This window comes from Variovorax sp. Soil_C_17 (assembly GCF_057657265.1).
The window spans coordinates 1-108,207 of record NZ_JBDGIT010000004.1 but is presented as its reverse complement, the minus strand read 5'-3'; the positions used below and the strand labels follow the sequence as shown (position 1 = coordinate 108,207).

The 108,207-nt window shown below is 67.2% G+C and carries 111 protein-coding genes and 2 pseudogenes (1 of these 113 only partly in view); 68 read left to right on the top strand and 45 right to left on the bottom strand.

Annotated elements, in window-relative coordinates; genetic code table 11:
- The 5 genes in view from AC3A6Y_RS20560 to AC3A6Y_RS20540 are tightly spaced (at most 7 nt apart) and all read right to left on the bottom strand, a layout consistent with a single transcriptional unit that may run on beyond the window.
- Positions 1–1,086, bottom strand: partial view of an acyl-CoA dehydrogenase family protein gene (locus tag AC3A6Y_RS20560; protein ID WP_487870077.1) — the 5' portion only. The gene continues 24 nt to the left of window position 1, outside the view; the window shows 1,086 of its 1,110 coding nt (coding positions 1–1,086); its start codon is at positions 1,084–1,086; its stop codon lies off the left edge, out of view.
- A 7-nt stretch (positions 1,087–1,093) separates the two neighbouring features.
- Positions 1,094–2,290, bottom strand: coding sequence for an acyl-CoA dehydrogenase family protein (locus tag AC3A6Y_RS20555; RefSeq protein ID WP_487870076.1), 1,197 nt, complete (start codon positions 2,288–2,290; stop codon positions 1,094–1,096).
- A complete protein-coding gene (locus tag AC3A6Y_RS20550; protein WP_487870075.1) occupies positions 2,287–3,111 on the bottom strand; it encodes an enoyl-CoA hydratase in 825 nt (274 codons plus the stop codon). Before AC3A6Y_RS20550 ends, AC3A6Y_RS20555 begins: the two co-directional genes overlap by 4 nt.
- 4 nt (positions 3,112–3,115) lie before the next feature.
- Positions 3,116–4,372 (bottom strand): CaiB/BaiF CoA transferase family protein, encoded by a 1,257-nt coding sequence (locus AC3A6Y_RS20545; RefSeq protein ID WP_487870074.1) that lies wholly within the window; start codon positions 4,370–4,372, stop codon positions 3,116–3,118.
- Positions 4,369–4,839 (bottom strand): MaoC family dehydratase, encoded by a 471-nt coding sequence (locus AC3A6Y_RS20540; RefSeq protein ID WP_106556912.1) that lies wholly within the window; start codon positions 4,837–4,839, stop codon positions 4,369–4,371. Before AC3A6Y_RS20540 ends, AC3A6Y_RS20545 begins: the two co-directional genes overlap by 4 nt.
- Before the next feature lie 143 nt (positions 4,840–4,982).
- On the opposite strand from AC3A6Y_RS20540, the gene AC3A6Y_RS20535 reads away from it, so the two are divergent.
- From AC3A6Y_RS20535 to AC3A6Y_RS20505, 7 genes are read left to right on the top strand one after another with little or no spacing between them, the layout of a single operon-like run.
- Entirely contained in the window at positions 4,983–5,798 is an 816-nt protein-coding gene (locus AC3A6Y_RS20535) for an enoyl-CoA hydratase/isomerase family protein (RefSeq protein ID WP_487870073.1), read from the top strand.
- Position 5,799: 1 nt separating this feature from the next.
- Positions 5,800–7,344, top strand: coding sequence for a class I adenylate-forming enzyme family protein (locus AC3A6Y_RS20530; RefSeq protein WP_487870072.1), 1,545 nt, complete (start codon positions 5,800–5,802; stop codon positions 7,342–7,344).
- The gene (locus AC3A6Y_RS20525) at positions 7,341–8,132 is read left to right on the top strand and encodes an enoyl-CoA hydratase/isomerase family protein (protein ID WP_487870071.1); all 792 of its coding nucleotides are present in this window, start codon (positions 7,341–7,343) and stop codon (positions 8,130–8,132) included. Before AC3A6Y_RS20530 ends, AC3A6Y_RS20525 begins: the two co-directional genes overlap by 4 nt.
- Positions 8,133–8,149: 17 nt before the next feature.
- Entirely contained in the window at positions 8,150–8,941 is a 792-nt protein-coding gene (locus tag AC3A6Y_RS20520) for an SDR family NAD(P)-dependent oxidoreductase (RefSeq protein ID WP_487870070.1), read from the top strand.
- A 19-nt stretch (positions 8,942–8,960) separates the two neighbouring features.
- Positions 8,961–9,323 (top strand): Zn-ribbon domain-containing OB-fold protein, encoded by a 363-nt coding sequence (locus AC3A6Y_RS20515; RefSeq protein WP_487870069.1) that lies wholly within the window; start codon positions 8,961–8,963, stop codon positions 9,321–9,323.
- Positions 9,324–9,326: 3 nt separating this feature from the next.
- Positions 9,327–10,481 carry a thiolase gene (locus AC3A6Y_RS20510; protein ID WP_487870068.1) on the top strand — a complete coding sequence of 385 codons (1,155 nt, stop codon included), beginning with the start codon at positions 9,327–9,329 and terminating at the stop codon, positions 10,479–10,481.
- A gap of 14 nt (positions 10,482–10,495) precedes the next feature.
- On the top strand, positions 10,496–11,365 hold the full coding sequence (locus AC3A6Y_RS20505; RefSeq protein ID WP_487870067.1) for a MaoC/PaaZ C-terminal domain-containing protein: 870 nt from the start codon (positions 10,496–10,498) through the stop codon (positions 11,363–11,365).
- Between the two features lie 132 nt (positions 11,366–11,497).
- Here the strand turns inward: AC3A6Y_RS20505 and AC3A6Y_RS20500 are convergent, their stop codons facing one another.
- Complete coding sequence (locus AC3A6Y_RS20500; RefSeq protein WP_487870066.1) at positions 11,498–12,412, bottom strand: crotonase/enoyl-CoA hydratase family protein; 915 nt, start codon at positions 12,410–12,412, stop codon at positions 11,498–11,500.
- A gap of 277 nt (positions 12,413–12,689) precedes the next feature.
- Between AC3A6Y_RS20500 and AC3A6Y_RS20495 the strand changes: the two genes are divergently transcribed.
- The gene (locus AC3A6Y_RS20495; RefSeq protein ID WP_487870065.1) at positions 12,690–13,130 is read left to right on the top strand and encodes a carboxymuconolactone decarboxylase family protein; all 441 of its coding nucleotides are present in this window, start codon (positions 12,690–12,692) and stop codon (positions 13,128–13,130) included.
- Between the two features lie 45 nt (positions 13,131–13,175).
- Here AC3A6Y_RS20495 and AC3A6Y_RS20490 read toward each other — a convergent pair whose 3' ends face one another.
- Positions 13,176–13,604: a PaaI family thioesterase gene (locus AC3A6Y_RS20490; protein WP_487870064.1), complete on the bottom strand. Its 429-nt coding sequence runs from the start codon at positions 13,602–13,604 to the stop codon at positions 13,176–13,178.
- Positions 13,601–14,404 carry an enoyl-CoA hydratase/isomerase family protein gene (locus tag AC3A6Y_RS20485; RefSeq protein ID WP_487870063.1) on the bottom strand — a complete coding sequence of 268 codons (804 nt, stop codon included), beginning with the start codon at positions 14,402–14,404 and terminating at the stop codon, positions 13,601–13,603. The genes AC3A6Y_RS20490 and AC3A6Y_RS20485 overlap by 4 nt, the downstream gene beginning before the upstream one ends.
- A 96-nt stretch (positions 14,405–14,500) precedes the next feature.
- Between AC3A6Y_RS20485 and AC3A6Y_RS20480 the strand changes: the two genes are divergently transcribed.
- The 6 genes from AC3A6Y_RS20480 (at position 14,501) to AC3A6Y_RS20455 (ending at position 21,451) form a co-directional block, all read left to right on the top strand.
- Positions 14,501–16,402 carry a feruloyl-CoA synthase gene (locus AC3A6Y_RS20480; protein WP_487870062.1) on the top strand — a complete coding sequence of 634 codons (1,902 nt, stop codon included), beginning with the start codon at positions 14,501–14,503 and terminating at the stop codon, positions 16,400–16,402.
- A 45-nt stretch (positions 16,403–16,447) separates the two neighbouring features.
- Complete coding sequence (locus AC3A6Y_RS20475; protein WP_487870061.1) at positions 16,448–17,653, top strand: acyl-CoA dehydrogenase family protein; 1,206 nt, start codon at positions 16,448–16,450, stop codon at positions 17,651–17,653.
- Positions 17,654–17,675: 22 nt separating this feature from the next.
- Positions 17,676–18,809, top strand: a complete 1,134-nt coding sequence (locus AC3A6Y_RS20470; RefSeq protein WP_487870060.1) for an acyl-CoA dehydrogenase family protein — start codon at positions 17,676–17,678, stop codon at positions 18,807–18,809.
- Positions 18,806–19,600, top strand: coding sequence for an enoyl-CoA hydratase/isomerase family protein (locus AC3A6Y_RS20465; RefSeq protein ID WP_487870059.1), 795 nt, complete (start codon positions 18,806–18,808; stop codon positions 19,598–19,600). Before AC3A6Y_RS20470 ends, AC3A6Y_RS20465 begins: the two co-directional genes overlap by 4 nt.
- Before the next feature lie 25 nt (positions 19,601–19,625).
- Positions 19,626–20,528 (top strand): SDR family NAD(P)-dependent oxidoreductase, encoded by a 903-nt coding sequence (locus tag AC3A6Y_RS20460; RefSeq protein WP_487870058.1) that lies wholly within the window; start codon positions 19,626–19,628, stop codon positions 20,526–20,528.
- A 101-nt stretch (positions 20,529–20,629) separates the two neighbouring features.
- Positions 20,630–21,451, top strand: a complete 822-nt coding sequence (locus AC3A6Y_RS20455) for an IclR family transcriptional regulator (protein ID WP_487870057.1) — start codon at positions 20,630–20,632, stop codon at positions 21,449–21,451.
- On the opposite strand, the gene AC3A6Y_RS20450 is transcribed toward AC3A6Y_RS20455, so the two are convergent.
- From AC3A6Y_RS20450 to AC3A6Y_RS20435, 4 genes are read right to left on the bottom strand one after another with little or no spacing between them, the layout of a single operon-like run.
- Positions 21,448–22,590 (bottom strand): acyl-CoA dehydrogenase family protein, encoded by a 1,143-nt coding sequence (locus tag AC3A6Y_RS20450; protein WP_487870056.1) that lies wholly within the window; start codon positions 22,588–22,590, stop codon positions 21,448–21,450. The two genes, AC3A6Y_RS20455 and AC3A6Y_RS20450, sit on opposite strands and share 4 nt — an antisense overlap.
- Before the next feature lie 9 nt (positions 22,591–22,599).
- Positions 22,600–23,802 (bottom strand): acyl-CoA dehydrogenase family protein, encoded by a 1,203-nt coding sequence (locus AC3A6Y_RS20445; RefSeq protein WP_487870055.1) that lies wholly within the window; start codon positions 23,800–23,802, stop codon positions 22,600–22,602.
- A 7-nt stretch (positions 23,803–23,809) separates the two neighbouring features.
- Positions 23,810–24,955, bottom strand: coding sequence for a CaiB/BaiF CoA transferase family protein (locus AC3A6Y_RS20440; RefSeq protein ID WP_487870054.1), 1,146 nt, complete (start codon positions 24,953–24,955; stop codon positions 23,810–23,812).
- On the bottom strand, positions 24,952–26,121 hold the full coding sequence (locus AC3A6Y_RS20435; protein ID WP_487870053.1) for an acyl-CoA dehydrogenase family protein: 1,170 nt from the start codon (positions 26,119–26,121) through the stop codon (positions 24,952–24,954). The genes AC3A6Y_RS20440 and AC3A6Y_RS20435 overlap by 4 nt, the downstream gene beginning before the upstream one ends.
- 157 nt (positions 26,122–26,278) lie before the next feature.
- Here AC3A6Y_RS20435 and AC3A6Y_RS20430 point away from each other — a divergent pair, with 157 nt between their 5' ends.
- From AC3A6Y_RS20430 to AC3A6Y_RS20415, 4 genes are read left to right on the top strand one after another with little or no spacing between them, the layout of a single operon-like run.
- Positions 26,279–26,959, top strand: coding sequence for a TetR/AcrR family transcriptional regulator (locus AC3A6Y_RS20430; protein WP_487870052.1), 681 nt, complete (start codon positions 26,279–26,281; stop codon positions 26,957–26,959).
- Positions 26,956–28,173 (top strand): cytochrome P450, encoded by a 1,218-nt coding sequence (locus AC3A6Y_RS20425; protein ID WP_487870051.1) that lies wholly within the window; start codon positions 26,956–26,958, stop codon positions 28,171–28,173. The genes AC3A6Y_RS20430 and AC3A6Y_RS20425 overlap by 4 nt, the downstream gene beginning before the upstream one ends.
- Positions 28,170–28,340: a rubredoxin gene (locus AC3A6Y_RS20420; RefSeq protein ID WP_487870050.1), complete on the top strand. Its 171-nt coding sequence runs from the start codon at positions 28,170–28,172 to the stop codon at positions 28,338–28,340. The genes AC3A6Y_RS20425 and AC3A6Y_RS20420 overlap by 4 nt, the downstream gene beginning before the upstream one ends.
- A 51-nt stretch (positions 28,341–28,391) precedes the next feature.
- A complete protein-coding gene (locus AC3A6Y_RS20415) occupies positions 28,392–29,387 on the top strand; it encodes a Bug family tripartite tricarboxylate transporter substrate binding protein (protein ID WP_487870049.1) in 996 nt (331 codons plus the stop codon).
- 28 nt (positions 29,388–29,415) lie between these two features.
- Here AC3A6Y_RS20415 and AC3A6Y_RS20410 read toward each other — a convergent pair whose 3' ends face one another.
- The 4 genes from AC3A6Y_RS20410 to AC3A6Y_RS20395 all read right to left on the bottom strand — a co-directional run bounded on the left by AC3A6Y_RS20410 (position 29,416) and on the right by AC3A6Y_RS20395 (position 31,687).
- Positions 29,416–30,234, bottom strand: a complete 819-nt coding sequence (locus AC3A6Y_RS20410; protein ID WP_487870048.1) for an IclR family transcriptional regulator — start codon at positions 30,232–30,234, stop codon at positions 29,416–29,418.
- A gap of 249 nt (positions 30,235–30,483) precedes the next feature.
- Complete coding sequence (locus AC3A6Y_RS20405; RefSeq protein ID WP_487870047.1) at positions 30,484–30,918, bottom strand: DUF6691 family protein; 435 nt, start codon at positions 30,916–30,918, stop codon at positions 30,484–30,486.
- A gap of 9 nt (positions 30,919–30,927) precedes the next feature.
- A complete protein-coding gene (locus AC3A6Y_RS20400; protein ID WP_487870505.1) occupies positions 30,928–31,425 on the bottom strand; it encodes a YeeE/YedE family protein in 498 nt (165 codons plus the stop codon).
- Positions 31,367–31,687: a metalloregulator ArsR/SmtB family transcription factor gene (locus tag AC3A6Y_RS20395; RefSeq protein ID WP_487870046.1), complete on the bottom strand. Its 321-nt coding sequence runs from the start codon at positions 31,685–31,687 to the stop codon at positions 31,367–31,369. Before AC3A6Y_RS20395 ends, AC3A6Y_RS20400 begins: the two co-directional genes overlap by 59 nt.
- A gap of 78 nt (positions 31,688–31,765) precedes the next feature.
- On the opposite strand from AC3A6Y_RS20395, the gene AC3A6Y_RS20390 reads away from it, so the two are divergent.
- From AC3A6Y_RS20390 to mepK, 4 genes are all read left to right on the top strand, one after another.
- Positions 31,766–32,671, top strand: coding sequence for an MBL fold metallo-hydrolase (locus AC3A6Y_RS20390; protein WP_487870045.1), 906 nt, complete (start codon positions 31,766–31,768; stop codon positions 32,669–32,671).
- 54 nt (positions 32,672–32,725) lie between these two features.
- Complete coding sequence (locus AC3A6Y_RS20385) at positions 32,726–33,070, top strand: protein tyrosine phosphatase family protein (protein ID WP_487870044.1); 345 nt, start codon at positions 32,726–32,728, stop codon at positions 33,068–33,070.
- Positions 33,067–34,824: a SulP family inorganic anion transporter gene (locus tag AC3A6Y_RS20380; protein ID WP_487870043.1), complete on the top strand. Its 1,758-nt coding sequence runs from the start codon at positions 33,067–33,069 to the stop codon at positions 34,822–34,824. Before AC3A6Y_RS20385 ends, AC3A6Y_RS20380 begins: the two co-directional genes overlap by 4 nt.
- Positions 34,825–35,068: 244 nt before the next feature.
- Positions 35,069–35,611, top strand: coding sequence for a peptidoglycan L,D-endopeptidase MepK (gene mepK, locus AC3A6Y_RS20375; protein WP_487870504.1), 543 nt, complete (start codon positions 35,069–35,071; stop codon positions 35,609–35,611).
- Here the strand turns inward: mepK and AC3A6Y_RS20370 are convergent, their stop codons facing one another.
- On the bottom strand, positions 35,612–37,390 hold the full coding sequence (locus tag AC3A6Y_RS20370) for a L,D-transpeptidase family protein (RefSeq protein ID WP_487870042.1): 1,779 nt from the start codon (positions 37,388–37,390) through the stop codon (positions 35,612–35,614).
- A gap of 213 nt (positions 37,391–37,603) precedes the next feature.
- On the opposite strand from AC3A6Y_RS20370, the gene AC3A6Y_RS20365 reads away from it, so the two are divergent.
- On the top strand, positions 37,604–38,182 hold the full coding sequence (locus tag AC3A6Y_RS20365; protein ID WP_487870041.1) for a phenylacetate--CoA ligase family protein: 579 nt from the start codon (positions 37,604–37,606) through the stop codon (positions 38,180–38,182).
- A gap of 216 nt (positions 38,183–38,398) precedes the next feature.
- On the opposite strand, the gene AC3A6Y_RS20360 is transcribed toward AC3A6Y_RS20365, so the two are convergent.
- Entirely contained in the window at positions 38,399–38,980 is a 582-nt protein-coding gene (locus AC3A6Y_RS20360) for a cation transporting ATPase C-terminal domain-containing protein (protein WP_487870040.1), read from the bottom strand.
- On the opposite strand from AC3A6Y_RS20360, the gene AC3A6Y_RS20355 reads away from it, so the two are divergent.
- Complete coding sequence (locus tag AC3A6Y_RS20355; RefSeq protein ID WP_487870039.1) at positions 38,980–39,195, top strand: hypothetical protein; 216 nt, start codon at positions 38,980–38,982, stop codon at positions 39,193–39,195. The two genes, AC3A6Y_RS20360 and AC3A6Y_RS20355, sit on opposite strands and share 1 nt — an antisense overlap.
- Here the strand turns inward: AC3A6Y_RS20355 and AC3A6Y_RS20350 are convergent.
- The 6 genes from AC3A6Y_RS20350 to AC3A6Y_RS20325 are packed head-to-tail and all read right to left on the bottom strand — an operon-like array spanning position 39,185 to position 45,676.
- Positions 39,185–40,465, bottom strand: a complete 1,281-nt coding sequence (locus AC3A6Y_RS20350; RefSeq protein ID WP_487870038.1) for a TRAP transporter large permease subunit — start codon at positions 40,463–40,465, stop codon at positions 39,185–39,187. The two genes, AC3A6Y_RS20355 and AC3A6Y_RS20350, sit on opposite strands and share 11 nt — an antisense overlap.
- Entirely contained in the window at positions 40,462–41,058 is a 597-nt protein-coding gene (locus tag AC3A6Y_RS20345) for a TRAP transporter small permease (RefSeq protein WP_487870037.1), read from the bottom strand. The genes AC3A6Y_RS20350 and AC3A6Y_RS20345 overlap by 4 nt, the downstream gene beginning before the upstream one ends.
- Before the next feature lie 31 nt (positions 41,059–41,089).
- Complete coding sequence (locus AC3A6Y_RS20340) at positions 41,090–42,112, bottom strand: TRAP transporter substrate-binding protein (protein WP_487870036.1); 1,023 nt, start codon at positions 42,110–42,112, stop codon at positions 41,090–41,092.
- 23 nt (positions 42,113–42,135) lie between these two features.
- Complete coding sequence (locus AC3A6Y_RS20335) at positions 42,136–42,909, bottom strand: SDR family NAD(P)-dependent oxidoreductase (RefSeq protein ID WP_487870035.1); 774 nt, start codon at positions 42,907–42,909, stop codon at positions 42,136–42,138.
- Positions 42,910–42,954: 45 nt separating this feature from the next.
- Positions 42,955–44,388 (bottom strand): four-carbon acid sugar kinase family protein, encoded by a 1,434-nt coding sequence (locus tag AC3A6Y_RS20330; protein WP_487870034.1) that lies wholly within the window; start codon positions 44,386–44,388, stop codon positions 42,955–42,957.
- A 10-nt stretch (positions 44,389–44,398) separates the two neighbouring features.
- Positions 44,399–45,676: a ribulose-bisphosphate carboxylase large subunit family protein gene (locus tag AC3A6Y_RS20325; RefSeq protein WP_487870033.1), complete on the bottom strand. Its 1,278-nt coding sequence runs from the start codon at positions 45,674–45,676 to the stop codon at positions 44,399–44,401.
- Positions 45,677–45,862: 186 nt separating this feature from the next.
- On the opposite strand from AC3A6Y_RS20325, the gene AC3A6Y_RS20320 reads away from it, so the two are divergent.
- Positions 45,863–46,744, top strand: coding sequence for a LysR substrate-binding domain-containing protein (locus tag AC3A6Y_RS20320; protein WP_487870032.1), 882 nt, complete (start codon positions 45,863–45,865; stop codon positions 46,742–46,744).
- A gap of 176 nt (positions 46,745–46,920) precedes the next feature.
- Positions 46,921–47,187 carry a hypothetical protein gene (locus tag AC3A6Y_RS20315; protein WP_487870031.1) on the top strand — a complete coding sequence of 89 codons (267 nt, stop codon included), beginning with the start codon at positions 46,921–46,923 and terminating at the stop codon, positions 47,185–47,187.
- Here AC3A6Y_RS20315 and pdxR read toward each other — a convergent pair.
- A complete protein-coding gene (gene pdxR, locus AC3A6Y_RS20310) occupies positions 47,168–48,589 on the bottom strand; it encodes a MocR-like pyridoxine biosynthesis transcription factor PdxR (RefSeq protein WP_487870030.1) in 1,422 nt (473 codons plus the stop codon). The two genes, AC3A6Y_RS20315 and pdxR, sit on opposite strands and share 20 nt — an antisense overlap.
- A 49-nt stretch (positions 48,590–48,638) precedes the next feature.
- Between pdxR and AC3A6Y_RS20305 the strand changes: the two genes are divergently transcribed.
- The 3 genes from AC3A6Y_RS20305 to AC3A6Y_RS20295 are packed head-to-tail and all read left to right on the top strand — an operon-like array spanning position 48,639 to position 51,413.
- Positions 48,639–49,733: a four-carbon acid sugar kinase family protein gene (locus AC3A6Y_RS20305; RefSeq protein ID WP_487870029.1), complete on the top strand. Its 1,095-nt coding sequence runs from the start codon at positions 48,639–48,641 to the stop codon at positions 49,731–49,733.
- The gene (pdxA, locus tag AC3A6Y_RS20300) at positions 49,733–50,731 is read left to right on the top strand and encodes a 4-hydroxythreonine-4-phosphate dehydrogenase PdxA (RefSeq protein ID WP_487870028.1); all 999 of its coding nucleotides are present in this window, start codon (positions 49,733–49,735) and stop codon (positions 50,729–50,731) included. Before AC3A6Y_RS20305 ends, pdxA begins: the two co-directional genes overlap by 1 nt.
- A 10-nt stretch (positions 50,732–50,741) precedes the next feature.
- Positions 50,742–51,413, top strand: coding sequence for a 4-hydroxythreonine-4-phosphate dehydrogenase (locus tag AC3A6Y_RS20295; RefSeq protein ID WP_487870027.1), 672 nt, complete (start codon positions 50,742–50,744; stop codon positions 51,411–51,413).
- Positions 51,414–51,452: 39 nt separating this feature from the next.
- On the opposite strand, the gene AC3A6Y_RS20290 is transcribed toward AC3A6Y_RS20295, so the two are convergent.
- The 6 genes from AC3A6Y_RS20290 to AC3A6Y_RS20265 are packed head-to-tail and all read right to left on the bottom strand — an operon-like array spanning position 51,453 to position 58,186.
- On the bottom strand, positions 51,453–52,433 hold the full coding sequence (locus AC3A6Y_RS20290; protein ID WP_487870026.1) for an ornithine cyclodeaminase family protein: 981 nt from the start codon (positions 52,431–52,433) through the stop codon (positions 51,453–51,455).
- Positions 52,434–52,448: 15 nt separating this feature from the next.
- Positions 52,449–53,102 (bottom strand): alanine racemase, encoded by a 654-nt coding sequence (locus AC3A6Y_RS20285; protein ID WP_487870025.1) that lies wholly within the window; start codon positions 53,100–53,102, stop codon positions 52,449–52,451.
- A gap of 36 nt (positions 53,103–53,138) precedes the next feature.
- Positions 53,139–54,587: an NAD-dependent succinate-semialdehyde dehydrogenase gene (locus AC3A6Y_RS20280; protein WP_487870024.1), complete on the bottom strand. Its 1,449-nt coding sequence runs from the start codon at positions 54,585–54,587 to the stop codon at positions 53,139–53,141.
- A gap of 24 nt (positions 54,588–54,611) precedes the next feature.
- Positions 54,612–55,937, bottom strand: a complete 1,326-nt coding sequence (locus AC3A6Y_RS20275) for an NAD(P)/FAD-dependent oxidoreductase (RefSeq protein ID WP_487870023.1) — start codon at positions 55,935–55,937, stop codon at positions 54,612–54,614.
- A gap of 19 nt (positions 55,938–55,956) precedes the next feature.
- Positions 55,957–56,676: a cupin domain-containing protein gene (locus tag AC3A6Y_RS20270; RefSeq protein WP_487870022.1), complete on the bottom strand. Its 720-nt coding sequence runs from the start codon at positions 56,674–56,676 to the stop codon at positions 55,957–55,959.
- A gap of 28 nt (positions 56,677–56,704) precedes the next feature.
- Positions 56,705–58,186 carry an aldehyde dehydrogenase family protein gene (locus tag AC3A6Y_RS20265; RefSeq protein WP_487870021.1) on the bottom strand — a complete coding sequence of 494 codons (1,482 nt, stop codon included), beginning with the start codon at positions 58,184–58,186 and terminating at the stop codon, positions 56,705–56,707.
- Between the two features lie 224 nt (positions 58,187–58,410).
- Between AC3A6Y_RS20265 and ltaE the strand changes: the two genes are divergently transcribed.
- The gene (gene ltaE / locus AC3A6Y_RS20260; protein WP_487870020.1) at positions 58,411–59,457 is read left to right on the top strand and encodes a low-specificity L-threonine aldolase; all 1,047 of its coding nucleotides are present in this window, start codon (positions 58,411–58,413) and stop codon (positions 59,455–59,457) included.
- On the top strand, positions 59,450–60,307 hold the full coding sequence (locus AC3A6Y_RS20255; RefSeq protein WP_487870019.1) for a GNAT family N-acetyltransferase: 858 nt from the start codon (positions 59,450–59,452) through the stop codon (positions 60,305–60,307). The genes ltaE and AC3A6Y_RS20255 overlap by 8 nt, the downstream gene beginning before the upstream one ends.
- On the opposite strand, the gene AC3A6Y_RS20250 is transcribed toward AC3A6Y_RS20255, so the two are convergent.
- Entirely contained in the window at positions 60,288–61,205 is a 918-nt protein-coding gene (locus AC3A6Y_RS20250) for a LysR substrate-binding domain-containing protein (protein WP_487870018.1), read from the bottom strand. The genes AC3A6Y_RS20255 and AC3A6Y_RS20250 overlap by 20 nt on opposite strands.
- A gap of 106 nt (positions 61,206–61,311) precedes the next feature.
- On the opposite strand from AC3A6Y_RS20250, the gene AC3A6Y_RS20245 reads away from it, so the two are divergent.
- The 17 genes and pseudogenes from AC3A6Y_RS20245 to AC3A6Y_RS20165 form a co-directional block, all read left to right on the top strand.
- The gene (locus AC3A6Y_RS20245) at positions 61,312–61,638 is read left to right on the top strand and encodes a (2Fe-2S)-binding protein (RefSeq protein WP_487870017.1); all 327 of its coding nucleotides are present in this window, start codon (positions 61,312–61,314) and stop codon (positions 61,636–61,638) included.
- Positions 61,620–63,002: an FAD/NAD(P)-dependent oxidoreductase gene (locus tag AC3A6Y_RS20240; protein ID WP_487870016.1), complete on the top strand. Its 1,383-nt coding sequence runs from the start codon at positions 61,620–61,622 to the stop codon at positions 63,000–63,002. The genes AC3A6Y_RS20245 and AC3A6Y_RS20240 overlap by 19 nt, the downstream gene beginning before the upstream one ends.
- On the top strand, positions 62,999–64,168 hold the full coding sequence (locus AC3A6Y_RS20235) for an NAD(P)/FAD-dependent oxidoreductase (RefSeq protein WP_487870015.1): 1,170 nt from the start codon (positions 62,999–63,001) through the stop codon (positions 64,166–64,168). Before AC3A6Y_RS20240 ends, AC3A6Y_RS20235 begins: the two co-directional genes overlap by 4 nt.
- 30 nt (positions 64,169–64,198) lie before the next feature.
- Entirely contained in the window at positions 64,199–65,908 is a 1,710-nt protein-coding gene (locus AC3A6Y_RS20230) for a peptide ABC transporter substrate-binding protein (protein WP_487870014.1), read from the top strand.
- A gap of 10 nt (positions 65,909–65,918) precedes the next feature.
- Positions 65,919–66,875 carry an ABC transporter permease gene (locus AC3A6Y_RS20225; protein WP_487870013.1) on the top strand — a complete coding sequence of 319 codons (957 nt, stop codon included), beginning with the start codon at positions 65,919–65,921 and terminating at the stop codon, positions 66,873–66,875.
- Complete coding sequence (locus AC3A6Y_RS20220) at positions 66,872–67,759, top strand: ABC transporter permease (protein ID WP_487870012.1); 888 nt, start codon at positions 66,872–66,874, stop codon at positions 67,757–67,759. The genes AC3A6Y_RS20225 and AC3A6Y_RS20220 overlap by 4 nt, the downstream gene beginning before the upstream one ends.
- Positions 67,760–67,761: 2 nt before the next feature.
- Positions 67,762–68,874 (top strand): ABC transporter ATP-binding protein, encoded by a 1,113-nt coding sequence (locus AC3A6Y_RS20215; RefSeq protein ID WP_487870503.1) that lies wholly within the window; start codon positions 67,762–67,764, stop codon positions 68,872–68,874.
- Positions 68,874–69,863, top strand: coding sequence for an ABC transporter ATP-binding protein (locus tag AC3A6Y_RS20210; protein WP_487870011.1), 990 nt, complete (start codon positions 68,874–68,876; stop codon positions 69,861–69,863). The genes AC3A6Y_RS20215 and AC3A6Y_RS20210 overlap by 1 nt, the downstream gene beginning before the upstream one ends.
- A gap of 9 nt (positions 69,864–69,872) precedes the next feature.
- On the top strand, positions 69,873–71,201 hold the full coding sequence (locus tag AC3A6Y_RS20205; protein ID WP_487870010.1) for an NAD(P)/FAD-dependent oxidoreductase: 1,329 nt from the start codon (positions 69,873–69,875) through the stop codon (positions 71,199–71,201).
- A gap of 30 nt (positions 71,202–71,231) precedes the next feature.
- Positions 71,232–71,588 carry a cupin domain-containing protein gene (locus AC3A6Y_RS20200; RefSeq protein WP_487870009.1) on the top strand — a complete coding sequence of 119 codons (357 nt, stop codon included), beginning with the start codon at positions 71,232–71,234 and terminating at the stop codon, positions 71,586–71,588.
- A gap of 2 nt (positions 71,589–71,590) precedes the next feature.
- Positions 71,591–72,517, top strand: coding sequence for a 2-hydroxyacid dehydrogenase (locus AC3A6Y_RS20195; protein ID WP_487870008.1), 927 nt, complete (start codon positions 71,591–71,593; stop codon positions 72,515–72,517).
- A gap of 3 nt (positions 72,518–72,520) precedes the next feature.
- On the top strand, positions 72,521–73,696 hold the full coding sequence (locus AC3A6Y_RS20190; RefSeq protein WP_487870007.1) for an amidohydrolase: 1,176 nt from the start codon (positions 72,521–72,523) through the stop codon (positions 73,694–73,696).
- Positions 73,696–75,090: a threonine synthase gene (thrC, locus tag AC3A6Y_RS20185; protein ID WP_487870006.1), complete on the top strand. Its 1,395-nt coding sequence runs from the start codon at positions 73,696–73,698 to the stop codon at positions 75,088–75,090. The genes AC3A6Y_RS20190 and thrC overlap by 1 nt, the downstream gene beginning before the upstream one ends.
- A gap of 6 nt (positions 75,091–75,096) precedes the next feature.
- Positions 75,097–76,050: a homoserine kinase gene (locus AC3A6Y_RS20180; protein WP_487870005.1), complete on the top strand. Its 954-nt coding sequence runs from the start codon at positions 75,097–75,099 to the stop codon at positions 76,048–76,050.
- Positions 76,051–76,070: 20 nt separating this feature from the next.
- Entirely contained in the window at positions 76,071–77,273 is a 1,203-nt protein-coding gene (kbl, locus tag AC3A6Y_RS20175) for a glycine C-acetyltransferase (protein ID WP_487870004.1), read from the top strand.
- A complete protein-coding gene (locus AC3A6Y_RS20170; protein WP_487870003.1) occupies positions 77,270–78,268 on the top strand; it encodes an NAD-dependent epimerase/dehydratase family protein in 999 nt (332 codons plus the stop codon). The genes kbl and AC3A6Y_RS20170 overlap by 4 nt, the downstream gene beginning before the upstream one ends.
- A gap of 168 nt (positions 78,269–78,436) precedes the next feature.
- Positions 78,437–78,624, top strand: a pseudogene (locus AC3A6Y_RS20165) (transposase); the annotation flags it as partial.
- A 66-nt stretch (positions 78,625–78,690) separates the two neighbouring features.
- Here AC3A6Y_RS20165 and AC3A6Y_RS20160 read toward each other — a convergent pair.
- Entirely contained in the window at positions 78,691–78,942 is a 252-nt protein-coding gene (locus AC3A6Y_RS20160; RefSeq protein ID WP_487870502.1) for a DUF3820 family protein, read from the bottom strand.
- Between the two features lie 5 nt (positions 78,943–78,947).
- Positions 78,948–79,331, bottom strand: a complete 384-nt coding sequence (locus tag AC3A6Y_RS20155; RefSeq protein WP_487870002.1) for a translation initiation factor Sui1 — start codon at positions 79,329–79,331, stop codon at positions 78,948–78,950.
- Positions 79,332–79,338: 7 nt separating this feature from the next.
- On the opposite strand from AC3A6Y_RS20155, the pseudogene AC3A6Y_RS20150 reads away from it, so the two are divergent.
- Together AC3A6Y_RS20150 and AC3A6Y_RS20145 are read left to right on the top strand one after the other, a co-directional pair.
- Positions 79,339–80,293: pseudogene (locus AC3A6Y_RS20150) on the top strand (DEAD/DEAH box helicase).
- Positions 80,290–80,622, top strand: coding sequence for a hypothetical protein (locus AC3A6Y_RS20145; RefSeq protein ID WP_487870001.1), 333 nt, complete (start codon positions 80,290–80,292; stop codon positions 80,620–80,622). The pseudogene AC3A6Y_RS20150 and the gene AC3A6Y_RS20145 overlap by 4 nt, the downstream one beginning before the upstream one ends.
- Positions 80,623–80,754: 132 nt before the next feature.
- Here the strand turns inward: AC3A6Y_RS20145 and AC3A6Y_RS20140 are convergent, their stop codons facing one another.
- A complete protein-coding gene (locus tag AC3A6Y_RS20140) occupies positions 80,755–81,705 on the bottom strand; it encodes a LysR family transcriptional regulator (RefSeq protein WP_487870501.1) in 951 nt (316 codons plus the stop codon).
- Between the two features lie 107 nt (positions 81,706–81,812).
- Here AC3A6Y_RS20140 and AC3A6Y_RS20135 point away from each other — a divergent pair, with 107 nt between their 5' ends.
- From AC3A6Y_RS20135 to aroQ, 6 genes are read left to right on the top strand one after another with little or no spacing between them, the layout of a single operon-like run.
- On the top strand, positions 81,813–82,742 hold the full coding sequence (locus tag AC3A6Y_RS20135; RefSeq protein WP_487870000.1) for a ketopantoate reductase family protein: 930 nt from the start codon (positions 81,813–81,815) through the stop codon (positions 82,740–82,742).
- Positions 82,739–83,125: a VOC family protein gene (locus AC3A6Y_RS20130; RefSeq protein WP_487869999.1), complete on the top strand. Its 387-nt coding sequence runs from the start codon at positions 82,739–82,741 to the stop codon at positions 83,123–83,125. The genes AC3A6Y_RS20135 and AC3A6Y_RS20130 overlap by 4 nt, the downstream gene beginning before the upstream one ends.
- 29 nt (positions 83,126–83,154) lie before the next feature.
- Positions 83,155–83,616, top strand: a complete 462-nt coding sequence (locus AC3A6Y_RS20125; protein ID WP_487869998.1) for a MaoC family dehydratase — start codon at positions 83,155–83,157, stop codon at positions 83,614–83,616.
- Positions 83,613–84,842 (top strand): CaiB/BaiF CoA transferase family protein, encoded by a 1,230-nt coding sequence (locus AC3A6Y_RS20120; RefSeq protein WP_487869997.1) that lies wholly within the window; start codon positions 83,613–83,615, stop codon positions 84,840–84,842. Before AC3A6Y_RS20125 ends, AC3A6Y_RS20120 begins: the two co-directional genes overlap by 4 nt.
- 13 nt (positions 84,843–84,855) lie before the next feature.
- Positions 84,856–85,677 (top strand): shikimate dehydrogenase, encoded by an 822-nt coding sequence (gene aroE, locus AC3A6Y_RS20115; RefSeq protein ID WP_487869996.1) that lies wholly within the window; start codon positions 84,856–84,858, stop codon positions 85,675–85,677.
- Positions 85,678–85,702: 25 nt separating this feature from the next.
- Complete coding sequence (gene aroQ / locus AC3A6Y_RS20110) at positions 85,703–86,149, top strand: type II 3-dehydroquinate dehydratase (RefSeq protein WP_487869995.1); 447 nt, start codon at positions 85,703–85,705, stop codon at positions 86,147–86,149.
- A gap of 18 nt (positions 86,150–86,167) precedes the next feature.
- Here aroQ and AC3A6Y_RS20105 read toward each other — a convergent pair whose 3' ends face one another.
- Positions 86,168–86,422 carry a hypothetical protein gene (locus tag AC3A6Y_RS20105; protein WP_487870526.1) on the bottom strand — a complete coding sequence of 85 codons (255 nt, stop codon included), beginning with the start codon at positions 86,420–86,422 and terminating at the stop codon, positions 86,168–86,170.
- A gap of 92 nt (positions 86,423–86,514) precedes the next feature.
- On the opposite strand from AC3A6Y_RS20105, the gene AC3A6Y_RS20100 reads away from it, so the two are divergent.
- The 4 genes from AC3A6Y_RS20100 to AC3A6Y_RS20085 all read left to right on the top strand — a co-directional run bounded on the left by AC3A6Y_RS20100 (position 86,515) and on the right by AC3A6Y_RS20085 (position 90,922).
- Complete coding sequence (locus tag AC3A6Y_RS20100; protein ID WP_487869994.1) at positions 86,515–86,823, top strand: hypothetical protein; 309 nt, start codon at positions 86,515–86,517, stop codon at positions 86,821–86,823.
- Positions 86,820–89,054: a LamG-like jellyroll fold domain-containing protein gene (locus tag AC3A6Y_RS20095; protein ID WP_487869993.1), complete on the top strand. Its 2,235-nt coding sequence runs from the start codon at positions 86,820–86,822 to the stop codon at positions 89,052–89,054. Before AC3A6Y_RS20100 ends, AC3A6Y_RS20095 begins: the two co-directional genes overlap by 4 nt.
- 106 nt (positions 89,055–89,160) lie before the next feature.
- Positions 89,161–90,456: a hypothetical protein gene (locus AC3A6Y_RS20090; protein ID WP_487869992.1), complete on the top strand. Its 1,296-nt coding sequence runs from the start codon at positions 89,161–89,163 to the stop codon at positions 90,454–90,456.
- A 52-nt stretch (positions 90,457–90,508) separates the two neighbouring features.
- On the top strand, positions 90,509–90,922 hold the full coding sequence (locus AC3A6Y_RS20085) for a substrate-binding domain-containing protein (RefSeq protein ID WP_487869991.1): 414 nt from the start codon (positions 90,509–90,511) through the stop codon (positions 90,920–90,922).
- A gap of 6 nt (positions 90,923–90,928) precedes the next feature.
- Here the strand turns inward: AC3A6Y_RS20085 and AC3A6Y_RS20080 are convergent, their stop codons facing one another.
- From AC3A6Y_RS20080 to AC3A6Y_RS20055, 6 genes are read right to left on the bottom strand one after another with little or no spacing between them, the layout of a single operon-like run.
- Complete coding sequence (locus tag AC3A6Y_RS20080) at positions 90,929–91,879, bottom strand: NAD(P)H-dependent flavin oxidoreductase (RefSeq protein WP_487869990.1); 951 nt, start codon at positions 91,877–91,879, stop codon at positions 90,929–90,931.
- Positions 91,876–92,880, bottom strand: a complete 1,005-nt coding sequence (locus tag AC3A6Y_RS20075) for an NAD(P)H-dependent flavin oxidoreductase (RefSeq protein ID WP_487869989.1) — start codon at positions 92,878–92,880, stop codon at positions 91,876–91,878. Before AC3A6Y_RS20075 ends, AC3A6Y_RS20080 begins: the two co-directional genes overlap by 4 nt.
- A complete protein-coding gene (locus tag AC3A6Y_RS20070; protein ID WP_487869988.1) occupies positions 92,877–93,983 on the bottom strand; it encodes a CaiB/BaiF CoA transferase family protein in 1,107 nt (368 codons plus the stop codon). Before AC3A6Y_RS20070 ends, AC3A6Y_RS20075 begins: the two co-directional genes overlap by 4 nt.
- On the bottom strand, positions 93,980–96,103 hold the full coding sequence (locus AC3A6Y_RS20065) for an acetate--CoA ligase family protein (RefSeq protein ID WP_487869987.1): 2,124 nt from the start codon (positions 96,101–96,103) through the stop codon (positions 93,980–93,982). The genes AC3A6Y_RS20070 and AC3A6Y_RS20065 overlap by 4 nt, the downstream gene beginning before the upstream one ends.
- A 21-nt stretch (positions 96,104–96,124) precedes the next feature.
- A complete protein-coding gene (locus AC3A6Y_RS20060) occupies positions 96,125–97,270 on the bottom strand; it encodes an acyl-CoA dehydrogenase family protein (RefSeq protein WP_487869986.1) in 1,146 nt (381 codons plus the stop codon).
- A 35-nt stretch (positions 97,271–97,305) separates the two neighbouring features.
- Positions 97,306–98,169, bottom strand: a complete 864-nt coding sequence (locus AC3A6Y_RS20055) for an IclR family transcriptional regulator (protein WP_487869985.1) — start codon at positions 98,167–98,169, stop codon at positions 97,306–97,308.
- Between the two features lie 194 nt (positions 98,170–98,363).
- On the opposite strand from AC3A6Y_RS20055, the gene AC3A6Y_RS20050 reads away from it, so the two are divergent.
- From AC3A6Y_RS20050 to AC3A6Y_RS20020, 7 genes are all read left to right on the top strand, one after another.
- A complete protein-coding gene (locus AC3A6Y_RS20050) occupies positions 98,364–99,350 on the top strand; it encodes a Bug family tripartite tricarboxylate transporter substrate binding protein (protein WP_487869984.1) in 987 nt (328 codons plus the stop codon).
- Positions 99,351–99,401: 51 nt separating this feature from the next.
- A complete protein-coding gene (locus AC3A6Y_RS20045; protein WP_487869983.1) occupies positions 99,402–99,830 on the top strand; it encodes a Zn-ribbon domain-containing OB-fold protein in 429 nt (142 codons plus the stop codon).
- The gene (locus AC3A6Y_RS20040) at positions 99,827–100,981 is read left to right on the top strand and encodes a thiolase family protein (RefSeq protein ID WP_487869982.1); all 1,155 of its coding nucleotides are present in this window, start codon (positions 99,827–99,829) and stop codon (positions 100,979–100,981) included. Before AC3A6Y_RS20045 ends, AC3A6Y_RS20040 begins: the two co-directional genes overlap by 4 nt.
- Before the next feature lie 27 nt (positions 100,982–101,008).
- Positions 101,009–101,827, top strand: a complete 819-nt coding sequence (locus tag AC3A6Y_RS20035) for an enoyl-CoA hydratase/isomerase family protein (RefSeq protein ID WP_487869981.1) — start codon at positions 101,009–101,011, stop codon at positions 101,825–101,827.
- A 47-nt stretch (positions 101,828–101,874) separates the two neighbouring features.
- A complete protein-coding gene (locus AC3A6Y_RS20030) occupies positions 101,875–102,690 on the top strand; it encodes an SDR family NAD(P)-dependent oxidoreductase (RefSeq protein WP_487869980.1) in 816 nt (271 codons plus the stop codon).
- 35 nt (positions 102,691–102,725) lie between these two features.
- Positions 102,726–103,133 (top strand): LysR substrate-binding domain-containing protein, encoded by a 408-nt coding sequence (locus AC3A6Y_RS20025; RefSeq protein WP_487869979.1) that lies wholly within the window; start codon positions 102,726–102,728, stop codon positions 103,131–103,133.
- A 305-nt stretch (positions 103,134–103,438) separates the two neighbouring features.
- Positions 103,439–103,690, top strand: coding sequence for a hypothetical protein (locus AC3A6Y_RS20020; protein WP_487870525.1), 252 nt, complete (start codon positions 103,439–103,441; stop codon positions 103,688–103,690).
- Here AC3A6Y_RS20020 and AC3A6Y_RS20015 read toward each other — a convergent pair.
- Complete coding sequence (locus tag AC3A6Y_RS20015) at positions 103,662–104,663, bottom strand: Bug family tripartite tricarboxylate transporter substrate binding protein (RefSeq protein ID WP_487869978.1); 1,002 nt, start codon at positions 104,661–104,663, stop codon at positions 103,662–103,664. The two genes, AC3A6Y_RS20020 and AC3A6Y_RS20015, sit on opposite strands and share 29 nt — an antisense overlap.
- Positions 104,664–105,213: 550 nt before the next feature.
- Complete coding sequence (locus tag AC3A6Y_RS20010; protein ID WP_487869977.1) at positions 105,214–105,531, bottom strand: tyrosine-type recombinase/integrase; 318 nt, start codon at positions 105,529–105,531, stop codon at positions 105,214–105,216.
- Positions 105,532–105,577: 46 nt separating this feature from the next.
- Between AC3A6Y_RS20010 and AC3A6Y_RS20005 the strand changes: the two genes are divergently transcribed.
- On the top strand, positions 105,578–107,251 hold the full coding sequence (locus AC3A6Y_RS20005) for a site-specific integrase (protein WP_487869976.1): 1,674 nt from the start codon (positions 105,578–105,580) through the stop codon (positions 107,249–107,251).
- On the opposite strand, the gene AC3A6Y_RS20000 is transcribed toward AC3A6Y_RS20005, so the two are convergent.
- The gene (locus AC3A6Y_RS20000; RefSeq protein WP_487869975.1) at positions 107,230–107,904 is read right to left on the bottom strand and encodes a TetR/AcrR family transcriptional regulator; all 675 of its coding nucleotides are present in this window, start codon (positions 107,902–107,904) and stop codon (positions 107,230–107,232) included. The genes AC3A6Y_RS20005 and AC3A6Y_RS20000 overlap by 22 nt on opposite strands.
- Positions 107,905–108,207: the final 303 nt, after the last annotated feature.

Here is a 108,207-nt window from a genome sequence, read left to right as displayed (position 1 = left end):
GACGTGGTGTTCCGAGTTGCCCCAGGTCATGTCGATCGCGGTCAGTCGTTTGAAATAGTGGCCGCACGCCAGCTCCTCGGTCATGCCCATGCCGCCATGGAGCTGCGTGGCCTGCTGGCCGACGTAACGGCCGGAACGCCCGGCCATGGCCTTCGCCGCCGAGGCGGCGCGGCGGCGCAGGGCGCGGTCCGGCGACTCGACGTGTGCGGCAGCCATCAGCGCCAGCGCGCGCGCCTGTTCGACGGCGATGCGCATGTCCGCCGCGCGATGCTGCAGCGCCTGGAAGCTGCCGATCGGCACGCCGAACTGCTTGCGCGTCGAGAGGTGCTCGCAGCTCAGCTCGGTGAGCTTCGCCATGGCGCCGACAGCCTCGGCGGCGAGGGCGGCCAGGCCTTGGTCGCAGGCCCAGTCGGCCATTTCCAGGCCCTGGCCCGGCGTGCCGATCACGCAGGCGTCCTCCACGTCGACGCCTTCGAAGCGAATCTCCGCGGCGCGCTGGCCGTCGAGGGTCGGGTAGCCGTCGATCGCGACGCCTTGGGCATTGGCGTCGACCAGCATCAGCGCCACGCCGGCGCCCGTGTCGGCGGTGGCGATCAGCCAGTCGGCGCTGTCGCCGTGCGGCACCACGGCCTTGGCGCCGTCGAGCCGCCACCCGCCGTCGCGGCGCACTGCCCGCGTCTGCACGTTCTCCAGGTCGTAACGCGCCTGCGGCTCCAGCGCGGCGAGCGCAAAGCGCAGTCGTCCCTCTGCGATCGGTCCGAGGAAGCGATCCTTCTGCGCCTCGCTGCCGAAGGTGGCGAGCAGGCGCGGTGCGATCACGGCGCTGGCGACGTAAGGCTCGATCACCAACCCACGGCCGAGGCCTTCCATCACGATCAGGGTCTCGACCGCGCCCGCACCGATGCCGCCGTGCGCCTCGGGCACGTTCAGCGCGAACAGGCCGAGCTCGGCCATCTGCCGCGCCAGCGCATCGCTCGGACCTTCGGCCAGGCGCTTGCGGCGTGCCTCGAACTCGTACTCGTTTTGCACGAAGCGTGCCATCGTGTCGGCGAGCATCTGCTGCTCTTCGTTCAGCGTGAAGTCCATGGTGGGGCTAGAGCGCGATGAGGGATTTGCCGATCAGCCCGCGCTGGATCTCGTTGGTGCCGCCGTAGATCGCGACCTTGCGCAGGTCAAGGTACTGGCCGGCGAGGGCATTGAGCTGCGTGCCGGCCGGCGTTGGCCCGTCGTAGCCGAACTCGAGCGCGGCCTCGACCAGCGGCACCGCGTAGGGACCGGCGCATTCCATCAGCAGCTCGCCGAGCGCCGCCTGGATCTCGGAGCCGCGCACCTTCAGCATCGACGGCTCTGCGCCAAGCCCGAGGCCGGCGCGCTCGAGTGAGATGAGCCGGGCCAGCGCCCATTCGTGCGCCAGCACGTCGATCTCGATCCTGGCGAGCTTGTCGCGAAAGCGCGAGTCCTCGATCAAAGGGCGGCCGTGCCGCGCCTGCGTGCGCGCCAGCTCCTTGAGCCGGCGCAGCAGCCGCTTGCACATGCCGAGCCCCGCAATGGCGGTGCGCTCGTGGCCGAGCAGGTATTTCGCGATCGCCCAGCCATCGTTCTCGCCACCGATGCGGTTCTCCACCGGCACCCGCACGCCGTCGAGGAAGACTTCGTTGACGTCGTGGCCGCCATCCAGGGTGCGGATCGGCCTGACCGTGATGCCGGGCGTGTCCATCGGGATCAGCAGCAGCGAGATGCCGCGCTGCGGCTTCGCATCGGTCGAGGTGCGCACCAGCGCGAACATCCAGTTGGCCCATTGCGCGTAGGAAGTCCAGGTCTTCTGTCCGCTCACGACGTAGTGCTCACCGTCGCGCTCCGCACGGCTCTTCAGCGAGGCAAGGTCGGAGCCGGCCCCCGGCTCCGAATAGCCCTGGCACCACCAGTCCTCCATCGCCAAGATGCGGGGCAGGAAGCGCGCCTTCTGCGCGTCGCTGCCGAACTTCATCAGCACCGGTCCGATCATCGCGAGGCCGAAGGGCATCTGGCGCGGCGCGCCGGCAGTGAAGCATTCCTCGTCGAAGATGTTGCGCTGGACGGCGTTCCAGCCGCAGCCGCCGTGCTCGACCGGCCAGCCGGGCGCGCCCCAGCCGCGGGCGGCGAGGATGCGCTGCCAGCGCACGTAGTCCGCGCGCGGCACGCGCAGGAAGCCCAGCACCTTCTGCCGGATATCCTCGGGCAGCTGGGCGGCGACGAACGCCCGCACCTCGGTGCGGAAGGCGGCGTCGTCGGTCGATTCGCGAAGATTCATCGTCCCTCGAAGCGCGGCTTGCGCTTCTCCTTGAATGCGAGCTTGCCTTCCTCGAAGTCCTCGCTGAGGTTGGTCTGCATCATGTCGGCGCTGTCGGCCACCAGCGCTTCGTGCAGGGTCTGAAAGGGCAGCTCCCAAAGCTGGCGCTTGATCATCCGCAGCGACAGCGGGGAGCACGCCTGGGCCAGCTCCCGCGCATAGGCATAGGTCGCTTCGGCGAGTTCCTCGCGCGGATGGATGCGGTTCACGAGGCCGAGCCGCAGCGCTTCCTCGCCGCGCACCTTGCGCGCCGACAGCAGCAGGTCGAGCGCGTTGGCGTGGCCAACCGCGTTGCGCAGGGCCCACGCCATGCCGTATTCGGAAGCCAGGCCGAGGCGCGCGAAGGCGGTGGTCAGCACCGCATCGTCGGCCGCGAAGCGGACGTCGGCGAAGAGCGCGTGCACCAGCCCGAGGCCGGCGGTGGCACCGTTGAGCATCGCGATGACCGGCTTGGCGATCGCCGGGAAGTACGCGGCGCGGCTCTGGTAGTCCGGCCGGCGGCTGAAGTCGTAGGCCCGCGGCAGCTTGTGCAGCAGCGAGCGCGGGAAGGCGCCGTCGTCGCCGGCCGACTTGAAGCCGGTCACGTCGCCGCCGGCGCAGAAGGCACGGCCGGCGCCGGTCAGCACGATCACGCGCACCGCCTCGTCGCTCGCGGCCGCATGCATCGCCTGCCAGACCTCCTCGGCCATCACGTCGGTCCAGGCGTTCAGGGCCGCGGGGCGGTTCAGCGTGAGGGTGGCGATCGCGTCGCGCACCTCGTACAGGATCTGTTCGTAGGCCATGGCGTCAGCGCGTGATGTTGGTGATGTCATCGGCACCGTAGCCGAACCAGCCGAGCACTTCGTCGTTGTGCTCGCCGAGCTGCGGCGGCGGCAGGTGGATGCCGCCGGGCGTGCCGGAGAACTGCGTCGGCACGGCGGTCGTCACCATCGGGCCCTCGGTCGGATGCCGGTAGCGGTGAAAAAAGCCGATCTCGTTCAGGTAGGGGTCCGAGAGCATGTCCTCGAAGCGCGCGACCGGCCCGTTCGGCACGTCGATGGCGTCGAGCAGCTCGTGCCACTGCGCGGTCGGCCGGGTCTTCATCTGGTCCGAGACCATGCCGTAGACGCGATCGATGTTCTTCATGCGCCCTTCGTGCGTCGCGAAGACCGGGTCGGTCAGCAACTCGGGCCGGCCGAGCGTCGGCAGCAGGCGCTTCCACTGCTCGTCGTTCACGGCCAGCACGCAGATGTGGCCGTCGCTCGTCTCGTAGGGGCGGCGATGCTCGGAGAGCAGGCGCACGTAGCCGACGCCGCCGCCCATCGGCGGCTCGAAGGCGCCGCCGTACAGGTGCTCCTGCAGGTTGAAGGCAACGATGGTCTCCAGCATCGGCACGCGCACCATCTGGCCAAGGCCTGAGCGCTCGCGTGCGTACAGCGCCATCGCGACGCCGGAGGCCAGCATGTAGCCGCAGAACTTGTCGACGATCACGGTGGGCAGGTAGCGCGCCTGGCCGACCGAGCGCAGCATCAGGTCGGCGATGCCGGCCTCGCCCTGCACCACGTCGTCGAAGGCCGGATCGTTCTCGCGCGGGCCGCCGGGCATGTAGCCGCAGCCATAGCCGTAGACGATGCGCGGGTTGCGCTCGGCAATGTCCTCGTAGGCGACGCCCAGGCGCTTCGCCGCAGCCGGACGCATGCTGTGGATGAACACGTCCGCGCTGTCGACCATGCGCAGCAGGGCCTCGCGGGCCTCCGGCCGCTTCAGGTTCAGCGTCACGCTGCGCTTGTTGCGGTTCATGTTCAAGTGCATCGCGGCCATGTTGGGATGGCGCGAAGGACCGTTCTGGCGGTTCGGGTCGCCCTCGGGCGTCTCGATCTTGATGACGTCGGCGCCCATGTCGCCGAGGATCATCGTCGCGACCGGGCCGAGCACGTTGACCGTGAGATCGATCACGCGCACGCCGGTCAGCGGTCCGGTTCTGGTGGCCAGCCTGGCGTGCAGGGGATCGCCGGCCGGGGCCGGCTCGGGCTGTACCTCGTCCGGCAGCACCGCTGCTTTCACGTGCGCACCTCCGAGCGGGCCTTGAGCATGCGCAGGGGCGTGTACTCCATCACCACCGTGCCGTCGGCCTTCACCACGCGGTTGCGCGTGCGCACGAGGCCGCGCCCGGGCCGGCTCTCGGAGCGGCGCGCCTCGATCACCTCGCATTCGACGTGGATCGTGTCGCCGGCGAAGGTCGGCCCCTTGATATCGAGCTGCATGCCCAGGAAGGCCAGGCCGGTGCCCTGCATCGTGGCCTGCGCGAGCAGCCCCTCGGCGAAGCAGAACACCATGGAGCCGGGCGCCAGGCGCCCCTCGAAGCCGGCGACGTTGCGCAGGAAGTCCAGATTGGTGAACAGCACCTCGGTCATCCCGATCTTGTCGATGAAGCCCACGATGTCGGCCTCGGTGACCGTGCGCCCCACGGTCTTGAACTGCCGCCCCAACGGCAGATCCTCGAAGCAGAAACCGAGACCGACTGTGTCCATGTGCCACCTTTGAACGCAAGAAATTTGCGCTTCCATTGTTGAACGATGTTCGATAATATAAATGCCGGACCGGCGTGCCGTCAACACGACGGCGTCCTCGGAAACCCGCCCGTACCACTGAAATCGAATCGAAGGAGACTCGCTTGGAGACCGACAGCCGCTATGCGCGCTACACGCGCCTGAAGTTCGACCGGCCCCATCCGCGCGTGCTGCGCGTGACGCTGGATTCGCCGCTCAAGATGGGCGCGATGGACGCCGCAATGCACCGCGAGGCCTCGCAGATCTGGGACGACGTCGACGCAGACGACAGCGTCTCGGCGGTGATCGTCACCGGCAGCGGCAAGACCTTCTCCGCCGGCGGCGACCTGCACCACGAGCGCAAGGTGTGCGAGGACTACGCGCTGCGCATGCAGGCCATGAAGGAGTCGCGCGACCTGGTGATGGGGATGATCAACTGCCGCAAGCCCATCGTCGGGGCGGCGCGCGGCTGGGCGGTCGGCGCGGGCCTGGCGCTGCTGATTCTTGCGGACGTGTCGATCGCATCGCGCGACGCCAAGTTCTCCGACGGCCACCTGAAGATCGGCGTGGCGGCCGGCGACCACGCGGCCATCATCTGGCCGCTCCTGTGCGGCATGGCCAAGGCCAAGTACTACCTGATGACGGCGGAGACCTTCACCGGCGAGGAAGCCGAGCGAATGAACCTGATCTCGATGGCGCTGGCCGACGAGGAAGTGGAGGGCAAGGCGGTCGAGGTGGCTTCGCGCCTGGCCGAGAGCGCGCCGGCCGCGGTGCGCTGGACCAAGCAGACGCTGAACCACTGGCTGCGCCAGGCGGCGCCGATCTTCGATGCCTCGCTGGCGCTCGAGTTCATCGGCTTCGCCGGCCCCGAGGGGATGGAGGGCATCGATGCCTTCCTCGGCAAGCGCGCCCCGAAGTTCAGCCCCGACACGCCGCTCTAGCATGCTGCAGACCATCGGCGAGCTGCTGGAACGCAACGCCCGCTTCCATCCGGAGCGAGAGGCGCTGGTGTGCGAGGGCCGGCGGCTGAACCATCGCCAGTTGCTCGAGCGCGCCAGGCGCCTGGCCGACGGCCTGCACCGCCTGGGCCTGCGGCGGCAGGACCGGGTCGCGATCCTGTCGATGAACAACGCCGAGTACATCGAGCTGCTGGCCGCCGGCGACTGGGCAGGCTACATCGTGGCGACGGTCAATTTCCGTTTGGCCGCGGCCGAGGTCGAATGGCTGCTGGGCGATGCGACGCCGCGCGTGCTGGTGTTCGAGGCGCAGTATGCGGCGCTGGTCGACACGCTGCGGCCGCGGCTCGCGACCATCGAGGCCTATGTGTGCATCGGCGGCCCCGCGCCGGGCTGGGCCAACGACTACGAGGCCGTCGTCGAGCAGGGCTCCCTCGAGGGGCCGCCATTCCGCTCGCAGGCGCAGGACTACGGGCCGCTGGTCTATACCAGCGGCACCACCGGCCGGCCCAAGGGCGCGCTGCGCGCGCAGTGGCGCTGGGTGCGCACGGCCGATGCGGGCTCGCGCATGAGCGAGCTCGACTCCGACACGCGCATGCTGCTGACGACGCCCGCCTTCCACGTCGGCGTGATCGGCTATGCGCTGCAGGTCCGGTGGTGCGCCGGCACGCTCGTGCTGCACCGCGGCTTCGATGCGGCGAACGTGATCCGTACGATCGAGCAGGAGCGCATCAGCTTCACCTTCGTTGTGTCGGCGATGCTGCGGGCGATCCTCGATTCGCCGGCGATCGGCAATGCGGACCTGTCGAGCCTGCACAACGTCGTGGCTGCCGCGGCGCCGGTGCCGGTGGCGCTGCTGCGGCGGGCGTTCGAGCGCATCGGGCCGGTGTTCTCGGTGCAATACGGCGCGACCGAAACCGCTGGGTGCGGCATGTACCGCCATGAGCTGAAGCCCTTTGGCGATGCGCGCGACGTGAACCGCATCGCCTCGGTGGGCCACCCGGGGCAGGGCACGCGGATCCGCGTGGTCGGGGATGACGGCAAGGACTGCCTTGCCGGCGCCGCAGGGGAAGTCTGGACCTTCACCGACGAACGCATGGACGGCTATTGGAACAACACCGCCGCGACGCTGGAGGCGCTGCGGGATGGCTGGTATCGCACCGGCGACGTCGGCTATGTGGACGAGGACGGCTACCTGTTCCTGGTCGACCGAAAAAAGGACATGATCATTTCGGGCGGCGAGAACATCTACAGCCGCGAGGTCGAGGAAGCGGTGCAGGCCTATCCGGGCATCGTCGAGTGCGCGGTGATCGGGGTGCCCGATGCGAAGTGGGGCGAGGCGGTGAAGGCCTACGTGGTCTGCGCCAATGGCGCGAGCGCGCCGGAGGCCGAGGTGATCGCCCATTGCAAGCGCCTGATCGCCGGCTACAAGTGCCCGAAGCAGGTCGAGGCGATCGGCGAGCTGCCCCGGGTGGCGAGCGGCAAGGTGGACAAGGTGGCGTTGCGCGAGCGCGCCAGGAGGTCGATGTGACCGCCCTGTTCGAAATCCATGTTGCCGAACGCATCGCGACCCTCACGCTGTGCCGCGCGCCGGTGAACGCGCTGAGTGAGGAATGGGGCGAAGCCTTCGGTGCGCTGCTCGACCAACTCGCCCCACGCGACGACTGGACGGTGCTGCATCTGCGCAGCAGCCAGAAGGTGTTCGCGGCCGGCGCCGACCTGGCGCAGATCGATGGCTGGGCCGGTCAAGACCGGGCGGGACCGCGGCTCGCGCTCTACATCGAGCGGCTGCAGGCGGTGTTCGGCCGGCTCGCAAGCCTGCCGCAGGTCACGCTGGCGGAGATCGGCGGCGCCGCGCTCGGCGGCGGGCTGGAGCTGGCCCTGTGCTGCGACCTGCGCATCGCCGCGAACGAAGCCAAGCTCGGCCTGCCCGAAGCCGGCCTGGGCCTGATTCCCGGCCTCGGCGGTACGCAACGCCTGACGCGGCTGGCGGGCGCCGGCATCGCGAGCCGGCTGATCCTGGGGGCCGAGGTGCTGGACGGCACGGCCGCGAAAGAGCTCGGCCTCGTGCAATGGGCCGTGCCCCGGGCCGCGATCGCCGGCGAGGCATCGCAGCTGGCACGGCGCGTTGCCGCGCTGCCGCCGCCGGCATTGCGTGTCGCCAAGCAGTTGATCGCGGCCGCCGGCGCTTCGGCCACCACCGGCTACGCGCTCGAACGCGAGCTCGGCGGTGCCTTGCTCGAAACGCCGGAGGCGCGCGAACGCATCGCGGCTTTCCTGCAGCGCAGCGCCAGGTCCGCACCGATCCCATCCCCTTGAAACCTGGAGACCCATTCATGACCGAGACCCCCGACACCTCTTGGCGCGCCGTCACCGACCTGGCCGGCAAGAGCGTCGTCATGACCGGCTGCGCCTCCGGCATCGGACGCGCCACGGCGCTGCAGTTCGCCAGCGCCGGCGCCGCCGTGTACGCCGGCGACAGGAATGTGGCCGACGGCGAGGCCACCATCGCGCAGATCCGCGCCGGCGGCGGCCGCGGCGAGTTCTTTGCCCTGGACCTCGGCGACGCAGCGACCATCGACGCCTTCGTCGACGCTGCCGTGGCGCGGATCGGCGGCGCGCCGGACATCATCGCGAACGTCGCCGGCCTCGACCGGGTGATGCCCTTCCTCGAGAACACGCCCGACGTGTGGGACCTGCTCGCGCAGGTGAACTACATCGGCCCGGTGCGCATGATCCACCGCTTCCTGCCGCACATGATCGAGCGGCGCCGGGGCAAGATCGTGATGGTGGCGAGCGACGCCGGCCGCGTCGGCAGCATGGGCGAGACCTTCTATGCCGGTACCAAGGGCGCGGTGATCGCTTTCACGAAGTCGCTGGCGCGCGAGACGGCGCGCTCGGGCATCACCTGCAACTGCGTCGCGCCGGGGCCGACCGACACGCCGCTGTTCAACGGCACCATTCCCGAGGGCAAGCTGCGCGACGCGCTGATCAAGGCGATCCCGCTGAAGCGGCTGGCGCAGCCGGTCGAGATCGCGCACACCATCGTCTACCTCGCGACGCCGGCCACCGACTTCATGACCGGCCAAGTGGTGTCCGTCAGCGGCGGCCTGACGATGCATGGCTGACGAGCGAGCAGGGACCCCGATGAACCCCGAGAAAGAATTCTTCGAGCACCTGGCTTCCGGGCGCTTCATGATCCAGAAGAGCCGCAGCACCGGCGGCCATGTGTACTACCCGCGCGTGGCCGAACCGGGCACCGGCGCGACCGACCTCGAATGGGTGGAGGCCTGCGGCCGCGGCACGGTCTACTCGACGACGGTGATCCGCGGCAAGCCGCCGGCACCGAACGCCAACCTTGCTCTGATCGATCTTGCCGAGGGGCCGCGCATGATGAGCCGCATCGACGGCATCGCGCCCGAGGCGGTGAAGATCGGCATGGCGGTGCGCGCCAGGGTCATCACCGACGATGACCATCCGCTGGTTGTCTTCGAACCGGCGGAGGACTGAGCGATGCAGGAACACTTTCCCCGCGGCCGCAGCGCGATCGTCGGCGCTGCCACTTTCGGCTGCGGCGCTGCGCCGGGGTACAGCGCGATGGAGCTGGCGCATCGGGCGAGCGTGCTCGCGCTGGCCCAGGCCGGACTGAAGCCATCGGATGTCGATGGCCTGTTCGTCGTGGTCATGGACGACTCGCTGTCCGGCCTTACTTTCGCCGAGACGCTCGGCGTTCATCCGCGGTTCCTCGACAACAACCGCACCGGCGGCTCCTCGTTCCAGGTGCATGCGATGCTGGCCGCGCTGGCGCTCGATGCCGGCCTGTGCGAGGTGGCGTTGATCGCCTATGGCAGCAACCAGCGCAGCAGCACCGGCAAGCTGCTGCAATCGTCGCGGCCCTCGCCGTGGGAGTCGCCGTACAAGCCGCTGCGTCCGATCTCGTCGTATGCGCTCGCCGCCGCGCGCCACATGCACCGGTACGGCACGACCAAGGAGCAGCTCGGCGCCGTCGCCGTGGCCGCGCGCCAGTGGGCAATGCTGAACCCCGAAGCTTTCGTGCGCGAGCCGCTGACGATGGAGGACTACCTGAAGGCCCGCCTGGTTGCCGACCCCTTCGGTGTGCGCGACTGCTGCCTGGTCACCGACGGCGCGGCCGCGGTGGTGCTCACGCGCGCGGAGCGTGCGAAGGATCTGTGCCGGCGCCCGGTGTACCTGCTCGGCGGCGCGCAGGCGACGACGCACCGCGAGATCGCGAGCATGCCCGACCTCACCGTCACCGCACTCGCCGAGGCCGGCCCGCGCGCCTATGCACAGGCCGGCGTGAGCCCCAAGGACATCGACGTGGTCGAGCTGTACGACGCGTTCACGATCAACCCGATTCTGTTCCTCGAGGACCTCGGTTTCTGCGAGAAGGGCGAAGGCGGCCGCTTTGTCGAAGGCGGGCGCATTGCGCCTGGCGGCAAACTGGCGGTGAACACCAATGGCGGCGGCCTGTCCTGCGTGCACCCGGGCATGTATGGCCTGTTCACGATCGTCGAGGCGGCCCGCCAGCTCTCGGGCAGCGCCGGCGAGCGGCAGGTGCCGGACGCGAAGCTGGCGATCGCGCAGGGCAACGGCGGCGAGCTGTCGCACCAGGCACTCGTGATCCTCGGCAGCGAAGAGACGCTATAGGCATAGGAATCGAAATGCTCGACTACGAGATCTGCAAGAACTGGACTTTCCCCGACCGCGTTCATCGCTATACCGAGCGCGACACGATGCTGTATGCGCTGGGCCTGGGCTTCGGCCAGGACCCGATGGATCGCGGCGCGCTGCGCTTCGTCTACGAAGAGGAGCTGCAGGCGGTCCCGACCATGGCCGCGGTGATGGGCTCGCCCGGCATCTGGTGGCGCGACCCGAAGACCGGTGCCGATGCCGTCAAGCTGGTTCATGGCGAGCAGGACGTGCGGGTGCTGCGGCCCTTGCCGGTCAAGGGCTGCGTGACCGCGCGCAACCGCGTGATCTCGCTGACCGACAAGGGCGCCGGCAAGGGGGCGGTCGCGGTGGTGCTGCGCACGCTGGTCGACGCGGCCAGCGGCGACACGGTGGCGGAGAGCCGCAACGTGACCTTCCTGCGCGGCGACGGCGGCTTCAGCGCCGATGGCGGCCAGAGCGATCCTGGCCCCGAGCCGCTGCCTGCCGTGCCCGAGCGCGCGGCCGATGTCGAGGTGAGCTATGCCACGCGGCCCGAGGCCGCCTTGATCTACCGCCTGAGCGGCGACGTGAATCCGCTGCATGCCGATCCCGAAGTGGCGGCGAAGGCCGGCTTCGATCGGCCGATCCTGCACGGCCTGTGCACCTACGGCATGGCAGGGCGCGCGGTGATCGAGCAGGTGCTCGACCACGATGCGGCACGTCTGAAGCGCCTGGCGCTGCGCTTCACCTCGCCGGTCTGGCCGGGCGAGACCGTGCGCTACGAACTGTGGCGCGAGGGTGGGGCGCTGCTGCGGCTGCGCGCCAGCGTCGATGCGCGAAAGACGGTGGTGCTGAACAACGGCTTGGTCGAGCTCGGCTGATTCGAACAGAAGGGCCTGCGCGGCATGTTCCAGCGCGCTGCAAAGGCGCGCACGGGCCCGCTGCGGTGCGCCACTGTGGTGGTCCCAGACACCCAAACACGCAAGCACCCACGACAGCAGTGGCCTCCAGGCTCAGTCTTTCTCCCTTGATGGGCCGCGGGCCTTCAGGCGCACGACGCTGTCGCCATAGGGCTCGTCGCGGTTCTTAAGCGCCTCTTTCAGCCCGGCCGACGCCATGTCGGCCTTGAACTGCGTGCGCCGCGGTCCGCTGGCCAGGTGCGCGCGTGCATCGAGCTCGGCCGTCAGGCGTTGCAGCGTACGCACATGCATCAGTTCCATGCCGAGGTTGATGACCCGCTTGTGCGCTGCGAGCAGTTCGACATCGGTCAGGGCGATGCGGCGCGCAAGTTCGGCAACCTCGTCTTCGAGCCGATCGGCCGGCACGGCTTCCATCACCAAGCCGAGGCGCGCTGCATCGAGGCCGCTCAGGCAGTCGCCGGTGAACATCAGCCGCTTGGCCCATTGCGGGCCGGCGTGCGCGAGCCAGAACTGCGTCGGCGGTGTGCCGTTGGCGCGCGTCGCCGGAAAACCGATGCGCGCGTCCTCGGCCGCCAGCACCAGGTCGCACAGGAAGGCGAGGTCGGTGCCGCCGGCCAGGCAGTTGCCGTGGATCTTGGCGACCACCGGCTTGTGCAGGTCGAAGATTCGCATGCGCTGTTCGAGCGTGCGTTCGAGCGCCCAGCAATCGTCATCGAAGCCGCTGCGCTGGCTGCGGTACAGCGCCGGGTCGTAGGGCATGTCCTCGGGGGCGATGCCGGCGTAGGCACCCGTCAAGTCGTAGCCGGCGCAGAAGTCGTGCCCGGCGCCGTCGATCACGATCACGCTCACATCGCGCCGGTCGTCGGCCTCGAGCAAAGCCTGCTCGAGCTCGCCCAGCATGGCGTCGGACAGCGCGTTGCGCTTGTCGGGCCGGTTCAGCGTGATGCGCGCCACCCGCTCTTCGATCCTGAAAAGAATCGTCTCGCTGCTCTTGAGCCACTTGTTCATGACTTGTCTCCGTGCAGTGCGGCCTTGGCCTCGTCTTCGACCGCGATCATTTTCGAAGGCGGCGAGCGCCGCCACTTCGCCGACACCGCCACTCCAGTTCGCGCACCCGGGTCGGGGTGGCTGGGGCTGTCGCAAGAGCGGCGGGGGATTGCATATAGCAGAACAATGTTCGTAAAATAGAACGTAGTTCACTGTAGGCGATGACCCGGGCATCCCACCAACCGGGTTTACCCGAATCGTCGCCGCGACCGATTTCCACCACCCGGAGACCCATTCGATGAGCAGCGAAGACGAAAAGAGCCCCAACTACCAACGAGGCGTGAATCTCGTGCGTGAGATGCTCGGGGAGGCCTTTCTCGGCGGCATGCTTTCGGCGGCGAAGTCGGGAGGCTTTGCCGCGGACGCTGCGACGATCGCGCTCGAATCGGCGTTCGGCGCCGTCTGGTCGCGCCCGGGGCTCGCGCGCAAGGAGCGCAGCCTCGTCACCATCGGCATCCTCGTCGGCATGGGCAAGCCCAATGAGCTGAAGAACCATGTCCGCGCGGCGCTGAACAACGGCCTGACCGTGACCGAGCTGCAGGAGGCGCTGATCCAGGCGATTCCGTACTGCGGCTTCCCTTGCGTGGCCGAGGCGTTGGAAGCGACGGTGGCGGTGCTGCGCGAGCGCGGGCTGGTCGGGGACAACGTGCAGACGGCGAAGGATCGCGGGATGCTCTAGGGGCGCGCCGAGCCGCGCGATCGCGCCACTCGGGTCATGTCGGTCTTATGACGCCTCCTCCCCGATGACCTGGCACTGCGCGGTGGCCTGCGCGATGCGCTGACCCTGGCTCCAGATATAGCAGTTGGCGAACACGACGCGGCGCCCGGCGCGCACGACATCGACCTGCGCTTCCACCCATGCGCCGGGCGGCGCATTGCCGATCAGGTTGACGCACAGTTGGGTCGTCAGCATCTTCGGTCTCGGCTCCCGCGCATGCTTGGCGGCCCAGACGATCGCGGTGTCGGCCAGCATGCAAATCATGCCGCCATGCATCATCGCGCCGCGGTTGCGGTGCTTCTCCTCGACCCGCAGGCCGACGATGTGCATGGCGTCGCGCCGCGACGCGTACAAGGGCCCGACCAGCTCGTGGAAGGGGCCGAAGACCGGCATCAGCTCGAAGCCGGGCGGGATGTCGGTCAGCGCAGCATTCATCGATTGCCGAAGCGCGGCGCACGCTTCTCGAAGTAGGCCTTGCGCTTCTCCGCCGCGTCCTCCGTGGCCTGGGCCTGGAATACCGCGCGCGACTCGATCTCGCAGGCCGCCTCCAGGCTCGCGACGCCCTGGTTCAGCCACAACGATTGCTTGGTGAGCCAGACGCCGAGCGGCACGTTGGCACAGATCGCCTCTGCGAGCGCGCGCGCCTCAGCCAGCAGGTGCTCGTCCGGTACGACGCGCAGGGCCAGGCCGACGCGCGCGGCCTCGTCGGCCAGGACCGGCCGCGCCGTCAGCAGGATCTCGGCGGCGCGTTGGGTGCCGACCGCGCGCGGCAGCATCCAGCTCATGCCAAGCTCGTGGCCGGTGCCGGCGTTGTGGATCGAGTTGACGAACTTGGCCGACGCTCCGGCCAGGCACAGGTCGGCTGCGAGCGCGAACGCGAAGCCGATGCCCGCGGCCGCACCGTTCACTGCGGCGATCACCGGCTGCGGCAACTGGCGCATCAACAGCGGGATCTGCGCGATGCGCGTGATCGAGTGCTTCGCCGCATAGGGTTTGCCAAGCGCCGAGTCGACCCACGGCGCCGGCCCGGGCGAACGCAGATCGTGGCCCGCGCAGAACGCACGCCCGGCCCCGGTGACGATCAGCACGCGCGTGCCGGCGTCGTGCCGCAGCGCCTCGAGCCGCGCGATCAGCGCCTCGTACATCGGGAAATCAAAGGCGTTCAGCGCATCGGGACGGTTGAGCGTCAGCGTGGCAATTCCGTCTTCGGAGCGTTCGTAGAGGAGGTCGGTCATGGCGCGATGGGCTTGTCTCGGTCGTTCTAATTCTAGTACGATGTTCAATTAAATGAAGTCACGCCGCAGCGACGGCCATGTTTCAGGAGACGTTTCATGCCCGAGCGCGATCCCTCGTTCGATGCGCCGATCCGGCCGGTGCGGCTCGGTTCGACAGCCTGCGAGGTCGCGCACGATGCGGACGGCAACGTTCGCATGCGCCTCAACGAGCCGCTGCAGCGCTATCCGCGCCGGTACACCGACCGGCTGGTCCAGTGGGCTCTCGAACGGCCGGCGCAGGTGTTCCTCGCCCGCCGCCCGCCGGACGGGCCAAAGACCGGGGTCTGGGAAACCCTGACCTTCGCCGACACCTTGCACAAGGTCAGGGCAATCGGCCAGTCCCTGCTGGACCGCGGACTCGGTGCCGGTCGGCCGGTGATGATCCTGTCGGAGAACGATTTCGACAACCAGTTGCTGGCGCTGGCCTGCACGCACGTCGGCGTTCCGTACGTGCCGGTCACGCCGGCATACTCGCTGCTGTCGCAGGACCATGCGAAGCTGAAGTTCCTGAATGAGCGTGTGCGCCCGGCCCTGGTCTTTGCGTCCAGCGCCGCGGCCTATGGGCGCGCCGCGCGCGCGGCCTTCCCGGAGGCGGAGTTCGTGGCCGGCGATGCCGGCCACGGTGCCACACCGTTCTCTGTGCTGCAGGGCGCCGCGCCGGGCAACGCGGTCGACACGGCCTACGACGCCATCCGGCCCGAGCAGGTGGCCAAGGTGTTGTTCACCTCGGGCACCACCGGCGAGCCCAAGGGCGTGATGCTGACGCACCGCATGCTCTGCAGCAACCGCCAGCAGGTCGTGCAGGCAATGCCCTTCCTGCTCGACGCCCCGCCGGTGCTGGTCGACTGGCTGCCATGGCACCACACCTTCGGCGGCACCAACAACCTCGGCATCGCGCTGTACTGCGGCGGCTCCTACTACCTGGACCCCGGCAAGCCGATGGCGGAGGCGGTGCAGCCCAGCGTCGACGCGCTGCGCGAGGTGTCGCCGACGATCTACTACAACACGCCGGGCGGCCTGGCCGCGCTGCTGCCGCACCTGCGCGACGACGCACTGCTGCGCGAGCGCTTTTACGCCCGCCTGCAACTGCTTTACTACGGCGGCGCCGTGCTGCCCACGCACACCTGGGCCGGCCTCGACGAGGTGGCGCTGAAGCACTGCGGCGAGCGGGTGCTGATCGTCTCGGGCATCGGCTCCACCGAATGCGGCCCGGTGCCGCTGACGACGAGCCGGGACCCGCGCCGCGAGGCGATCGTCGGGCTGCCGGTGGCCGGCGTCGAGCTGAAGCTGGCGCCGGTGAACGACAAGCTCGAGCTGCGCGTGCGGGGCGATTGCGTGACGCCCGGCTACTGGAACGATCCCGAGCGCAGCACTGCCGCCTTCGACGACGAAGGCTACTTCTGCCTCGGCGACGCGGCGAGCTTCGTCGACCCCGCGCATCCGGAGCAGGGGCTGCGATTCGACGGCCGAATCGCCGAGAACTTCAAGCTCTCCAGCGGCACCTGGGTCCATGCGGGGCCGCTGCGCAGCACGGCGCTGGCGGCGTTCTCGCCGCTGGTGCTGGACCTCGTGGTCGCCGGCAGCGGCGAGAACCATGTCGGCGCGCTGGTTTTCCCCGATCTTGCGGCCTGCCGTGCGTTCGACCCGGCGCTCGCAGCCGGTGCGCCCGCGAGCGAGGTCGTCGCCAGCCCGCGCGTGCAGGCCGCCTTTCAGCAGCGGCTGGATGCGCTGGCCGCCGGCGCCACCGGCAGCTCGAACCGTGTGGTGCGCATCGTCGTCGAGACCGAGACGGCCACGCTGGACAGCGGAGAGATGACCGCCAAGGGCACCCTCAGCCCGGTCGTGGTGCTGCGCCGTCGCGCCGCCGCCGTCGCCGAGCTGTTCGCGAACCCGCAGCCTGCGCGCGTGCTCTGCGCCTCCGGCGAGGCATTGACAGCCCCTTCGACGACGTTAAACTAAGCGAACATTGTTCATATAGTTGATCAACCAGGAACAACACTGTCCATGCGCTTCGAGTTTTCCCCCGAGGACGAGGCCTTCAGGCTGGAGGTTCGCACCTTCTTTCGCGACCACCTGCCGGCGCCGATGGCTCGCCGTTTCTACATCGGCGCCCACCCGCCCTCGCGCGACGACGTGCGGGCGTTCCAGAAGCTGATGCACGGCCGTGGCTGGGGCGCCCCGCACTGGCCGCTTGAGTGGGGCGGCACCGGCTGGAGCCCGCTGCGCAAGCACCTGTTCATGCAGGAGCTCTACGACGCCGACGGGCTCGACTACAGCTGGCAGGGGCTGCACATGGTCGCGCCGGTGATGCTCGCGTTCGCCTCCGAGGCGCAGAAGCAGCGCTTCCTGCCGCCGATGCTGGCCGGCGAGGAGTTCTGGACGCAGGGCTTTTCCGAGCCCAACGCCGGCTCGGATCTGGCGAGCCTGAAGACGCGGGCCGAGCGCTTCGGCGACGAGTACGTCGTCAACGGCCAGAAGATCTGGACCAGCGATGCCTCGATGGCCGAGTGGGGCTTCTTCCTGGTGCGCACCGATTCGGACGTGAAGCCGCAGCGCGGCATTTCCTTCCTCCTGATCCGGATGGACACGCCCGGCCTGACGGTGCGGCCGATCGTATCGATCGAAGGCGGCCTGGGGCTCAACGAGGTGTTCCTCGACAACGTGCGGGTGCCCTGCGAGAACCTGGTCGGCGAGCCCGGCATGGGCTGGACCTATGCCAAGTACCTGCTCGGCAAGGAGCGCACCGCCAGCGCCTTCCTCTACTTCAACAAGCGCGAGCTCGAGAAGGCGAGCGAGATCGCCACCGTCCAGCGCGTGAACGGCCAGCGCCTGATCGATCGCCCGGAGTTCGCTCGCAAGCTCGCGCGCATCGAGGTCGACCTGCTCGCGCTCGAATATTCGGTGCTTCGCGTGCTGTCGCAGGAGAAGAACCGCCACGATCTCGATGCGGTGGTGTCGGCGCTCAAGTTGCGCGGCTCGGTGATGCAGCAGCGCGTTACCGAGCTGCAGGTCGAAGCGCTGGGCCTGCATGCACTGCGCCAGTGGGGGCACGACGAGGGCGAGGCGATCGGCGGCGACGAGGCGCTGCGCTGGCCGCCCCAGGTGCCCGGCCGCACCGCCCAGGCGCTGATCGCGCGCGCGTCGACGATCTACGGCGGTTCGCAGGAGATCCAGAAGAACATCATCGCCAAGCTGGCCTTCGGGCTCTAGGCAGCGAGGCAGGAACGCAGACATGGACTTCAACCTGAGCGAAGAGCAGCAGATGCTGCGCGATGCCGCGAGCCGCTACGTGCGCGAGCAATACGGCTTCGAGGCGCGGCGTCGCCTGCAGGCGGCCCGCGATGCATCGACGCCGCACTGGGCGCAGTACGCCGAGATGGGCTGGCTGGGCCTCGGCATCCCGGAAGACTTCGGGGGCCTGGGCTGCAGCTTCGTCGAGACGGCGCTGATCGCCGAGGAGCTCGGCCGCGCGCTGGCGCTCGAACCTTATATCGGTTGCGCGGTGCTGGCGGCCCGGCTGGTCGAGACCGCCGACGCGCCGGGATTTGCCGCGCAACGGCGCGGCGAGCTGCTCGAAGCCATTGCCGGCGGGGCGCTGCAGATCGCGCTCGCGCACAGCGAGCCGGCCGGCCGCTACGAGCTGGATGCGGCGTCGACCCTCGCGCGCGCGGAGGGCGAAGGCTTCGTGATCGAGGGGACCAAGCTGATGATTCCGGGCGCGCAGGGGGCCGATCTTTTCATCGTCTCGGCGCACGTCGCGGGCGAGGGGCTCGCGCTGTTCCTGGTCGACAAGGGCGCGGCCAGGCTGCACGGCTACCCGCTGATCGACGGCACGCTGGCCGCCGACGTGGAGCTGCGCTCGGTGTACGTGGCCGCCGGCGCGCGGCTCACGGCACCCGGCAGCGGGCTCGCGAAACTCGAGGAGGCACTCGACCGCGCCGCGCTCGCGCAGGTGGCCGAGGCGCTGGGCTGCATGGAAGCGGTGCTGGAGACGAGCAGCGAATACCTGAAGACGCGCCAGCAGTTCGGCCAGCCGATCGGCCGCTTCCAGGCGCTGCAGCACCGCATCTCGGAGATGTTCGTGGAGGTGCAGGAGACGCGATCGATCCTGTACCGCGGCATCGCCAGCCTGGACGGCGCAGTGGCGCTGCGCCGGCAGGCGGTCTCGGCCGCGAAGGTGCTGCTGGCATCGTCGGCCCGCTTCGTCGGCGGGCAGGGCATCCAGCTGCATGGCGGCATCGGGCTGACCGACGAGTATCCGATCGGCCACTACTACAAGCGGCTGCTGGCGCTCGCGACGCTGTACGGCGACGGCGAATGGCACCTCGGCCGCTTCGTCGAGGCACAACGGGAGACCGCAGCATGAATCTCGACCACTACCGCAGCCTCGCGCTGCGACGCGACGGACGCGTGCTCCACGTGAGCTTCAACCGCCCGGAGGCGCTCAACGCCTTCGACACGGCGATGCACGATGAGCTGGAGCGCCTGATCGGCGAGCTGCCGCGCGACGACGCGACGCATGTCGTCGTGCTGACCGGCGCCGGCAAGGCCTTCAGCGCAGGCGGCGATGTCGAGCAAATGCAGCGCCTGGTCGAGCACCCGTCGCTGATGGTGCCGGATGCGACGATGGCCAAGCGCCTGGTGATGGGCCTGCTCGACGTGCCGCAGCCGGTGATCGCCAAGGTGAACGGCGCGGCCATGGGGCTGGGCGCGACGCTGGCCCTGTTCTGCGACGTCATCTTTGCGGCGAACCACGCGAAGATCGCCGATCCGCACGTCAAGGTCGGCTTCGTCGCCGGCGATGGTGGCGCGGTCATCTGGCCGCAGCTCATCGGCTATGCGCGCGCCAAGCAGTATCTGTTGACCGGCGATGCGATCACCGGCGCGGAGGCGGCTGCGATCGGCCTGGTCAACTTCGCCCTGCCGGCCGAGGAGCTCGATGCCGCCGTCGACGCCTGGGCCCAGCGCATGGCCGGCGGCGCGCGCCGCGCGATCCAGTGGACCAAGGCCACGATCAACGTCGGGCTCAAGCAGATCGCCGCCTCGGTGATGGACGCCGGGATGGCCTACGAGCTGCTGTCGAACCAGACGCGCGACCATGCCGAGGCCGTCGCGGCCTTTCGCGCCAAGCGCACGCCCGATTTCAGCGGCGACTGAACACCAACACGCAAGGAGCAATCGGATGGGGATGGTTCAAGACAAGGTCGTGGTCGTGACGGGCGCCGGTGCCGGCATTGGACGCGACTTCGCGAAAGCGTTCGCCGCGAACGGCGCGAAGGTGGTGGTCAACGACCTCGCGCGCGACAAGGAGACCGGCCAGTCGCTGGCCGAATCGGTGGTCGCCGAGATCAGGGAGGCGGGCGGGCAGGCGGTAGCCGCGGTGGAGAGCGTGGCCGAATGGGATTCGGCGCACAAGATCGTGCAGGCCGCGCTCGACAGCTTCGGCCGCATCGACTGCATCGTCAACAACGCAGGCATCGTGCGCGACCGCTTCATCTTCAACATGAGCCGCGAGGAGTGGCAGGCCGTCGTCGACGTGCACCTGAACGGCTCCTTCTACATGACGCGCGCCGTGGCGCCGCATTTCAAGAGCCAGGAGAGCGGCAGCTACGTGCACATGACCTCGACCTCGGGGCTCATCGGCAACCTCGGCCAGGGCAACTACTCGGCGGCCAAGATGGGCATCGTGGGGCTGTCGAAGTCGATCGCGCTCGACATGGCCCGCTTCAAGGTGCGTTCCAACTGCATCGCGCCCTGGGCCTGGACGGCGATGACGGCCGGCATTCCCGCCGGCACGCCGGAAGAGAAGGCACGTGTCGAGAAGCTCAAGAAGATGGAAAGCGCCAAGATCGCACCGCTGGCGGTATACCTGGCCAGCGACCGCGCCGACAAGGTGTCGGGTCAGATCTTCGGCGTGCGCGCCAACGAGATCTATTTCTTCAGCCAGATCCGCATGATGCGCTCGATGCACCGCGGCGATGGCTGGACGCCCGAGATGATCGCCGACGAAGCGATGCCGGCCTTCGAGGCCAGCTTCTTCGACAACGTGCCCTCGATGAAGCTGACGCCCTGGGATCCGGTGTGAAGAAGGCCCGGGGGCATGCAATGCTGCCGGGCTCGGGTAGCATTGCGAGCCTGACGGGCCCGACCGAACTGAGCGGCCCTTCCGGCCCGCATGGGGATGCAATGGTCACCAAGAAAATCGTCGAAGACAACAACCACGGCCTTCCCGCAGAGCGCGACGTCACCGGGCCACGCTCGCTCACGCGCCTGCTCGGCCTGTTCGACGTGCTGTCGATGGCGCCGGACGGCATGTCGCTGGCTGAGCTCAATGTCACGCTCGAGTCCCCCAAAAGCAGCCTGCTGAACCTGCTGCGCCCGCTCGTTGCAGAGGGCTACCTGATCCACAGCGCCGGCCAGTACCGGCTGGGGCCCTCGATCTTCCGGCTCGCCGCGAGCGTGATGTCGGCCTGGAACTTCCCCAGGATGATCCGGCCGTTCATGGAGGAGCTCTGCCAGCGCACCGGCGAAACGGTGCTCCTGGGGGTGCTCAACCGCGACGCCGAGGTGCTGACCTACGTCGAGATCATCGACAGCCCGCACCCGGTGCGCTACCAGATCCCGGTGGGCACCACGCGGCCGCTCTATGCCAGTTCCGCCGGCCGGCTGCTGCTCGCCTACACCGAGAAGCGCTGGCGCGAGGCCTACCTGTCGTCGGTGCAGTTCAAGGTCAGGACGGCGATTCCGGTGACCCGCGCATCGCTCTCCCGCGAGCTCGACAGGATTCGTGCCGAGGGCGTGTCCGTAGCGGTCGACAACTACATGGTCGGCCTGGCGGCCGTGGCTGCGCCGGTGTTCGACGGCGACGGCAACTGCGTCGCATCGCTCAACATCGCGGGCCCGTCGGATCGCTTCCGCAACGAGCTCGACCAGCTGAAGGCCGTCGTCAAGGAAGTCGCTGCGAAGGCTTCCGGCGTGGTGGCCGGCATCGAGGCGCGCGCCGCCTAGACCAAACCGCCGCCCGCCGCCACCCGCCGAAGGTGGTGCGCGGTGTCGCCGAACAGCATCTCGATCACCGACAGCCGCCGGAAGTAGTGCCCCGCCTGGCACTCCTCGGTCATGCCGATGCCGCCGTGCAGCTGGATCGCCTGCTGTCCGACGAAGCGCGCGCTCTTGTTGATCTGCACCTTGGCGGCGGAAATCGCGCGGCTGCGCTCGGCGGCGTCGGGTTCGCTGCACATCATCGCTGCGTAGAAGGCCATGCTGCGCGCCTGCTCGACGGCGACGAGCATGTCCACCGCCCGGTGCTGCAGCGCCTGAAAGCTGCCGATCGCGACGCCGAACTGCTTGCGCATGGTCAGGTACTCGACGGTGATCTCGAGCAGGCGCTCCATCGCGCCGACCGCTTCGGCGCACAGCGCCGCCGTGGCAGTGTCGACGGCGCCTTCGATCAGCGGCAGCGCGGCGCCTTCGGGGCCGAGCAAGGCGTCTGGCTCCAGTTGCACCGCATCGAAGCGGAAGTCGGCGGCGCGCTGGTGGTCCTGCGTGCGGTAACCACGGCGCGTGACGCCGCCCGCGCCCGGGTCGAGGAGAAACAGCGACACGCCATCGCGGTCGCGCGCATCGCCGTGCGTGCGGGCCGAGACGATCAGCAGGTCTGCGCTGTCGCCGGCGAGCACGAAGCGCTTCCTGCCCGAGAGCCGCCAGCCCGCGCCGTCGCGCTCGGCACGCGTCGTGACGTCGGCCAGGTCGTCACGCGATTGCGATTCGGCGTAGGCAAAGGCCAGCGTGCGCTCCCCGGCGATGATCGCGCCCACCTGCGCATCGCGCTGCGCCGGCGAGGCGGCCAGGCGCAGCAGGGCGCCGGACAGCACCACCGCTGGCAAGTAGGGCTCGAGTGCGAGTGCACGGCCGAAGGCCTGCATCACGATCAGCGTCTCGACGGGGCCGCCGCCAAGGCCGCCGTCGCCCTCGGCGAAGGGCAGGCCGAGCAGTCCCATCTCGGCATGGCGCGACCACAGCGCGCGGCTGTAGCCGCCGGGCTCGTCGCGGCTGGCCAGGCGTTGTTCGAAGCCGCAGCGCTCGGCCAGAAGCCGCTGCAGGCTGTCCTGCAGCATGCGCTGCTCGTCGGTGAGGTCGAAGTCCATGGTGGGGGGTCAGAGTCCGAGCACGGTCTTGGCGAGGATGTTGCGCTGGATCTCGTTCGAGCCACCGACGATCGACACGTGCCGCGCCCAGTAGTGGTTGGGGGCGATCGTCAGCGCCCAATCGTCGGCATCGTCATGGGCGTCCGGCCGGCCGGCGAGGAAGCCCGAATCGAACTCCAGTGCGTGCAGACCGGCTACCTCCAGCAGCAGCTCGGCCGCCGCCTGCTGCAGCTGCGAGCCCTTCATCTTCAGGATCGAGGACTTGGGGTCAGGCTTGCCGTTGGAGTGCTTGGCTGTTTCGGAGATCAGCCGCATCTGGGTGATTTCAAGGGCCTTCAATTCGATCTCGAGCTCGGCGATGCGCTCCCGCAAGCGTGCGTCCTCGATCAGCGGCCGGCCGCCTTGCATCACCTTTGCGGCGAGCTGTCTGGCGCGGCGCACCCGGAACTTGGAGACGCCCACGCGCGCGATGCCGCTGCGCTCATGGCCCAGCAGGTACTTTGCATAGTCCCAGCCCTTGTTCTCGTCGCCCACGCGCATCGCCACCGGGATGCGCACGTTGTCGAGGAACATCTCGTTGGTCTCGTGGTGTCCGTCGATCGTCACGATCGGCCGCACCGAGACGCCGGGCGAGCGCATGTCCATCAGCAGGTAGCTGATGCCCTGCTGCTTCTTGGCTGCCGGATCGGTGCGCACGAGCAGGAAACACCAGTCCGCATGGTGCGCGGTCGAGGTCCACAGCTTCTGGCCATTGACGACGTAGTGGTCGCCATCGAGTACGGCGCTGGTGCGCAGCGCCGCCAGGTCCGAACCGGCACCCGGCTCCGAGAAGCCCTGGCAGAACCAATCCTCCATGCGCGCGATGCGGGGCAGGAAATGGCGCTTCTGCTCGTCGGTGCCGAAGGCGATCAGCGTCGGCCCGATCATGTTCATGTTGAACGAGATCGGCTCCGGCGCCGGGGCCAGGGCGAGCTCTTCCTTGAAGATGTATTGCCTGACCGGGTCCCAGCCGGTGCCGCCCCATTCGGGCGCCCACGAGGGCGTGGCCCAGCCGCGCTCGTGCAGGATGCGCACCCAGCGCTTCATCTCGTCCTTGCCGATGCGCTGGCCGAGCTCGCACTTGCGGCGCAGCTCGGGCGGCAATGCCGTCGCGAAGAAGGCGCGCACCTCGTCGCGGAAGGCCAGTTCTTCGTCGGTGTAGCGCAGGTCCATGGTGTGTCTAGTCGATGACGCCGTCGCGCCGCAGTGCCGCGATCTTGTCCGGGGACAACCAGGCCGACAAGGTTTGGTCGGTGTTCTCGGGCGTGACCGGCTGCGGCGGCGTCGGGGTGGCGGGCGTGCTGTGAGAGAAGCGCGGCGCCGGTGCGGATTGGACGATGCCGTCGATCTCGACCAGGCTGCCGCGCGCCTTCAGGTGCGGGTGCCGCGCGGCCTCGGCAAAGCTCAGCACCGGCGAGACGCAGGCGTCGGTCTGCTCCAGGCGCGCCGCCCAGTCGTCGCGCGTGCGCGTCCTGAAGGTGGCGGCGAGCAGCGCCTTGGCCGGCTTCCAGTGCTCGCGCGACATCTGCGGGCCGAGCGCGTCGGCGTCGATCTCCAGCCGGGCGAGCAGTTCGGCGAAGAACTTCTCCTCGATCGGCCCGACGGCGATCCAGCGGCCGTCGGCGCACTCGTAGCAGTCGTAGAAATGCGAGCCGCTGTCCGTCAGGTTGCCGCCGCGGGCTTCGTGCCAGATGCCGCCGGCGACCATGCCGTGGAAGGTCGTCGCCAGGTGCAAGGCGCCGTCGACGACCGCCGCGTCGACCACCTGGCCCTGGCCGGTGCGGCGCGCCTCGAGGGTCGCGGCGAGCAGGCCAACCGCCATGTACAGCGATCCGCCCGCATAGTCGCCGAGCAGGTTCAGCGGGATCGATGGCGGCTGGCCTTCGCGTCCGATCGCCTCCAGGATGCCGGTGATGGCGAGATAGTTGATGTCGTGCCCGGCCACCTGCGCCAGGGGGCCGCTCTGGCCCCATCCGGTCAGGCGCCCGTAGACCAGGCGCGGATTGCGCGCGAGGCAGACATCGGGCCCCAGGCCCAGGCGTTCGGTGACCCCGGGGCGGAAACCCTCGATCAGCGCATCGGCCTGCTCGACCAGCCCGAGCACCGCTTCCACCGCGGCCGCTTCCTTCAGGTCGAGCGCGACCACACCGCGGTTGCGCAGCAGCGTGTTGAACTTCAGCGGCCGCTCAATGCCGAGCTTGACGGGCTGCTTGCGGTCCACGCGGATCACGGTCGCGCCCAGGTCGGCGAGCAGCATCGCGCACATCGGCCCCGGGCCGATACCGGCCAGCTCGACGATCTTCAGATCGGCCAGCGGTCCCGTCATGGGCCGGCCTTCCCGAGAATGCTGTTGGCGATGATGTTGCGCTGGATCTGGTTCGTGCCCTCGATGATCTGCACCACCTTGGCATCGCGGAAGTAGCGGTTGATCGGGTACTCGGCCGACACACCGGCGGCGCCGAAGAGCTGCACCGCATCGGTGGCGACTTTCATCGCCACGTCGGAGGCGACGCATTTGGCCATCGCCGCCATCGGCGCCAGCGCCCGGCCCGTCACGCCGGCGTCGACCATGGCGGCCGTGCGATAGACCAATTGGCGCGCCGCTTCGGTCTGCATCACCATGTCGGCAAGCATCCAGCGCACGCCCTGGAAGTCGCTGATCGACTGGCCGAAGGCGCGGCGCTCCCGGATGTACGCGACGGCGTGGTCGATTGCGCCCTGCGCGATGCCGATGGCACGCGCCGCGACGATCGGCCGGCTGGTGTTGAGCGCCTCCATGGCGACCTTGAAGCCTTCGCCACCCTCGGGTCCGAGGCGGCTTTCCAGCGAGAGCTTCGCCTCGTCAAAAAACAGCGGGCACGAGGGCACGCCGCGAGCACCCATCTTGTCTTCCTTGCGGCCCACCGTCAGGCCGGGCGTGCCGCGATCGACGACGAACAGGTTGATGCCGAGCGGCTGGCCGGCTTCGTCCTGTGTCTTCGCGGCGACGAGGATGAAGTCGGCAATGTCGGCGTTGGTGCACCAGATCTTCGCGCCGTTGAGCACGTAGCCGCCGGCCGTGCGGCGCGCGGTGGTCTTGATGCCGGAGACGTCGGAACCGCTCTGCGGCTCGGTCAGCGACAAGGCGCCGCGCAGCTCGCCGCTCGCCAGGCCCGGCAGCAGGCGCTCCTTCTGCGCCTCGGTGCCGCCGGCCAGGATGGCGCCGAAGGGTGTCCACTGCACGACCAGCAGGTAGCCGGTGTTGTAGCAGACGCGCCCGAACTCCTCGACCGCGACGCAGGCCGACAGCGTGCTGCCCGTGCCGCCGTATTCGGCGGGGAAGGGCAGCGCAAACAGGCCCAGGCCCTTGAGCAACTCGAACATGTCGTGCGGGTACTCGGCCGTGCGGTCGATCTCGTCGGCGCGCGGCGCCACCTTGTCGCGCGCCACGCGCCGGATCAGATCCTGGATGGCCTTCTGCTCATCGCTCAGTTCGTAGCTCGGAGAGGACACGTTTGGGTCTAATATATGAACACAGTGCGATATTGTGAACGATCCGCAAGAGGCCGTCAAGAAGCATTTCGGATGGAAACGACGGGCTAGGGTGTGTACTAATATCAGAACGACGATCAATAATTAGAATGCACAGCTGTATGTGAAGGAGACCCTCATGGAAGCGATGAGCCGTGAAGAGAAGCGCGAGATCACCAAGACCCGACTGCGCAGTTCCGCCACCCAAGCGTTCGCTGGCCAGGGCGTGCGGGCCGCTTCGGTGGACGGCATCAGCCAGGCCGCGGGCCTGAGCCGCGGCGCCTTCTATGCAAACTACAGCACCAAGGAGGACATGCTGCTCGAGCTGATGAGCGAGTGGCTCGAACGCCAGGCGAGCGAGTGGAGCAAGGTGGTTGCGGAGGCGGCGGATGCGCAAGCGGTGCTGCAGGGCTTCCTGGCGCGCTTCCAGCGGTCCCGCCAGGACGGGAGCGGCGGCCTGCTCTGGGTCGAACTGACGCTCCATGCCGAGCGCAATCCGAAATTCGCAGCCCACTACCAGGCCTTCATCGCGGCCCATCACCGGCACGTCGCGCTCGTTTTCGCGGCCCTGTTCGAGAAGGCAGGCAAGGCGCTGCCGGCCGCGCCCGAAGCGCTCGCCGCGGCCGCCCTGTCTTTCGGTACCTCGCTGGCGCTGCAGAGCGCTCACGGCACGCAGCGCGGCAATCCCGCCTACGCCGGCGACATGTTCCTGCTCTACCTGCGCGGGCTGCTGGCGGTCGCCGGACCGGCGCGCGCAGCCCGCCCAACCGGCCCAGCAGGCCGGCCAGGCCGCACTTCGCTCAAGAGGTCCATCACATGAGTCATTCCGTTGCCGACCGAATCCCGCCGCATGTGCCCGCTGAACGGGTGCACACCTTCGACCTCTACAACGTCGAGGTCACGGGCGGCGACTATCACGCCGCGCTGAAGCGCCTTCACGATCCGGGCATCCCCGACATCTTCTGGACGCCGAAGAACGGCGGACACTGGGTGGCGACGCGTGGGGAGGACATCTACGAGATCTTCAAGGACGCGGAGCGCTTCACCTCGCAGAAGCTGGTGGTGCCTGCCGAGCGCAACACGCACCGGATGCCGCCGATCTTTCTCGATCCGCCGGAGCACACGAAGTACCGCTCGCTGCTGTCGCCGCTGCTGTCGCCGAAGGCGGTCTCGGCCCTGGCAGGGCGGGCGCGGGAGCAGGCGATCGAGCTGATCGAGGGCTTCCGTCCGCGCGGCCGTTGCGAGTTCGTCAGCGAATTCGCGCAGCACCTGCCGATCGGCATCTTCATGCGCATGGTCGACCTGCCGGTCGACGACCGCGAGAAGCTGCTGGCCTGGGCTGACCAGCAGGTGCGCCCCAGCAGCGAAGCCGAGCGTGAGCAGAGCTACATGAACATCTTCGGCTATGCCGCGCAGAAGGTGAAGGAGCGGCGCGCGAACCCCGGGCCCGACGCGATCAGTCAACTGACCAAGGCGCAGGTGGACGGACGTCCGATCACCGACGAGGAGGTGATCCCGATGGTGGCCCTGGTGCTGATCGGCGGCCTGGACACGGTGGCTTCGGCGATGGGTTTCGCGGCGCGCTTCCTGGCCATGAGCCCGGCGCACCGACAGGAGCTGATCGAGCATCCTGATCGCATCCCGGCGGCGGTGGAGGAATTGCTGCGCCGCTTTCCGGTCGTCAACCAGGGCCGCATGGTGCGCGAGGACATGAACTACAAGGGCGTGGAGATGAAGGCCGGCGAGATGGTCGTGATGCCCACGACGTTGCATGGCGTGGACGATCGCCAGTTCGACGATCCGATGGCGGTGAACTTCCAGCGCCGCACGCCAATCCATTCGACCTTCGGCAATGGCGCGCACCGTTGCCCGGGCTCGCTGCTGGCGCGCACCGAGATCAAGATCTTTCTCGAGGAATGGCTCAAGCGCATTCCCGACTTCCAGATCGAGCCCGGCAAGGAATGCGGCGTGCGTGCCGGCGTCAACGCCACGCTGTTCGAGCTGCCGCTGGCGTGGGAGGTGCGTGCGCCATGAACACCCAAGTATGGCAGTGCTTCTTCTGCGCGCACTTCTACGACGAGGCCCTGGGCGACCCGGACCAAGGCATCGCGCCCGGCACCGCCTGGGCCGATGTGCCGGAGGACTGGTGCTGCCCGGAATGCGGCGCGACGAAGAGCGACTTCGCGCTGATGGAGGCATGAAGCGTTCCGTGACCACGCGCGGGACCCCACACACAATCCGGGAGATCGGTGATGGCCATGTTCTGCGAAACGCTGCCGCGCGCCCTGCGCGCCCTGTTCGTGGTCGCTGCGACGCTCGGGTTCTCCGCGGCAGCGCGGGCACAGGATTACCCTCGGGCCAGGCCGATCCACCTGGTGGTGCCCTTTCCTGCGGGCGGCGCGACGGACGTGCTCGGCCGGCTGGTGGGACAGGAACTCGGCAGGGTGCTGGGCCAGGCCGTGATCATCGAGAACAAGGCGGGAGCGGCCGGCTCGATCGGGACCGACCAGGTCGTGAAGTCGGCGCCCGACGGCTACACCATCTGCTTCTGCACCACGGGCCCGCAGGTGATACTGCCGCACCTGACGAAGCAGTCCTTCGATCCGCGCAAGCACCTGCTGCCCGTGGTCCACGTTCACAACGTGCCCAACGTGCTGGTGGCGCGCACCACGCTCGCGGCCGATTCGCTGCCCGAGCTGGTGCAACTGGCGCGGAGCAAGCCGGGCGCCCTCGGCTACGCAACCACCGGGCTGGGCGGTCCGCAGCACCTGGCGGGCGAGCACTTGCAGAAGCTGGCGGGCATTCGCCTCAATCATGTGCCCTACAAGGGCGAGAACCCGGCGTTCAACGACCTCATGGCGGGTCACGTCGACCTGGCCTTCGGCTCGATCGGGGTGGCCGAGCCGCTGATCCGCGCCGGCAAGATCAAGCCGATCGCCGTGACCGGCAAGGGCCGCTCGCCCTTGCTGGCGGATGTGCCGACCGTGGCCGAGCAGGGCTACCCGGACTACGAGGCGTACACCTTCGTCGGGCTCAACGTGCCGGCGGGCACGCCCGCGCCGGTCATCGACACGCTGAACCGGGCAACCAACGAGGTGCTGGCCGACGCCCGAGTCCGCGAAAAGATGCTCGCGATGGCGGTGGAGCGTGTCGGGGGCACGTCGAAGGCCTATGCCGCATTCCTGGCCGCCGAGTACGAGAAGATGGGGCGCCTCATCCAGGAGGGCCGGATCGTCCTGAAGGAATGAAGACGGCCTGCGGGCGAGACCTACCTGGTTACCTGCGATCTGGCTGGGCAGCACCGACGATGCCCGAAGCCCGTGCAGCCACTTCCTTGACTGTCGTCCTGAGCAAGTCCATGTCCTTGCGGAATCGATCTGCGGGGCCGGCGACGGTGAGCGATGCGATGCACTCGCCATTGCCGTCGAATACGGGCGCAATGACGGACCCGACCCCGGCGATCGGAGTATCGATGGCACTGCACACGCCTTCGGTCCGGATCTTGGCCATCTCGCGCGTGATCGAGGCCCTCGCGATCCCGGCCGGCATCTTGAGCTTGAACTGCACCGAGGCCATGTACGGGTCCCTGAAGCCCTTGTCGGCATAGGCGAGCAGCAGCCAGCCGGTCGGGCTCGCATAGAGCGGCCGAACCGTACCGACCGGGACCTGAAGGCGAACCGGATGAGGGCTGTTGACGAGCTCGACAAAGGCCACGGCCTCGGCCTCCTTGTTGAGCACGCCGAGCAGCACGGTCTCGCCGGTGCGCTCGACGAGTTCTTCCATGAAGGGCCGGATCATCTTCGGGAAGTTCCAGGCGGACATCACGCTGGCCGAGAGACGGATGATCGAGGGGCCGATGCGGTAGCTGCCGTCGGCGTGGATCAGGTAGCCTTCGGCCACCAGGGGCCGCAGCAGATTAAGCAGGCTGCTTTTCGGCGATGCCAGGGTTGCGCTCAACTCGGCGAGCGACATCCCGTCTTGCGTCAGCGACAACACGTCGAACAATCCCAGCAGGCGCGTCAGGGAACGCGGGCCGGTGTTATCGCGTTCAGGACCTTCCGCGGCCAGCGGCGCCGAGCTCGCTTTTCTCGTCATTCGAATCCTTCGCCCTTGGAGGGCTGCTGAAGCGGCATTTTATCTTCGTGGATTCGTCAGTCCGCATGGCTGCTTGCGACTCGTGGGCGATTCCGGGTGTCTTGATGCGCTCGAAGATCATGAAGCATGATGGGTCGGTCGGGTTCACCTCTCCGCAGGATGAAGCCGCATGCACGGATGTTCCTGCAGTGCGGCGGCCTGGACATTGCGCAGGATGTTCATGGCCCGGCACAACTCGGGGGCAGCGCGTCATGCGTTGGCCGTGCGTGCCGCGAAACGCCGATCAAACACCTCGTACAGACCCATTCCAACCAGCATGGCCGCGACGAAGATCAGTGCCTTCTGCTCGCCCATGCCGAGCGCCACGAGCGCGGGACCGGGGCAGAAGCCGGCAATGCCCCAGCCGACCCCGAAGAGCAGGCTTCCCCCCACCAGCCGGCGGTCGAGCCGAGTGGCCGTCGGCATGCGCATCTCCAGTCCGAGCAGCGACAACGTGCGCTTTCGCGCGAAAGTGAAGGCGAAAGCGCCTACCAGGATGGCACCTCCCATCACGAAGGCGAGTGAGGGATCCCACGCACCGCCAAGGTCAAGGAAACCCAGCACCTTGGCCGGATCGGCCATGCCGGAGACGATCAGGCCGACGCCGAAGACGGCGCCGGCGAGCAGTGCAAAAAATGTTGCCATGGAGACTCCTCAAACGCCAATCAGATGGCGAGCGATGTAAACAGTGATGAATCCGGCCAGCATGAAGGCGGCGGTGGCGACGAGCGAGCGCGGTGAAAGGCGCGAGATGCCGCAGACGCCGTGCCCGCTGGTGCAGCCGGAGCCGAAGCGGGTGCCGACCCCGACCAGGAGCCCGGCCGCGATGAGGCCTGCGTAGCCCGCGTCGATCTGCGGCCGCGGCAGCTCGGTGAAGATTGCATACAGAAGCGGCGCACCGATCAGGCCAAGGATGAATGCAGCGCGCCAGGAGATGTCGCCCCGCACAGGTCTCAGCAATCCGCCGAGCACACCGCTGATGCCGGCAATGCGGCCATTCAGCAGCACGAACATCGCTGCCGCGATCCCGATGATGAGGCCTCCCGCAAGCGATGCCCATGGGGTGAAGGAATTCCAGTCGATCGTCATGGCGTTACTCCTTGGGACAGTACAGGCGGTACAGGACCACCAGGATTTCCAGCACCGCCGGATCCGCGACGCTGTAGTAGATGTTCTTGCCGTCGCGGCGCGTGGCCACCACTTGCTGATTTCGCAGCACGCCAAGCTGCTGCGACAAGGTGGGCTGGTGGATGCCGAGTTGCTCCTCGAGCTCGCCGACGCTGAATTCACCTTGCGACAACTGGCACAGCAGCAACAGCCGCTCCGGGTTGGCCAGCAGCTTCAGCGCGCCGACGGCCTCATCTGCTGCCTGTCTCAGCCGCTCGGGGTCAATCACGAAATCACGTGTCTTCATGCGTCCTCATCGTTTGATCACTTGACATTAATATATCACGTCATAGAATATTATTCAACATATTGAAGGAGAGTCGCAATGACGGCACGCACCACCACCCAGGCTTTCTTCGATCCGTCGACCTGGACGGTTTCCTACGTGGTCTCGGACAACGCCACTCGCCATGCCGCGGTGATCGACCCAGTGCTCGACTACGACTTCAAGTCGGGCCACACCGACACCAAGGCGGCGGACAAGGTCGTCGCCTACCTCAGGGAAAAGGAGCTGAAGACCGAGTGGATCCTGGAGACGCATGCCCATGCCGACCACCTTTCGGCGGCGCGCTACCTGCAGGAGCGCGTCGGCGGCCGCGTCGCAATAGGCGAGAACATCCGGGCGGTGCAAGCCACCTTCAAGAAGCTCTTCAACCTGGAGCGCACCTTCCTGCCCGACGGCAGCCAGTTCGACCACCTGTTCAAGGACGGCGAGACCTTTCGCATCGGGGAGGTGGAGGCCAAGGCCATGCTCGTGCCGGGCCACACGCCGGCCGACATGGCCTACCTGATCGATGACGACGTGTTCGTGGGCGACACCCTGTTCATGCCGGACGTTGGCACCGCGCGCGCCGACTTCCCGGGTGGCGATGCGGCCACGCTGTACCGATCCATCCGTCGCCTGCTGGCGCTGCCGCCCCAAACGCGGATGCACGTCTGTCACGACTACCCGCCCGAGGGGCGGGACGCGGAGTGGGACACGACCGTCGCCGAGCAGCGTGCGAAGAACATCCATGTGCGCGACGGCATCACCGAGGAAGGCTTCGTGGCCATGCGCAAAGCCCGTGATGCCACGCTTGAAGTTCCGACGCTGATCCTGCCGTCGATTCAGGTGAACGTTCGCGCTGGCCAGATGCCCCCGGCAGACGACAACGGCATCGCCTACCTGCGGATCCCGATCAACGCGCTGCCCACGGGTGGGGCCGGGAACGCAGCCAAAGCGAAGGACTGAGGCGCCGGCGCGCCTACAGGTCGCGCTTGCGCCGCCAAGCTTCGGATGGACAACATGACTACCTTTTCAATTGTTCGAATCGTCGATGCTCTGTGGGTGGCGTCCCAGCTGCGGCCTGAGTACATGCGCACACTCGCAGCAGCCGGATTCCGAAGCGTCATCGACAACCGTCCTGACTTCGAAGGCGGCGCCAACCAGCCCACCAGCACGCAACTGGAGGCGGCGGCGCGGGCCGCGGGCCCGGATTGCCGTCACATGCCGGCTCCTTCCGCAGGCCACGCTTGGGGTCAGGCCCTCAGCATGGCAAGCACCGTCGATGCGCTCCCCCACCCGGTCCTGGCGTTCTGCCGCAAGGGTCGCCGGTCCACTGCGCTGTACCGCGGCAAGGGCGCGGCATGAAAGCAGGGTGGTCGCCCTCCTGGGTCGCTGCGTACGATCGCAGCAAGGCGGTCCAGGACGCCGTGGCCGGCATTGTCGTCACCATCCTCCTGGTGCCGCAAAGCCTTGCCTACGCGATGCTTGCAGGGCTGCCGCCGCACGTGGGGATGTACGCGAGCATCTTGCCGCTGGTCGCCTATGCGTTGCTCGGGTCCAGCATGACGCTGTCGGTGGGTCCGGTGGCGGTTGCCTCGTTGATGACAGCAGCCGCGGTGGCTCCTCTTGCCGCGGCGGGCAGTGCCGAATACGTGCTGCTATCGATGCTGTTGGCGCTCATCGGCGGTGTGGTGCTGTTGCTGCTTGGACTGTTTCGGATGGGATTTGTGGCGAACCTCCTGAGTCACCCGGTCGTCTCCGGATTCGTGACGGGTTCCGCCGTGCTGATCGCCATCGGCCAGCTAAAACCCCTGCTGGGTGTTCCTGCCAGCGGACAAACGGCATTCGAGCTGCTGCTTTCGCTGTTGTCGCGTGCGGGGCAACTGCACCTGCCCACCACCATTCTGGGCGTCTCGTGCGTGCTGGCGCTGTGGGCATCCCGGCGCTTTCTCGCCCAAGGGTTGCGTCGCACGGGACTGGGAGCGAAGAGCGCTGAGGTTGTCGCGAAGCTGGCGCCGATGGCGGTGGTGCTGCTGGCGATCACGGCCGTGGCGGTCTTCGCGCTGGACACGCGCGCCGGGGTTGCGGTGGTGGGCGAGATCCCCCCAGGCCTGCCAAGCCTCGCCGTGACCATGCCGACGTTCGCCCAAGTGCAGGCCCTCGCCGTCCCTGCGGTGATGATCGCGCTGATCGGCTTCGTCGAGAGTGTGTCAGTCGCGCAATCGCTCGCGATCAAGCGGGGCGAGCGAATCGACCCCGACGCGGAACTGCGGGGCCTGGGCGCGGCGAACCTGGCGAGCGCTTTCTCCGGCGGGTTCCCCGTCACCGGTGGCTTTGCGCGCAGTGTCGTGAACTTCGCAGCAGGCGCTCGCACTCCGATTGCCGGCGTGACCGCGGCCGCTCTGATGGCCGTCGTCCTCCTCGGGCTCACCGGCGTGTTTGAACGGCTGCCGCTTGCGGTGCTCGCCGCCACCATCATCGTCGCGGTCGTCGGTCTCGTCGACATCGCCACCTTCCGCCATGCCTGGCATTACGACCGGGCGGATGCCGTCGCCTGGCTGGTGACCGCCCTCGGCGTGCTGGGCCTTGGTGTGGAAGCGGGCGTCGGCCTGGGTGTGGCAATGTCGATCGGCACGTTCCTCTGGCGTGCCAGCCGGCCGCACATGGCGGTGGTGGGCCGCGTCGGCGACAGCGAGCACTTTCGCAACGAGCGCCGCTTCTCCGTCAGGACCTACCCTGGACTGCTGCTCCTGCGCGTGGACGAGAGCCTCTTCTTCGCCAACATTCCGGCGGTGCTCCAGCGGATCGAGGAAGAGATCGGTCGACGAGGCGATGTCCACCACCTGGTGCTGGACCTGTCCTCCGCGAGCCACATCGATCTCACCGCCGTCGAGACGCTCCAACGCCTGCACGTCGACCTGCGAGAGCGCGGCATCGAGATGCACCTTGCGGAGGTGCGGGGGCCAGTCATGGACAGGCTGAAGGGGACCGGCCTTCCAGACCACCTTGCCCACGAGCCGTTCCTCAGCTTGCATGAAGCGACTTGCCTGCTCGCGCCGGCAGCCTCCTCACCAGCCGGACCTCTCCCTGTCCCCATCCCTGCTCGGAGCAACGCATGATCTTTCGACAGCTTTTCGAACCCGTCTCCAGCACCTATACCTGCGTGCTCGGCTGCCATGAAGGAAAGCAGTCGCGATGCTAGGCATCGACGCGTGCTTCGCAGTTGATCGGGATCAAGTGGTGTGCCGAGCTCTGCACGGTGGAGCCGCCGCGACGCCTGGGTGTTTCGCAGCACCGATCGAACCCATAATGTCTGCTTGGTAGCCGGACTTCGCCGGCTTCCTGCATGACCTCAGCTTGTCGATGGAACTTGTGAACAGCCTATCCCGACGCCGTTTCATCTGCGCCCTGGGGGCGTCTGCGTTCGCCGTGGGATCGCTCGAGGCGAAGACCGGCGTCGCAGCGCCGCGCGCCCTGCGTTTCGACAACCTGCATACGGGCGAGAAGCTCACCGTCGAATATTTTCATGGGCAGCGCTACGACCCTGGCGCGCTCGCCGCGATCAACCATGTGCTGCGCGATTTCCGCACGGGTGATGTCGGCGAGATCGCCCCTGAGCTGCTGGATCTGCTGCATGCGCTGGTCACGCTCACCGGGAGCCAACGCGCCGTACAGATCATTTCGGGCTACCGTTCGCCGGCCACGAACGCGACGCTGGTCGAACGCAGCAGCGGCGTGGCCACCGGCAGCCTGCACATGCGCGGTCAGGCGATCGACATCCGCCTTGCCGACGTGGCGCTGCCGGCGCTGCGCAAAGCTGCGCTGGGCATGCGCGCCGGCGGCGTGGGCTATTACCCGGCCTCGAACTTCGTACACGTAGACTGCGGTCGCGTGCGCGCCTGGTAGCTAACGGCGTCCGTCCTCGTATCGGCTTGCGAGCGCCCTTACCAGCCGGGCATCGTGGCCGTAGATGTCTTGCGCGAAGCGCAACGCATGATCCGAGGGCGTCACCATGGCCGTCATGTAGAACATGATCACCGGCAGCGGCCGCGTGAGATCCACGCGCTGCGATGAAGATCCCGCCATGGCCGCATCGATGCGCTCCGGGGTCCACTCGGGCTGATCTCTCAGCACCCAGCGCGCGAGCGCCACCGGCTTCTCGACGCGCACGCAGCCGTGGCTGAAATCGCGTCGCGCGCGGCCGAACAATTGCGTGGCCGGCGTGTCATGCAGGTATATGTTGTGGTCGTTCGGGAAGATGAACTTGACGCGTCCCAGAGAGTTCTTCGGGCCCGGGCGCTGGCGCAGCCGCAACACCCCCTGGCGCAGGAGTGCCAGGTTCTGGGGGCTGCTCGTCTCCGCCGACTGGACGTTGTCGCCGGCGCCACGCACGATCTCCATGCCGTGGCGTTGAAGATAGCCTGGGTCGCGCGCGATGGCTGGCAAGATCTCGTTGCGCACGATGGAGGACGGCACGTTCCAGTACGGCCGGAAGATGATGTAGCGCATCTTCTCCGCAAGCACCGGCGTCCTGGTGTTCAGCGCGCGGCCGACCACAACGTTCATGTCAACCAGGGAGTCTGCGGGTGCTGCCGGATCCCAGGCCCAAAGACGGAACATCGCGATGTTGATGCCGATGAAGGGCTCGCCGCCCAACTCAGGCAGCCAGCGCAGGCGCTCCAGCGCCAATTCGAGCTGGAGGACCCGTTGGCTGAGCGGCACATTCAGGGCAGCCAGGGTCGCGCTTCCGAGTGCGCCGTCGGCCTCCAGGCCATGGCGTTCCTGGAAGCGCCTGACCCCATCGGCCAGCGAGGCGTCGTAGCGCTGGCCCGGAGGCTGCGCCTCGGCACGCAGGTCGCCCAGGGCGACGAGCCGCCGATGCAGCGCGGCGGTGCCGGCATAGATGTCACCTGCCTTCAGCGCCTTGGCTGGTGCGACGGGCGGCAGCAAGCCCGGCGAAGGGTCCGCGGCCAGCGTGCGATAGTGTCCCAGCGCCTCGCGCAGCCTTCCGTACTGGCCCAGCCGTGGGCGCAGGGCAGCCACCGCCTGCGACAGGCGTCCCTCATCTGCCGCAGCGTGCAGCAAGGCTGCAACACCCGCCGTCTTGCGCTCGTGCTGTCCGATGCGAAAGCCGAGCGAACGCGGATCCACGCGTCCCCGGTGCAAATCGTTGAGAAAGCGCAGCATCGCAGTGCCCAGCGCGCGTTCGAAGGCCGGTGCGGATCCCGCTGCCGCCTCTGGCGCGCGGGCGAGTTCCGCGGCCTGAAGGGCGAGCTCACGGGCTTGATAGTCCTGTGCGACCAAGCCATCGGCCGGGGCATCTGCCAGTATCTGCAGGGCATCGCGCGCACTTGCATTCGGCCGCCCAGTGGAGTCCAGCCAGACGGATTCGACTGCGCCGGCTGCGGTTGAAAGGAATAGCAGCAACATTAAGCTCAGCGCCGCCGCCGCTCGGGCCAGTTCGGATCCGGTTGCGTGCAGCGGCTTGAACGGCTTGCGTTCAATCTCCCGTGCCCACGAAACAATCTTGTGGCCCACGAGCTGCAGCACCACCGATCGGATGCAAAGAGGTCTCGATGACCTGGAGGCTGGCACGGCCTTTTGGAACGGCGGGATTGCCCCGATGAGCGCGGTGCCCGCGCCGATACGAAGCACCCGATCGCCGCATCCAAGGTTGTGATTCATCGCGCATGCTCCTGCCGTACTGTGGGCATGCTGCATCGTGCTCCTGGTGGTGGTTTTGGGACTTGCGATCGATCAAGGCGCGACCCGCCTCGCATCGGCGATACCGGTCGATCTCTTGACGGAGATCAAGCCCGCGAGAGCCCATGCTGCCACGCTCTCAGGCAATCCTCGCACGCTGGCGTTGCTGCGCTCGCCGCCCGGCGCGCGCGGCGCTTGACCGATCTGCTCGCGTCCGCGGCACGACGTTCGCCGCTGTACCGTCGGCTACTCAGGTGCCCCGTAACCAATAGCTACGGCGCTTCGGAATTCCTGTCGCTCGCGTCCGAATGTGTCCACGGCCACCTGCACCTGAACAGCGATTGGGTCATTCTCGAGTCGGTAGACGACCAGGGTCGCGAGGTGCCGTCCGGCGAGGCGGGCGTCACCACGTTGCTGGCCAACCTGGCGAACCATGTGCAGCCGCTGATACGCTACGACCTTGGCGACCGGGCGAGGCGGCATGCCGGGGTCTGCTCTTGCGGCTCCCACCTGCCCGTGATTGATGTGCAGGGCCGCTGCGACGACACGCTGAGGCTGGGTCGCCCCCAGGGGCGGTTCGTCAGCGTGCTGCCGTTGGCCTTGAGCACGGTCCTCGAGGACGATGCGGGCCAGTTCGATTTCCAGCTGGTGCAGCAAGGGCCTTGCGAGTTGCTGCTGCGGGTGGAATGCGCAGAAATAGCTGCCTTCGAAGCGGCAAGCCTGAACTCGATTTTCAGAAGACGGCTGGCGGTACCCTGCCGCTTGGAGGCGTGAGGCGCAGCACGCCTTCAGTCGAATGCTTCGCAGTCATGAGGGTCCCGCGCTGAGTGGTAGTGCAGTGAAGCGCGTCAACGGCATTGCGGGACTTCGTGTGCCAGCGCGGCCGGATCGTCATCTGACCACCTGCCAAGCCTCCACGCCGCCCTCCGATTCCACGCGCGGCGTCGCACGCGTCCAGGAAGTTTTGGAACGTGAAGAAAGCCGTTAAAACTACCGGCGCCGCGGTCGGTGTTCAGACAGCGGGAGTCGAACGTTCGCCATCTTCCGAACCAGTGCGGCAGCACCCAGGCCCAGCAGGGCGGCCGCTGCAATTGCCAAGCCCCAGTCCGCCAGATGGAGCGGTCGCAGGTGAAGCGGGGCGCTGACGACTGGCCACTGGACCAGGATCACTGCCGATGCGGCCGTTGCGAGCGCCGCCCAGCGTGCGGGGGCCGAACGAAGCTGCGTGAGCGCCGAAGTCATTGCCGCGCTCATGAGGACAAGCACAGTCAAGGCCAGGGCGCGCGCGTGCTCGACGTCCTGGCCCACCCCGAGCGCATGGGCATAGCTCCAGATCAGGAGACTCGAGGCAACCGCGCCCAGGAGCAGCATGGCGCTCCATGCCGAAACGGAGAAGAACCGGGCGTGTCTGCCGCGCTCCACCGTGACGAGCCTGCCCGCAGACGGAAGCTCCTGGAATGCCAACATTGCTGTGGGGTGAATGATCAGTTCCAGCCAGTCCTCTGGCCGAGCCGCTGCCGGCGAGAACCAACCCTCAATGGGTTTGGCTCCAGACGCGCTACGCCAGCGCAATGTCGTACGAGCTCGCGCGCAAGTTCCTCGCTCTCAGCTTCACTGGCGCAACCGAACTTCCGGCCTCCAGCATTCGATCCAACGTGCAGCGGATCGGGGCCAAGCTCGAATCTGAGATGGCTGCGTCGGCATCCGAGGCGATCGATGGCGCGGACATCGTGCTCTGCGCCGCGCGCAGTTGCGGCGACGAGACGGTGGGCACGTTCATCCGCTGAACCACTTGGCAGGGACGGTGACCAGCGACGGGAACAGCACCATCAGGAACATGATGATGAACTCGGCCAGCATGAATGGCAGCACTCCCTTGGTCACGTCGTCCATCTTCATGCGGCCGACGCCGGCGACGACGTTGAGCACTGTACCCACCGGCGGTGTGATCAGACCGATCGAGTTGTTGATGATGAATAGAACGCCAAAGTAGACCGGGTCGATGCCGGCGGCCTTGATCACCGGCATCAGCACCGGCGTCAGGATCAGGATCGTCGGGGTCATGTCCATCGCCGTGCCGACGACCATGCACAGCACCATGATTGCGATCAGCAGCAGCGCCTGGTTGCCCATTAAAGGCTCGAGCAGCGTCGTGATCTTGCTGGGCAGGTCGGCGACGGTGATCAGCCAGGCGCTTACCATCGCGGCGGCAACGAGGAACATGATGACGGCCGTGGTCTTGGCCGCCGTGACGAAGACGGCGAACAGCTGAGAAAGCTTCAGCTCCCGGTAGATCACCGCGGCCACGAAGAAGGCGTACACCGCCGCAACGACGGCGGCCTCGGTCGGCGTGAACACGCCGAAGCGCAGGCCGACCAGGATGATCACAGGCAGCATCAGCGCCCACGTGGCTTCGCGCAGCGACTTGATGATCTCGGCGCTGCTCTTGCGCGGCGGCGGCACGATCTTCTCCTTGCGCACGAGGATCATCCAGGTGATCCACAGCGACGCGCCGATCAGGATGCCGGGAAAAATGCCGGCCAGGAACAGCTTGGATATGGACACGTTGGCGGCCACGCCGAAGATCACGAAGCCGATGCTCGGGGGGATCACCGGGCCGATCACGCCCGAGGCGGCGATCAGGCCGCCGGCGCGCGCCTTGTCATGGCCGGCCTTGACCATCATCGGCAGCAGCAGCGCGGTCAGAGCGGCAGCGTCGGCCACCGCCGAGCCCGACAGCGCCGACAGCAGGATCGCCGCCAGAATGGCCACGTAGCCCAGGCCGCCCTTGATGTGGCCAACCAGCGCCAAGGCGAAGTTGACGATGCGCTGGCTCAGGCCGCCGACGTTCATGATCTCGCCGGCGAGCATGAAGAACGGCACCGCCAGCAGCGGGAAGCTGTCGGCACCGTTGATCACGTTCTGCGCCAGGATCTGCGCATCGAACAGGTCCAGGTGGAACATCAGCGCGACGCCGCAGGCCAACAGCGCATAGGCGATCGGAATTCCCAGTGCCATCGCACCCAGCAGCGCGCCGAGGAAGATGGCAATGGTCATGACTTGTCTCCCTTGTGGGCGTCGATAGTTGCCGCAGCGCCGGCGTTCTCGCGAGCAAGCTCGGCCTGCAGCGACTCGAGCTCAGCCGCTTCTTCCGACTCCTTGACCATCACCATCTCGGCGTCGCTCAACTGGCCGCTGAGCGCCAGCCACAGCTCGTACAGCAGGAACAGGCCGGCGGAGACGGCAAAGACGATGCCGGCCGAATAGAGGATGGCCACCGACGCGCCGGTCACGGGTGCTTCGACCTCCCAGTTGATCCTCACCTGGGCGAGGCTCCCGGAGAACAACAGCCAGGTGATGTACAGCATCAGCACATGGCCGGCCACCAACAGGAGCTTCTTGCCTCCGGTGGGCAGGCGAGAGACCAGCATGTCGCTGCCCAGGTGACCGTGCTCCTTGAGCGCGACGATCGCGCCAAGGAAGGTCAGCCAGACGAACAGCCAGCGCGAAAGCTCCTCGCTGACGGTGATGCCGGAGTTGAGCGCGTAGCGCAGCACCACGTTGCCGAACACCAGCACCACCATCACCGCCAGCGCCAGGGCGATCAACACCTCCAGCAAGCGGCAATAGCCGTTGATGATTTTCTGCATCTTGTCTTCTACCGTCGACCAGCCGCGCGGCTTACTGCTTGCGCGCCTTCTCGATCTCGCCGTAGAGATCCTTCACCAGCGTGCCGCCGATCTGCGCGCTGTACTTGTCCACGACGGGTTGCACCTTGGCACGCATGCGCGCCACCTCCGCGGCAGGGATCTCGTTGATCTGCAGGCCCGTCTTCTTCAGTGACTGCAGGTATTGCTCGTTGAGGTCGCGGTTGGCCTTGCGCTGGTAGACCGCAGCCTCGGTGGCCGCATCCTGGATGACTTTCTTTTCGTCGCCCGAGAGCTGGTCCCAGAACTTCTTGCTCAGGATCAGGACGAGCGGTGAGTACTTGTGCTTCGTGACGCTCAGGTACTTCTGCACTTCATAAAACTTGGAGCTGTCGACCGTGCTGTACGGGTTCTCCTGCCCATCGACCGCTTTCTGCTCCAGCGCGGAGTACAGCTCGGGAAACGGCATGGGCACCGCGTTGGCGCCAAGCGCGTTCCAGGCATCGATCGACACGGCGTTCTGCTCCACGCGGATCTTCAACCCCTGGATGTCCTCGATCTTCGTCACGGGACGCCGGCTGTTGGTCAGGTTGCGGAATCCGTGCTCGAACCACGACAGGCCGATCAGGCCCTTCTGGGGCAGCTTGTCGAGAAACATCTTGCCGATGGGGCCGTCGACGACGCGATCGACTTCCATCTCACTGTTGAACAGGAACGGCAGGTCGAGCGCGGCGAAATCCTTGATCACGCCGACGAGCTGCGAGCTCGCCATGGCCGACATCTCGACCGTGCCGCCCTGGATGGACGAGATGATCGCGACCTCGCCGCCGAGCGTGGCATTGGGGTAGACCTTGACCTTCATCTTGTTGCCGCTGTGCTGGGCCACGAGATCGGCGAACTTCTGCGCCCCCAGGCCATGCGGGTGCTTGATGTCGTAGATGACCGCGTACTTGATCGTGCGTTCCTTGATGTCCGCTGCCAGGGCGCCGGTCGCGCCGGCCACGAGCAGCGTGCCCAGCAGGCTGGCCGCGAGGGTCTTGAGCTTCACTTTGTTCATCACTGTCTCCTTGTTCAAGTCGTTTACAAGCCGCGTGCGCCGGAGGCGAGGAAGCCTCCGTCGACGGGCAACGTGACGCCGCTGGTGTAGGCAGCGTCGTCGGATACCAGGTACATCACCGCCGCAGCGATCTCGCCCGGCGTGCCGTAACGGTTCATGGGAATGGCGTTGCAGTACTCCTGGCGGAACCGTTCGGTGTGCAGCTCACGGGTCATGGGCGTGTCCACCGGGCCTGGCGCCACGGCGTTGGCCGTCACGCCGTGTTCGGCCAGCTCCACCGCCATCTGACGCGTCAGGGCGATCACGGCGCCCTTGGAGGTGCCATAAGCAGTGCGACCCGTGCCCACGGCGCGCATGCCCGCCACCGAAGCGACGTTCACGATGCGCCCCCACCCGTGGCGCACCATCAGCCGAGCCGCATGTTGCGAGCACAGAAGCGTGCCGGTGACGTTGACGTTCATCGTCGCGACGAAGTTGTCGAGCGGGAACTCGAGGAACGGGAACACCTTGGCGATGCCGGCGCTGTTGACGAGCACGTCGCAGCGGCCATGGCGCTGCTCCAGCTCGGCGAAGGCACGAGCCACGGACTGCGCATCGCCCACGTCGATGGCTTGTGCTTCGGCCTGCCAGCCTTGCGCACGCAGCTCGGCCGCCGTCCTTTCGGCCGCCGCGGTGTCCCGGTCGGCCACGACGACCGTCATGCCGGCCGCGGCCAGCCTCTGGCAGACGCTGGCGCCGATGCCCAGCGCGCCGCCGGTCACGAAGGCGACACGCGGCGGGGAAGTTGCTTGTTGCATGCTGCTTTGCTCCTGTTTGTGTTGAATCACCCGGTCATCGAGCGCTCAGGCGGGCAGAGCGCTGCCCTTGAGCGCCTTGACGAAGTAGTCGGCGGCGCCCATCTGCCCGCCCTTGAGCGCCAACTCCAGACCTTGCAGGTGAGGTGCGCTCGACAGCAGCCGGCACAGCGGCGCACCGGGCGCCAGCCTGGCGCGGATCTCCAGCGCATCGGGGGCCAGAACCTGTGTGACACGGCTGGAGGTGTCTCCACCGGAGAGCACCAGCCGGCGCAACGGATGCGCACGTACGATGGCATCGACCACCTCGCCCAAGCGGTCACTGACCAGCCGGCCCCCGTGATGCCGGGCCGCATCGGCGCTGTAGCCCTGGGCCTGCAGAGACTGGATCAGCGCATCGATGCGCGCGTCGTCGGGACCGCGTGCGGTATGCAGCACGACGCTCGCGCCCGTGGCCAGGGCATCGAGCACTTGGCGCACCAGCCGCTCCACGGCTGCGCCGGCTTGCGACGCGGAGCTCAGGGCCTGCACATCGGCGGCGACCTCCCTGAAGCCTGCCTCGACGGCCGCCTGGATCTGCGTGGCGCTCAGGCGCGAGGCACTGCCGGAGACCACCAGCACCTGATCCACCGGTTCGAAGTGGCTGTAGTGGTCCGCAGCCCTCAACGGGGCAGGGGTGGCGGCAGCGGCCTGCGCGTCCTGCTGTTGCCAGTGCTGGGTCAGCCCGTACTCCACGCCGGAGCCGCCGACGACGAACAGCGGCGACGCCTGCGCCGAAGCCATCTGCTGCAGGCATTCGCCGGCCTGGGTCAGATGCAGATCGTCCAGACCATCCAGCACGACAGCACGGCACGAACCCGCCAGGGTCGTCAGCTGCTCGGCGATCGAGCCCCAAGAGGCGTCGAAGCGGGTCAGCGGCAGGTGGCCGATGGCCAACGTCGTCTGCTGGCCGAGGTGGCACGCCAGATCGGACTCGTGCATCGGCGTGACCGGGTGCACGCTCATGATCGGATGGCGATCGATCCGGTACACCTGCCCGTCGGTACCGGAGCGTGCGAAGAGGTGCCCGAACAGGCAGTAGCGGCCCAATGCGGGAGTCGCAGCCACGATGGGGATCAGCGGCTGCGCGAAGGCGTCGCGCGCCAGCTCCATCACGTGGCCGATGCTGCCGGTGGCCGGTGCGCTGTCGAAGGTCGAGCAGACCTTGTAGTGCACCAGCGGCGTCGGTAGCGAGGCCATGGCGTTGAACACGTTCGGCAGGTAAGCGTCCAGCTCCTCGTTGGTCATGGCACGGGTGCTGCCGGCCACACCAATGGCGTCGAAGCCACCCAAGGCTTCCATTCGGGCCGGCGTGGGCACCGACAGGAACAGCGCGCAACGCAGTCCGCTGAAGGCCAGGACTTCCAAGGCGTCGGTCGAGCCGGTGAAGTCGTCGCCGTAGAAAGCCAGGCGCAATGGCCTGGTCGTGCGTTGCTCAGGCATCGCGTTTCCCTCAGCGTCCTGCGAAGTGTGACAGGGCCTTTTGCAGCGCCGGGTGGGTACGGGCATACGCCTGCAGGTCCACACCCTGCATGGCGGCATCCCAGGCTTCGCGCATGCTATTCACGCCGGCGGCGATGCCGTCCGGGTGGCCGATGATTCCGCCGCCGGCCAGATGCATCAGGTTGGCCGAGCGCAGTTCCCGGTACATGTCCGGCGCCTGCGAGGCCCATTGCCCCGAAGAAAAAACTGGCATCACGGGCTCGAGGCCGGCGAAGTCCGAGAGGCAGGCTCGGGCCGAGTCCAGCACCGACTCGTCTGGCTCCCAAAACTTGCTGCGCAACCCGTTGACGTGCAGCTGGTCAATCCCCGCCAGCCGCCACAGCTTCTGATAGGCCTTGAATGAGAAGCCCAGGCCCGGGTGGCGAGTGAACGCGCCCCAGCCATTGCGATGACCGTGGATGGGCAGCTTCGCATGACGGCGCAGGTGCTCCACGGCGGCGAAGCCGACCCAGTTGATGCTGACCATCACGCAGGTGCCGCCCGCTTCCAGCACCGCGTCATGCCGGCGCAGCATCTCGTCGATCGAACCCGAGATGTTGATCGCGTACATCGGCATGCGGCCCACGCGATCTGCATGGCGGCGCAGCACCGGCATGACCGCCTTCAGCCGCTCGTCAAAGGGCGCATAGGGCGGGTCGGCGATCAGCTCGTCGTCCTTGATGAAGTCGATGCCGGCTGCGCACAGGTCGTTCACCAGATCGGCCGTCTGCTGCGCAGTCAGGCCGATACTGGGCTTGATGATGGTGCCGATCAGCGGGCGCTCGAAGACGCCCGCCTGGCGCCGTGTGCCCTCGATGCCGAATGCCGGCCCGGGAAACTGGGCCGCGTAGTCCGCAGGCAGGTCCAGGTCGAGCAGCCGCAGCGCGGTGACCTCCCCCAGCTCGAACAGATTGCCCGCGATCGTGGCCAGCAGCGTTGCCAGATTGACGCCGACGTTGGCAACGGGGAAGGCAATCTCGATTTCGGCGCGGTGAAACACAGCGGGATTGCCATGGCGCGCCACGAAGGCACTCTGCAGCGTGGGCTCCGACGCTGGCGGCAGCGGATCGATGCGGACAACACGGGCTCGTGAACGCTCCTTGAGCTGCTCTGTCTCGCCCGGTAGCGAAAGGAAGGTGCCACTGGACTGCTCGCCGGCGATGACCTCGGCCACCTGTCCCGGAGGGGCCGAGCTTTCGACGAAATAGCGTGCGCGGAACTCGGCGCGTGAAGCAATCTGAGGCGTCATAGGGCTGTGAGGATTTGGCTTCGTTCGATGCGCCTGCCAGATGGGGCCTGGAAGGCATCGACAGAGGGAATGCTAGGGACAACGCCGGTGCGCCGCAAACGATATGATTTCGCGCCGATGTGAAGAAAACTAACCTGATGGGAGGGGAAACCCTGAGGTCGGTTTCGTCTTCTAGGAGCACCTGACATGAGCCTTGACCGCTTGTCCCTGAACGCCTTGCGCGCCTTCGAGGCGACGGCGAGGTTGCGCAGCTTCAGCGCTGCGGCTGAGGAGTTGTCGGTGACACACGGCGCGGTGAGCCGCCACATCCGTATGCTGGAAGACGCAACGGGGTTGCCATTGCTGACGCGCACTGCACATGGCACCGAACCGACTGCCGAGGGCCAACGCTTGGCCGAAGGTCTCTCCCGAGGGTTTCAGTTGATTCAGTCGAGCGTCGCGTTGCTCAAGCCTGGACCACTGACCTTGTCATGCTCCGACTCGATCATGATGTACTGGCTCCTTCCTCGGCTCTCGGGTTTTCAGGAAGCCAACCCGGATGTCGAACTGCGCTTCAACATGGGCTATGGGCCCGTGGACTTTGTGCGCGACGGCATCAGCGTGGCGATCCGCCTCTCGACCATCGAAGCGCCTAAGGACGTCATTCGTAACGGGGCTGTCGTCGAATGGATCGGCCCGGTGTGTTCGCCCGCTTATCTGCGGACCATTCGACTGACTTCGCCGGCCGATTTGCCGCGTGCGCGACTGATGGTCTCGCGCACACGTCCCCACGTCTGGGACGACTGGAGCCATGGGGGCGGCATCGAGCTCGGGTCACTTCCAATCGCCGAGTCCTTCAATCACTTTTACCTATTGATCCAGGCCGCAAAGTGCGGCCTTGGGATGGCCAACGTCCCACGCATGCTGGTGCACGATGACTTGAGCAGTGGAACCCTGGTCGCCCCGCTTGGGTTTCTGCCCGGTCCCAACAAGCTTTCCATCTGGGTAGCGCCTCACCTAAGCCGCCGCTCGGACACTGTCAGGCTCGTAGATTGGTTGACCGACGAGCTTCGCATGTCCGAACGTTGAGCGAATGGGTGCGCCTTTGCAAGAACTTCGATCAGATCCTCAAGGTGATCGGGCGCAACGAACTTCGGCGAACTCGAGATCTCCCAGCTCTCCGAGACATGCGACATCACCGGCACAATCTCCAGGGCCGAAGGGGCAGAGCGTCTTTGGCACTTCGCGACACCGCGTCACACAAAGTGCGGAAGACCCCTCTTTTCTACACCTCACGGCAGCACTACGCGGCCAGCGGCAACGCCCCGCGCGCGGTCTATCTGACACTGTGGTTCGAGAGCCGCTGGGACATGGACACCCTCCACGCGCAGGCCCTCAACGAAGCCCAGCACGCCCGCGTCTGGGTCGCGTCCCTGGAGCGCGAGTGCGAGGGCCTGCACGGCGTGATCCGCGCTTATGCAAATGCGCAGCGTCGGTCCTCGCGCATCCCGCTCACGCTCGAGCGCCAGTAGCCAGACAGGCCTCACGAAGCAAATGGGCTGCCACTTGAGCCCCAACTCGTTCCATGTGGCCGTAGCCCATCAGGACTTCGTCGGTGTCGCCGCCGAAGTCGCCGACGGTTTGCAGCGCGACACCCCGCATTCGCAGCTCCTTGGCCAAGCTCCGATCCAGCTCTTTGCGCCCGAACGTCAAGACGAGGTGGAGGCCGCCTTCCGTGCCGCGCACCTGCAGCTGAGGACACGATTGGCGGATGGCAGCAAGTAGACGGTCACGTTGAATGGCGTGGTGACGCCTGGCGCGCCGCAGGTGTCGCTGGAGCTCTCCGGAAACAAGCATCCACTGCAGAGACACCTGAACGGGCCAACTCGCGTGCAGGCCCTCCCTGGCGATGGTTGACGCCAGTGCATCCACCACGCGCTGGGGCGCGGCGATGAACCCGATCCTCAACGCGGGGCTGATGGACTTAGCGAACGTGCTGACCAGGACTGTCTGGCCAGGAAGGGACGCGGCCAGTGGCGCGTGGTTCTGGCCCTCGTAGATGAATTCATGGTCGTACTCGTTCTCGACGACAAGCGTTCCCGACTTTGAAGCGAGAGCCGCCAGTTCCGCGCGGCGTAACCCGGAGAGTCGCCCTCCCAACGGATATTGATTCGCTGGCGTCAGATGGAAGACGCTCGGAGCGGCGCTCGCGAAGGCCTTCCTGATGACGGCTCCTTGCTCGTCGACAGGCACCCGCACGATGGTGCCGCCAGTCGACTCGAACGCGGCCAATGCACGCGGATAGCCGGGGCTTTCCACAGCGCAAAGGTCGCCCTGTCGCACAAGCGTCCGCGCAAGCAACTCCACGGCGCTGCCAGCGCCCTGAGTGATCACGATGTGCGTCGCTTCGTGTTGCGTGCCGCGGTGCCGGCGCAGCCATGCGGCGATTGCTTCGCGCAGTGTCATCAACCCTTGCGGGTCCCCATACCCCGACGGGGGAAGATGCCGGCCTGCCTCGCGGCACGCTGAACGCCACACGTCCAAGGGCAGCAGTTGAGTGCCGCTCCGGCCCAAGCGCCAGTCTTGCGAAACCGCCGCGGGAATGGCAGGCCTGGACGACAGGCGCCGCACGACCCGAGGCGGCGAAGCCGTTGGCTGCAGCACGGTCTTAGCCTGCCGTGCCACGAAAGTGCCGAGCCGACCGCGGCTTTCGAGCAGACCTTGCGCGGTGAGCTCGGCGTACGCGTCCACTACCGTGTTACGGCCCAGGCCGAGCTGATGCGCGGCATCCCGAGTCGGCGGCAGCCTGGAGCCGGCAGTCAGGCGGCCATCGCGTATCGCGTGCGAAAGCGCCAAAGCCAACTGCGCGTTTCGAGCTTGGGAAGTGTCGGCCATCTCCAGCGTCGGGAGCACGGAAGCTGCGATGTTCGGCATCAGTTTGGTTGCTCAATCTAGGGAGAAATTGGAGCTTATCAAACAACCAATGGACGCGCAGACTTCGGGCATGCAGATCCGTGTCATTGCCGATGATTTCAGCAGCGCGACTGACGCGCTGGCCACGTTCGCCCAGCGCGGGTGGCCCACCCGCGTGGTGTTCGACGACGGGGTATCCACTCCGCAGGCCTCGGAGGTCTGGAGCACGGATACCGACAGCCGGGCGCTGGAAGACTCCGCAGCCGGTGCGCGTGTCGCTACTTGGGCGGAGCGCTGGCGCGAGGCGGACATCCTGGTCAAGCAGTTCGACTCCACGCTCCGCGGTCCGGTCGCCTTCGAAGTAATGGCCGCGTGGAAGGCCAGCGGGCGCCGGAAGCTGCTTGTGGCGCCGGCCTTTCCGGCAGCGGGGCGCTCGACCGTTGGCGGTGAGGTGCGGGTGGACGGGGTGCCTGTGGCCGACACGTCGTTCTCACGGGACCCCTTGACGCCGGTGCGAGTCAGCAGCGTCCCCCAGTTGTTCGCCGGGCTGGGTCAGCCATTGCATGTCGCGCACGATGCCGCTGAAGCTGTCCGCCTGCTTGGCACAGTCGATGCGGTCGTGGTCGACGCGTCAACCGAAGCAGACATGCAGGCACTGGTCCTTGCGGGCAGGCAGATGGACGACGTCGTGTGGGCCGGCTCGACCGGGCTCCTGCGGGCGCTGGCGCTGGCACTGCCCGGTCGGCATCAGTCTGCGCCCCCCTTGAAGAGCGCGCAGCGGCCCGGGGTGGTGGTCGGCAGCTTCAACCCCCGGTCGCGTGCCCAGCTGCGGCATGTCCAGCCATCCGGCTCGCTCGTCTGGTCTACGCCGGACGAGGCAGGTTCGTCAAACTCCCTAACCGATGAACTCGTGGAGAAGGTAAGCGATGCGGTGCTCGCGGGTCGCTGCGATGGTCTGGCGGTTACCGGAGGTGAAACGGCCAAGCACATCGCGAGGCGGCTGCAAGCCTCGGACATTGCGGTCGTGGGGGAAGTGGAGCCGGGCATCCCGCTGTGCCTGATGCGAACGCCGAAGGGCGAGATCCCACTGGTCACCAAAGCCGGAGGCTTCGGAGACGAAGATGTTTTCGAGCGTTGCCTGCAGTCCTTGAGAGGAACGATCTGATGAAGCCCGTTGTGGTCACCTTTGGGGATGCCGCAGGCATCGGCCCGGAGATTATTGCGAAGACATTCGCCGATACCGCGTTCATGGAAAAGCACCCTGCCTTCGTCGCAGGCGACCTGGGCCTCTTGAAGCAAGCCGCCTCCCGCTGGGGTTCCTCGGTGCTCGTGGAGCCCATCTCCGCCCCCGAGGAGTACAAGCCCGCCGCCGCGCGGATGCAGGTAGTCAGCCTGAGTGCCTTGCCCGGGGATCTACGCCACGGCCAAGTCAGCGCGGCGGCCGGCGCGGCGGCTTTTCAAGCCATCCGCCAATCCATCGAATGGGCAAACGAAGGACGCGTGAGCGCCATCTGCACCGCGCCCATCCACAAGGAGGCGCTTGCTGCCGCCGGCGTGCCTTACCCCGGGCACACCGAGATGCTCGCCGATCTTTCCGGTACCAGCGACTACGGAATGATGCTGGCCAACCCACACCTGCGCACCTTGCTGGTCACGGTGCACTGCTCGATCCTCGACGCGGTGCGCAAGCTCAGTGTCGAGCGCGAACTGCAGGTGATCCGCCTGGCGTATCGAAGCCTGCAGAGCATGGGGATCGCGCAGCCCCGTATCGCGGTAGCCGGTCTGAATCCCCATGCCGGGGAGGGCGGCCTCTTCGGCTCCGAAGACATGGAACTGATCGCGCCGGCGGTATCTCAGGCCAGGCAAGAGGGGATCGACGCGGTCGGCCCTCTCCCCGGGGACACGGTGTTCATGCAGGCCCGCAAGGGACGCTTCGACATCGTCGTCGCGCAGTACCACGACCAGGGATTGATCCCCGTGAAGCTTCTTGGCGTGGAGGACGGTGTGAACGTCACGGTAGGTCTTCCCTTCGTGCGGACAAGTCCCGACCACGGCACCGCATTCGATATCGCGGGGCAAGGCGTCGCCGATCCATCGAGCCTCAAGACCGCGCTGGCCACTGCTCACCAACTCGCTCGCAGTTCTTCTGCGGCAGCCATTTGAAGGAAAACACATGTCGCACTTCGTCTTCATGCTCACGAAAGAGGACCGCACCGTCCCCGACGCCGCCAAGATCTACGCGGGCCTCGCGCGCACGCCACTACGCTACATCGGGTTCAAGGACATTGGCCTACCCGTGGCGGAGCTGGTGTCCCTGGCCGCCGCCATGAAGCGGGACGGTAAAAAGGTGATGCTGGAAGTGGTGAGCACGAGCCGCGAAGCGGAGATGCGCTCGGTAGAGGCTGCTCGCGAGATCGGTGTGGACTACCTGCTGGGCGGCCGCCATGCGGAAGAAGCGGTTCGTATCCTGAAGGGCACGGACATCCAGTACTTCCCGTTCGCGGGCCACACCGAAGGCCATCCCACGCGCCTGGTGGGCACCGTCGACGAGATCGTAGACGACGCCCAGCGGCTGGCCGCGCTGCCCGGCGTGCACGGTCTCGACTTGCTGGCCTATCGCTTTGCCGGCGACGTGGAACATCTGGCGGCCCGCGTGGTGCGGGCGGTCAACGTTCCCGTTCTCGCGGCGGGAAGCATCGACAGCAACGAGCGGGTTCAAGCCATGCGGCGCTGCGGCGTGTGGGGCTTCACCGTGGGCAGCGCCGTCTTCGACGGGGACTTCCTGCACGAACCCGTGCCCCAGCAAATCGAGAACATCCTGCAGTTGGAAGGCGTCACGGCATGACGCAGCGTGCGCGGCAGCCCTGAGCTGCTGCGCATGCGTTCACCAAGGCCACGCTATCCGGCGCCCGTGCGCCTGAGCGCACGCGCGCTCGTAGATGAGGCGCGCCACCGTCAGATCCTGCAGTGCCAGACCCGTCATATCGAACACGGTGATGTCGCTGGCCGTGCGCGAGAACGGCGCCTCGCCCAGCAGCAAGGAGCCAAGCTCCACGCAGGGCGTTTCACGCGCCCACTGCATCTCTCCCAGCTGCAGCGCCTGCTCTCGGTCATCGACCACCAGCCGTGCGCGTTCCAGCACGCCCGGCGGCAGTTCGCACTTACCCGCGGTGTCGGCGCCCACGCAGTTCAGGTGAGTTCCAGGGCGCACCGCGCTGGCGTCGAAAAGCGGCCCTCCGCCCGGCGTCGCGGTGATGACGACATCGCTCTCGGCCACGGCACGGTCGGCATCTCGTGCGCAGTGTATGTCGCACTGGTCCGCGAACAGGGCCTCCAAGGCGGGATCGGCATTCCGATCGACGGACACATACCAAACAGTGGCAATGCGGGGCAGTACGCGCAAGGCGAAGCGCAGTTGCGAGCGCGCCTGCACCCCGGTGCCGAAGACCGTGAGGCGCGTGCTGTCCTGCCGGGCGAGTTTTTCCAGCCCCAGGCCACCCGCCGCGCCGGTGCGGACCGTGGTGATGGCATTGCCGTCGATCACGCACAGCGGCCGGCCCGTGGCCGGGTCGAACAGCAGAATGGTCGCCTGATGCGGCTCGCCGCCCAGCTCGCGGTTGTGCGGCCAGAAACCAGCAGCTTTAAAGCCCAGCAAGCCCTGCGAGGGCACGTCGCCGGACTTGATGCCGAACACGCCGCCGGTGGAGAGCTTCTCGCGCACCAGCGGAAAGACGCGCCCTTCGCGCCGCCCGTGCAGCACGAAAGCCTCACGCACCGCCTGCGTGACCTCGGCGGGCGTGAGCAGCTGCTCAACTGCGCCCTTGTCCAGCAGGAGGAGGGTCGCCTCGGAAGGATGGGATGTCATGCTTGCCCGCCGCCGCTATTGCCAGCCACCAAACCGCGGCCACTGCGCTTCCACCTTGCTGGAGCTGCCCCGCACCACGTGATAGTGCCCATGCTGCGCGGCCGTCGCGCAGGCGTGATTCGGCAGGATACGAACGCGGTCGCCGATGACCAGCTCGGGCAGCACGCCGCGCAGTTCCGCGCCATCCGCCAGGGCGCGGCCGATGTCGATCAGGCGCTGCCTATCGTCGGGACGCACACCCGAGCGATGGCCATCGCAGTCGATCTCGATGAGGGCGGGGATGCGCGTGCCCGCGTCGCGCGAAGCACGCGCCCCCGCTTGCGCCTGCTCCACCGTGTCGAGCACGACGGCCACGTCGACACCCTTGGCGCGGAGCGCCAGCACCTGGGGCAGCTTCGTGGGCACGATGCCCACCGCGTAGATGATGTCCCGCACGCCGGCGGCCACGAATTGCTCTGCTTCCTTGAGGGTCGAAACGGTGGCCGGACCCGCCGGCGAGCTCATCACGCGCCGCGCGACCTCCACCGACTTGGCGGTCTTCAGGTGCGGGCGCAGCGCCACGCCCCGGCCGTCCAGGCGATGGCGCAGCCGCGTGATGTTGCGCTCCATGCGGTCGGCGTCGAGCACCAGGCAGGGCGTCGCCAAGTTCTTCAATCTGATTGCTGTCATAGCAGTCTGGGTGTGTTCCATTTCAGCTCGCTACGTTCACAGGTTGCCTTGGCACAGGTACTTGGTGTGCATGTAATCTTCTAGGCCCCAATGTGAGCCTTCACGTCCGTAGCCCGATTCCTTCACGCCGCCGAAAGGTGCGCTCGGTGCCGAGATCGCGCCTTCGTTGATGCCGACGATGCCGGTCTCCAGGGCCGACGCCACGCGCCAGATGCGGCGCACGTCATTGGAATAGAAGTAACCGGCCAAGCCGAACGGCGTGTCGTTGGACAGCGCAATCACTTCGGCCTCGCTTCCGAATCGGAACACCGGCACCACGGGGCCGAACGTCTCTTCGCACGACAGTTCCATCTCGCGCGTGGCATCGATCAGCACGGTGGGCGCGTAGTAGTTCGGTCCCTGCGCGATCTCGCTGCGCACGCGATGGCCGCCGACCACCGCCTTGGCGCCCTTGGCCATGGCATCTTTCACATGCCGCTCGATCTTCTCGACCGCGCGGCCATTGATCATCGGGCCGATCTCCGCCTCGGGCGAGGTGGCGGGGCCCACCTTGAGCGCGCCGACGCGGGCGGCGAGCTTGTCCACGAAGCGGTCGTGCACCGCGTCGTGCACGTAGACGCGGTTGGGGCTCACGCAGGTCTGGCCGCCGTTGCGGAATTTCGCAGCCATCAGGCCTTCGACTGCGGCAGCCACGTCGGCGTCTTCGAAGACGATGAAGGGCGCATTCCCGCCCAGCTCCAGCGAGAGCTTCTTGAGCGTGCCCGCCGATTCGCGCGCCAGCAGCTTGCCCACCTGCGTGCTGCCGGTGAAGCTGATCTTGCGCACCCGGCCGTCGGCCAGCCACACGCCCACCACTTCCGGGGTGCGTTCGCGCGACGCGGTCACGATGTTCAGCACGCCTGGCGGAACACCGGCCTGCTCGGCCAGCTCGACCAGCAGCAGCGATGTGAGCGGCGTGTCCTCGGCAGGCTTGGCTACTACGGTGCAGCCGGCGGCCAATGCAGGTGCGATCTTGCGGGCGATCATGGCGGCCGGGAAGTTCCAGGGCGTCACCACGGCCACCACGCCGACGGCTTCCTTCAGGACGAAGAAGCGCTTGCTCGCCACCGGGGCCGGGATCATCTCGCCATAGGCGCGCACGGCTTCCTCGGCGTACCACTCCACATAACCGGCGCTGTAGGCGACTTCGCCGCGGCCTTCCGCCAGCGGCTTGCCCTGCTCGCGCGAGATCAAGGCGGCAATGGCTTCTGTGTTCTGCACGATGAGTGCGTGCCAGCGCTTGAGCACCTGGGCACGCTCCTGCGCAGTCTTCGACTTCCAGCTCGCCAGCGCAGCCACGGCGGCATCGACCGCGCGCAGCGCGTCTTTCGCGCCGCTGTCCGGCACTTGCGCGACGAGGCTCTCGTCGGCCGGGTTGCGCACGTCGAACACGCGGCCGTTCGTGGCAGGCTGCCATTGGCCATGGATGTGGTTCAGTGTTTTCATGTCAGGTCAGCGGTTGTGCGTCGCCTAGAAGTCGGCGACCTTGCCCCAGGCCGAGTCGTCGAACCGGCAGGGGTGATAGGGACGGGGATCGACGATCGGCGCGGCGTCCATGGCCAGGTCCGCAATCAGACGGCCCGCGCCCGGTCCGATGCCGAAGCCGTGCCCGGAAAAGCCCGCCGCCAGGATGAACCCCGGCACGGCAGCCACCTCACCGATGGCCGGAACGCCATCCGGCGTGCAGTCGACGAAGCCGGCCCACGTGTGCGTGACCTGCGCCGGGCGAAGTTGCGGCAGCAGTTCCACGGCACGGCGATGCGTTTTTCTCACTGTGGGTAGGTCGGGTTTGGGGTCGAGGATGCGCACCCGCTCCATGGGAGTCGGCGCGTCCAGCCGCCACCGCTTCAGCGTCTCGTGCCCGCCGCGGATGCCTTCCAGGCCGCCGGGGATCATGCTGCGCCAGCGCTTGGCGAACATCGGAACGAAATGGGTGGCGAACCGCATGAACTGCGGCGTCACGTCTACCCGCGCGCGGCCGCTGATGGCCAGCGCATAGCGTCCGTCGGTCCGGCGGGTGACCGAGACGTCTTTGGTGAAGAGAGCATCGGGCAAGGCGCCATCCACCGGCGACACGCTGAGGATGGTCTGCCGCACCGAAGCCTGCGGAAACCGGATGCCGAGCTGGCGGCAGAAGGACGACGCCCAGGCCCCGCCGGCCATCACCACCGTCCGGGTCTGGATGACTCCGGCTTCGGTCACCACGGCACTGACGCGGCCGCCTTCCAACTCGATGCCGCGCGCGGCGCACTGTTGGAGCAGCTTGCCCCCCAGCTTCATGAACGCGCGGGCGACGGCCGGGGCCGCCTTGGCCGGATCGGCCGTGCCATCGCTGGGAGAGAAGACGCCGCCCTTCCACGTGCGTCCCGTCGCTTGTCCGCGCTGGGTGGCCTGCCGGCCATTGAGCATGATGGAGGTGACTCCCTCGCCCTTGGCGAAATCGCGCCAGTTCGCCCAGTGAGCAAGCTCCGCCTCGTCGTTGCTGAGGTAGAGCAGCCCGCAGCGGCGAAAACCCGTGTCTTCTCCGGTTTCGGCGGCGAACCGGTCCCAGAGGTCCAGGCTCTTGCTGGCCATCGGCAGTTCGCGCGCGTCGCGGTTCTGCTGGCGGCACCAGCCCCAGTTGCGGCTGGATTGCTCGGCGCCGATACGGCCCTTCTCGACCAAGGTCACCGAGAGGCCGCGCTGCGCCAGGTAGTACGCCGCGAACACGCCGACGATGCCTCCGCCGATGACGACGACGTCCGCTGACGCCGGCGGCGTGCGAGGGGTCTCGACGTGCTGCAGGGGAGGAGCCATGGTCAAGCGGGCAGGTGGGTCAGGCCTGGGGGGTCTGGGTGGCGTAGAACTTCGCCACGCGCTCGTGGCTTTCCCAGCCGATGGATGCGCCCAGAGGGACGAAAAGCGTGTCGCCGGTAGCGAGGGACAGCGCGCTGCCGTCCGGCGCTGCGAACCGCACGCTGCCGGCCACGAGGTGCATGAACTCGTTGGAGCGGTGCGGGCGGACGATGCGGTGGTAGGGGGTGGAGTCCCAGGTGCCCGATGTGAACTGCACGGCGTCCTCCGTGAAGACGTTGTCGCTGCGGCATTCCGGGGCCGGGCCGAACAGCACTTCCGGCGGAAGCGATCGCGAGGGTTTGAAATCGGCGTCAGCGCGCAACCGGGCGACGCCCATACGGGTGGGCCTTGCGCAGGCGGCCGCGCAGAAGGACATCTGCACGCGGGAGCTGGCCTGGACGCGCAGCGAGGTGCCGCATCCGATGACCGCGCCCGTGTGGGGGCCCAGCAGCAGCGGCGCCGCACCCGCTGCCGTGAGCGTCAGTTCGCCCTCCACCACGACGAGCGTTTCGACGTGGGGAAAGCTGGCGATGTCGAGGTCACCGTTGAAGTTGATGCGCCCCGCGGCCATCGCGTCGGGTCCTTCCCACGCGATCTCGCGATGTCGAGCGAACGGATCGTCCTTGCCGAACGCGGCCTGGCGGAACGAAGTGGAAACGGGGGTGCCGTTGGCGCGATGCAGCACGAGGGCCACGGTCATGATTGCTCCTGCGCGTTGTGCGCTGTGGTTAGTGGAAGCCGAGAATGGCCTTGGTTTCGAGGTACTCCTCCAGCCCTTCGATGCCGTACTCGCGCCCGTTGCCGGAGCGCTTGTAGCCACCGAAAGGCGCATGGGGGCTCCAGGCCGGATGATTGATGTGCACCTGGCCGGAGCGGATGCGCGCGGCGACGGCGCGTGCAGCCGCGAGGTTCTTGCCCTGCACGTGCGCACCCAGGCCATAGACGGTGCAATTGGCGATCTCCACCGCCTCGTCGACGCTGTCGTAAGGGATCACCGCCAGCACCGGACCGAAAATCTCCTCCTGGGCGATCTGCATGTGGGGACGTACCGAAGAGAAGATCGTCGGCCGGCAGTAGAAGCCGCGCGCCAAGCCTTCCGGCCGGTCCGGGCCGCCGCACACGAGCCGCGCGCCTTCGGCGATGCCGATGGCGATCATTTCCTGCACCCGGTTGAACTGAGCCCGGTTCGCCACCGGCCCATGCGTGGTCTGCGGAGAGCGTGGATCGCCGACCACGAAGCTTGCCACCGCTTCGGCCGCGATGCGTTCGACCTCCTGGAGTCGCGCTCGGGGGACGATCATGCGGGTGGGAGCACTGCACGATTGGCCGACATTGCGCATGCCGGCGGCGACGCCCAAAGGAACCGCATGCGCGAAGTCCGTGTCCGGCAGCATCACATTGGGCGACTTGCCGCCGAGTTCCTGTGCCACGCGCTTGACCGTCGGCGCGGCCGCCTGGGCCACCAGCACGCCGGCCCGGGTTGAGCCGGTGATCGAGACCATGTCCACGTCGGGATGGCTCGACAACGCGGCGCCCGCCTCCGGGCCATTGCCGCTCACGAGGTTGAACACGCCTGGCGGCACGCCGGCGTCGTGCATCAGTTCGGCGAAGAGCAGGGCGCTCAGCGGCGACAGTTCGCTGGGCTTGAGCACCACGGTGCATCCCGCGGCCAAGGCCGGCCCGACCTTGGCGGTGATCTGGTACAGCGGCCAGTTCCAGGGAGTAATGAGGCCGCACACGCCGATGGGCTCGCGCAGGATGGCGACGTCACCCCGGTGCGTGAGGAACGGGTAACTCATCGCGTTGTCGCGGGCGACGCGAACGTGCTCCGCTGCGACAGGAACCTGCGTGCCGCGCGCGAACGACATCGCTGCGCCCATCTCCAGCGAGATCGCCTGCGCGAATTCCTCGGCCCGCTCGAGGATGAGCGCATGAATGCGATCGAGGATTGCGGCGCGCTCCTGGGCCGCGCTCACCGACCAGGCGGCGAACGCGCGCCGTGCCGCGGCCACCGCCACGGCGACGTCGTCCGCATCGCCGAGCGCAATCTCCGTCACGGCATGCTCGGTGGACGGGTCGACGATCGCGGCGCGGGCGCTGCCGTGGGGCAGCACCCATTGCCCGTCGATGAAGAGTCGGTTCAACCGGCCCGCGCTGTCGAGCCGCTTTACCACGACGGCGGATGTCGTCCTATCGGGGGAGGGAATCATGGGTTCGCAGTATCGAAACACCATGTCATGCGGTCAAATACCAGTTGCGCCGCTATTAATGCGAATCTGATATGAGTTGAACTGGCTGCCTGCGCGCTCGACGGCACGGAAAGCGGCACAGAGTTTCATATCGAGCATGAATGAATGACGCCAAAGTTTTTATTGGATCGCATGGTTGCGCCGGACCATACTCGCCCCCACTCAAAACTCCCGGAGCAGGCGAAGTGCAGAAAGTGGTAGACCTCCGCAGCGACACGGTCACGCAGCCGACGCGCGCCATGCGCGAGGCCATGATGGCCGCGCCGCTCGGAGACGACGTGTTCGGCGAGGACCCCAGCGTCAACACGCTGCAGGACAAGATCGCGTCCATGCTCGGCTTCGAGGCGGCGCTTTTCGTTCCGACCGGCACGCAGAGCAACCTGTGCGCCGTGCTCGCGCATTGCCAGCGCGGCGACGAGTTCATCACGGGGCAGCTGCAGCACTGCTATCGCTGGGAAGGCGGCAACGCGGCCGTGTTCGGCGGGGTGCAGCCGCAGCCGATCGCGCACCAGCCGGACAAGACGCTCGCGCTCGCCGATATCGCGGAGGCGATCAAACCGGACGATCAGCACTTCGCGCGCAGCAGGCTGCTGGCGCTGGAGAATACGCTGATGGGAAAGGTGATCCCGCTGGACTACATCGCGGAAGCGACCGCCCTGGCGCGCAGCAAGGGACTGGCGACGCATCTCGACGGCGCGCGCTTGTTCAATGCGGCCGTGGAGCAGGCCCGCCGCACCGGCAGCGACGCCACGGCGGAGGCGAAGAAGATCGCGCAGCACTTCGACACGGTTTCGGTGTGCTTCAGCAAGGGGCTGGGCGCTCCGGTGGGTTCGGCCCTTTGCGGCTCACGGGAGCTGATCGCGCGTGCGCGGCGTACCCGCAAGATGGCGGGCGGCGCGATGCGGCAGGCGGGCTTCCTGGCGGCCGCGATTTCGCATGCGCTGGACCACCATATCGACCGGCTCGCGGAGGACCACGCGCTCGCCAAGCGGCTGGCCGAAGGCTTGCGCGGCATCGAGGGCCTGCAGGTCGAGGAGCCCGACACCAACATCCTGTTCGTCGACCTCCGCGGTCCGGCGCGCGACAAGTCGGACGAACTGTTGGAGGCGCTCAAGCGCGAAAGCGTGCTCGCCTGGGGGCTGTATCGCTTGCGCTTCGTCACCCACCTGGGCGTGGACGCCGAAGGCATCGACCGCTGCATTGCGGCGGTGCGGAGGTTCTTCCATGCCTGACGCACAGCATCTCGTTGCGCTGCACCTGCGCCCGTTCGAACCGGCCGACGTGCGGCAAGCGCAGGCGTTGTCCAGCCAGCAGAACTGGGCACATCGCGTCGAGGACTGGCAGTTCGCGCTGTCGCTGGGAGCGGGAGTGGTGGCCGAGCGCGATGGGAAGGTGATGGGCACCGCTCTGTCATGGAAATGGGGCGCGGACTGCGCCACCATTGGCCTCGTGATCGTCGCGCCCGAGTTGCAGGGGCAGCGTATCGGCAACCGGATGATGCAGGCTCTGCTCGAGAACCTTGCACCGCGCCATGTGCTGCTGCACGCCACGGAGGCAGGACGCGGCCTGTATGAGCGGCTGGGTTTTGTCGCCACGGGCGAAGTCGCCCAACACCAGGGCGTGTTCGCGCGGTTGCCGCAGCCGTTGCGTCGCGAGGGTGACCGCCTGCGGCCGCTCAAGCCGGGTGACGTCGAATCGCTCATCGCCATCGACGCCGGGGGCACGGGCATGCTCCGCACCGAATTGCTCCGGCGCGCCTTCGCGGAAGACAGAGCCGTCGTCCTGGAGCGGGACGGCGAAACCGCCGGCTTCGCCGTGCTGCGGCGCTACGGCCGCGGCCAGGCGATCGGGCCCGTGGCGGCGCCGGATCTCGAAGCCGCGAGTCTGCTGATCTCGGACTGCTGCGGGCACGTGGACGGATTCTTGCGTATCGACGTGCATGCCGATGGCGGCTTGTCACAGTGGCTTGAGATGCAAGGGCTGCCGCGAGTCGGCGGCGGCACCGTGATGTTCCGGGGCCGCGCCCCCGACCGCGGCCCGGCACACGGCGGCTGGGCCATTTTCACCCAGGCGATCGGCTGACCTTCTTGTGCGCGGCGTTCTGGCTGCCGCGCACCACGATTCGCAGCGCCTCGACGAAGTCGGCGACCAGCGCCTGCTCCGGCTGCTGGTGCGCCCGTATCAGGTGGCAATCGAAGTAGATTGCCGGTTCGAACTCCAGCGAGTGCACTCCCGCGAGACCGAGGTCGCTGAGCACCGCCGGGTTCACGATGCTGAGTCCGAGGCCGCGCGCCACCATGGCGCACATCGTGGTGGCCAGCGTTGTCTCGATCTCCAGCTTGCGGACTTCGGGAACGAACACGCTGTCGATGGCCGCCCGCACCACGTCCGGGGGCGAGGCCGAGATGAACGACTCGCCGGCCAGGTCCGCCGGAACCACCTTGCGCCTGCGCGCCAGGCGGTGTCCCTTCGGCACGATGCAGACGGCGCGCTGCGAAAGGACGAGTTCGCTGTCAACCTCCTGCGGCAGGGCGACGTAGGCGGACAGGCCCAGGTCGTAGTACCGCGACGATACCCCCTTGCAGATGGTCGCTGAATCCGCCGTGGTGACCACCACAGGCACGTGCGGGCGCATGCCGCGGAAGACCTGCAGGACGCGCGGCACCGGGTTGATGCCCAGCGCGGGTGTGACGGCGATCCGCAGGCCTTCGACACCCAGCGTGCGGATGCGCTCCGCTGCCGCGCTGATGGACTGCAAACCCACGTAGACGCGGTCCACTTCCTTGAGCAGCGCGTGCGCCTCGGGAGTGGGGACGACCCGCAGGCCGACGCGCTCGAACAGCTTCATCTGCGTTTCGCGCTGCAGCAGCGCGATGGCCCGGCTCACATTGGGTTGCGATGTGTGCAACTGCGTCGCGGCCAGCGTCATCGAGCCCGTGTGCATGACGGCGCGGAAGCATTCGATCTGTCGGAAGTTCATATCGGCTACGTATGGGTCGGGCTGAAACTTGTATTTGACCGCATGAAGGCCTGTTTCGATACTTCGGGCAACCCAGTACTTCAGCGTGACCGCAACAAGGTTTCCAATGAACGGTGTGAACACCCCTTTGCCGCGCTTCGTCCGGCTCGCCGAAACCGCACGCCGGGAAATCCGGCTGTGGATCGACGGTCGGCCCACGGCGGCTCTCGAGGGCGACACGCTGCTGGTCGCGCTGCTGTCGAACACGGGGCACCTGCGCCACTCCGAGTTTTCGGACGGAGTGCGCTCCGGCTTCTGCCTGATGGGCGCTTGCCAGGATTGCTGGGTGCGCGACGAGCAGGGCCAGCGCATCCGCGCCTGCAGCACGCCGGCCATTGACGGCATGCGCATTCTCACTTCCGCCCAGGAGGCCGAATGGGCCAAGCTCGCGTAGTCATCGTCGGCGCCGGCCCAGCCGGGGTCCGCGCAGCGCAGGCGCTGGCAGAAAGCGGCGTCCGGCCTGTGGTGGTGGACGAGAGCCGCCGCGACGGAGGCCAGATCTACCGCAGGCAGCCCGAGGGATTCAAGCGTCCCTACGCGAAGCTGTATGGAACCGAAGCGGACAAGGCGCAGGCCTTGCACCGCAGCTTCGAGCAGCTGCGTGACCGCATCGACTGGCGTGCCGAGACGCTGGCGTGGCATCTTGAGCCCCGTTCGTTGCACGTCGTGCGTGCCGGCAAAGCCGAGGTCCTGCCGTTTGACGCCCTGATCGTCTGCAGCGGCGCCACCGACCGGCTGATGCCGGTGCCAGGCTGGGACCTGGCCGGCTGCTACAGCCTGGGTGCCGCGCAGATCTCGCTGAAGTCGCAGGCTTGCGCGATCGGCCAGCGCGCCGTGTTCATGGGCACCGGCCCGTTGCTCTATCTCGTCGCTTCCCAGTACCTGGCCGCAGGTGCACGGGTGGAGGCAGTTCTGGATACCTCGGCCTCCGCGCTGCGCCTTCGCGCGCTGCCCCGGCTCGCCACCCGCCCGGCCGTCCTGCTCAACGGCTTGAAGCTCGTGGCCTCGCTGCGCATGGCGGGAGTGCGCGTGATGACCGGGGTCACGCCCGTCGAGATCAGCGGCTCGCCGCAAAGCGGCGTGAGCGCCGTGCGGGTGCGCGACGGCCGCGGCCGCGAACACGCTTTCGAGTGCGATGCGGTGGCGCTGGGGTACCACCTGCGGTCGGAAGCGCAGCTCGCGGATCTCGCCAAGTGCGAATTCCGGTTCGACCCGGCGTCGCGTCAGTGGCTGCCCCGCATCGACGAGGATGGCCGCAGCAGCGTACGGGGAATCTACCTCGCGGGCGACGGCGTGCGCCTGGCCGGCGCCGACGGCGCCGAAGCGGCTGGGCGCCTCGCGGCACTGGCGTGCCTGGCCGACCTGGGCATCAAGCGCAGCGAACCGGAAGTTGCCGAGCTGCGCGCCACGCTGCAGAAGATGGAGCGCTTCCGCCAGGGCCTGTTGCAGGCGTTTCCCTGGCCGCACCAGGCGGCGGCCGTGTTGCCGGACAGCACCGTGGTCTGCCGCTGCGAAGTGGTCACCGCGGGGGAGCTGCGCACCACCGTCAAGGAGCTCGGTGCCTGCGAAATCAATCGCGCCAAGGCCCTGTGCCGCGTGGGCATGGGCCGCTGCCAGGGCCGCTATTGCGGACACGCCGCAGCAGAAATCGTGGCGCATGCCGCCGGGATCCCGGTGGAGCAGGTCGGGCGCATCCGCGGGCAGGGGCCAGTGAAGCCGCTGCCGATTTCAGCGCTCGCCATGGGAGGTGCCGAATGAGCGGCAAGCAACTCGCCGCGGACGTCGTCATCGTCGGCGGTGGCATCGTGGGCGCGGCCAGCGCCTTCTTCCTGCGCAAACGCGGCTTGTCGGTTGTGTTGCTGGAGCGTGGCCTGGTCGGCCAGCAGGCCAGCGGCGTGAACTTCGGCCACGTGCGGCGGCAAGGCCGGTTCCTGCCGCAGCTGCCGCTGGCGCATCGCTCGCGCGACATCTGGGGGCGCCTGCCGGAACTGATCGGTCACGATGCGGAGTTCATCGTGAGCGGCAGCATCAAGGTGGTGTACGACGAATACGGCGTCGCGGCGATCGAGCAATACGCGGCCGATGCGCGCCCCTGGGGACTCGACCTGCAGATCCTCGGCAAAGCCGAAGTCCATAAGCGTTTTCCGTTCTTCGGACCGGACGTGATCGGCGGGTCGTACTCCCCGAACGATGGCCACGCCAATCCCCGCCTGGCGGCACCGGCGTTCGGCCGCGCGGCGCGCAAGGCCGGCGCGACCATCGTGGAAAACTGCGAGGTGCTGGACATCCATAAGGACGCGCTCGACTTCCATGTGGCCGCCAAGGACGGGACAACCGTCACGGCACCCATTGCGCTGGTTTGCGCAGGCGCCTGGGCCGGCAAGTTCAGCGAGGGCTTCGGGGAGCCGGTGCCCTTGGTGCAGCGTGGTCCCACGATGGGCGTCACCGAACCGATGCCCTACGGCATCGTGCCGGTGGTCGGCGTCACGAGTTCGAACCCCGCCGACGACATGTACTTCCGCCAGGTCAAGCGCGGCAACATCGTCTTTGGTGGCAGCGTGCGCAATGAAGCGCACCTGGATGAGCGCCGCGCCCAGCCCAGGCCGGCCAACACGCTGCTGCAGCTGCCGCACCTGCGGCGCATCGCCCCGGCGCTCGCGAACGTCCACGTACTGCGCACCTGGAGCGGCGTCGAAAGTTACTTCCCGGACGATCTCCCGGTCATGGGATCCAGCCAGCGCGTGAGCGGCCTGTACTACGCCTTCGGCTTCTGCGGCCACGGCTTCCAGACGGGGCCGGGCGTCGGCGATGTGATGGCGGAACTGATCGACCGGGGCGCCACGGACATCGACCTGGCGCACTACAGCATCCACCGATTCGCCGCCACCGCTACCGCACTGCAGCCGGAATCCGCAACCGCCTAGTTACCCAGCAAACCTACCAAGGAGACAACGATGAACGACCACCGCACAGAACCAAGGGGCATGCACATGGAGCCGGCGACGAGCACCGGCGATCCCGTCATGGTCAACCTGACCCGTCGCGACGCCATCTTCGCAGGGGCCGCTGCGTTCGCCCTGAGCTCCGTCGGCCTGGCGGCGAGCGGCCGCGCCTTCGCCCAGGCCACGAAGCCCACCGGTCAGGCCATCCTTGCCTTCTCTCAGGAGGTGACAGTCCTGCACCCGCTGATGACCGCCAATGAGGTGGACCAGGGCGTCTGGTGGAACCTCTTCACGCCCCTCTGGTTGCTGGATGCCCAAGGCAAGTTCGTCCCGATGCTGGCGAAGGCAGTCCCGACCCTTGAAAACGGCGGCATCTCGGCCGATGGACTGACCTGGCGCGTCGAGCTGCGCAGCGACGTGAAGTGGCATGACGGCAAGCCCCTGACGGCGGAAGACGTCCGGTATTCGATGGCCTTGATGAAGAACCCGGCGTTCCGCGCCCGCAATCGCACCGCTTTCGAGCTCATCGCGACCGTGGGCGTCGAGGGCGACAACGTGATCACGTGGAAGCTGAAGGAGCCGTACGCGCCGATGACTTCCGTGCTGAGCTGGACCTTCATCGTTCCCGCGCACATCCTGTCGCAGGACCCTGACCCGAACTCGCCGAAGTTCGCCGCCGCCCCCATCGGGACGGGGCCGTACCGCTTTGTCAGCCGCAAGACCGGTGACCACGTGATCCTCGAAGCCAACCCGAACTACTTCGGCAAGCCTCCCGGCCTGAACCGCCTGATCTTCAAGTATGTTCCGGACCTGAACGCGATGTACACGCAGTTCAAGACCGGGGAAATCGACTACATCGGCCTGCAGGGCATCCCGACCAATTTCTACAAGGAAGCAACGGCCCTGCGTGGCCGCCGCGTCCACACGGCCAACAAGCCTTCCGTCGAGAACCTGACGCTCAACCTGGGGCACCCAGCCTTGGCGGACAAGGCGGTGCGCAAGGCGCTGAACATCGCGATCGACCGGCAGGCGATCTGTGACCAGGTCTACGACGGCCTTCCCAAGCCGGCGAACAGCTATCTGGTCCCCACCCACTGGGCCTACAACGCCAACCTGCCGAAGCCCGAGTTCGACCCCAAGAAGGCCGCGGCGATGCTGGACCAGGCCGGCTGGGTGCGGGGCCCCGATGGCATCCGCGTCAAGAACGGTGTGCGCTTGTCCTTCACGAACTCGACGGTCACGGGCAACCAGCTGCGCGCGCAGACGCAGCAGCTCATCGCGGACGACTTCAAAAAGATCGGCGTCGAAATGCTGATCAAGAACCTGGTGGCGGCGGTGCTGTGGGCCGATTTCTGGCGGAACTCCGAGTTCGACAGCTTGCTGACCGCTCCAACCTACACGATCGCCTCGGACCCGGATGTCACGCACCGCTTCGGCTCCGGCGCCATCCCGAAGGAGACCAAGTCGGGCTCGAACGTGAGCCAGTACAAGAGCCCCGGGGTGGATGCGCTGCTGGCCAAAGGGCGCCAGGAATACAACATCGCCAAGCGCAAGGAAATCTATGCCAAGGTCCAGGAGCTGATCATGGACGACCTGCCCTTCCTGCCGCTGTTCAACTCGGTGGAGATCGAGGGCACGAAGGTCGGCCTCGATGGCTACGCCTCCAACGTGAACACGCTGGCCAACAGCTGGAACGCCTCCAGCTGGCGGTGGACGGCCTGAGGAACTCACCATGGGACGCTATCTCCAGACCCGCCTGCTGCAGGCGCTGCTGCTGCTCTGGCTGGTTTCGATGATCGCCTTCGCGATCCTGCACCTGGCGCCGGGGGGGCCGCTGTCGCAGTTCCTCGCGACCGGTACTCTCGGGCCCGAGGACGTGGAGCGGCTCATGGCCCAGTACGGCCTGGATCGCCCACTGCCCGTCCAGTACCTGGATTGGGCCGGAAACCTGCTCCAGGGTGACTGGGGCAGGTCGTACCGGGACGATCTGCCGGTCCTGGTGAAGATCGGGATACACATCGGACCGACCCTTGAACTGATGATCTCGTCCACCCTGCTGGCGATGTTCATCGGCGGAATGATCGGCATCCTGGGCGCCGTTCGCCGCTACTCGTTCTTCGACCACCTGGCCACGATCGGCGCCATGGTGGCGCTGTCGATCCCGACCTTCTGGTTCGGGCTGGCCGTGATCTACGCCTTCTCGGTCAACCTCGGCTGGTTGCCGGCTGGCGGCCGCGAAACCATCGGCGATGGCTCGTTCGTCGACCGCCTGCAGCACCTGGTTGCGCCGTGCATCGTGCTGGCGCTGGTATCCACTGCCGTCTGGAGCCGGTACATGCGGTCCTCGATGCTCGACGTCATCAACCAGGACTACATCCGGACAGCCAAGTCCAAGGGTGTCTCGCCGGCACGCATCCTCGTGCACCACGCGCTGCGAAACGCCTTGCTGCCGATGATCACCATCACCGGCCTGCACGTCTCCACCCTGCTGAGCGGCGCTTTGGTGACCGAAACCGTCTTCACCTGGCCGGGGATGGGCCGGCTTTTCCTCGACAGCGTGAGCAACCGCGACTATCCCGTGGTCATGGGCATGCTGATGTTCACCGCCTGCATGGTCCTGCTCGGCAGCCTGCTGGCCGACCTTCTCTACTCCGTTGCGGACCCCCGCATCAAGGCAGGTGCCCAATGAGCGCCGTTCACACAACGCAAATCGCGCCGGGGCGCCGGCCTTGGGGCGAACGGTATCCCGCCCTCCGCCGCTTCATGCGGCACCGCATCGCGATGCTGGGACTGTTCGTGGTCGTCTTCATGACCCTGTTCAGTTTCCTGGGACCGTCCCTGATCCCGTTCAACGCCACGGACACCGATATCCGCAGCCGCTTCATCGAGCCGTTCGCGGGACCGCACATCCTCGGCACCGACCCGCTGGGGCGCGACATCCTGGCGCGGCTGATGTACGCCGGTCGCATTTCGCTGTCGGTGGGCTTTGCGGCCACGCTGCTGTCGATGCTGATGGGTGTGCTCGTGGGCCTGGTGGCAGGCTTCTACCGCGGCGTCATCGGCGCCGTGCTGATGCGGTTCGTCGATGCCATGCTTTGCTTCCCGACGATCTTCCTGCTGCTGGCGGTCGCGGCGCTGATCGAGCCTTCGGTCACGTCCATCGTCGTGCTCATCGCCGTGGCCAGCTGGATGGAGGTCGCTCGCGTGGTCGAAGGGCAGGTCCGGTCGCTGCGGGAGCGCGACTTCGCGCTCGCCGCGGAGTCCCTGGGCGCCAGCGACCTGAGGATCATGTTCCGCGAGCTGCTGCCCAACGCGGTCGCGCCTATCGTCGTGGCCGCCACGCTGAACATCGCCCACGCGATCCTGGCGGAGTCGTACATCAGCTTCCTCGGATTCGGCATCCATCCGCCGACGCCCAGCTGGGGAAACATGCTGGAGAACGCGCAGAGCTACCTGACCAACGCGCCGTGGCTCGCGATCGTGCCGGGCGTGGCGATCGCACTGACGGTGACGAGCTTCAACTTCATCGGCGACGGCCTGCGCGATGCGCTGGACGCCAAACTGGATCGTTGACCATGATCGACGCAATGCATTTTGAACCGATGACCGTCGGCTCTGCTCAGGCCACCGCCGAATCGGACAACATCATGAATGCGCATGCCCGAGCCACCGCCGAAGCGGAGAACATCCTGGAGGTGCGCGATCTGAACGTCGCATTCCGCGCGGGGTCCGGGGCCGTGCACGCCGTGCGTGATGTCAGCTTCTCGGTGCGGCGCGGCGAGACGCTGGCGCTGGTTGGCGAAACCAGTTCCGGCAAGAGCGTGACTTGCCTGGGCCTCCTGGGTCTCACGCCACCGGCGCCCTACTGCACGATCACCGGGTCGGCACGACTCGCGGCGCGCAATGGCAAGACCTACGAACTCGTGGGCACGTCCGAGCACGTGATGCGCCAAGTACGGGGGGGCGTCGCCTCGGTGATCTTCCAGGAGCCGATGACCTCGCTCAATCCGGTGCATACCGTCGGCGCCCAGATCTGCGAGAGCTTGCGGATCCACCTGGGGATGCAGGGGCGCGCGGCCATGGACCGCGCGGCCGAACTCCTGAACCAGGTCGGCATCTCGGACCCGAAGCGGCGGCTCGCGAATTACCCCCACGAGTTGTCCGGGGGAATGCGCCAGCGCGTGATGATCGCCATGGCGATCGCCTGCGAGCCCTCGCTTCTGATCGCCGACGAACCCACCACGGCCCTCGATGTCACCATTCAGGCGCAGATCCTGGAATTGCTGCAGAAGCTGCAGTCGCAGACCCGGATGGCCATGATCTACATCACGCACAACCTCGGAACAGTCGCCGAAATCGCGGACCGCGTGATGGTGATGTACGCGGGCCGGATCGTCGAGAGAGCCGGTGTCGTGGAGCTCTTCACCGAGCCCCGGCATCCCTATAGCCGGGGGCTGATTCGGTCGGTTCCGCGGCTCCACTCGAACCGTGCGCGCAAGACCCCGCTGTTCGCGATTCCGGGCAACGTGCCCGATCCGGCTGCGCATCCGCCGGGCTGCAGCTTCGGGCCGCGCTGCGGCCATTTCGAGCCGGGCCGCTGCGATGCCGCAGTGCCGGACCTGGAAAGTGCCGGCCCCGGCCATCTCGTGCGGTGCGTGCGTTGGCCGGAAATCCAAGGAGGCGTGTGATGCAGCAACAACAATCCCCCGCTGTGCTGTTGCAGGTCGAAGGCTTGCGCAAGTGGTACCCGCTCGGCGGCGGCTGGCTGGGCAAGCCGGCGCACACTGTGAAAGCCGTCGACGGCGTCAACTTCGACATCCGTCGAGGCGAGGTGCTGAGCCTGGTGGGCGAAAGCGGCTCGGGCAAGAGCACGATCGGCCGTGCCATCCTGAACCTGGATCCACCCACCGCAGGACAGGTCCACTTCGACGGCAAACCGCTGGTGGGCCTCACGCGCCGCCAGATGCGGCCGCTTCGCCGTGCAATGCAGATGGTGTTCCAGGACCCCTACTCCTCGCTGAACCCGAAGCACACCGTCGAGGAACTGCTTTCCGCTCCGCTGGCGATCCACACGCCGCAGCTGACGGCGCAGGAACGGCGCGACCGCATCGATGCCGTGCTGAAGACCGTCGGATTGAACCCGGCGCACCGTTCGCGTTACCCGCACGAGTTCTCGGGCGGACAGCGCCAGCGCATCGGCATCGCCCGCGCGCTAATGACCCAGCCGCAGCTGCTGGTGGCGGACGAGCCGGTGTCTTCTCTCGATGTCTCCGTGCAGGCGCAGGTCATCAACCTCTTGCTCGAACTTAAGCAGCGGCTCGGCCTGACCATGCTGTTCATCAGCCACGACCTCGCGGTGGTGGGCCATATCTCGGACCGCATCGCCGTGATGTACCTGGGCCGCCTCGTGGAGATCGGCGACGCCGAATTGCTGCTCAACAATCCGCGGCATCCCTACACGCGTGCCCTCATGGCCGCCGTGCCGAACATCGATCCGCGGCAGCGTCGCCCGCGCGAGCTGCTCAAGGGCGACATTCCGAGTCCGCTGGCGCCTCCGTCGGGCTGTGCATTCCGCACGCGCTGCCCGCACGCGCAGCCGGCCTGCGCGGGCGGGGTGCCCGAACTCAGGATCGTCGATCGCAACCACGCGACAGCGTGCATTCGCGACGACATCTGACTAAAGCTCATGTCTCCATCAATCCTTCGCATCCGCAGCGACGACAAGCTGCCCGAGCGCGCCGACGCCGTCGTGATCGGCGGCGGCATCGTCGGCGTTTCCACGGCCTATTTCCTGGCCAAGCGTGGGCTGTCCGTCGCCGTCCTGGAAAAAGGCTACGTCGGCGGCGAGCAGTCCAGCCGCAACTGGGGCTGGTGCCGCCAGCAGAACCGCGACGTGCGCGAGCTGCCGCTGTCGGGGCTCTCGATGCGCCTATGGGACGAGATGACGCGCGACATCGGTCGCGACCTCGGATTCCGGCGCTGCGGCCTGTACTACGCCAGCGATGATCCGCAGCAGATCGCCACCTGGGAAGCCTGGGGCAGAGACTCCGGACGGCCGTTCGGCGTGCGCACGCGCATGCTCGATGCTGCGGAGGCCGCGAGCGTCATGCAGGGCAGCAGTGCCCGCAAATGGCTGGGCGGCGTGCACTCCATGGACGACGGCACGGCCGACCCTGCGCTGGCAGCGCCCGGCATTGCCGAAGGCGCGCGTGCTCTCGGGGCCACCATCCACCAGGACTGCGCGGCGCGCGGCCTCGATATCACCAATGGCGCGGTCAGCGGCGTGTTCACCGAGCAAGGCCTGATCAGGACGGGCGCCGTGGTGTGCGCTGGCGGGGCCTGGGCATCCGCATTCTGCCGCCGCCATGGCATCTCGTTTCCGCAGGCGAGCGTGCGCGCATCCGTGCTGCGCACACCGCCGATCGAAGGTCTCGCACCAGCGCTCTCGACGCCGGAATGCACCCTCACGCGCCGCCCCGATGGCGGCTACATCGTGGCCATCAGCGGCAAAGGGACGCTGGAGCTCACGCCTCAAGGCCTGCGGTACGCACGCGAGTTCATGCCGATGTTCATCAAGCGCCTCAAGGCGGTCGATATCGGGGTCGGACGCTCCTTCTTCCGCGGACCCGAAGCGCTCAGCCGCTGGGAGTTCGACGAGAAATCGCCGTTCGAGCAGATCCGGGTGCTGGATCCCGCGCCGGACCCCAAGGCGATCCGCTACCTGGTGGACCGCTTCAAGCGGCTCTATCCTGCGCTGCCCGGCATCAAGGTGTCCCAGGCCTGGGGCGCCTACATCGACAGCACGCCCGACGCGGTGCCCGTCATCTCTCCCATCGATCGCGTCAAGGGATTCGTGCTTGCCGCCGGGTTCAGCGGCCACGGCTTCGGCTTGGGCCCGGCCGCAGGGCAGGTGGCCGCGAGCATGGCCACGGGCGTGCAACCCGCGATCGACGCCGCGCCCTTCCGCTATTCCCGCTTCGGCGATGGCTCGAAGGTCGAGGTCGGCGCCATCTAGGCAGCAGCAATCAGCACAGGAACATTCTTCATGAGCAATCTCACCTTCTTCAAGTTCGACGACCTGGGCACCGCGCGCGAAGGCGGGCCGCTGCCCGAACGCGTCCTCGCAGGCAACGCGCAATTCAAGAACTGGGACGTCGACCGCTCGAACGACGAAAAGGTGCGCGCCGGAGTCTGGGAAACCACGCCGGGCACCTACCGCTCCATCAAGGGCGGCACCTGGGAGTTCTGCTACATCCTCTCGGGCGTATCGGAAGTGACCGAGGACGGAAAAGCGCCGGTGCAGGTGCGTGCCGGCGACTCCTTCGTCATGAAGCCCGAGTTCACCGGCGTGTGGCACTGCATCGAAACGACCCGCAAGATCTGGGTCGTCTACAACAAGTAGCCATGGCTTTCGTCTACAAAGCCGACCCCGTGCGCGGGGCGGAATGGGCACGCCTGTTCGCCGCCAAGGCGCCGGACCTGCCGTTCCACATCTGGCCTGACACCGGCAACCCCGAGCGCGTGCGCTACCTGGCCGCGTGGACACTGCCCGAAGGCTTCGAGCGGCAGTTTCCCAACGTGGAACTGGTGTTCTCCACCGGCGCCGGGGTGGACCAATTCGATCTGAGCAAGGTTCCGAAGGGGCTGCCTGTCGTGAGGCTGGCCGAACCTGGCGTCGTCGCCGGGATGGTGGAGTACGCCACGATGTCCGTCCTGGCGCTGCATCGGGACTTGCCGACCTACATCGCGCAGCAGCGTCAGGCAAGGTGGACCGCGCACCGGGTCCACCCTGCCTCCAAACGGCGAGTGAGCGTTCTTGGCATGGGCGTGCTGGGCCAGTCGGTGCTTGCGCAACTTCGCAGCTTCGGCTTCCAGCTGGCCGGCTGGAGCCGCTCACGCCACCAGCTCGAGGGCGTGGCTTGCTACGCGGGCGAGGACGAACTGCCAGCCATGCTGTCGGCTACCGACATCCTCGTCTGCCTGCTGCCGCTGACGAATGAAACGCGCGGCATTCTCGATGCGAAGCTCTTCGGTGCGTTGCCGCGTGGAGCGTCTCTGGTCCATGCGGGGCGGGGCGCGCAGCTCGACCACCAAGCCCTTCTTGACGCGCTCGACAGCGGCTGGATCTCCGCCGCAGTGGTCGATGTCACGGCACCTGAGCCGCTGCCTGTGGACGACCCGTTCTGGTCGCATCCGCGAATCCTGTTGACGCCACACGTGGCCAGCATGACCCAGCCCGAGACGGCGGTCGATCTCGTGCTGGAGAACATCCGCCGCCACGAGGCCGGCGCGTCGCTGGTGGGCATGGTCGACCGCGAGAAGGGCTACTGAGCCATGACCGCCATGATTGACGATCTCCTCCCCGACTTGATCGCCCTGCGCCGCGACCTGCACGCCCATCCGGAACTGGCCTTCGAGGAGCGCAGGACGTCCGGCATGGTCGCGGCAGCCCTGCGCGAGGCGGGCCTGGAAGTGCACGAGGGTATCGGTGGCACGGGCGTGGTCGGCGTCCTGCGCCGGGGACGCTCGGATCGCATGATCGGGCTGCGCGCCGACATGGATGCCCTGCCCATCCTGGAACAGGGAGATCGCGCGCACATCAGCCGCTTCCCCGGGCGGCACCATGCATGCGGGCACGATGGCCACACGGCGATGCTGCTTGGCGCCGCACGTCATCTCGCGCGCAACGAATCGCTCGAGGGCTGCGTCGCCTTCATCTTCCAGCCGGCCGAGGAAGGGCGGGGCGGGGCGCGCGAGATGGTGCGAGAAGGCCTCTTCGAACGATTCCCCTGCGAGGCCGTGTTCGCCGTGCACAACTGGCCGGACCTGCCGCTGGGCGTGGCGGCGACGCGGCCCGGGCCCATCATGGCTGCGGCAGATCGCTTCGACATCGTGGTGCGGGGGCGCGGCGGACATGCGGCCCAGCCCCACAACACGCCCGATGTGGTACTGGCCGCTGGCGAACTGGTGGCCCAGCTGCACACGATCGTTGCAAGGCGCGTTCCGCCCGCCGAAAACGCGGTGCTCTCGGTCACGCGCATCAGCGGTGGCCAGTCGCACAACGTGCTGCCGGCGGCGGTCGAGCTGACCGGCACCGTGCGCAGCTTCAACGTGGCTGTGCAGGACACGATCGAGAAGGCCGTGCGCGATGTCGCCGTCGGCGTGGCACTCGCGAGCGGCTCCACCATCGACGTCGAGTACACGCGCTACTACCCTGCCACCACCAACAGCGCCGCCCACGCGCAGCTCGCCCTGGAAGCGGCGCGTTGCGCCGGCCTGGAAGCGCAGACCGCTGCGGCACCGGCATTCACCTCGGAAGACTTCGCCTTCATGCTGCAGGAGCGGCCGGGAGCCTACCTGTGGCTTGGCCAGCGAGGCGCGGCGAACCCCGCGCCTCTGCACCATCCTTCTTACGATTTCAACGACGACGCCTTGGCCTTCGGCGTGCGCTGGTTCGTGGCTGTGGCACGGCTGGCGCTGCTCGGCACGGACTCGTCCTCCAAGCGATGATGCTCTACCTATCCACGCGGGGCGATCCCGCTCGCAAGCGATTCTGCGACATCCTGCTGGAGGGCTTGGCGCCCGATGGCGGTCTCTACCTGCCCGAGCACTATCCGCAGGTCAGGCCCGATCAGCTGTCGAAGTGGCGAGGCCTGTCGTATGCGGACCTCGCCTTCGAGATCCTGTCGCTTTACATCGACGATATCCCCGCGAACGACCTGCGCGCCATCTGCCGCAAGACCTACACCGCGGAAGTGTTCGGCACCAAGGCCATCGTGCCGCTCAAGAAGCTGGAAGAGGGCGTGTTCCTCGAAGCCCTGTCCAATGGCCCCACGCTGGCCTTCAAGGACATGGCCATGCAGCTGCTGGGCAACCTGTTCGAGTACGAGCTGGGCCGCCGCGGCGAAGAGCTGAACATCCTCGGCGCCACCTCCGGGGACACCGGCAGCGCCGCCGAGTACGCGATGAAAGGCAAGAAGGGCGTGCGCGTCTTCATGACCTCGCCGCACGGTCGCATGAGCCCCTTCCAGCAGGCCCAGATGTTCAGCCTGCAGGACGCGAATATCCACAACCTCGCGATCGAGGGTGTGTTCGACGATTGCCAGGACATCGTCAAGGCCGTTTCCAACGACCTGGACTTCAAGCGCAATTACCGGATTGGGACGGTCAACTCGATTAACTGGGCTCGCCTGGTGGCGCAGGTGGTCTACTACTTCGCCGGCTACTTCCAGGGGACGAAGAGCGACGGCGAGAAGGTGAGCTTCGCCGTGCCGTCGGGCAATTTCGGCAACATCTGCGCTGGCCACGTGGCGCGCATGATGGGCTTGCCGATCGACAGGCTCGTGCTCGCCACCAACGAGAACGACGTGCTAGACGAGTTCTTCCGCACCGGCATCTACCGCGTCCGCGGCAGCGCCGACACCTACGAGACCTCCAGCCCGTCGATGGACATTTCCAAGGCCAGCAACTTCGAGCGCTTCGTGTTCGATCTTGTCAGGCGGGATGCTGCAACGGTCAAGCGGCTCTTCGGTGAGGAACTGCGGAGGAGGGGCCGCTTCGAGCTGGCCAGCGATGCGAAGTTCGGCTTTGTCTCTGGCAAGAGCACGCACGCGGACCGGATCGCCACGATCCGCGACACGTTCGAGCGCTTCGAAACGATGATCGACACGCACACAGCCGACGGCCTGAAGGTCGCGCGCGAGCACCTGCGGCCGGGCGTGCCCATGATCGTCCTGGAAACGGCCCTGCCCATCAAGTTCGCCGCCGCCATCCGCGAAGCGCTCGGGCGCGAGCCGGAGCGGCCGACGAAACTGCTGGGCCTCGAATCCCTACCCAAGCGCGTTCAGGTCCTGCCTGCGGATGAGCAGGCGGTGAAGGCCTACATCGCCGGGCATGTGGCCTGAACCGCCATGGCTGTCTTCACCGAAGTCTCTTTTGACGAAGCCGCTGCCTTCCTGCGAACGCTCGATCTGGGGCACTTGCGGGCTCTTGTTGCCTGCACCGGCGGCATCGAGAACACCAACTACTTCGTCGCAACGGATGCCGGCCCGTATGTGCTGACGCTATTCGAACGCCTGGCGGTGGACGAACTGCCCTTCTACTTGCATCTGATGCGACACCTGGCCGGACGGGGACTTCCCGTGCCCGATCCGGTGCCGGATCGTGAGGGTCGCATCCTGCACCGTCTGAATGGCAAGCCCGCGGCGGTGGTGAACAGGCTGCGAGGCAAGAGCGAACTGGATCCTTCTAGCGCGCACTGCGCAGCCTTGGGTGCGATGCTCGCGCGCATGCATCTGGCTGCGAGGGACTATGGCCGGTATCAGCCCAACCTTCGTGGGCTGCGCTGGTGGGGCGAGACCGCTTCTTTGGTGTCCCCACACCTCGACGAAGACCAGCGCGAACTGCTCACGGGCGAGGTCGACTTTCAGAGCCGCATTGCCGCATCCCAAGACTACGCGGCACTGCCGCGCGGACCGGTCCATGGCGACCTGTTTCGCGACAACGTGCTGTTCGAGGGCGAGCGCCTGACGGGCATCCTCGATTTCTATTTCGCCGGTTGCGATGCGTGGCTGTACGACATCGGCGTGTGCTTGAACGACTGGTGCTTGGACGGCGCAGGACCGGATGCCGCGCGCGAGTCCGCATTCGTGGCCGCGTACGAAGCCGTGCGCCCGCTGCAGCCGCAGGAGCGGCGCCTGCTGTCCTCAATGCAGCGTGCCGCTGCGCTGCGATTCTGGCTGTCGCGACTGCGTGACCTGCACTTGCCCCGGCCGGCTGCCGTTCTGAAGGCGCACGACCCCGGCCACTTCGCACGCGTTCTGCGCTATCGCGTGGACACCGCGAGCCAAGCGGAAATTTTCTAGATCCGAACTGGATGACTTCAATGGGAACCACCACAGACTTTTACGCCGCGTTGCGGCAGGAACTCGAACAGATCCAGGCTGCAGGCCTGCTGAAGGCCGAACGCATCATTGCTTCGCCCCAGGGCAACCGCATCGCGACAGCTGATGGGTGTGAAGTCATCAACCTGTGCGCCAACAACTACCTCGGCCTTTCGTCCGATCCGAGGGTGATGGAAGCGGCGCATGCTGCGCTCGAAGCCCGTGGCTTCGGGCTGAGCTCCGTGCGATTCATTTGCGGGACGCAGGATGGGCACAAGGAACTGGAGGCACGGCTCTCGCGCTTTCTGGGCACGGAAGACACGATCCTGTATGGATCGGCCTTCGACGCCAATGGCGGCCTGTTCGAGACCTTGCTGGGGCCGGAGGATGCGGTCATCAGCGACGAGCTCAATCACGCCTCCATCATCGACGGCATCCGCCTGTGCAAGGCGAGACGCTTTCGATATCGGCACGACGACCTGCAGGACTTGCGCGCGCAGTTGAAGGCTGCGGACGAAGCTGGGGCGCGGTACAAGCTCGTGTTCACCGATGGCGTTTTCTCCATGGACGGAACCATTGCGCGCCTGGATGAGATTCGAGCGATCTGCGACGAGTTCGGTGCGCTCCTGGGGGTGGACGACTCGCACGCCACCGGCTTCCTCGGCAAGCGTGGGCGTGGCACCCACGAGTATCGAGACGTATTCGGCAAGATCGACATCATCACGGGCACGCTGGGCAAGGCGCTAGGCGGTGCGTCGGGTGGATTCACCAGCGCGAAGCGGGAAGTGGTACAGCTGCTGCGGCAGCGCTCGCGCCCCTACCTGTTCTCCAACAGCCTGGCTCCGGCCATCGTCGGTGCGACCTTGAGGGTGCTCGATCTGCTGGAAGGTGACACGGGCCTGCGCGACAGGCTGGAAGACAACACGCGCTATTTCCGCGCGGGCCTCGTCGCACGTGACTTCGACCTCAAGCCGGGTGACCACCCGATCATCCCCGTGATGCTTTATGACGCGGAGCTGTCGCAACGGTTCGCCCGCCGGCTGCTGGATCTGGGCATCTACGTCACGGGCTTCTTCTACCCGGTCGTGCCCAAGGGCCAAGCCCGCATCCGCGTGCAAATCAGCGCGCAGCACACGCGCGAGCAACTGGATGACGCGCTGCGTGCCTTCGCCCAAGCGGGAAAGGAACTGGGGGTGATCGCATGAGCAACGCACCTCGAATCCTCGTCATCGGCGCCAATGGCCAGCTGGGGACAGAACTCACGGCAGCACTGGCCGACCGCTACGGTGCGGAGAACGTCATCGCCAGCGACCGTGTCGCGACCGGCCGGCATGAGGACCTGCAGTATGAGATGCTCGATGTGACTGACGCCAAGCGGATTGGCGAGCTGGTCGAGAAGCACTGCATCTCTCAGATCTACCACCTGGCGGCGGCCCTTTCTGCCACGGGAGAAACGCAACCGGCATGGGCGTGGAAGCTCAACATGGACGGCTTGCTGAACGTCCTGGAGGCCGCGCGGCGATACAAGCTGGACAAGGTGTTCTGGCCCAGTTCCATCGCGGCGTTCGGCCCGACGACCCCCGGGGATGGCACACCGCAGACGACCGTGATGGAGCCAAGAACCGTCTACGGCATCTCGAAGCTCGCGGGGGAGGGCTGGTGTCGATGGTACTTCGAGAAGCACGGTGTCGACGTGCGAAGCCTGCGCTACCCGGGCCTGATTTCCTGGAAGACGAGTCCTGGAGGCGGAACAACAGATTACGCCGTCGACATCTTCCACTCCGCCTTGAAGGGCGAGCCCTACACCTGCTTTCTCGCGCCAGATGAAGCTCTGCCCATGCTGTACATGGACGACGCGGTGCGTGCGACCCTCGAATTGATGGAAGCTCCCGCCGCGGGGATCACCGAGCGGGGCAGCTACAACCTGGGCGGGCTGAACTTCATGCCGAGCGACATCGCGGCGGAAATCCGCAAGCACCTGCCGGGTTTCGAGATCCGGTACGAGCCGGATTTTCGCCAGTCCATTGCGAATGGCTGGCCCAACTCGATCGACGACCGCTGCGCTCGCAACGATTGGGTTTGGCGGCACAACTTCGACTTGCCGCGGCTGGTGCGCGAGATGCTGGCAAACCTGTCACGGGTGCTAGGCAGCCGAGCCTCGGCCGAGGGGACGGTGTGCAAGGCCGGCGTCACGGTTTGAGCGGTCGCCCTCGCCACGGCGGCGGCGAGGGATTGGCGCAGCATGGCGAGAAAGTCGGTGGTGCGCGCGCTGCGGCCGAATCGCGTGCCCAGCATGGCAACCACATCGTCTGCCGGCGCGTCCCAGCTGGGAAGGCCTCCTGAGCCGCCCCGCCGCGATGTCGCCGGCGACGTTCCGTTCATGGAGGAAGTCGCCCGGACTTATCCAGATGGCACCGTCCACGTGATTTGGGACAACCTGAACACGCACCGCGCCTATGGCGTCTGGAAGAGCTTTAATGCTCGATATGGTGAGCGCTCGTCTTTCATTTCACCCCGTTGCATGCCAGTTGGGTGAACCAGATCGAGTTGCTGTTTTGCCATCTACACACGGCTCGTCTCACGGGGCATGACCATGTCCGACTTCGCCGCTACGGCAAACACCTACTGATCCAGATGCGCCGCGGCGACGATGTCGTCGACATCATTGCTCGGCTGACAGAGGTATCTCGCACAAGGTACACCGCTGCATTCCGCAGTCACACGGGACGTTGGGAGCCGTTGCGCGCCCCTGGGAAAGCCTTCGCGCGCAAACCAGGCGAGGTAGTTGCCGGGCAGGTCGGCAATCACCGTACCCTTATGCTTGCCGAATGGCATGGGCATCGAGACCAGCTTGTCGAGGTCTTCGGGCGCCATCGATGCTAACCGCCCGCGCGCTTGACCGTCATGCCCCGCTTCCGCAGCGCGGCGATCACCGTGTCGCGGTGGTCGCCCTGGATTTCGATCACGCCGTCCTTGGTGGTGCCGCCCGAGCCGCAGGTCGACTTGAGCTGCTTGCCGAGCTGCGCGAGCGCGGCCGCGTCCAGCGCTGCGCCCTTGATCACGGTCACGCCCTTGCCCTTGCGGCCCTTGGTGTCGAACGATATGCGGACAATGCCGTCACCGGCCGGCACCTCCTTGCGGGTCCGCTTGCAGACGCAGGCCGCCACCAGCTGGCCACAATCGGGGCAGACGCGGCCGGTTTCGGTCGAATACACCAGGCGGCTGCTGCTGCCTTCGGTGCCTTGCTTCTTCACTGTCATCATCGCCCTCATGCCATTTACAACGCTCGGCCTCGTGCCGGCCCTCGTGCGCGCCGCCACCGACGCCGGGTATTTCATGCCCACTCCGGTCCAGTCGGCCGCCATCCCTGCCGCGCTGCGCGGGCAGGACGTGCTGGGCCTGGCGCAAACCGGTTCGGGCAAGACGGCTGCATTTTCGTTGGCCCTGTTGCAGCGCTGGGCCGCGGCGCCGCGGCACAGGTCTCGCCGCACGGTGCACACGCTGGTGCTGGTGCCCACGCGCGAGCTGGCCGCGCAGGTCGGCGAAACACTGCGCCTGCTGGGCCAGCACCTGCACGAACGGCCGAAGATCGCGGTGCTGTTCGGTGGCGTGTCGGTCAACCCGCAGATGATGGCGCTGCGCGGCGGCGCCGACATCGTCGTGGCCACGCCGGGGCGCCTGCTCGACCTGGTCGAGCACAACGCGCTCAAGCTCCCCAGCGTGGCCGCACTGGTGCTCGACGAAGCCGACCGCCTGCTCGACCTGGGCTTTCGATGCGGAGCCCTTCCACGGCGTGCTGAGCCAGGGCAAGCGCACCCAGGTGGTGGCCGATTTCAAAGCCAGCCGCGTGCGGGTGGTGGTGGCGACCGACCTGGCCGCGCGCGGCATCGACATCGCGCAACTGCCCGTGGTGGTGAACTATGATCTGCCGCGCTCGGCCACCGACTACGTGCACCGCATCGGCCGCACCGGCCGCGCCGGTGAAAGCGGGCTGGCCCTGAGCTTCATCCCGGCCGACAGCGAGGCGCATTTCCGCCTGATCGAGAAGCGCCAGGGCCTGAGCGTGTCGCGCGAGCGCATCGCGGGCTTCGAGCCGGTGGAGGTGGCGGCGACGGTGCAAGCAACCGGGTCGCCCGCCAACGGCGGCATCAAGGGCAGCCGGCCGTCCAAGAAGGACGAGCTGCGCGCGGCTGCGGCCGCAGCAGCCGCCATCCTTAAGCCATGACCGCGCTGCGCTGGCTCGACTTCGATTACAGCGAGGGCACAGACGACACCGGCGTGTTCGACGCAATGACCTCGGTGGCGCCGGCGCGTGCAGCCGCCGTCGAGGCCGAGATCGCGCAGGTGCTGGCCTGGGCCGAGGCTCACTTTGCGGGACTGCGTGGGCCGGTGGAGGAGGGCGGGGCGTGGGATGCCGATCTGCAGGTGGTGGAGGAGGAGGATCGCAGCGGGCTGCGGCAGAGCTACAGCTTCACGTTGAGCGGGTCGCCGGCGTTCTGCGAGGCCTTCCGCGCGCAGTTCGGTGAGTCGGTGTTACCGCCGATCGAAAACTGACCATCTGACGCGGAGTCTGTCGATTTTGTGTCCACGGCAGCGTCCTCGTTCGCGATCTTGCCAGCGGCGTCCGGAGAACCACACGGCATCGGAGCTGAGTGTGCCGGCCCCGCGCGCGGCTCGCACGAGCAACTACTTTCGCGGCCTGGCCTTCAACGGCTTGGCCGCGAAGAGTTCCTCGCACAGGGCGCGCAGCCAGCGATTGGCCGGATCCTGGTGGTAGCGGGCGTGCCAGTGCTGCTTGACGGTAAAGGGCGGCACCGGTACCGGACAGTCGTAGACAGTCAAGGCTCTGGAACCCAAACTCGCCAGCGTCTCGCCGATATGCCTCGGAACGGTCGCGACAAGGTCGGTCGTCGATACGATCGCCGCCAGCCCGAGGAATCCGGGCAGCTCCAGCAGGATGCGCCGCTCGACCGCGTGGCGCCCCAATGCCGCCTCCAGCAACTGGACGCCGGTGCCCCCGACGATGCCGATATGCGCCTCGGCCTTGTAGTCGCGCAGACCAACGCCCTTGGCGCCGATGCGCGGATGGCGTGCGTTCACGAGGCACACCCAGTCCTGCGGATACAGCACCTGTTGATAGAAGCCCGACTCCAGCCAGGGCACCAGGCCGATCGCGAGGTCGGCCTGGCCGGATTGCAGCGCCTGCCCGGTTTGGTCGTCGATGCGCGCGGCTTCGAGGCGAACGCCGGGCGCCACGGCACGGACGTGCGCCAGCAAGCGCGGCAGCAACGTGATGTGGCTCGCATCGGTCATGCAGATGCGAAAGCGCCTGGTGGCGCTTGAGGGGTTGAAAGCTTCGGCCGGCGCGGCCACGCGACGAAGTGCGGCCAACGCCTCTCGCACCGGCACGATCAACTCCTCCGCGCGCGGCGTAGCCTGCATGCCGGCGGCGGTCCGCACAAAAAGCTCATCACCCAATTGCTTGCGCAATCGGTTCAGCCAGTTGCTCACCGTCGGCTGGCTCTGGCCCATGGCCTCACCTGCGCGCGTCACGCTGTTCGTACTGTAGAGCAGCTCGAAGAGGCGCAGGAGCTTGATGCTCAGAAGGGCCGTGCCGTCTTCGGTGTCGTCATCCATGTCCATGTGCCGTCTCCATTTCAAAACGGAATGTAGACCATTGTGGTCATGAGATATGCAACATGGAGGTGGAGATCTATCGTTGAGTCATTCCAACGGGGACTCACATGAAGATCTACTTTCTAGGCGCCGGCGCACTCGGTTGTGCCATTGGTGGAACGCTCGCGGCGTCAGGGTCGGACGTGACGCTGATCGACCCTTTGCAGGCCCATGTCGACGCGATCAACCGCGATGGCTTGCGCGTTAAGGTCGGTGACGCGGAGCGCGTCGTCAAGGTGCGGGCCGCACTCGGCTGCAAAGGGCTCGAGGCCCCGGACCTGGTCATCGTCCTGGTCAAGTCCTTCCACACACGCTCGGCCATCGAAGGCGCGCTGTCGATCATCGGCCCGCACACGGCGCTGATGTCGTTGCAGAACGGCATGGGCCATGAGGAGATCCTGGCAGAGGTCGCGGGCCGCGAGCATGTGCTGGCCGGCAAGACCTACGTGGGCGGCGTGATGCTCGGCCCGGGCCACATCATTGCCGGCACGCAGGGCAAGCGCACGGTGATCGGGGAGCTCGACGGAAAGATCACCGAGCGCGCCAAGGCGATCGCCGCCGAATTCGAGCGCGCCGAGCTGCCCTGCGAGGTCAGCGACAACATCATGGGCGTAATGTGGGACAAGCTGCTCATCAACGTCTCCACCGGGGCGCTGAGCGGCATCACGGGCCAGGTCTACGGCAGCCTGTATGCGGTGCCGGAGATCGAGGCGACGGCCATTGCCGCGGTTGCCGAGGCCATGGCCGTTGCCAAAGCCAGCGGCGTCAAGCTGTCCATCAAGGCTCCACGCGACGCGTGGGTGATGGCCGCCGAAGGCCTGCCCGACGAGTTCAAGACCTCGATGCTGCAAAGCTTGGAGAAGGGCTCGATCACCGAGATCGACTTCATCAACGGCTCGGTCGTGCGCACAGGCCAGAAGCACAACGTGCCGACGCCGGTCAACCAGACCCTGGTGGCCGCGATCAAGGGCATCGAACGCCGGATGGGGGCGAAATGAGCACGACCCCGAGAGCCTACGTCGAGCACGTCGCCATCTGGGTGAGCGACATCCGCTGGCACATCAAGTTCTTCCGTGAAGTCTGCGGCATGGCCATGCGCGAAGTGCAGGGCTCGGTCGAAGAGCCGATCCAGTATTGGACGCTGGGCGGCATGCAGTTCATGGCCAAGCCCGACTACGCTGGCCCCGAGGGTCGCCTGGGCCACATCGGCGTGATGTGCGAGGACCTCGAGGCGGCGCTCGCCGCTGCGCAGGCTTTCGGCGTCACCGAGATGCCGCAGGGCCGCAACTGGCTCCGACTGCCCGACGGCCTGGCCGTCGAGTTCGTCCAAGCCAGCGAAGGGGCTGTCGCCAAGGCACTGGCCATCGATCCCCGCGCCTGAATTTTCAATCAACGAGAGACACAGCAACCATGACCACCCTCGCCATCGAAGACAAATACTGGGACGACGCCGTCGTCGGCGAAGAATGCATCAGCCCGCCCTATGAGGTGACCGAGGCCCGCGTGATGGCCTATGCCGATCTCACCGGCGATCACACGCCAGTGCACACCGACGAGGCCTATGCACGCACCACGCCGTTCGGCACGCGGGTCGCGCACGGGCTGTTCGGCCTGTCGGTGGCCGACGGCTTGAAGACGAAGAGCGACATGCGCTTCATGCCCGGCATGTCGCTGGGTTGGGAATGGAGCTTCGTCGGGCCGGTCAAGCTCGGCGACACGGTGCGTGTGAAGTTCCACGTCGGCAGCAAGCGGGAGTCGAAGAGCAAGCCGGGCTGGGGCATCCTCGTGCTGCCGTCGGAACTGATCAACCAGCGCGACGAGGTCGTCCAGAAAGGCGAGCACCGCGTGATGGTGCCGCGGAGGCCCGCATGAACGCTGCAGCACAACAGGCGCTGCCGCTCGCCGGAATCCGCGTCATCGACTACAGCCACTTCCTCGCCGGTCCCTATGTCGGTCGCTGCCTCGCGGCACTGGGTGCCGAGGTCATCAAGGTCGAGCGTCCAGGCACCGGTGACGCGGGTCGCCAGCACGCCTGGTTCGTCGGGGACCACAGCGGCTATTTCCTCCAGCAGAACATGGGCAAGAAGGGGCTGAGCGTGAACACCAAGGACCCGCGCGGCCGAGCGCTCATGAAGAAGCTGGTCGACAGCGCGGACGTGTTCGTCGAGAACTATCGCCCGGGTGCCCTGGACAAGCTGGGTCTCGGCTACGCGGAGCTCGCGGAGACGAACCCAGGCCTCGTGTACTGCTCGATCTCCGCCTATGGCCACACGGGGCCGGACTCGCATCGCGCCGGCTTCGGCCTCATCGCCGAAGCCAAGAGCGGCATCATGCAGATGGTCGGCAACCCCGGCGAAGCACCGCCGTTGCTGCGCATCTCGCTCGGGGACATGTACACCGGCATTCACGCCGTGGCCGCGATCAATGCGGCGCTGCTGGGCCGCGTGAAGTCCGGCCGCGGCCAGCACATCGACATGGCGCTGTACGACACGCTGGTGTCGATGCACGAATACGCGGTGCAGTGCTATACGCTCTCGGACGGCAAGGAAGTCCCGGTGCAGACCGGCCACGACATGCCCAACTCGACGCTCTACGGCGTGTTCCGCGCGCAGGACGGCGATCTGGTCATTGCCGCGCAGGTGGACGATGCCTGGAAGCGCTTCGCCGCCCTGGTCGAGCAGACTGGCGGGCCAGCGGGCTTCGGTAGCGACATGCGGCTGCATGCCGCGGCCGGGCGCAATGCGAATCGCCTCGAGATCCTCGAAGTCGTACGCCCCTGGGTTGCGGCACGCCCGGTGGCCGAAATTTTGAAGCTGCTCGATGGCATCGATCTGCCCTGCGCCAAGGTCCAGCGCATCGACGAAGTGCTGTCCGACCCGCAGATCCAGGCGCGCGGCATGGTGGTGGAGCAGGACCATCCCGTGCTTGGCAAGATCCGCCTGCCCAACCTGCCTTTCCGCATGTCGGGCTGCGACACCTCGATCACGCAGGTGGCGCCGGACCTTGGCGAACACAACGCCGAGATCGCCGCCAGCATTGGCTTCGACGCCGCGCAGATCGCCGACATGCAGGCCGATGGCGTGCTGTTCAGCGCGTGAGGCAGCAGACGCCATGAGCGACAAGTACGCCGTTATCGGCAATCCCATTGGCCACACCAAGTCCCCGATGATCCACGGCAGCTTTGCGAAGATGACCGGTCAGGACATCGACTACATCGCGATTGAAGGCTCGCTCGAGCACTTTGCGGACGACGTGCATGCGTTTCGCAGGGCAGGCGGCCTGGGCATGAACGTGACCGCGCCGTTCAAGCTGCAAGCCTTTGCGCTGGCAACGGAGCGGCTCGAACGTGCCGAGCTCGCCGGTGCCACCAACGCGCTGAAATTCGAGGGGGACCGCATCATTGCCGACAACTTCGATGGTGTCGGCCTCACGAACGACATCCAGCGCAACTTGGGCTTCCCGCTCAAGGGCGCGCGCATGCTGGTGCTGGGGTCCGGCGGCGCGGTGCGCGGAGCCTTGTTGCCCTTCCTTGCGCAGCAGCCGGCGGAGTTGGTGCTGGCGAACCGCACAGTGTCGAAGGCGGTCGATCTTGCCGCGCAATTCTCCTTGAATGGTCCGGCGCGGGCTTGCGGCTACGGTGATCTGGCTGGTGAGCGATTCGACATCGTCATCAACGGCACCTCGGCCAGCCTCAAGGCCGAACTGCCGCCAGTTCCCGCCGAGGCGCTCCAGAACGCAAAGCTGGCCTATGAGCTCGCCTACGGCAAGGGACTCACGCCTTTCCTGCGCCTGGCGCAGAGCGCGGGCGTGCCCAAGCTGGCCGACGGCGTCGGCATGCTGGTGGAACAGGCGGCCGAGGCCTTCGTGTGGTGGCGCGGCGTACGGCCGGACACCCGGGAGGTCATCGACCGCATGACCATCCCACTGGTTTGACGCGATAACTACAAGGAGACGCGAGATGAAGATCCTCATGCTTCACGGCATCAACCACAACATGTTCGGCAAGCGCGACCCGGTGCAGTACGGCACCGTCACGCTGGCCGAGATCGACGAGCAACTCCGATCGCTTGGCCGAGAGCTTGGCGCCGAGGTCGAAAGCTTCCAGACCAACAGCGAATCGGCGATGTGCGAGCGCATCCACCAAGGCTTCACGGATGGCGTGGACGCGGTCTTGATCAACGCCGGCGCGTGGACGCACTACAGCTACGGCATACGGGATGCGCTGGCGGTCCTGGCGGTTCCGATCGTCGAGCTGCATATGTCGAACATTCACGCCCGTGAGAGCTTTCGTCACCGCTCGGTGTTCGCCGAGATCGTAAAGGGGCAGATCTGCGGCTTCGGTGTCGATAGCTACTTGCTTGGATTGCGGGCCGCGGCTTGCGTGGCCTTGCCGGCGGCGCGATAACGCCTGCCTGGTCTGGTCTTAGAGGGCTTTGGCGGCCGCTTCGAGATCTCTCTCGGGGTCGCCCACCCAGGTAGGCCAGCTCGTCGGGCGCGAAGCGCAGGCGATGGTCGGTTGACCGTCGACTGGGCTGTCGCGCAGGCCCGGCGCCATGGCCAGGATGTGGTCGGCATAGAAGCGCGCGGTCGGGCCGTCATTGCGCGAGCCCAGCGAGCCTTCGGGGTTGACCATGAACTTGGTCACCACGAACAGGCTGATGCCCTTCACCGTGGCCATGCCACCCCTCGTTTGTGGTCGCCGGCCGCCGCCCTCGGGCTTGGGCAAGCGTCCATCCGTCCCATCTTGACTCAAGGTCAGGGCGCTGAGGGATGCGCAGCGATCATTTTGCGCTCCTCGTTGCGCTGGTCGATGGGATCGATGCCATCAGGCTTGCCCTGTCGTGCAAGTCGATCCCACATGGGCTTCTCGTCGAATCCGTGCGGGCATGGCAAGGGGTAGACATTCAATGTCGTGTCGCCGGCGTCTCATGTGACAACGAATGTCACTTTCTGCCGCTGCGTGTCTCTCGCAACGCGCGCAATGCATCCATCGGTCCTACCGATTTTCATTTCATCGAGCCATCGAAGCGGATGGCATGCAGTTTGCAAAATCATTTATCTCATATTCGCGACAAATGACACATTTCTCGAACGACGACAAGAATGCAGCCTTGCTGGATCGCCGCACCTTCTTCGTCGGCACCGCAAGCGCACTCGCCCTCGGGACGACGGCTTGTGGGGGTGGCAGCGGCGGAAGCTTTTCGCCGATAGGGGGAGCCACCCCGCAGCAGCCATCACAGCAGACACCGGGTGCCACCCCTGGTGCTGTCGCCGGTGTCGATACCCCCGATACCCCCGGCACCCCAGCGCCCGAGCCGACCACCCCTGAACCCGAAGTACGCAAGATCACGCATCCCGGCCTGCTGGTCACCGAGACCGACCTGCAGCGCATCCGGGACAAGCTGGCCGCCAAGGCGCAGCCCTGGGTGGGCGGCTGGAACATGCTGCTCAACGCGAACCGCTCCAACCTCGATGCGACGCCGCGCCCCCTGGCGTTGGTGACGCGCGGCGTCGAGGGCGACAACTACGGCCAGATGGTCGGCGACATGGTGCGTGCCCTTCATCTTGCATTGCGCTGGAAGATCACGAACGACGAGAACTACGCGAAGAAGTCGGTGGAGTTCCTCAATGCATGGTCGTCGACCTTGACTGAGTTGGGCGGCAACTCGAACGTCTTCCTCGCCTCTGGTCTCTATGGCGCCCAGTGGGCCAATGCCGCGGAACTAATGCGGACCTACCCCGGCTGGGCGAAGGAAGACGTCGCGCGCTTCCAGGCCATGCTGCTGAACGTGTTCTACCCGAAGGCCCACGACTTCCTGGTCAACCACAACGGCACGGAGATCAGAAAGGTCACTCACTACTGGGCCAACTGGGACCTGTGCAACATCTCCACCATCTACGCGATCGGCGTGTTCTGCGACCGGAGCGACCTGAGCGCCGAAGCGATCAACTACTACAAGACCGGCCGCGGCAACGGCGCGAGCGCCAACAACGTCTACCACGTGCATCCCGGCTATCTGGGGCAATGGCAGGAGAGCCATCGCGACCAGGGCCACTCCACCCTCGGCATCTCTCTGGCCGGCATGCTGTGCCAAATGGCCTGGAACCAGGGCGAGGACCTCTTCAGCTACTGGAACAACCGGCTGCTGGCCGGCGCGGAGTACGTGGCCAAGACGAACCTGGCCGATGCCAATGGCAACGCGCTGTACACAATGCCCTTCGCCCCCTACGACGGCGTCTTCGGGCCTGCGACCGCTGCGGCGGGCACGAACAGCCTGCGGCCCAACTGGGACCTCATCTACAGCCACTATGTGAGCCGCAAGGGGCTCTCGGCACCTTGGACCAAGGCGATGCTCGACAAGCTCCGGCCGGAGCGTGTCGACGGCGGCGACCAGCCGGGCATGGGTACGCTGCTCTATGCGCGCGATCCGGTCCCCCCCGCTCCGCCGAGCGGCTTGAGCGCATTCCTGAACGACGGAAAGGTGCAGCTGTCCTGGTGGGGCACCGCAGGAGCTTCCCAGTACCTGGTGCAGCGCGCGGCTTCGCCGAACGGTCAGTTCACGACCCTCGCGCCGGTCACCGAACCGCGCACCTACACCGACGATCCTGACCAGGGCACCTGGTACTACCGAATCGACGCGGTGACCGACGCCGGAGCAATGACCGGTGCGGACACCTTGCGCGTGGCGATCCCGGGCGAGCTGTGGCTACACCTGCCACTCAACGGCGATGCCAACGACGCCAGCGGCCGCGGCCTGCATGCGCAACTGAAGGGTGGCACGAGCTGGGGCGAAGGACGCAACGGCGGAAGCGCCGTGCAGCTCGACGGCCGCAGCGGTCATCTCCAACTGCCCGACGGAGCCGTGTCGGCGCTGGGCGATTTCACGATCGCGGTGTGGGTCTACTGGGATACGGCGTCGGTCATCGCGCGCGTTTTCGACTTCGGTTCCAACGACGTGGCCTACATGATCCTGATCCTGCGCGACGGCACCAACCAGCTGCGCTTTTCAGCCTCGCGCAATCAGTTCTGGAAGGAAGAGTCGGTGTCGGGCGGCGTGATGCCCACCGGGCGCTGGGTGCATCTGGCGGTCACGCTCTCGGGCACCGTGGGCACGCTCTACATGGACGGCGCGCAGGTCGCCACCGCGGACGGCATCTGGATCAATCCTTTCCAGCTGGGCAACACCACCCGGACCTGGCTGGGCCGCTCCCAGTACGGTGGCGATCCGTACTTTAAGGGCCGTATGCAGGACTTCCGCATCTACGGCGGTGCGAAGGACGCTGCCTTCATCGCGAACCTCGCCCGCTGAGCGCCATCGGGCAGCAGTGCTGCCCGGACAACACTGAACCCGAACCGGCGCGCGCATGCACAGGCGTGCCGGTGCTTTCTTGACTTCGACCTTTCGGATTTCTCTCATGGACATTCTTTCTCGACGATGCGTTTCCGCGCTGATGGCCTGGCTGCTGCTCTTCGGCTGTGGCGGAGGAGGTGGCGGCGGTGGAGGGGCCGGCAATCCGCTGGTCGGCAGCTCGACGGGCCAGGCCGGCACCGGCGGCCAGAACAGCGGCGCGCATAACAACGGTGGCCAGGTGGCCGGCAACACCTCCGGCAGCGGCACCCAGGGCGGCAATGGAGGCACGAGCGGCGGCTCCGCGCCTGTGCCGGCCACCGTCGCCATGGCCAACAAGCTCGGCAAACCTTCCCGTGTGCTGTTCGGTCTGGGAGCGACCTCCATCGACGACATGAAGAGCCAGGACATCCACCCCGACATCGTGGAGCGCTACCTCGTGGGCGTCGGCTCGGGCGCGTGGCCCACCTGGAACAGCCCCGATGGGGCCTATGTCACCTTCACCGCACAGGCTGCCGATGCATATGGTGCGGTGCCCATGTTCACGCTTTACCAGATGACGGCGAACGGCGAGGGCAACCTGAGCGGCATCAGCGATGCGACCTTCATGAACAAGTACTGGGGCCAGGTCCGCTTGATGTACCAGCGCATCGCTGAATGGGGCAAGCCTGCGCTCGTCAACGTGGAGCCGGATTTCTGGGGCTTCGCCGCGTCGCAGGCGCCCGGCCGCGACCTGACGAAGATGGCCGCCGCCGTGAGCGGCCAGCCCGAATGCGCCACGCTGCCCGACACCGTCGCGGGCCTCGGCCAGTGCTTCGTGCAGATGGGCCGCAAGATTGCGCCGAAGACACTGATCGGGTTTCCGCCTGCCTTCTGGAATGGCACGCCCGTCGAGGTTGCCGCGATGATGCAGGCCGCAGGCGCCAAACATGCGGACTTTATCGTCGCCCAGACCAGCGACCGCGACGCGGGCTGCCGTGAAGCAGCATCGCCACCTTCGGAATGCCAGAACGGAAGCGCGCCGTTCTACTGGGACGCAACCAACCAGACCAGCCCGAACTTCCACGACAACCAGAAGCAGTATTCAGACTACCGCGCAGCCCTGGGCAACGGCCTGCCGATCCTGTGGTGGCAGACGCCGATGGGCGTGCCTTCCGATGCGCGCGGCGGCACCGACCAGCACTATCGAGACAACCACGTCGACTACATGCTGACGAACACCCAGGAGTACGGGGACGTGCATGCGATCGGCATCGTCTTCAGCGCGGGCGCGGGCAGCCAGACCTCGATCGGTACGGACGGCGGCCAGTTCGCGCGCCTCTCGGCGCAATACCTCGCGCGAGGCGGCGCTGCGTTGAAGTAGCCAATTCCTGCCAATCTATCGTTATCGCGCCGAGGCGCCGCCATCGACGGGGATGATCGCCCCTGTCATTGCCGCCGGCCTGCCCGTGCCCGACCTGCTCGTGCAGGCGCGCAGCGTCACCGCTTCGGTCAACGCGGAGGTCACCGAACTGCTCGCGCGACCGGAGCGGCCGAGCGCGCTCATCGTGCAGGGCACCCACATGCTCTACAGCGCGCTGCGCGCGATCGCCGCGCGCAGGCTCCAGGTGCCGCGCGACATCTCGGTGGTCGCCATCGGCGACACGCCCTTCGCCGCCGAGCACGACCCTGCGGTGAGCGTGCTCGACATCGATCAGGCCGAGACCGCGCGCTGCCTCGTCGACCCGCTGCTCACGCGGATCGCCGACAACGGCCTGCCGCAGCGAAAGGCCCGCGTCGGGCTGCGCTACGTGGAGCGCGACTCGGTGGCCGCGCCCGCTTTGCTCTAAGGCCGCTCAGGCCGCCATGCGGCCGCGGTATTCCTCGGCGAGCGCGTCCACCAGCTCGGCGACCGTGGGCACCGCGCGCACGCCCGACACCGAGTGGCCCGCGCTCCAGATGTCGGTCCAGCGCTGGTTGGGCGCCGCATTGGCGCCGCCGCCGTGGCGTCTTCTCGCTTCCTCCACCGAGATGCTTTCGTCGAGCGTCGAGATGTCGATGCTCAGCCGCCGTGCCGACGGCGCCAGGAAACTCGCGGGCAGGCCGGTGAAGCCGCGCGTGAGCAGCACGTCGTCGATCGCGCTGTCGACCAGCATCCGCCGGTACTCGTCGCTCGCCAGACTCTCCTGCGTCGCGATGAAGCGGGTGCCCATGATGCCGAGGTCGCAGCCGAGCTCTCTCGCGGCGCGCAGGGCCACCCCGTCCGACAGGCCGCCTGCCAGCGCGATGGGCCCGTCGAACACGGCGCGCACCGCACGCACGAAGGCGAAGGGGTTGGCCCATCCGGTGTGGCCGCCGGCGCCCGCGGTGAGCATCACGAGGCCGTCCACGCCCGACTCGATGGCGCGCACTGCAAGGTGCAGCGAGGCCACGTCGGCGAACACGCGGCAGCCGCCTTCGTGCAGGCGCGGCACCACCGCGGCCGGCGAGCCTACGCTGGTGATGACGAGCTGCGCGCGGTGCCGCGTGATCAGCTCGACCTCGGCCATCACCCGCGCGGGGTCGCGCCGCATGATGAGATTGGGGCAGTAGGGCGCCGTGGTCCCGGGCGCGGCGGCGGCCTCTTCGTCCAGGCGCATGAGCCAGGCGTCGAACTCGTCGAGCGTCTGGCAGTTGGCCGTCGGAAAGGCGCCGATCACGCCCGCTGCGCAGACGGCGGACACCCAGTCGATGCCCGAGACCCGCAGCATGGGCGCGGCGATGAGGGGCAGGGCCAGGCGGTCGAGGAAGGGAAGGGCTTGGGTCATTGCGGTGCGGTGGATGCGTTCAGGTGCGCCACGGCAGCGCGTGCCTGGCGGATGAGGTCTTCGACGATCGCGGCGAGCGGCTCGGTGCGCGTGGCGAAGCCGATGGCCGGCCCGAGCGAGAGCATGCCGCCGCGCCAGTCGCCGTCGCCGTAGCAGCGGTCGCGCGCCACGCGGCTGTCGAGCAGGGCGCCGAAGGCGGCGTGGTCGGGCGCGCCGGCACGCTCGAAGGCGTCGACCTGCGCGGCGGTGTCGTTGCGCAGCACGCGCCAGGTGTTGCCCAGCGTGTGCAGCAGGCGCACGGTGCTGTGCTCGTCGCAGCCCAGCAGGTGGTTCTTGTAGGCGGCGTGGGCCGACACCTCGTCGCTCACGAGGAAGCGGCTTCCCATGAGGACGCCGTCGGCGCCGAGCGCGAGCGCGGCAGCGAGCTGGCTGCCATGGCCGATGCCGCCGCCCAGCACCAGCGGGACATGGAACTGCCCGCGCGCAGAGGCCAGCGCACCCATCAGCATGGTGGGAAGTTCGTTGGCGCCGGGGTGCCCGCCTTCCTCCATGCCGACCAGCGCAACCGCATCGGCACCGGCCGCCTGGGCGGCGAGGGCGTGCCGCACGCTCGATGCCTTGTGGATCACGACGCCGCCGGCTGCGTGGATGGCGTGGATCAGCGCATCCGGCGCGTAGCCTGCGGTCTCGAAGTGGCGCACGCCGTGGTCAAGCGCGGTCTCCAGCGAGGCCTGCACGCCGGTGTTGGCCTGCAGGCGCGCCGACAGCGTGAGGTTGACGCCGAACGGGCGGCCTGCGGTGATCTCGCTGCAGCGCCGCAGCTCGTCGCGCAGCGCGGCCTTGCCATCGAAGGAGCGCGGGGTGATGAAGCCCATGCAGCCCGCGTTGGTGAGCGCGCCGACGTAGCGGGCGTCCGAGAGCCACATCAGCCCGCCCCCGAGGATCGGGTAGGCGAGGCCGAAGAGCCGCGACAGCCGCGTGGGCAGCGGTGGCTGGCTCACTGCAGCAGCTGCCGTGCGTTGTCGAGGCCGGGCGCGTCGCCGATCGCCGAGGGATCGACGCCCGCGAGCGGCACCGGGAACCGCACCAGCGACAGCGCTTCGGTGCCGCTGACCCGGCCGCGCTGCGCGAACTGCGGCAGCGCCGCGAGTTCGGAGGGCGCCACCACCGGCGCGACGGGCAGGTCGTTGCGCGCCATCGTCTCGAAGGCCTCGGCCGAATCGAGCCCGGCGAGCTGCTGCGCGATGCGGTCGTTGATGGCCTGGGCCTGATTCTTGCGCGCGCCCAGCGTGCAGTAGGCCTCGTCCGCGAACTCGCCCATGTCGAGCACCCCGCACAGGCGCGCCCAGAAATGGTCTTCGAGCGCCGCGACGCTCAGGTGCTGCCCGTCGCGGCAGCGGAAGCTGCCGTACGCGGGCTTCAGCTGCGTGGAGGCGCGCTGGCGCTCGAGGCTGCCCGCGCCGTCGGCGCGGTAGGCGCCCAGGCGCGGGTTCATCCAGTGCAGCACGCAGTCGGCCAGCGCCACGTCCAGGTGCTGGCCGCTTCCCGTGCGTTCGCGCTGCAGCAGCGCCGCCAGCGTGGACGACAGCGCATACATCGAGCCGCACAGGTCCGCCGCCGGCAGGCCGAAGTTCTGCGCGGGCGGGCCGCCGGGCTCGCCCGAGACCGCGAGCGCCCCTGCTGCGGCGAGGTAATTGATGTCGTGGCCGGGCAACCGGGCCCACGGCCCCTCCTGTCCGTAGCCGCTGAGCGACACGTACACAAGGCGCGGGAAGCGCTCGCGCAGGCTGGCGTAGTCCAGGCCCAGGCGCGCCATCACGCCGGGGCGGTACGACTCCACGAGCACGTCGGCCTGCGCCACGAGCTCGTGCACGCGGGCCCGCTGCGCCTCGTCCTTGAGGTCGGCCAGCAGGCTGAGCTTGCCCCGGTTGACCGCCTCGAAGCCGCCCGGCCCCATGCGCCGCGCGTTGTCGCCGCCGGGCGGGCGCTCGATCTTGATGACGCGCGCGCCCATCTCCGCCAGGTTCTGCGTGAAGAAGGGCCCCGGCAGCAGCTCGCTGAAGTCGAGGACGGTGATGCCCGCGAGCGGGGCGGCGGGGCTCACGCCGCGCCTCTTTCGACGATCACCGCATCCAGCGGCAGGGCGCCTTCGCCCTCGGCGCCGACCCAGATCGGGTTGAGGTCCATCTCCTCGATGCGCGCCGTGTTCGCCATCACGAACTCGGACACGCCCAGCAGCAGGCGCTCCAGCGCGGGCACGTCGGCCACCGGCCGGCCGCGCGCGCCGGCGAGCACGGGGAAGCAGCGCATCTCGCGCACCATCGAGGCCGCATCGGCGGGGCTCAGCGGCAGCAGCCGGCGCGTGACGTCGCGCAGGATCTCCACATAGACGCCGCCCAGGCCGAAGGTCATCACATGCCCGAACACCGGGTCGCGCGTGACGCCGGCCATGAGCTCGACGCCGCCGCCCGGGGCCATCTTCTCGATCAGCAGTCCGTCGATGGCGGCATCGGGCATGTGGTGCCTGGCCGAGGCCATGATGTCGTCCCACGCCAGCTCCAGCTGCGCGCCGTCGGCGATGCCGACCCGCACGCCGCCGATGTCCGACTTGTGCAGGATGTCGGGGCTCGCGATCTTGGCAACCACCGGGTAGCTCATGCCGTCGGCGATGCGGCGCGCCTCGTCCCGGGTGCGGGCCACGGCCACGGGCAGCAGCGGGATGCCGGCCTTTGCCAGCAGGGCCTTCGCCTGCAGCTCCGAGAGCTTGCGCACCTCGCCTTGCACCGCCGGCGCCGCGGCCGGAAGGCGGCGCGCCGGGCGGCCCGCCGCGCTGCGGTGCCAGCGGCCCCATTCGGTCCAGCGCCGGATTGCGGCGATCGCCTTGCCGACGGAGCGCGGCGGCGCGAAGCCGGCCGCCACCAGCATGCGGTAGCCCTCGCCGAGCCGGTCGCTCATCCAGATCGGCACGATGGGGCTGCGCACGCGCTGCTGCGCGGCGATGATGGTCTGCGCCATGCGGATGGTGGTCTCGCCGTAGTCCAGCGCGATCGGCGTGACGACGCAGCCGGTGTTGGGGTCCGCCGCCACGGCGCCCAGCGTGCTCTCGATCAGGTCGGCGTCCCTGAGCACGGCGGCCGTCGTGTCAACGGGGTTGTCGATCGCCGCGTAGTCGGGCAGCTTGCTGCGAAGCAGCGCGGTCGTCTGGGGAGCGAACTCGGCCAGCGCGAGGCCGGCCGTGCCCACCGCATCGGCGGTCAGCGCGGTGGTGCCGCCCGAGGAGCAGTACACGCCGATCGCCTCCTGCTCGCCCGGCATGGCACGCGCGAAGAGCCAGGCCGTGTCCACCAGTTCGTCGATGTCGTCGACCTCGATCACGCCGTACTGTCGGAACACCGCGCTGTTGACCTCGGCCGAACCCGTCAGCGATGCGGTGTGCGACTGCGCCGCGCGCTGGCCGTACTCCGACTTGCCGACCTTCAGCACGATCACCGGCTTGCCGTTGTCCGCCGCGCACTGCAGCGCGGCCAGGAAACGCGGGCCGTCCTTGATGCCCTCGAGCAGCGTCACGATCACCTTGATGTCGGGCGCGGTCGCCATGTAGTGGATGAAGTCGGCCACCTGCAGGTCCACCTCGTTGCCGGTGGAGGCCCACAGGCCGATGCCGATGCCGCGCTCCATGGCCTGCATCACGTTGCGCCCCAGGCCGCCGCCCTGCGTGGCCAGGCCGATCGGCCCCTTGACCAAGTCGTGCGGGAACGAAGGCGAGAAGGTCATGCCCAGCCGGTCGTTGACGTTGGTCAGGCCCGGGCAGTTCGGGCCGTAGATGCGCGTGCCGGCCTGCTCGGCGATCTCCTTGAGCCGGACCTGCGCCCGCTCGCCCTCGGCACCGGCCTCGCCGAAGCCCGAGGTGAGGATGATCGCGAAGGGCACGCGCCTGGCCGCGCATTCCTCCATCACCGCGATGACGCCCGATGCGGGTACGGCGATCACGGCGACGTCGGGTGTCTGCGGCAGCGAGGCGATGCTGGGCCAGCAGCGCCGGCCGCGCAGTTCGCTCCTGGTCGGATTGACCAGATAGAGCTCGCCGTCGATCTGCGAATGGTCGAGAAGGTTGCTCAGGGTGCGCCCGCCGATGCTCTGCGGCCGCTCGGAGGCGCCGACCAGTGCGATGGAACGCGGATGGATGAGGCGTGACAGGTCTGTGCTGAAGGCCGGTTGGGTCATGCTGTGCGACTCCCGCGGCGTTCAGGCGATGGCCGAGATGCCGAGGATCTCGCGCCCGACGATCAGCGTCTGCACTTCGGTCGTGCCTTCGGGAATGGTCCCGCCGCGGGTGTCGCGGAAGATCCGCTCGATCGGGTAGTCGGTGGCGTAGCCCAGGCCGCCGTGCACCTGCAGGGCCATGCTGGCCACCTCGTGGGCGGCTTCGGTGGCGTAGAGCTTGGCGATGGAGGCGGCGGTGCGCGCGTCGTGGCCCGAATCCAGCGCGGCGGCGGCGCGCAGGCCGAGCGCGCGCGCGGCCTCCACGCGGATCGTCATGTCGACGATCAGCTTCTGCACCAGCTGGAAGCTGCCGATCGGCTTGCCGAACTGCGTGCGCGTGCGCGCGTAGTCGATGGAAAGGTCCAGCGCCGACTGCGCGGCGCCCACGGCGCCCATGGCGATGTTCACGCGCGCGCTGTCCAGGCCGATCAGCATCTTCTTGAGCGCGCCGCCTTCCTCGCCCAGCAGGTTCTCGCGCGGAACCTTGACGTTGTCGAAGCCCAGCTCGGCCGTGCCGGTGCTGCGCAGCACCATTGTGTCGACGCGGCGCATTTCGTAAGGGGACACATCCCGCTCGACCAGGAAGGTGGAGAGCTGGCCCTGGCAGTCGGGGCTGAAGGTGCGCGCCACGACGATGCCGAAGTCGCCGAAGGCGCCGTTCGTGATCCACAGCTTGCGGCCGTTGAGAACGTAATGGTCGCCCTGCAGGTCGGCGCGGGTCTGCACCTGCGCGATATTGGAGCCCGTGCCCGGCTCGCTGATGGCGCTGAAGCAGCGGCGCTCGTTGTTCAGTAGCGGCTTGAGGAAGCGCTCCTTCTGCGCGGGCGTGGCCTCGGCCGCGAGCTTGTTGATCGCCGCGTTGGTGATGTTGAGCATCGTGCGCAGCGAGAGCCAGGCATAGCCCGCTTCTTCCATCAGCATCGCCCAGGTGAGCTGGTCCAGGCCCATGCCGCCTTCTTCTTCCGGCAAGCGCCCGCCCAGGTAGCCGAACTCCGACAGGGGCTTGAGCAGCTCGAAGGGAAAGGTCTTCTCCTGGTCGTGGCGCGCGACGATGGGCGCGACCTCGCTCTTCATGAAGCGGCGGATGCTGTCGCGCAGCATGGCTTGTTCTGCAGTCTGGGTGTACACGTTGTCTCCTGTTTGAAAGTGAAAATGAGCGGCGCTCAAGGCTCGGCGGGAGGCGAGGCCTTGGTGCCGCGGCGGGAAGAGGATGAGGAAGAAGCGGGAGAAGAAGAGGAAGAGGCCGCTGCCGTCGTCGGCTGCTCGCGCGTCGCGCCCTCGGCGGCGGCCTGTTTGCGAAAGACGATCGCCTTGACCTCCTGCAGCGCCTCGAGGCAGCGCTCGCGCTGGTCGCGCATGCGATGGGTGAGCCCGGCGACCGACAGGGCCAGCGTCTCGCCGCCGATCTGGCCGGCCACGGCGACCGCGGTCAGCCCTTCGCTGCCTTCGTTCTCGACCCAGATCCAGCCCTGTTTGCGCGCACGTTCCACCTGCGCTTCGAGCTCGGACAGGTCGGTGAGCGTGCCGGAGGCCAGCACGCGCAGCGGCTTCAGGCGCAGCTGCCGCGCCGCCTCTTCAGGGGTGCCGATCGCAAGGATTGCCTTGCCGAGGGCGGAGACGTGCAGCGCCAGCTTGTCGCCCACGTGCTGCATGTAGCGCAGCGCGTGCCGGCCTTCGCTCAGCGCGATGACTTTCACGACGCCGTTCTCCAGCCTGCCGCATAGGCCGGTCTCGCCGGTGCGGTCGCGCAGCAGCTCGCACGCCTCGGCACCGACGGCGTACAGCGGGTCGCTCGCGGAGATCTCCTTGGCCACCGTCAGCAGGCGCGCCGTTGGATAGAAGCGCCGGCTGCGCGCGGTGCGCAGCAGATAGCCCAGCTCGTGCAGCGTGTGCAGCAGGTCAGAGCAGCTGCTCTCGGGCAGGTCCATGAGGCGGGCCAGGTCCGAGTTGGACAGCTCTCGCTTTTCGCGCGCAAAGACTTCGAGCAGTGTCATCGTGCGGGCGGCGGCAGGGACAATGGTTGGCATGAATCCTCCGATAGGTCGTAGAAGTTGCCGATCATAGCCACGGGAATCATGCGATTGCTGAAGATTTCAACCGAAGAATCCCTGAAGGAGCAGAAAACAGGAAAGGGTTGCCAAACAACGACCAATTGAAGTAGTCTACGCCTATTCGTAGAAAAAAGGCAATCGAATCGCGTTGCACAACCAGGAGACAACCCTTGAAAACCTTCCGCAAAGCCCTCGCCGCGGTCAGCGGCGCGCTCCTTCTCTCCACCGCCGTGCATGCGGCCGGCGAAGCCGACGGCTGGCCTTCCAGGCCCCTGACCTTCGTCGTGCCGTTTCCGCCCGGCGGCATCACCGACAACACCTCGCGCCTGCTCGCGCAGAAGCTGGGCGACAAGCTCGGGCAGCAGGTGGTCGTCGAGAACCGGCCCGGTGCGGGCGGCTCCATCGGCGTCGAATACGGGGTGCGCCAGCCCGCCGACGGCTACACGCTGATCTACGGCACGCAGGGCACGCACGCGGCCAACGTCGCGCTCTACAAGAACGTGCGCTACGACCCGGTCAAGGACTTCACGGCCGTGCACGGCATGTCGGAGTCGCCGCTGATCCTGGTCATCAACCCGAACAAGCCGTTCAAGACGGTGCCCGAGCTGGTGGCGTACGCCAAACAGAACCCCGGCAAGCTCAACTTCGGCTCCGCAGGCGCGGGCACGGCCACGCACCTGACGGCGGAGCTCTTCCAGACGACCGCGGGCGTCAAGATGACGCACGTGCCCTACAAGGGCAGCAGTCCGGCGTTGACCGACCTGATCGCCGGCAACCTCGACCTGGCCTTCGACTACGCGGCCGTGGTGCTGCCCTTCGTTCAGTCGGGCAAGCTCAAGGCGCTGGCCGTGACCGGCAAGTCGCGCCTGGGCAGCGCGCCCGACCTGCCCACAGTCGCCGAGCTGAGCTACCCCGGCGCCGAGTCCAGCGCGTGGGGCGCCATGTTCGTTTCCTCCAAGACGCCGGCTCCCATCGTCAAGCGCCTGGCCGACGCCATGGCGGAAGTCATCGTGAACCCCGAGCTCCTGGCCGCCACCGAGAAGTTCGGCAGCGTGCCGATGCGCGGCAAGCGCGGCGAGAAGCTCGACGCCTTCGTCAAGTCCGAGATGACGCGCTGGCGCGAGGTGGTGCAGAGCTCTGGCGCCAAGCTGGAGTAGCACGCGCGCCGCACCCCCAACTCTTTTTCGACAACCGGGAAATCCGCTTTTATGACCACTGACCTGCGTGGCCTGCAGCCACAGCATCCGACGCTCTACCAGCTCGCGCCCGACGGCGAGTCGCTGGAGTTCCTCTTCGCGCAATGTCCGGCGTGCCGCAAGCTCGTCTTTCCCGCCAACGTGCCCGGCTGCAGCCACTGCGGCGATCCGCTGCAAGGCGCCGAGAAGGTCGCGCGCCCCGGCGGCGGCAAGCTGCTGGAGTTCGTGACTCTGCACGTGCCGCTGCTGCCCGGCATGGAGGTGCCGCGCATCGCCGCCGACATCCTCATCGAGGACGGGCTTGTCGAGGAAGGCGTGATCGCCGGATCGGACGAGTTGGCCCTGCGGGTGGGCATGGCGCTGCGCGCCGTCGCCGTGGCGCAGCCCGGCGGTGAGACCTTCGCCTGCCGCTTCGTTCCGGCAGAGGGGGCGGCGCAATGAGCAACTGGATCGACAACAACGAAGGCGTGTACGTGGCCGGCATCGGCATGCACGCGTACCAGTTCCCGAGCGAGACGCCCTACACGCACCTGGGCCTGACCGCGGTGCGCGCCGCGCTGGCGGACGCGGGCCTGGCCTGGCCGCAGGTGAACAGCGCCTACGTGGGCACGACCTCCATCGGCATGGCGGCCGGGCGCGTGATGCTGCGTCACCTCGGCTCGAGCGGGCTGGCGGTCACCCAGGTCGAGAACGCCTCGGCGTCGGGCTCCTTCGCATTCCGCCAGGCCTGCATGGAGGTGGCGCGCGGCGTCAGCGACGTGGTGCTGGCGGTGGGCGTGGACAAGCACGGCGGCGCCCGGCGCGCGGCCGACAAGGAAGGGCTGGCCCGCCTGAGCGAGACGGCCAACGTCCCCGCGGTGAAGTTCGCGATGATGGCCCGCACCTACCTGCGCGAACGTGGCGCGGACGCGGCCTCCATGGCGCAGGTAGCGGTGAAGAACCATGGCAACGCCTCGCGCAACCCCTTCGCGCAGTTCCGCAAGCCGCGCACCCTCGACCAGGTGCTCGCCTCGCCGCCCGTGGCCGGCGACCTGACCGTGCAGCAATGCTGCCCCCGCGGCGAGGGTGCTGCGGCCGCGATCGTCGTCTCGGGCCGCGCGCTGCGCCGGCTCGGCCTGGACGCTGCCCGCTGCGTGCGCGTGCGCGCCTCGACCGCGTGCAGCGAAACACCCGAGACCTCCTACGGCGCCGCAGCGGTCGACCTCGTGCGCGCCAGCGCCCGCGCGGCGCTCAAACAGGCGGCGATTCCCGCAAGTCAGCTGGACCTGCTGGAGCTGCACGACGCCTTCTCGGTGGAGGAGCTGCTCTACAGCGAAGCCGTGGGCGTGTGCGAGCCGGGCGAGGGCGCCGCATACCTGCTGCGCGGCGACTCGCGAATCGGCGGGCGCTGCGCGATCAACGCATCGGGTGGCCTCATCGGCATGGGCCATCCGCTGGGCCCCACCGGCATCGGCCAGATCGCGGAGATCACGCGGCAGCTTCGCGGCGAGGCCGGCGACCGGCAGCACGCAGGTGCCGGCTGGGGCATGGCCCACATGATCGGGCTCGGGTCGGTGGCCATCGCGCACGTCCTCTCACGCGTCACGGCATGACAGAGCAAGAACTCGCAAGGAAACACCATGCCTGAAAACAACCGGCCCGACCACGTCGAACTCTCGACGCTCACCTACCGCGTCGAGGGGCACGTGGCCGTCGTGACGCTCAACCGGCCCGACCGCATGAACACGCTGGGCGGGACGATGAAGCCCGACCTCGCCCATGCGTTCTTCGAACTGGCCCGCGCCGACCAGCGCGTGCGCGCGGTGGTGCTCACGGGTGCCGGCGAGCGCGCCTTCTGTGCCGGCGCCGACATCAAGGAACGCGCTGATCATCAGATCTGCGCCACCGACTTCTTCGTCGCGCAGAAGGCGACGCACGACCTCTTCCGCGGCATCGAGGAATTCGAGAAGCCCACCATCGCGGCGATTAACGGTGTCGCGCTCGGCGGCGGCCTGGAACTGGCCCTGTGCTGCGACCTGCGGCTGACCGCCGACCATGCGCGCCTGGGCCTTCCGGAGGTGCGGCTGGGCGTGATCCCCGCTGCCGGCGGCACGCAGCGGCTGCCGCGGCTGATCGGCGAGGCGCGCGCCAAGGCGCTGATGCTGACGGCCGCGCAGATCGATGCGGCGCGCGCCCTGGACTACGGCCTGGTCACGCAGGTATTGCCGGGCGCCGAGCTGCTGCCGGCAGCCATTGCGCTCGCACAGCAGATCGGCGAGATGCCACCGCTGGCCGTGCGCTTCGTCAAGCGCGCAGTGAACCGCGGCATGCAGACCGACCTGGACAGCGGCCTCGAGTACGAGCGCTATGCCGCGGCGCTCCTCGTCGACAGCGAGGACCGCAAGGAAGGCATGCGCGCCTTCGTCGAGAAGCGCAAGCCCGTGTTCCAGGGACGCTGAACCCCGTCCGCATCTCCATCCATTCATAAGCAAGCAAGGAAACATACATGAAACTCGGTTTGGATTCACAGGTCGCGCTGGTGACCGGCGGCGGCCAGGGCGTGGGCCGGCAGATCTGCTTCGAACTCGCACGCGAAGGCGCGAGCGTCGTGGTCAACGACCTGTTCCCCGAGCGGGCGCAGGCCGTGGCGCGCGAGATCGATGTGCAGGGCGGCAAGGCGCTGGCCGCGCCCGCCGACATTACGCAGGCAGACCAGGTGCACGCCATGGTCGAGGCCGCCGCGCGGCACTTCGAAGCGCCCGTGCAGATCCTCGTGAATAACGCCGGCATCATTCCCGAGCGGCGCGAGAAGGGCGGGCGCACCCCGGCCTTCGTCGACATGCCGGTAGCCGACTGGGCGAAGATCGTCAACCTCAACGTCTACGGCACCTTCCACTGCTGCCATGCCGTGCTGCCCGGCATGGTGGCCGTCAAAGGAGGCCGGATCGTGAACATCATCTCGGAGGCCGGTCGCATCGGCGAGGCGAACATGGCCGTCTACTCGGGCGCGAAGGCCGCCATCGCGGGCTTCGCCAAGGCACTGGCGCGCGAGCACGGCCGGCATGCCATCACCGTCAATTCGATCGCGCTCGGCGCGGTCTCGCACGAAGGCATCAAGGACGGGCCGCTGCATCCCGATGCGACGACCCAAAACAATGAACTGCTCGCGAAGATGGTGAACCTTTATCCGATCTCGAAGGGCGTGGGGCGTCTGTCCAGACCGAACGATGTCTCCGGCCTGGTGGCATTCCTTGCCTCCGAGCGCGCGTTGTTCGTCACCGGTCAGACGATCGGGGCTTCGGGCGGATTCGCCATGATCTGAGGAGATGTAACTCTGCCCGCGCAGCGCGGGGTGCCATGCGCTGGCTCATTCCGCGACTGAGTGGATTTCAAGCGACGCACCCGGACATTGCACTACACCTCTGCGGAGGCGGGAGACTCGTGGAGTTTCGAAGGAGTCAGGTCGACCTCGCCATTCGGCGGCTGGACTTGGCGGTGCCGAGACGTGGAACGTCCGGCCCCTTTTTCCCCGAAAAAGTAGGTCCTGTCCTGAGATCGGAATTGGTGCCGAGGTTCGAACACGGTGACTATCTCGCTATCGGGTCGAAGACTCGACCCGATGCGGGGGCGCAGTGGCTCCAGACCAGCTCAAGACCCATCCCTCGGCACGTCAACCCAAGGAGGTCCGTTACTACGACAGTCCCTCACTCAGTGTGGAAGCTGCATCTACCGGCCTGGGTGTGGCTCTCAGTCCGCTCGTGCTAGCGGTTGACGACGTAGAACGAGGAAGTCTCGCGGCACCTGCTGGCTTAAGTGGTCTACCTGGCCCACAGCAACCCGTGGTCGACTATTTGATTGGCCGGCGCATGAAGCGCATCGGGCACATGCGTTGAGCGCGCGAGGGGGCAAATGCGTTGTTGCAAGTTTCCCGCTTGATCAGAGACCTGAGCGCTTGGGTCAAGATCGCGACTGTGTCCCGCTGGCCTGTCAGGCGGCGGGCTTAGATCCATCAGTCGATCGTCGAGCAAGCCGGTGATGCGCATGAATGCTCCTGGTGGCATGAACGGGGCATGCCCGATGCGCGGCGCGCCCGCCGCGATCCGGCCATGCCGCCCACCGTTGCCGCAACGCCCGCCTTGCCACTCGATGCCGATAGCATCTTGGCGCTGGCCGCGCGCTCGATGTTCCACCTGTTCTGCGTACTCACCATCAAGCCCGCCGGTCGTGCTCGAGCATCGGGCTGCTGCCAGTTTCTCGAACCGACTCGTGGTGGGTTTGCTTACGATACTGGTTTCATTGCAGTTCGATTTTGGCGCGCTTGATGATCGCTTCATGGCGCTTGGACTCGGTATGGATGAACGCTTCGATCTTCGCGCGATCCAGCGACAGCGGGACGTAGCCCAACGTCGCGTAGCGATCCTGCACGTCGGTACTAGCCACAGCCTCGGCGATGTCCTGGCGGATCTTGTCTCTAACGGCCAGCGGCAAGCCTTTCGGTGTGGCGATCACATTCCAACCGCTGACTTCGTAGTCTTTGGGGCCACCGGCCTCGGCCACCGTTGGCACGTCGGGATAGGCGACCAAGCGCTGAGGCGCACCCACGGCCAGGAAGCGAACCTTGCCGGCCTTGTACATCGGTCCGGTCGTGCCGGCCGTGCCCAGCGTGACCGGCAACTCGCCGGTGGCGACCGCTGTATAGAGCTGCGAGGTCTCCTTGTACACCACGTGCTGCATGCTGGTGCCGGTCAGCTGCTGCAGTTCCTCCATCCCCAGATGCACCGGGTTGCCGATGGACCAGGAGCCGTAGTCGATCTTGCCCGGGTTGGCCTTGGCGTCCGCGATCACGTCGCCCACGGTCTTGTACTTGCTGCCGGTCGGCACCACGAACATGAGGTAGGCCTTCCACAGCGTGGCCTGCACGTCGAAGTCCTTCGCTGGGTCGTACGGCAGCTTCTTGAATAGGTACGGATAGGCAGCGATGTGCACGCTGTCGAGCTGAATCAGGTCATGCCCGTCTTTGGCGCCGCGCTTGAACGCGTCGATCGCGATGAAGCCGTTACCACCCGGCTTGTTGTCCACGATCACGCTCTGGCCCCACTTGCGCGAGAGCTTCTCGGCCAGCACCCGAGCAATCGTGTCCGGCGCGCCGCCAGTCGGATAGGGCGTAGTCAGGCGCACGGTGCGCGTGGGCCACTTGGCGGCATCCTGGGCTTGTGCTGCAGGGCCGTAGGCGGCCAAGGTCAGGGCCAACAGGGTGAACAATGCGGCGCGCCGCTTTGAAAGGGATGTCGTCATGGCGTTGTCTCCTGGAGTTGCGATACGTTGTCCCCGCCAAGCCGGGTGGTCGGCGGGATAGTCGCCGTGCGGTGATTGCCTACTTGGAACGGCGACGATAGTCGGTGTGACCCTCAGCGGACAGGCGTCACCTCCGTTCGCCGTCTGACAATCGCTCAACAATGATCGCTAATCGCGCGTTATTCGGGACTTCCACTACTCGGCGGCTTGGCAGCAGCGAGTAGCCGCGGATCGGCCTCGTTCGAGTAGACGCTGACGGTCTTGGAGGCCGGCGCCTGATATCAACTTCTGCGACGCCCGCATTCGCAGCCGAGCAAACCGTGAAGTTCGATACCGACCTGAAGCTATTCGCTGCAGCGCGGGCGTTGTATCCACGCCAATGCGCGATGAGGCCGGACGACATCGTGTTTGCCGTTTAAGCGCTCGTGCTCTAGAGATCACCAGCCGCCGAAGTTACGGATGTGCGCGTTCCGCCGGCCAACTTCCGGGCCTCAACGTCGCTGTTGGGGATATCGGCCTGGACACTTGTCGCTTGGTCACTCCTCGTCCATCATCCGACCGACCTTGCTTCCAAGCGCACTCTCCGCGCGGATACCCCACCAACGGTCGCGACGCTCTGATGCCCCGTCATCGCCATGGTCGCCGGCAGCGGCATGTTCTGTTTGCCCGCCTCGGTGACGAAGCCGGCCCTGAGCGAGTGCGCGCTGAAGCGGCCTTCGATGCCGGCCAGCGCACAGCGCTCCTTGACGATGTCGCGCACGGCCGCGGCAGCGAGAGGCTCGCCCAGATGCCCACCTTTGCGGATGCGCCGGAAGATCTTGCCCTGCTGGATGTCATGCGCCTTGAGCACCGCGAGCCATTCGGTCATGGCCGCTGCGGCGCTTCCCACCAGCTGTTGAATACTATTAATTCTGTTGGGAGCGAGCAAAACTGGGGGCCGAACTCGGGGGCTTGGCGCGGCCCCAATTTTGCTCGCTCCCAGCCGAATAAGCGCTCCTCGACACTCGCGTCGCGCCCGCGTCATCGATCGCCAGCTGCAGGCGCTGCGCTGGCTCGAGGGCCTGGTGGTGCAGGATCCGCGGCCGGGCGACAGCGTGGCGGCCTGGCTCCATCCTTCGCTGGCCACCCGGCTCGAGCGCGCCGGCGTGGCGACGCTGGTCGCGTTGGTCGAACGCATCAACGGCATCGGGGCGCGCTGGTGGGCGAAGGTGCCGGGTGTCGGCGAACTCAAGGCCGCCCGGATCCTGGACTGGTTGCATGAGAACGAGCAGGTACTGGGCTTGCGCGTCGGCGCGCACGCCGCGCAGCCGCGCGCCCAGCTGTCGCCCACCGCGCTGGCCGCGGTGGTGCCTGCGGCCACCGCCCTGCGACCCTACGAGAAATTCGTGCTGCCCGCCGAGCTCGATGGCCGCGCGGGGCGCTTCCGCGCCTCCCCTGAAAAGTGCCTCTTGAATGCCGCGAATGATCATCAGGCCATCGGTGCCTGGCTCGCCTCCAAGCGATCAGGCAAGCTCGAGGGTGATCTGTCGTCGACCCAGCGCTCGTACCGCAAGGAGGCCGAACGCCTGCTGCTCTGGTCGGTCCTGGAACGCAAGAAGGCACTGTCGTCGCTGTCGGTGGAAGACGCCACCGCTTACCGCAGCTTCCTCGCCGACCCGCCTTCCGCGTGGTGCGGACCCCGGCACCACCAGCGCTGGTCGCCGCTGTGGCGGCCGCTCGAAGGGCCGCTGACGCCGGTGGCGCTGCGCCAGTCGCTGATCATCTTGAAGAGCCTGTTTGCGTTCCTGATGAGCCAGGGATATGTGATGGGCAATCCGTTCACAGGCGTCGCCCTGCCTTCCACGCCACTGCGGCCGCTGGGCTCGAGCCGCACCCTGACGGTTGCCCAATGGGACCACATCGACAGCTTGCTGCAGGACCATGTCGACACGGAACCAGGGCGGCGGCTTCGACGCGGCATGCGATGGCTCTATGCAACAGGGCTTCGTTTGTCCGAGATCACGAACGTGAAGTGCGAGGACCTCCAACAGGTCGAATACAGAACAACGGGCGGGGGCGCGGCCATCTGCTGGCTGCTGTCGGTCATCGGCAAGGGCGGCAGGAGCCGCCAGGTGCCGATACCGGCCGAACTGGTCGACGAGCTTGGGCACGAGTTGCGTCGGCACGGCTTTGAGCCGCAAGTCGATGTTGCGAGCAACCGGGGCATTCACGTGCTGGCGCGCTTCGACCCGGGCCTGAAACGCCCCGCGCGCTGGTCGGCCTCGGGGCTCTACCAGTCGATCAAGGCCTTCCTCGCCCCGGCGGCCCGTGGCCTCGATGGGGCCGATGCGCAGCAGCTGAGAAAGGCCAGCACCCACTGGTTGCGCCACGCGCATGCATCGCATGCATCGCATGCGCTGCAGGGCAGGGCAGGGAAGTCGCCAGTTCCGCTTCAGGTTGTGCAGAACAAGCTGGGGCACGAGTCGATCGCGACGACCGCCATTTACCTGACCGCAGAAAGGGCAGTGAGGCCCCAAGAGATGGATCGCCTCTGGCATGCTCGCGCCAATGACGCGCAACCCGATCTTCAGTCGGCAGCGCTCAAGTAAGACCGCACGAGCCGTAGCAGCTCATCTTCGATCGCCGCGTCGCCCAGCCGCAGCGGGCCGGGATTGTTCAGCACAACATGCACCAGCACGCCTGCCAGGGCTTGGTAGGCGAAAAGAATGCGACGCTCTCGCTCTCGTGGCTTCAAGTGCGTCAGGTAGGGCGCCAGCAACTGCACCAGCATGGCGCGGTATCTGTCGCCGGACTCCTTGATGACCTGCCACATGCCCTCGCGGCTGTGCTGGAGCGAGGCCCGCATCACCCCGAGGTTGGTGCGAAAGTTGTTAACGGTTTCGTGAACGATGTCCGCGCACAGCGCATCGATCGATGACGCGCCTGCGGGATGACGTTCGATGAAGGCCTGGATGGATTGCTCCGTCTGCATGGTTTGCACGCGCTGCATGGTGACGAAGAAATCCTGCTTGCTCTCGAACCGGCCATAGAACGCTCCGACAGTGGTCTGTGCAGAGTCGCACACGAACTCGATCGAGAGATCCTCCAACGATTTTTCCCTGAGCAGGTGCCGGCCGGCTTCGATCAGGGCTGCTGCCGTCCTCGCGCTGCGACTTTGTTGCGCTTGGCGCATCTCGGGCAGCCGCCCCTCGGCAGACCAAGAGGAGAGGCGGTCGGCAAACGCCTGAGTCGGTGCACTCATGATGTGTCGATGCTACTTGACAGCACATAAATAGAATGAGAATAATCATTCTACTTTAGCGTGCCTTGCGGCTTGCACCCGCCGGATGGCACGCTGGACTGAGTCAGTCGTGCGATTTCGATCGGAGGTTGCGCATGCTCGAGCGTCGTGAAGTTCTTGCGGGTCTGGCCGCCTTGGCGGTCGCCGGTCGTCCGTGGGCTCAGTCCTGGCCTGCCAAGCCCATCCGACTGGTTCTGAACTTCCCGCCGGGTGGTCCCACCGACGTCGTGAGCCGCTATCTCGCGCAGAAGCTCTCCCCCTTGC

What these genes read in the sequence shown, in the direction of transcription:
- AC3A6Y_RS20555 (WP_487870076.1), bottom strand. Translation starts at nt 2,290, where the DNA reads ATGAATCTTCGCGAATCGACCGACGACGCCGCCTTCCGCACCGAGGTG.
- AC3A6Y_RS20550 (WP_487870075.1), bottom strand. Translation starts at nt 3,111, where the DNA reads ATGGCCTACGAACAGATCCTGTACGAGGTGCGCGACGCGATCGCCACC.
- AC3A6Y_RS20540 (WP_106556912.1), bottom strand. Translation starts at nt 4,839, where the DNA reads ATGGACACAGTCGGTCTCGGTTTCTGCTTCGAGGATCTGCCGTTGGGG.
- AC3A6Y_RS20530 (WP_487870072.1), top strand. Translation starts at nt 5,800, where the DNA reads ATGCTGCAGACCATCGGCGAGCTGCTGGAACGCAACGCCCGCTTCCAT.
- AC3A6Y_RS20520 (WP_487870070.1), top strand. Translation starts at nt 8,150, where the DNA reads ATGACCGAGACCCCCGACACCTCTTGGCGCGCCGTCACCGACCTGGCC.
- AC3A6Y_RS20515 (WP_487870069.1), top strand. Translation starts at nt 8,961, where the DNA reads ATGAACCCCGAGAAAGAATTCTTCGAGCACCTGGCTTCCGGGCGCTTC.
- AC3A6Y_RS20510 (WP_487870068.1), top strand. Translation starts at nt 9,327, where the DNA reads ATGCAGGAACACTTTCCCCGCGGCCGCAGCGCGATCGTCGGCGCTGCC.
- AC3A6Y_RS20505 (WP_487870067.1), top strand. Translation starts at nt 10,496, where the DNA reads ATGCTCGACTACGAGATCTGCAAGAACTGGACTTTCCCCGACCGCGTT.
- AC3A6Y_RS20500 (WP_487870066.1), bottom strand. Translation starts at nt 12,412, where the DNA reads ATGAACAAGTGGCTCAAGAGCAGCGAGACGATTCTTTTCAGGATCGAA.
- AC3A6Y_RS20495 (WP_487870065.1), top strand. Translation starts at nt 12,690, where the DNA reads ATGAGCAGCGAAGACGAAAAGAGCCCCAACTACCAACGAGGCGTGAAT.
- AC3A6Y_RS20490 (WP_487870064.1), bottom strand. Translation starts at nt 13,604, where the DNA reads ATGAATGCTGCGCTGACCGACATCCCGCCCGGCTTCGAGCTGATGCCG.
- AC3A6Y_RS20485 (WP_487870063.1), bottom strand. Translation starts at nt 14,404, where the DNA reads ATGACCGACCTCCTCTACGAACGCTCCGAAGACGGAATTGCCACGCTG.
- AC3A6Y_RS20480 (WP_487870062.1), top strand. Translation starts at nt 14,501, where the DNA reads ATGCCCGAGCGCGATCCCTCGTTCGATGCGCCGATCCGGCCGGTGCGG.
- AC3A6Y_RS20475 (WP_487870061.1), top strand. Translation starts at nt 16,448, where the DNA reads ATGCGCTTCGAGTTTTCCCCCGAGGACGAGGCCTTCAGGCTGGAGGTT.
- AC3A6Y_RS20470 (WP_487870060.1), top strand. Translation starts at nt 17,676, where the DNA reads ATGGACTTCAACCTGAGCGAAGAGCAGCAGATGCTGCGCGATGCCGCG.
- AC3A6Y_RS20465 (WP_487870059.1), top strand. Translation starts at nt 18,806, where the DNA reads ATGAATCTCGACCACTACCGCAGCCTCGCGCTGCGACGCGACGGACGC.
- AC3A6Y_RS20460 (WP_487870058.1), top strand. Translation starts at nt 19,626, where the DNA reads ATGGGGATGGTTCAAGACAAGGTCGTGGTCGTGACGGGCGCCGGTGCC.
- AC3A6Y_RS20455 (WP_487870057.1), top strand. Translation starts at nt 20,630, where the DNA reads ATGGTCACCAAGAAAATCGTCGAAGACAACAACCACGGCCTTCCCGCA.
- AC3A6Y_RS20450 (WP_487870056.1), bottom strand. Translation starts at nt 22,590, where the DNA reads ATGGACTTCGACCTCACCGACGAGCAGCGCATGCTGCAGGACAGCCTG.
- AC3A6Y_RS20445 (WP_487870055.1), bottom strand. Translation starts at nt 23,802, where the DNA reads ATGGACCTGCGCTACACCGACGAAGAACTGGCCTTCCGCGACGAGGTG.
- AC3A6Y_RS20440 (WP_487870054.1), bottom strand. Translation starts at nt 24,955, where the DNA reads ATGACGGGACCGCTGGCCGATCTGAAGATCGTCGAGCTGGCCGGTATC.
- AC3A6Y_RS20430 (WP_487870052.1), top strand. Translation starts at nt 26,279, where the DNA reads ATGGAAGCGATGAGCCGTGAAGAGAAGCGCGAGATCACCAAGACCCGA.
- AC3A6Y_RS20425 (WP_487870051.1), top strand. Translation starts at nt 26,956, where the DNA reads ATGAGTCATTCCGTTGCCGACCGAATCCCGCCGCATGTGCCCGCTGAA.
- AC3A6Y_RS20420 (WP_487870050.1), top strand. Translation starts at nt 28,170, where the DNA reads ATGAACACCCAAGTATGGCAGTGCTTCTTCTGCGCGCACTTCTACGAC.
- AC3A6Y_RS20415 (WP_487870049.1), top strand. Translation starts at nt 28,392, where the DNA reads ATGGCCATGTTCTGCGAAACGCTGCCGCGCGCCCTGCGCGCCCTGTTC.
- AC3A6Y_RS20410 (WP_487870048.1), bottom strand. Translation starts at nt 30,234, where the DNA reads ATGACGAGAAAAGCGAGCTCGGCGCCGCTGGCCGCGGAAGGTCCTGAA.
- AC3A6Y_RS20405 (WP_487870047.1), bottom strand. Translation starts at nt 30,918, where the DNA reads ATGGCAACATTTTTTGCACTGCTCGCCGGCGCCGTCTTCGGCGTCGGC.
- AC3A6Y_RS20395 (WP_487870046.1), bottom strand. Translation starts at nt 31,687, where the DNA reads ATGAAGACACGTGATTTCGTGATTGACCCCGAGCGGCTGAGACAGGCA.
- AC3A6Y_RS20390 (WP_487870045.1), top strand. Translation starts at nt 31,766, where the DNA reads ATGACGGCACGCACCACCACCCAGGCTTTCTTCGATCCGTCGACCTGG.
- AC3A6Y_RS20385 (WP_487870044.1), top strand. Translation starts at nt 32,726, where the DNA reads ATGACTACCTTTTCAATTGTTCGAATCGTCGATGCTCTGTGGGTGGCG.
- AC3A6Y_RS20380 (WP_487870043.1), top strand. Translation starts at nt 33,067, where the DNA reads ATGAAAGCAGGGTGGTCGCCCTCCTGGGTCGCTGCGTACGATCGCAGC.
- mepK (WP_487870504.1), top strand. Translation starts at nt 35,069, where the DNA reads ATGGAACTTGTGAACAGCCTATCCCGACGCCGTTTCATCTGCGCCCTG.
- AC3A6Y_RS20370 (WP_487870042.1), bottom strand. Translation starts at nt 37,390, where the DNA reads ATGAATCACAACCTTGGATGCGGCGATCGGGTGCTTCGTATCGGCGCG.
- AC3A6Y_RS20355 (WP_487870039.1), top strand. Translation starts at nt 38,980, where the DNA reads ATGTCGTACGAGCTCGCGCGCAAGTTCCTCGCTCTCAGCTTCACTGGC.
- AC3A6Y_RS20350 (WP_487870038.1), bottom strand. Translation starts at nt 40,465, where the DNA reads ATGACCATTGCCATCTTCCTCGGCGCGCTGCTGGGTGCGATGGCACTG.
- AC3A6Y_RS20345 (WP_487870037.1), bottom strand. Translation starts at nt 41,058, where the DNA reads ATGCAGAAAATCATCAACGGCTATTGCCGCTTGCTGGAGGTGTTGATC.
- AC3A6Y_RS20340 (WP_487870036.1), bottom strand. Translation starts at nt 42,112, where the DNA reads ATGAACAAAGTGAAGCTCAAGACCCTCGCGGCCAGCCTGCTGGGCACG.
- AC3A6Y_RS20335 (WP_487870035.1), bottom strand. Translation starts at nt 42,909, where the DNA reads ATGCAACAAGCAACTTCCCCGCCGCGTGTCGCCTTCGTGACCGGCGGC.
- AC3A6Y_RS20330 (WP_487870034.1), bottom strand. Translation starts at nt 44,388, where the DNA reads ATGCCTGAGCAACGCACGACCAGGCCATTGCGCCTGGCTTTCTACGGC.
- AC3A6Y_RS20325 (WP_487870033.1), bottom strand. Translation starts at nt 45,676, where the DNA reads ATGACGCCTCAGATTGCTTCACGCGCCGAGTTCCGCGCACGCTATTTC.
- AC3A6Y_RS20320 (WP_487870032.1), top strand. Translation starts at nt 45,863, where the DNA reads ATGAGCCTTGACCGCTTGTCCCTGAACGCCTTGCGCGCCTTCGAGGCG.
- pdxR (WP_487870030.1), bottom strand. Translation starts at nt 48,589, where the DNA reads ATGCCGAACATCGCAGCTTCCGTGCTCCCGACGCTGGAGATGGCCGAC.
- AC3A6Y_RS20305 (WP_487870029.1), top strand. Translation starts at nt 48,639, where the DNA reads ATGGACGCGCAGACTTCGGGCATGCAGATCCGTGTCATTGCCGATGAT.
- pdxA (WP_487870028.1), top strand. Translation starts at nt 49,733, where the DNA reads ATGAAGCCCGTTGTGGTCACCTTTGGGGATGCCGCAGGCATCGGCCCG.
- AC3A6Y_RS20295 (WP_487870027.1), top strand. Translation starts at nt 50,742, where the DNA reads ATGTCGCACTTCGTCTTCATGCTCACGAAAGAGGACCGCACCGTCCCC.
- AC3A6Y_RS20290 (WP_487870026.1), bottom strand. Translation starts at nt 52,433, where the DNA reads ATGACATCCCATCCTTCCGAGGCGACCCTCCTCCTGCTGGACAAGGGC.
- AC3A6Y_RS20285 (WP_487870025.1), bottom strand. Translation starts at nt 53,102, where the DNA reads ATGACAGCAATCAGATTGAAGAACTTGGCGACGCCCTGCCTGGTGCTC.
- AC3A6Y_RS20280 (WP_487870024.1), bottom strand. Translation starts at nt 54,587, where the DNA reads ATGAAAACACTGAACCACATCCATGGCCAATGGCAGCCTGCCACGAAC.
- AC3A6Y_RS20275 (WP_487870023.1), bottom strand. Translation starts at nt 55,937, where the DNA reads ATGGCTCCTCCCCTGCAGCACGTCGAGACCCCTCGCACGCCGCCGGCG.
- AC3A6Y_RS20270 (WP_487870022.1), bottom strand. Translation starts at nt 56,676, where the DNA reads ATGACCGTGGCCCTCGTGCTGCATCGCGCCAACGGCACCCCCGTTTCC.
- AC3A6Y_RS20265 (WP_487870021.1), bottom strand. Translation starts at nt 58,186, where the DNA reads ATGATTCCCTCCCCCGATAGGACGACATCCGCCGTCGTGGTAAAGCGG.
- AC3A6Y_RS20255 (WP_487870019.1), top strand. Translation starts at nt 59,450, where the DNA reads ATGCCTGACGCACAGCATCTCGTTGCGCTGCACCTGCGCCCGTTCGAA.
- AC3A6Y_RS20250 (WP_487870018.1), bottom strand. Translation starts at nt 61,205, where the DNA reads ATGAACTTCCGACAGATCGAATGCTTCCGCGCCGTCATGCACACGGGC.
- AC3A6Y_RS20245 (WP_487870017.1), top strand. Translation starts at nt 61,312, where the DNA reads ATGAACGGTGTGAACACCCCTTTGCCGCGCTTCGTCCGGCTCGCCGAA.
- AC3A6Y_RS20240 (WP_487870016.1), top strand. Translation starts at nt 61,620, where the DNA reads ATGGGCCAAGCTCGCGTAGTCATCGTCGGCGCCGGCCCAGCCGGGGTC.
- AC3A6Y_RS20235 (WP_487870015.1), top strand. Translation starts at nt 62,999, where the DNA reads ATGAGCGGCAAGCAACTCGCCGCGGACGTCGTCATCGTCGGCGGTGGC.
- AC3A6Y_RS20230 (WP_487870014.1), top strand. Translation starts at nt 64,199, where the DNA reads ATGAACGACCACCGCACAGAACCAAGGGGCATGCACATGGAGCCGGCG.
- AC3A6Y_RS20225 (WP_487870013.1), top strand. Translation starts at nt 65,919, where the DNA reads ATGGGACGCTATCTCCAGACCCGCCTGCTGCAGGCGCTGCTGCTGCTC.
- AC3A6Y_RS20220 (WP_487870012.1), top strand. Translation starts at nt 66,872, where the DNA reads ATGAGCGCCGTTCACACAACGCAAATCGCGCCGGGGCGCCGGCCTTGG.
- AC3A6Y_RS20215 (WP_487870503.1), top strand. Translation starts at nt 67,762, where the DNA reads ATGATCGACGCAATGCATTTTGAACCGATGACCGTCGGCTCTGCTCAG.
- AC3A6Y_RS20210 (WP_487870011.1), top strand. Translation starts at nt 68,874, where the DNA reads ATGCAGCAACAACAATCCCCCGCTGTGCTGTTGCAGGTCGAAGGCTTG.
- AC3A6Y_RS20205 (WP_487870010.1), top strand. Translation starts at nt 69,873, where the DNA reads ATGTCTCCATCAATCCTTCGCATCCGCAGCGACGACAAGCTGCCCGAG.
- AC3A6Y_RS20200 (WP_487870009.1), top strand. Translation starts at nt 71,232, where the DNA reads ATGAGCAATCTCACCTTCTTCAAGTTCGACGACCTGGGCACCGCGCGC.
- AC3A6Y_RS20195 (WP_487870008.1), top strand. Translation starts at nt 71,591, where the DNA reads ATGGCTTTCGTCTACAAAGCCGACCCCGTGCGCGGGGCGGAATGGGCA.
- AC3A6Y_RS20190 (WP_487870007.1), top strand. Translation starts at nt 72,521, where the DNA reads ATGACCGCCATGATTGACGATCTCCTCCCCGACTTGATCGCCCTGCGC.
- thrC (WP_487870006.1), top strand. Translation starts at nt 73,696, where the DNA reads ATGCTCTACCTATCCACGCGGGGCGATCCCGCTCGCAAGCGATTCTGC.
- AC3A6Y_RS20180 (WP_487870005.1), top strand. Translation starts at nt 75,097, where the DNA reads ATGGCTGTCTTCACCGAAGTCTCTTTTGACGAAGCCGCTGCCTTCCTG.
- kbl (WP_487870004.1), top strand. Translation starts at nt 76,071, where the DNA reads ATGGGAACCACCACAGACTTTTACGCCGCGTTGCGGCAGGAACTCGAA.
- AC3A6Y_RS20170 (WP_487870003.1), top strand. Translation starts at nt 77,270, where the DNA reads ATGAGCAACGCACCTCGAATCCTCGTCATCGGCGCCAATGGCCAGCTG.
- AC3A6Y_RS20160 (WP_487870502.1), bottom strand. Translation starts at nt 78,942, where the DNA reads ATGGCGCCCGAAGACCTCGACAAGCTGGTCTCGATGCCCATGCCATTC.
- AC3A6Y_RS20155 (WP_487870002.1), bottom strand. Translation starts at nt 79,331, where the DNA reads ATGATGACAGTGAAGAAGCAAGGCACCGAAGGCAGCAGCAGCCGCCTG.
- AC3A6Y_RS20145 (WP_487870001.1), top strand. Translation starts at nt 80,290, where the DNA reads ATGACCGCGCTGCGCTGGCTCGACTTCGATTACAGCGAGGGCACAGAC.
- AC3A6Y_RS20140 (WP_487870501.1), bottom strand. Translation starts at nt 81,705, where the DNA reads ATGGATGACGACACCGAAGACGGCACGGCCCTTCTGAGCATCAAGCTC.
- AC3A6Y_RS20135 (WP_487870000.1), top strand. Translation starts at nt 81,813, where the DNA reads ATGAAGATCTACTTTCTAGGCGCCGGCGCACTCGGTTGTGCCATTGGT.
- AC3A6Y_RS20130 (WP_487869999.1), top strand. Translation starts at nt 82,739, where the DNA reads ATGAGCACGACCCCGAGAGCCTACGTCGAGCACGTCGCCATCTGGGTG.
- AC3A6Y_RS20125 (WP_487869998.1), top strand. Translation starts at nt 83,155, where the DNA reads ATGACCACCCTCGCCATCGAAGACAAATACTGGGACGACGCCGTCGTC.
- AC3A6Y_RS20120 (WP_487869997.1), top strand. Translation starts at nt 83,613, where the DNA reads ATGAACGCTGCAGCACAACAGGCGCTGCCGCTCGCCGGAATCCGCGTC.
- aroE (WP_487869996.1), top strand. Translation starts at nt 84,856, where the DNA reads ATGAGCGACAAGTACGCCGTTATCGGCAATCCCATTGGCCACACCAAG.
- aroQ (WP_487869995.1), top strand. Translation starts at nt 85,703, where the DNA reads ATGAAGATCCTCATGCTTCACGGCATCAACCACAACATGTTCGGCAAG.
- AC3A6Y_RS20105 (WP_487870526.1), bottom strand. Translation starts at nt 86,422, where the DNA reads ATGGCCACGGTGAAGGGCATCAGCCTGTTCGTGGTGACCAAGTTCATG.
- AC3A6Y_RS20100 (WP_487869994.1), top strand. Translation starts at nt 86,515, where the DNA reads ATGCGCAGCGATCATTTTGCGCTCCTCGTTGCGCTGGTCGATGGGATC.
- AC3A6Y_RS20095 (WP_487869993.1), top strand. Translation starts at nt 86,820, where the DNA reads ATGACACATTTCTCGAACGACGACAAGAATGCAGCCTTGCTGGATCGC.
- AC3A6Y_RS20090 (WP_487869992.1), top strand. Translation starts at nt 89,161, where the DNA reads ATGGACATTCTTTCTCGACGATGCGTTTCCGCGCTGATGGCCTGGCTG.
- AC3A6Y_RS20085 (WP_487869991.1), top strand. Translation starts at nt 90,509, where the DNA reads ATGATCGCCCCTGTCATTGCCGCCGGCCTGCCCGTGCCCGACCTGCTC.
- AC3A6Y_RS20080 (WP_487869990.1), bottom strand. Translation starts at nt 91,879, where the DNA reads ATGACCCAAGCCCTTCCCTTCCTCGACCGCCTGGCCCTGCCCCTCATC.
- AC3A6Y_RS20065 (WP_487869987.1), bottom strand. Translation starts at nt 96,103, where the DNA reads ATGACCCAACCGGCCTTCAGCACAGACCTGTCACGCCTCATCCATCCG.
- AC3A6Y_RS20055 (WP_487869985.1), bottom strand. Translation starts at nt 98,169, where the DNA reads ATGCCAACCATTGTCCCTGCCGCCGCCCGCACGATGACACTGCTCGAA.
- AC3A6Y_RS20045 (WP_487869983.1), top strand. Translation starts at nt 99,402, where the DNA reads ATGACCACTGACCTGCGTGGCCTGCAGCCACAGCATCCGACGCTCTAC.
- AC3A6Y_RS20040 (WP_487869982.1), top strand. Translation starts at nt 99,827, where the DNA reads ATGAGCAACTGGATCGACAACAACGAAGGCGTGTACGTGGCCGGCATC.
- AC3A6Y_RS20035 (WP_487869981.1), top strand. Translation starts at nt 101,009, where the DNA reads ATGCCTGAAAACAACCGGCCCGACCACGTCGAACTCTCGACGCTCACC.
- AC3A6Y_RS20030 (WP_487869980.1), top strand. Translation starts at nt 101,875, where the DNA reads ATGAAACTCGGTTTGGATTCACAGGTCGCGCTGGTGACCGGCGGCGGC.
- AC3A6Y_RS20025 (WP_487869979.1), top strand. Translation starts at nt 102,726, where the DNA reads ATGCGCTGGCTCATTCCGCGACTGAGTGGATTTCAAGCGACGCACCCG.
- AC3A6Y_RS20020 (WP_487870525.1), top strand. Translation starts at nt 103,439, where the DNA reads ATGCCCGATGCGCGGCGCGCCCGCCGCGATCCGGCCATGCCGCCCACC.
- AC3A6Y_RS20015 (WP_487869978.1), bottom strand. Translation starts at nt 104,663, where the DNA reads ATGACGACATCCCTTTCAAAGCGGCGCGCCGCATTGTTCACCCTGTTG.
- AC3A6Y_RS20010 (WP_487869977.1), bottom strand. Translation starts at nt 105,531, where the DNA reads ATGACCGAATGGCTCGCGGTGCTCAAGGCGCATGACATCCAGCAGGGC.
- AC3A6Y_RS20000 (WP_487869975.1), bottom strand. Translation starts at nt 107,904, where the DNA reads ATGAGTGCACCGACTCAGGCGTTTGCCGACCGCCTCTCCTCTTGGTCT.